The organism is Solwaraspora sp. WMMA2101 (assembly GCF_049179175.1).
Classification (GTDB): Bacteria; Actinomycetota; Actinomycetes; order Mycobacteriales; family Micromonosporaceae; genus Micromonospora_E.
Genome location: NZ_JBMHMA010000006.1, coordinates 1,378,046 through 1,493,388 on the forward strand (window position 1 = coordinate 1,378,046; position 115,343 = coordinate 1,493,388).

The following is a 115,343-nucleotide window of genomic DNA, read 5'->3' on the forward strand; positions in this document are numbered from 1 at the left end:
CGGGCCCCGGCGGTGACCGCCCGGGCGATCTGCGCGCCCCGGGCGCGGGCGGCCCGGCGTGCGGCGGCGCGTTCCCGCGCGGCCCGTTCGGCCGCCGCCTGCCGCAGCAGCGAGTCGGCCCGGCCGGCGATCGACGAGACCCGCTCCTCGGCGGTACGGACGGCGAGCCGCACCTCCATCTCGTTCTGCCGGGCCCCGGGCAGCATCGCGGCGAGTTCGTCACGCTCCGCCGTCGACGGGTCCTCGTCGATCGGGGTCGCCTCGGCCAGCTCCAGCCGCTCCTCCAGCTCGGCCAGAGCGGTCAGGTCCCGTTCCCGGGCCTCGGCGGCCTTGTCCCGCGACGCGGCCAGGCGCTGCGCCTCGGCGTGCGCCGACCGGGCGGCGGCACCGAGTTCGGCCAGCCGGCGGGCGGCGGCGTTGCGTTGGCCTTCGGCCTGCCGGCGGGCGGCAGCGGCCTCGGCGACCTGTTCCTTGCACTCCGCCGCGCGCTGACGGGCCTCGGCCAGCTGCGCGCTGAGCTCGGTGGCGGCCGCCTCCGCGGTCAGCCGGTTGGTGCGGGCCTCCTCGACCGCCGCCTGCACCTCGATGAAGCTGGGTGCCTTGGCGGAGCCACCGGCGGCGCTGTACGCCCCGACGATGTCGCCGTCGGGGGTGACCGCCCGCAGCTGCGGATGGTCGGCGGCGGCCCGGGTGGCGGCGGCAAGGTCGGCGACGAGAATCACGTCACGCAGCGCCCGGTGCAGGGCCGGCCGCAGCTGCTCCGGGCAGTTGATCACGTCGGGAGCCCAGGTCGCGCCGGCAGGCAGCGCCGGCCGCAGCGCATCGGCGGAGCCGATCATGCCGGGCCCGGCCGCGCCGGCCACCAGCAGGGCGGCCCGTCCCGAGTCCTGGATCTTCAGCAGCCGCATCGCCTCGGCGGCCTCGTCGACGCCGGTGACCGCGACCGCGTCGGCCAGTAGGCCGAGCGCCGCCGCCAGCGCTGCCTCGTGGCCGGGGGCGACCGTCAACATGCTGGCCAGACTGCCCAGCAGACCGGGCACCTGGTCGGCGCGGGCCAGCAGCTCACCGGCGCCGTCGGCCCGGCGCAGCCCCATCGCCAGGGCGTCCTCGCGGGCCTTCCAGGTGGCGGATTCCTTCTCGGCCCGCCGCTCGGCGTCGGAGAGTTCGCGGACCGCAGCGGCGGCGGCGTCGTGCGCGGCGACCGCCTCGGCGTGCCGGGCGTCGAGGTCGGCGTTGTCCCGGTCGGCCTCGGTGGACGACTCGGTGGCGAGGTCCAGCTCCTGCTGGGCGTGGTCGGCGCGCAGCTGGGCGTCGGCGTGCGCGGCGGTGAGGCGGGCGATCTCCTCGGCGGAGCTGGAGGTACGGGCCCGTGCGGAGTTGACCTGGCCGGTCAGCCGGGCCAGGCCCTCCCGCCGGTCGGCGATCGCCTTGGCCGCCGCGACCAGGGCCCGTTCGGCCTGCGCCAGCTGGGCTTCGAGCTGCTGACGACCCTCCACCGCCTCGGCGAGCCGGATCTGGTCCTCGGTGAGCGCGGCCCGCAGCTCCTCCTCCTGCTCGCGGATCCGTTGCGCCTCGGCGGTGAGCTGGTCCGGGTCCCGGCCGGGTCGTTCGTCGTCCGGCTGCACCGACAGGTGGCGCAGCCGCTCACCGGCCAGCTGCTCGGTGGAGCGGAACCGTTCCTGCAGGGCGGCGAGCTTGTACCAGGTGTCCTGGGCCGCGGCGAGCAGCGGCGCGTCCTCGGCGAGCGCGGCCTCCAACTCGGCGAGCCGGCCCTGCACCTCGGCATGCTCGGTCTCCACCTCGGTACGCCGCTGCCGAAGCGCCGTCTCGTCGGCGATCTCCTTGTCCAGGGTGGTCCGCAAAGTGGTGAGGTCGTCGGCGAGCAGCCGCAGCCGGGCGTCGCGCAGGTCGGCCTGGATGCCGGCGGCCCGCCGGGCCACCTCGGCCTGGCGGCCCAGCGGTTTGAGCTGGCGGCGCAGCTCGGCGGTCAGGTCGGTCAGCCGGTCCAGGTTGGTCTGCATCGCGGTGAGCTTGCGCAGCGCCTTTTCCTTGCGCTTGCGATGCTTGAGTACGCCGGCCGCCTCCTCGATGAAGGCCCGCCGGTCCTCAGGTTTGGCGTGCAGTACCGCGTCGAGCTGCCCTTGGCCGACGATGACGTGCATCTCGCGGCCGATTCCCGAGTCGGACAGCAGCTCCTGGATGTCGAGCAGCCGGCAGGAGTTGCCGTTGATCTCGTACTCGCTCTCGCCGGAGCGGAACATCCGGCGGGTGATCGACACCTCGGTGTACTCGATCGGCAACGCGCCGTCGGTGTTGTCGATGGTCAGGGTCACCTCGGCCCGGCCCAATGGTGCCCGACCGGCGGTGCCGGCGAAGATGACGTCCTCCATCTTGCCGCCGCGCAGCGCCTTGGCACCCTGCTCGCCGAGGACCCAGGCGATGGCGTCGACGACGTTGGACTTGCCGGAACCGTTGGGACCGACCACGCAGGTGATCCCGGGCTCCAGCTTCAGGGTGGTGGTGGAGGCGAAGGACTTGAAGCCCTTCACCGTCAGGCTCTTGAGATGCACGGTCCGATTCCTCGTCCGACGGGTCGCCGGGCGGCCGTCAGTCCTGGTCAGTCGGCCGTCAGTCCTGGTCAGTACCGCACAGGCTAACCTGTCGCCGCTCCTGCCAGCGGATACGTAGGGTGTCGGCGAGCCGGGGCCGATGGGCCGGCCCGGAGCGGGAGGCGTCCCGGAGCGGGAATCGGCCCGGGGCGGGAGGCGGCCCGGGACAAAAAGCTGCGCGCCGCCACTGATGTGTCGGCGCGCGGTGTGGTGCCTTCGATCGTCGGTCCGGGCACTGGCGGTGGGCGCCGGCCGTCACCGGCGCCCGTCGGGATCAGGTGAGTGCGGGCTCAGCAAGCCGCAGCAGGTCGTCGGATTCGGCGACCGCCGCAGCGAGCCGGTCGTTCTCGGCCCGCAGCCGGGTGATCTCGAACTCCAGTGCCTGTACCCTGGCACGCAATCGGGTGACCTCGTCGAGCAGGCGCCGGTCGGGTGCCGCACCAACGTGGCCGTAGAGGGCCTTCGCCATTTCGTCTCCTTGTAATGCGCTGCCGGAAAGGCCGGCCAACGCGCGCCCGTGAATCCTCGCGACTGTCAACCCTCGGGCATGCGAGGGCGCGACTGGGCGCGACTGGCGACACCCCTATGTTCCGCCGAAGTCATCGCTTCGTCAAGTTCCACCAGACGAGGATCACCACATCATCTACCGAATCTATCGCCCAAAAGGTACGAAGGGCGGCAGTTCTGCGACACAGGTCACACCGGCATCACCGTCCGTACGGGCTGCTCCAGGTGACGACCTGCCCGCCTTATCTCTTCCTTAGCGGGATCGCCGGTTTCCCTTAGCACCGTTGCCGATCGTCCCTATCGGTCCGTAGCGTCTCATCCCGGCCCATGCGCCCCGGGCGACTCCGGCCCGCGCCGCCGATCACCCTCACCACGCGGAGGAACGTACGTTGTACCGGCGCAACGACCCGGTCGATGGCTACCGACCGGACGGGCCCGTGCCGCCCGCCGCAGACTTCCCCGGGCACCCTGACCCCGCCTGGGACGACGACCGGCTCGGGCAGGCCTCCTGGCGCGACCACCTCGACCCTGGCTGGCAGCCTGGGCCCGGTCATCGCCACGACGACCACGGCCAGGCCGGACACCAACTGGACGGGTACGACCAGGGCGGGTACGACCAGGGCGGGTACGACCAGGGCGGGTACGACCAGGGCGGGTACGACCAGGCCGGGTACGACCAGGCCGGGTACGACCAGGCCGGGTACGACCAGGGCGGGTACGACAGCTACGGCCCGACAGGATACGGCCACGACGGGTACGCCCCGCTTCCCACAGCCAGCTACGAAGTGGACGCCACTGGCGGTTACGGGCGCGACCAACCCGGCGAGTACGACCACACCGGCCACGACCAGGACCACACCGGAGCCCACGACGCCACCGGATGGCTCGACGGCACCGACGGGCACCACGACGGCAGGGCCGACGACGACACCGTCGTGCACCGGGCGAGTCGGCGCCGGGGACGGCGTACCGATGATGTCGACGACGCAGACGGACCGGACAGCGGCCGACGGCGGCGTGGTGTCCCCGGACCGGTCGCCCTGGCCGCCCTCGTCGCGGTCCTGCTGGTCGCGATCGGCGGCGGAGCGGCGCTGCTGCGCAGCGGGTTCAGCGACGGCAGCGGCACCGGGACCGACCAGGGCGGAGTCGCTGCCTCGGGCGGCACCTCCGTCACCGATCCGCCGCTGGACACCACCGGCGCCACGGCCGAACCGCAGATCGGCGACCCGCAAGCCCGGGCCGAACTCGGCCCGGCCCCGACCCCCAGCGCACAGCCCTCCTCCGCCGCACCGCCGCCGCCGCCCGACCCCGATCCGGTACGCACCACGGAGCCGGCCGCGCCCGCGCCGACCCGAACCACCCCGGCCGCACCGGCCCGGACCAGCGCGGCACCACCGTCGTCGGCAACCGGCGGCGGCAACCTGGAGCAGCAGGTCCTGACGATCGTCAACCAGGAACGCGGGGCGAACGGCTGCGGACCGGTCACCATCAACACCCGGCTGTCCGAAGCGTCCCGGTTGCACAGCGAGGACCAGGCGGCTACCGACAACATGTCCCACGAGGGCAGCGACGGCAGCTCACCGTGGGAACGCGCCGAGCGCGCCGGCTACGACAACGCGATCGGCGAGAACGTCGCGGCCGGCTACCCGACGGCGGCAGCGGTGATGGACGGCTGGATGAACAGTGCCGGACACCGGGCCAACATCCTCAACTGCGACGCTGTCGCGATGGGGGTGGGTACCGCGAGATCGGCGGACGGCACCCTCTACTGGACTCAGATGTTCGGCTCGGTGGCCTGACCCGCCGCAGACCTCGATCGGGCCTGACCCGCCACTGTCGCGGACCTCGACCCGGCCTGACCGGCGGCTGCCGCCGACCTCGGCCGGGGCTGGCAACGCGGGCAGCTGAACGACGAACGGTTCATGAACGCCTCGCGGCGGATCAGTGCACCGCAACGCCGACACGGCCGGTCCTGCTGCCCGTACACGTTCAGCGCCCGGTCGAAGTAGCCGCTACGCCCGTTGACGTCGACGTACAGGGCGTCGAAACTCGTCCCGCCCTGGACGATCGCCTCGGTCAGCACGTCGCGTACGTGACCCAGCAGCCGGGTGACCGTCGCCGGTGGCAGCCGATCGGTCGGCCGGGTGCCGTGCAGCCCGGTCCGCCACAACGCCTCGTCGGCGTAGATGTTGCCGATCCCGGAGATCAACGACTGGTCCAGCAACGCCCGTTTGATCTGGGTCCGACGTTGACGCAGGGCCGCGACGAAGGCGGCGTCGGAAAAGTCCGGATCGAGCGGGTCGCGGGCGATGTGCGCGATCTCCGCCGGCAGCTCGGCACCACCGGGCGACACGGCCAACCCACCGAACGTACGTTGGTCCACGAAGCGCAGCTGCGGGTCACCGTCGGCGAACTCGAACCGGACCCGCAGATGCACCTCGTCGGGTGCCGATGCCGGCTGCAGCAGCAGCTGCCCGGACATGCCGAGATGGCCCACCACCGCGTCGCCTGAGTCCAGCGGCAGCCACAGGTACTTGCCGCGGCGGCGGACATCGAGAATCTGGCAGCCGACCAGGGTGGCGGCGAAATGCGCCGGTCCGGGCAGATGCCGGCGTACCGCCCGGGGGTGCCGGACGTCAACGGCGGCGAACCGGCGCCCGACGATCCAGCCGGCGAGCCCCTGGCGGACCGTCTCGACCTCGGGCAGTTCAGGCATCGCGCGCCTCACCGGGCTCGATGGATCCGCCCGGCTCGATGGATCCGCCCGGCTCAGCGGACTCACCCGGCTGACCCGGCCCGCCGGGTTCGACTGCCGTGACCGGCTCGACCGGTAGCGCCTCGACCATCTGCGCGGACAGGGTCCGCCAGGCGGCTTCGGCGGCCCGCTGCTCGGCCTCCTTCTTGCTGCGGCCCTCGGCTCCGCCGTACCGCTGCGCAGCGACGATCACCCAGGCGGTGAAGGTCTTGGCGTGGTCCGGCCCCGCGTCGTCGATGCGGTACTCGGGCACGCCCAGGCCCAGCGTCGCGGTCAGCTCCTGCAAACTGGTCTTCCAGTCCAGGGCGGCACCCCGGCGGGCCGACTCGGCCATCAACGGGTCGAACAGCCGATGGATCACGATCGACGCCGTGTCCAGGCCGTACTGCAGGTAGATCGCCCCGAGCAGCGCCTCCAGCGTGTCGGCCAGGATGCTCGCCTTGTCCCGCCCGCCGGTGCTCTCCTCCCCCTTGCCCAGCAGCAGGTACGGGCCGAGGCCGTGCGGGCCGAGCGAGCGGGCGACCTCGGCCAGGGCACGCATGTTGACCACGCTGGCCCGCAGCTTGGCGAGCTGACCTTCGGGCAGGTCCGGGTGGTTGTGGAACAACGCCGAGGTGATCACCACGCCGAGTACGGAGTCGCCGAGGAACTCCAACCGCTCGTTGGTCGGCAGACCGCCGTTCTCGTAGGCGTACGAACGGTGGGTCAACGCGCGTTCCAGCAGGTCGACGTCGAACGCGACACCGAACGCGGCCTCCAGGTGGGCCACCGGCGGGCGCGCGGACTGATCGTTGCTCATGGTGACACCTCGTATTGGTCGGCGAGCGTCCGGGCGATGTCGTCGAGGCTTCGGGCGACCGACGCGGTGACCTGCGCCCGGTGCAGGTCGGCGGCGAGCACGATCCCGGAGGCGAGGTCCGCCCCGGTTGCCGCCCCGTGGCAGATCACCACGGTGCCGGCCACGCCGAGCAGCGTCGCGGCCCGTGGGGCCAGGCGACCCGGCTCCGGCCCACCGGCCATCGCGTACGCGCCCTCGATGCCTTTGAGCAGTACGTTGCCGGTGAACCCATCGGTCACCACGACGTCGGCGACGTGACCGAGGGTGACGTCGTGGCCCTCGACCAACCCGACGTAGCGGCCGTCGACGGCCATCGGAGACGTCCGCAGGTGGCTGTCCGCACCACGTCGTACCCGGTCGCCCTTGCCCGGCTCGGCCCCGATCGACAGCAGGCCGACCCGGGGGCGGGCCACGTCGAGGCGGGCCGCCGCGTAGGCCGCGCCGAACAGCGCGTGCTGGGTGAGGGTGGCGGGCCGGGCCTCGACGCTGGCGCCCACGTCGAGCAGCACCACCGGACCGGCGACGGCGGGTACGACGGCGACCAGCGCGGGTCGGCGTACCGTGGGCCAGCGGCCCAGGCCGAGCGCGGCGGCGGTGACGATCTCGCCGCTGGAGCCGGCGGAGACCATCGCGTCGGCGGTGCCGTCCGCGACGGCGGCGACGCTGGCGGCGATGGTGCTGCCGGGGCGGGCGCCGGGGCGCACCGGATGCGTCGGCGCGGCATCCGGTCGCCCGGTGCCATCGTGACCCGACCTGCCGGCAGCGCCGACCGGACGTACGGTGATCCGGTGCCGCTGCCCGGTGGGCAGTGCGGCACGCACCTCGTCGGCTACGTCCGGTGGACCGACGAGCAGCAGGTGAAGATCGGGATCAGCGCGGCAGGCACGCAGAGCGCCGTCAACCACGACGGCGGGTGAACCATCCCCGCCGAGGAGGTCGACGGCGATCCGCGAGGTGCCCGGGTCCACGGCGGTGCCGGCCGGGCCGGGTTGGCCGGCCCGTTCCCGGGCCGGCGCACCAGGCGTTCGCCAGTGGGGCCGCGCCGCCCGGTCGGAGACCGGCGGCGTCACGGCGACCGGATCAGACCTCGATGACCTGGCGGCCGTTGTAGGTGCCGCAGACGGTGCAGGCGGTGTGCGGCAGCTTCGCGGACTTGCACTGCGGGCAGTCCACGGTCACCACTGCCGAGGTCTTCCACTGGGACCGACGGGAGCGGGTGTTGCTGCGGGACATCCGGCGCTTGGGAACGGCCACGGTTCTTACTCCTCTTGGCGGGTCAGTTGCGACAGGCCGGCCCATCTCGGGTCGACCTCCTGGTGGCTGTGGTCGTCCGGCAGCTCGTCCCAGTGCACTCCGCATTCGGAGCACAGCCCGGGACAGTCGAGCCGGCAGAGCGGGTTGGTCGGCAGCGCCAGCACCACCGCGTCCCGCAGCGCCGGCTCCAGGTCGATCAGATCGCCCTGCAACCGGCCCACCTCGTCGATGTCGGTCGTCTCGTCCGTGGTGCTGTTCTCGTACGCGTACAGCTCCTGGATGGTGACGGTCAGCGCCTCGTCGATCGCGCGCAGGCACCGCCCGCACTCGCCGGCGACCGGTCCACTGACCGTCCCGGAGACGAGGACCCCTTCGGATACCGACTCGAGCCGCAGGTCGAGGCTCAGGTCGGCGCCCTCGGGGACGCCGTTCATCTCCAGCCCGAGGTCCGCCGGCGCGGGCACCACCCGGCTCACGGTACGCAACGCGCCAGGCCGGCGCGGCAGTTCCCGGGTATCGAGAACGAGCGGCGACCTGGGGTTGAGTTGGTTCGACGAGTGATTGCGCATAGTCAGACTCCGGCCTGGTAGAGGCCGACAAAGTAGGTTACCCGAGCGGCGGTGGCAACGTCGAATCGGGCCGCCGCTCCGTCGCTGCCGGGCCAGGCCCGCCACCTGGCGGGTACGGCGCGACGACAGGTCTAGAACGGCAGCGGCCGATCACCTTCCTCGCCGCCGGCGAAGGTGCCGATCTCCCGCAGCGCGTGCATCTTGTCGCGGCCGCGTTCGATCGAGGCCAGCGCCCGGGTCAGGAACTGCTCGAAGTTCGCCAGCGCGGTGTCGACGTAGTCGTCGACCTCGGCCCGCAGCCGCTGCGCCTCGGCGCGTGCCTCGGCGACGATGCGGGCGCCCTCGTGCTCGGCGGAGACGGTGATCTCGTTGACCGAGACCAGCCGGGCGTGTTCCGCCTCACCCTCGCTGATGATCCGGTCGGCCTCCCGCTTGCCGGCCTCCATGATCTTGTCCCGCTCCTCCAGCAGCGCGGCGGCCCGTCGGATGTCACCTGGCAGCTCGGCCCGCAACTGGTCAAGCACACCGATCATCTCGGCCCGGTCGAGCATGCAGTTGTTCCGGGACATCGGCACCGCCCGCGCGGTCTCCACCATCGCGATGATCTCATCGATGCGGTCGAACGGATCCACCAGCATCTCACTCCCTGTTGTCGGCGGGTCGACCCAACATGATGTCAAGGCCGGGCCAGGACGTCATCATCGCAACAGCCGGACCGGTCGGCGTTTCGTCAATGATGCGATTCCGGCGCCGGGCGGTCCATCCCCGCCCCCGGCCCGGCGCGTCGCCCGCCCCTCGGCGCGGTCAGCTCGGCGCCGCCGGGCCCACCGGATCGTCAGTTCGGCGCCGCCGGCGGGGTCGTCACCCGGGCGATCAGCCGGTCGTACACCACGTCAGGCAGGTGGGCCGACACGTCGCCACCCCACTTGGCGACCTCCTTGACCAGGCTGGAGGAGAGGAACGAGTACAGCGGGTTCGTCGGCATGAACAGGGTCTCCACGCCGGCCAGGCCGATGTTCATCTGGGCCATCTGCAACTCGTAGTCGAAGTCACTGACCGCGCGCAGCCCCTTGACCACCACCTCGGCCTGCTGGGTCCGACAGAAGTCGACCAGCAGCCCCCGGAACGACGCCACCCGCACGTTGCGGTACGTCGACGTGACCTCGTTGAGCATCGATATCCGTTCATCGATGGTGAACAGCCCCGCCTTGGACTGATTGATCAGCACACCCACGATGACCTCGTCGAACAGCCGGCTGGCCCGGCCGATGATGTCGAGGTGACCGTTGGTGACCGGGTCGAACGAGCCGGGGCACACCGCGCGTCTCATGATCGCCGACCGTACCAAAGCATGGTCTCGCCGTACCGTCGCCCGCGTTCGGCAGTGATGCCTTCCACCCAGCTCAGTGCCGGCCCACGGGTCGACCGCTCGACCACGACCACCGCCTGCGGGGCGAGCCAGCCACCGGTGACCAGGCGGGTCAGCACCGTCTGCAGCTCGACGTCGGTCGCCGCGTACGGCGGGTCGGCGAAGACCACGTCGTAGCCGGGCCCCGCCGGCGGCTCGGCCAGCACGGTGGCGACCTTGGCGGTGACCAACCGGGCGTCGGCGGCGGCGCGCAACGCGGCGATGTTGTCCCGGATGGTACGGGCCGCGCGCGGGGCCGACTCCACCAGCAGTACGTGGGACGCGCCACGGGACAGCGCCTCCAGCCCCACCGCGCCGCTGCCGGCGTAGAGGTCGGCGACCCGCGCCCCGGCCAGCTCGGTCATCGCGTCGAGTGCGCTGAACAACGCTTCCCGTACCCGGTCGGAGGTGGGGCGGGTCTGCTCGCCGGGTGGCGCGGCGATGCGCCGGCCGCCGTACCGGCCCGCGATGATCCGGGTCATGGGCGGCTGACTCCTGCGGCACCGGGTGCGGTCATGTCCCGGACGCTAGCTGATCCTCCGTACCGGCATCGAATCCGACCAGAAAGACACTTTGGAGTCGCTGACCAGCGTCGACAACTGTTGCAGGGGTGACGGTTGAGGCGAGAAAAACTACCCTTGCCGCCAAGGAACAGCACGTTGCGTATATCGATTGTCTCGACTCGACAACATCATCCTTAGCTTGTCCTGTGGGTCACTACGGCACTTCAGGAGCCGCTAAGGTCTGGCGCTGTACCGGTGGGACACGCCGGTCGCACGATGCGGGGAGTCGTCGCACCAGCCACCAGTCAGTAATTTTCCAGCGGGTGGTCCGCCCCTGCACCGTGCCCTGAACCCCTCACTCAGGAGTACGTGTGAACCGTCTGAAGTCTCCGCTTCGGCGCGCCCTGGCCATCGCGGCCGGCGCGACGATCGGCCTGGTCGGCGCCGTGGCCCTGGCCGCCACCCCCGCCAGCGCCCACTACACCGCGCCGACCGGCAGCGCCTACTGTGACACCACGACCGGGGAGTGGGAGATCACCTGGAGTGTGCGCAGCGAGTGGCACTTCAGGGCGACCAAGTTCCGGCTGAACGCGGTCTACCACACCCCGGCTGACACCACGCTGGACGGCATCGCCCGGACCCCGATCCGGGACGGCTACCCGTACAGCGTCAGGAAGGCCATCGTCGGCACGCAGCGGGTGCCGGGCAGCACCACCAAGGCGACGCTGGCGGTCAAGGGCGCCTGGAACGACGGCTACGCCGAGCAGGACTTCCGCAAGGGTGAGATCGAGCTCGGCGGCGACTGCGCCGTCGACACCCCCGAATCGCCGTCGCCGAGCCCGTCGCCGGACGAGTCGCCGTCGCCGAGCCCGTCGCCTGATGTCACCCCGACCCCGGAGGTGCCGGATCCTGTCGTGATGCCGGCGGTCAGCTTCCTGTCCGACTGTGAAGGCACCGTCTGGGTGACGGTCAGCAACGGCGAGGACGCCACCGAGTCGGTCGACCTGACCGTCACCGCTGGCGAGTTCTCCGAGACGTACACCCTCGAGCCGGGCCAGAGCAAGGACGACATCCAGGTTCCCGGCGACGCCGGCCCGGTCACCGTGACCAACGGCGAGGAGACAGTAGGCGAGCCCTACGAGTGGGTCGAGCCGGAGAACTGCGTCGAGCCGGGCGAGCCCGAGGGTGGCTACGAGTCCACCTGTGACCAGCTGGTCGTCGGCTTCGCCAACCCGGAGGACGGCGAGGCGTTCACCGTCACCCTGACCCCGAGCGAGGGCGACGTCGTGACGGTCACCGTCGAGCCGGGTGTCACCGAGGTCGTCGAGTTCGACGCCGCCGAGGGCTTCGAGGTCCACGTGGTCAGCGAAGAGTGGGAGCTCGACGAGACCATCGCCTGGGAGCTGCCGGAGGACTGTGACACCGGCGGCGAGGGCGGCGGCGAGCTGCCGGTCACCGGTGCCGCCGCAGGCGGGATCGCCGCTGGCGCCGTCGCGCTGCTGGCCCTCGGTGGCGGGCTGTTCTACCTGGCGCGCCGTCGGCGGGTCACCTTCACCGCCTGAGTCCGGCCCACCGGGTCGTGACTGACTGACAGCCACCCCCGCACCACCCCGAGGAAGGGCGCCGACCATCCCCCCGGTCGGCGCCCTTCCGCTTGTCCCGCCCCGGATCGCGAACCCGTCAGGTAGTCCATGATCGCGACACCCCGCCTTCATGATCGCGACGATCTTGCAATTATCGATAACATTTGCCCTTTTTGTCCCACGATAAGCGCAAGATCGTCGCGATCATGGGCGGCGGGGCGGTGGTGGGGAGGGTGAAGGCGGGTCAGCCCTTTTCGAGGTACTCGGCGCGTTCGGCGTCGACCAAGGTGTCGACCGAGGCCGCCAGCGCCGGATACCGGTCCAGCTGCGGATCGTCGTCGAGCAGCGTGATCGCCTCGGCCCTGGCCTGCCCGATCAGCTCGGCGTCACGCAGCAGCGACAGCAGCCGCAGATGGGAGCGGCGGCCCGACTGGGTGGCGCCCAGGACGTCGCCTTCGCGGCGCTGCTCCAGGTCCAGCTCGGCCAGGCGGAACCCGTCGGTGGTCGACGCGACCGCGTCCAACCGTTCGCGGGCCGGCGTACCCTCGGCGGCGTCGGTGACCAGCAGGCACAGCCCGGCCGCCGAGCCCCGGCCGACCCGACCGCGCAGCTGGTGCAGCTGCGACACCCCGAACCGGTCGGCGTCCAGCACGATCATCACGGTGGCGTTCGGCACGTTCACCCCGACCTCGACGACCGTCGTGGCGACCAGCACGTCGACGTCACCGGCGGCGAAGGAACGCATCACCGCGTCCTTGGCGTCGGCCGGCAGCCGGCCGTGCAGCATCTCGATCCGCAACCCGTGCAGCGGCCCCTCAGCCAGCAGCGGCATCACCTCGGTCACCGCCAACGGGGACCGCCGGGCACCGGGGTCGCCCCCGGCGGCGGGATCCTCGCCGGACGGCTCCTCGTCGACGCCGGATCCGCCGGCCCCGGACCCTGCTGCGGCCCCGGACCCTGCGGCGTCGCCGATGCGCGGGCAGACCACGTACGCCTGATGGCCGGCGGCGACCTCCTCACGGACCCGCCGCCAGGCGCGTTCCAGAAACGCCGGCTTCTCCGCCGCCGGCACCACGTGCGAGGCGATCGGCGACCGGCCGCCGGGCAGCTGGGTCAGCGCCGAGACCTCCAGGTCGCCGTAGACGGTCATCGCGACCGTGCGCGGGATCGGAGTCGCGGTCATCACCAGCACGTGCGGCGGCTGCTCGGCCTTGGCCCGCAGCGCGTCCCGCTGCTCCACCCCGAACCGGTGCTGCTCGTCGACGACCACCAGACCCAGATCGGCGAAGTCGACGCCCTCGTACAGCAGGGCGTGGGTGCCGATCACGATGCCGGCGCGGCCGGCGCGGACCTCGTCCAGGGCGGCCCGGCGCGCGGCCGCGCCAAGCGAGCCGGTCACCAGCGTCACCCGGGTGCCGGCAGGATCACCGTCCAGCTCGCCGGCCCGGCCCAGCGGGCCCAGGAGTTCCTGGATGCCCCGGTGGTGCTGGGCGGCGAGCACCTCGGTCGGGGCGAGCAGCGCCGCCTGCCCACCGGCGTCGACGACCTGCAGCATCGCCCGTACCGCGCAGACCGTCTTGCCGGAGCCGACCTCGCCCTGCAGCAGCCGGTGCATCGGGTGCGCGGCGGACAGATCGGCGGCGATCTCCTCGCCGATGCGCCGCTGACCGTCGGTCAGCTCGTACGGCAGGCGGGCGTCGAAGGCGGCGAGCAGGCCGGCGTCGGTGCGGGGCCGGGGCCGCGCCGGCCAGTCGGCGGCGCGCAGCTTGCGCTGCACCAACGTCAGCTGTACGGCGAACGCCTCGTCCCACTTGAGTCTCCGGCGGGCCTGGAACAGCTCGACGTCGCTGGCCGGGCGGTGGATCTGCCGCAACGCCGGGTGCAGCCCGAGCAGGTTGCGGCTGGCCCGTACCGCCGCCGGCATCGGATCTTCAGGTGGGGTGAGTACGTCCAGCACGGTGCGGACGCAGCGGGCGATCACCCAGGTCGGTACGGCGGCCGCCGCCGGGTAGACCGGGATCAGCGCCCCGGCGAACTCCTCCACGCCCTCCTCGGCGGCCACCTCGCCGTCGGCGGCACCGTCGCCGAGCAGTACGTACTCGGGGCCGTTGAGTTGGCGTACCCCCCGGAACTCGGTGACCTTGCCGGCGAACAGCCCCCAGCGGCCCGGTTTCAGGTCCCGTTCGCGCCACGCCTGGTTGCCGAAGAAGGTCAACGTGAGGGTGCCGCCGGCGCCGTCCTCGACGACGACTTCGAGCAGTTTGCCGCGCCGTTGGCGCATCGGCCGTACGGTGGTCCGCCGCACCTGGCCCAGGACGGTGACCTGCTCCCCCACCTCCAGCGAGCGGATGTCGGTGTGTTCGCCGCGCTGGTCGTAGCGGCGCGGGAAGTGGTAGAGCAGGTCGCCGACGGTGTGCAGGTCGAGGTGGTCGGCCATCGCCTTGGCGGTCTTCGCGCCGAGGTTGACCGTCAGCGGAGTGTCCATCGTGCATGGCTGCGTCATCCGGCCCCCAACAACAGGTGTGTCATTCGATCCCGACCAGCAGCGGGAAGTGCGGCTGCCCGCCGACGACGGTGTGCACCTCGACGAACGGCCAGTGGCGGGCCAGGTGGGCGGTGAGCGCGTCGGCGAGACCGTCGGGGGCCTGCGCGCCGAGGATCAGGGTGGCCAGCTCCCCGCCGCCGCCGAGCAGCTGGTCGAGCAGGTTGCGGCAGGTGCCGGCCAGGTCGGTGCCGATCAGCAGCACCTCGCCCTCGACCAGGGCGAGGACGTCACCGGGGCGGCAACGGCCGGCGACGGTGAGCGCCTCACGGGCGGCGAAGCAGACCTCGGCGTACCGGCAGGCACCGGCGGCCTCGGCCATCGCGATGACGTCGTCGGCGAAGCGGCGCTGCGGGTCGCGGACCGCGAGCGCGGCGAGGGCCTGCGCCGGTGACCGGGTCGGTACGACGGCGACGGTGACCCCGCCGGATTCGGCCTCGCGGGCGGCGAGGGCGGCGACGGCCTGGGTGTCCGGGTCGTTGGGCAGCACCACGACTTCGGTGGCGCCGGTGGCGCGGACGGCGGCGAGGAGTTCGGCGGTGGACGGGGAGCCGCCGACGGCCACGGCGCCTTCGCCGGTGAACAGGGCGGCGAGGCCGTCGCCGGCGGCGACCACGACCGTGGCGCGGCCGGGCGCGGCCGGCCGCGCGGCTGTGGATGGGGCCGGCGGCGCGACTGTGGTCGGGGCGGGCGGCGCGGTCTGGTCGGCGAAGCGGGTGACCGAGATCTGGTACGGCCGACCGGCGACGACGCCGGCCTCGATGGCGGCACCGATGTCGTCGACGTGCACGTGTACGTTCCATACCGGAGGGTCGTCGCCGCTGCCGACGACGACCAGCGAGTCGCCGATGCCGGCCAGGGTGGCGCGCAGCCGGTCGACGGCGTCGGCGGGCGCTTCGAGCAGGTACTGCACCTCGTAGGCGTACTCGTCGGAACCGGTCTCGCGGACGGTGACCGGCTCGCGGACGGTGACCGGCTCGCGGACGGGGCGCGGCGACGGGTCGGCGGGCGCGGGGCGCGGTGGCGGGTCGACATCGGCGTTGCCGGCGCCGGCCACCACGGCGGCCAGGGCGTCGAGCAGCAGGCACAGCCCCCGGCCCCCGGCATCGACCACGCCGGCGCGGGCCAGCGCCGGCAACTGGGTCGGGGTGGCGGCGAGGGCCTCGCGGGCGGCCGACGCGGCGGCCCGTACCACGGTGGGAAGGTCGTCGGAGCCGGTCCGGTCGGCGGCCCGCGCGGCCGCGGCTACCACGGTGAGCACGGTTCCCTCGACCGGGCGGGCGACCGCCGCGTAGGCGGCCTCGGCGGCGGCGGTCAGCGCCCCGGCGAGGGCCCGGCCGCGCACCACGGCGGTGTCGGTGAGCGCGTCGGCGATGCCGCGCAGGATCTGCGACACGATCACCCCGGAGTTGCCCCGGGCACCGAGCAGCGCGCCCCGGGCCATCAGCCGCAGCACCCGCCCGTGCGAGGTCTGCTCGCCCTCGGAGGAGTTGTCCAGGTCCAGGGCGAGGGCGTGCTGCGCCGAGGTGAGGGTGAGGACCAGGTTGGTGCCGGTGTCACCGTCGGGCACCGGATAGACGTTGAGCGCGTCGATCTCGCCCTGGTGGCGGCGCAGGGCGGCCAGCCCATCCGCGCACCACCGCCGGACGGCGGCGGCGTCGAGGATGTCCAGCACGGCGCTGAGCCTACTGGGGCCGGCCGACAGCCGCCGCGAAGACGACGCCGGGGACGACGCCGGGGACGACGCCGGGCCGGTGCCTTGCCGGTGCCAGGCGCGGGGTGCGGCGCTGGCGGACGTACGGCGTCGGGGGCGATTGGTCGGCGGCCGGGCCGATCGGGTAACCTGAGCAGGTTGTCTGGGCGTACCGTGTCCCAGCGACCGGCGACCTGATGAACGACAAATCCCCAGGAGTATCCCGTGGCTAGCGTGTGCGACGTCTGTGGCAAGGGGCCGGGCTTCGGTCACAACGTGCCGTGGTCGAAGAAGAAGACCAACCGCCGGTGGAACCCGAACATCCAGACGGTGCGCACCCCGGCCGGTGGCGGCAACACCCGCAAGGTGAACGCCTGCACCTCCTGCCTGAAGGCCGGCAAGGTGGTCCGGGGCGCCTGAGCGCGCCACCCGCGATCCGACACTTCCGTAGCCGCCGGACCCACCCGGGTCCGGCGGCTACGTCTGTCACCGACCGAGTCTGTCACCGCCTGACCGGTGCGGGTCGGCCGCTCGACGGTGTCCGGGTCACCAGTCGCTGGTGAGCACCCGGCCGAAGGAGAGGCAGCCCGGCGAGTCCCGGTAGTAGCCGAAGTTGGGGATCCGGGCGTACCCGCAGCTGCGGTAGAGCGCGATCGCCTCGGGCTGCTTGTCGCCGCACTCCAGGATGACCCGACGACGGCCCTGGCCGGCGGCGGAGCGTTCGACGGCGGCGAGCAGCGCCCGCGCCACACCCCGGCCACGGGCGGCGTCGGTGACGTACATCCGCTTCAGTTCGGCGTCCTCGCCGGAGGTGCCGTGGCTGCGCCAGCCGGCGCAGCCGACCGCCTGCCCGTCGAGGTGGGCGAGGAGGAACGCCCCGCCGGGCGGGTCGAAGTGGGCCGGGTCGACCGGGGTGTCGTCGCCGCTGCCGCCGTACCGGGCACCCAGGTCGGCCAGGGCGGCGGTGACCAGGCGTTGCGCGACGGAGTCGGTGAAGCGGACCCGGCGGATCTCGACGCCGGTGGAGAGCAGTTCAGTCACGGCTAAAGGGTAGTGCGGCCGGCGAGCGGTGCCCTCGGCGCACGTCGACGGCGGGCGGCGTCGGCACCGCATGTCGGCACCGTGCGTCGGCACCGCATGTCGGCACCGCGTGTCGGCTCAGCGGAAGTGTTCCCAGCCGGGGGCGCCCTGGTACGGCTGGCCGTCGATGGTCACCCCGGCGCCCTTGACCACGTGGCCGACCCGCCGCCACCCCTTCGGTAACGGCAGATCCTCGGGGAACGTCGCGGCCAGGGCGTGATCGTCGCCACCGCCGAAGATCCACTGGTACGGGTCGACGCCGAGCGCGTTGGCGGTGTCGCGCATCTGCGGCGGCACCTCGAACGCCTCCCGCCGCAGGTCGATGCCGACGCCGCTGGCGGTGGCGACGTGGCCCAGGTCGGCGATCAGCCCGTCCGAGATGTCGATCATGGCGCTGGCGCCGACGTTCGCGGCGGCCGGACCGGCGGCGTACGGCACCTCGGGGCGTCGATGCGCTTCCACCAGCAGTTTCGGCGACCGGAACCCCCGGGAGAGCACCGTGTAGCCGGCGGCGGCGTAGCCGAGCCGGCCGGCGATGGCCAGCACGTCCCCGGCGTGCGCGCCGCTGCGCAGCACCGGGGCCGCGCCGTGCAGGTCACCGAGGGCGGTCACCGCGATCGTCAACGTCGGGCTGGCCGACATGTCACCGCCGACGACGGCCGCACCGACCTTGGCGGCCTCGTCGGACAGGCCGACGGCCAGGTCCTCGGCCCAGCCGGCGTCGGTCTCCGGCGGGGCGCAGAGCGCCACCAGCAGCGCGGTCGGCACCGCCCCCATCGCGACGATGTCGGCGAGGTTCGCGGCGGCGGCCCGGTGGCCGACGTCGACCGCGCTGGACCAGTCCCGCCGGAAGTGCCGGCCCTCGACGAGCACGTCTGTCGAGGCGACCACCCGGTTGTCGGTGCTGGCCACGACCGCCGCGTCGTCGCCGGGGCCGAGCAGCGTGGCGGCTCCCGGGTGTAGCCGCGCGGTGACCCGGGAGATGAGCCCGAATTCACCCGCCCGTGCCACATTCACCGGTCCACCTCGTTCATCATCGTCTCCACTCGGGCACCGTCATGAATCCGGCCTGCTCCGTACGGTAGTTTCACGTTCGGGCCGCTCCCGGGCGGCGGATAGGAGTCGGGTCGTGGTCCAGGCATACATCCTCATCCAGACCGAGGTCGGAAAGGCACGCGACGTCGCTGACGCGATCGCGGACATCTCCGGCGTGGTCCGGGTGGACGCGGTGACCGGGCCGTACGACGTGGTCGTGCTCACCGAGGCGCATACCGTGGACGAACTCGGGACGATGATAGTCAGCCGGGTCCAGATGGTGCCGGGCATCACCCGCACCCTGACGTGTTCGGTGGTACGACTGTAGTGAACGACCAGCTCAACCCCGCTGCGCCCGACACGGCGGCAGACGACCCGCCGGTCGCGGACCAGCCGGCGACCGGTGGCTCTGCTGCAGGCGGGCCGGACCGGACCACGCGGCAGGCGGCGATCTGGGCGACCGTGGTGGCCCTGCCGTTGACTGTCATCGTGGCGCTTGCCGCGTTCAGCCAGCTCAACCGGGCCGGCTCCGCCGACGGGCAGCCGGCCGGCGCCGACACGTCGCCTTCGGCGTCGGCGTCCGTCGCGCCGGTGCCGACCACGCCGGTGCAGATGGCCGCCCCCGCCCTGGACGACCGCGCCGAGGTCGTCTGCCGGGCGTTGCTGTCCCAACTTCCCGGTACGCTGCGCGACCTGCGCCAGCGGCTGGTCAGCGACGGCGCGGAGCAGAACGCCGCGTACGGCGAACCACCGATCACCGTCGCCTGCGGGGTGCCGCCGGCCGAGTTCGCCCCGACGGACCTGGTGTACGCGCTCGACGGGGTCTGCTGGCACGCGACCGAGCAGCCCGACGCGACCGTGTGGACCACCGTCGACCGGGAGATCCCGGTGCGGGTGAGCGTGCCCGGGGCGTACGACGAACCGGGCCAGTGGGTGACCGCGTTCGCCGACACCCTGATCGAGACCGTGCCCAGCGACGCGGACGCCGCCCCGCGCGGCTGCCGCGCCTGATCCAAGTCCGGTCCGGACTGATCCGGGTCCGGCCTAGTCCGGCCGGTGGGTCCGGTCGCGGTCAGCGCAGCCCGGTCCCCCGGTTGAGCGCGGTACGGATCAGCCGGTCCACCAGCTTCGGGTACTCCAGGCCGGCCGCCGACCACATCCGGGGGAACATCGACGTCGGCGTGAAGCCCGGCATCGTGTTGATCTCGTTGAGGTAGATCTGGTTGTCGTCGGTGACGAAGAAGTCGACCCGGGCCAGGCCGGCGCAGTCCAACGCGGTGAACGTCCGGCAGGCGTACTCCTGCACCTGCCGGGTGACGTCGGCCGGCAACGCCGCCGGGATGTCGTACTCGCAGGAGTTGTCCAGGTACTTGGCCTCGAAGTCGTAGAACTCGTGGTCGGTGACCACCCGTACCTCGGCCAGCAGCGACGCCTCGGGGCCGCCGCCGGCCTCGCCCTCGATCACCCCGCACTCGACCTCGCGGCCGACGATCGCCGCCTCGACCAGCACCTTCGGGTCGATCTCCCGGGCGGTGGCGACCGCGGCGTCCAGGTCCGCCCAGTCGGAGACCTTGGTGATGCCGTACGACGAACCGGCCCGGGACGGCTTGACGAACACCGGCAGGCCGAGGCGCTCCTTGTCGGCGTCGCTGAGGCTCACCCCGGCGCGCAGCACCGCGTACGGTCCGGTCGGAATGCCCTCGACGGTGGCCAGCTTCTTGGTGAACTCCTTGTCCATCGCGGCGGCCGAGGCGAACACCCCGGCCCCGACGTACGGGATGCCGGCCATCTCCAGCAGCCCCTGGATGGTGCCGTCCTCGCCGTACGCGCCGTGCAGGGCGGGGAAGACGACGTCGACGCCGGCCAGGGCGACCGCTGGGCCGTCGGCCGGGTCGAGCACCATGATCCCGTTGCCGGTCGGGTCGGCGGGCAGCACCACGGCCGCGCCGGACCGGTCGGTGATCTCCGGCAGCTGCCGGTCGGTGATGGCCAGCTGGCTGCCGTCGCCGGTGGTGAGCACCCACCGGCCGGCGCGGGTGATGCCGACCGGGACGATCTCGTACTCGTCGGTGTCCAGGGCGGCGAGGATGCTGCCGGCGCTGACGCAGGAGATCGCGTGCTCGGTGCTGCGGCCGCCGAAGACGATGGCGACGCGGGTCTTCCGTACGCTTGTCACAGGGGTGCCTTTCACTCGCGGCCTTCACACGCGCGCCAGGCACAGTCAGGGGGACGCCCGGCGGTACGCGGGTTCACGTCTTCGCGCTCACGCGGCTGACCCTACTCTGCGTACCGACTCAGCGTGCCCTGACCGGCCCTGCTTCCTCCCGACGATGCGTTCAGTGACCGTCAGGTAGCTGGCGACTCCGACCGGCCACCCCTCTTACCGCCGACCCGACGCCCCGTCCAATCGGACGACACCAACGCCGCCAAGAGCAAAGGCAAAGTCGCGCACAATTTCAACGCCCTAACGGCAGTTCGAGCACGACACCTCGAGCAATACTCACTTTGCCCTATCAAGGGCCAACCGGACAGATGCCCCGAGGTCTCCGAGTCCAGCATCCGAAGGCACAATGACCATCTTGTCAAGGTCGAACCGCAACCCTCGCCGCGCCCCCAAGTTAAGCATCGGCGTCAATTCAATAGGACTGGTCAAGGATTCCCTCCTGGCATTTACCGACAAAAGCCCATTCAGATAATCCCTATACGATCCCACCCCGACCGAATCGAAGATCCGCAGCATCCAGCCCTTGACATCTTCGATGGAATCTTGCACCAAACCATCCCTCGTCACACTGAATGCGTCAAGAATAACTGAGGCAAGTTCCTCATCCGAGATCGAGTTATCGACGACCCTAAACCACCCATTTACCACCCAGACTCCGGAGGTAAGACGAGAGTGGCTCGCCACAACCGTCACATTTGGCAATCTATCTATCGACCCGTAGCCAATCATCGAACGATCACAAACTCCACATTAATATTTCGATCCCGTCCGTACCTAACCGCATCCAGCATAGCCGCATATTGTACCTCAGTGACCGTTCCGGAGGGGATACCGACAGCCAGGGTTCTCGATTTGATATCCCGCGGATCGACAGTAACACCGGCATGCGTTCCACCGCGATACTTTTCAAGAGCGCGGACATAACGACGCAGCTCCCCCTGGAGTGCTCCAGGTTTCTTGAAACCAAGCTCCGTATCAACACTTTTCACACTGAGCGCATCACCCGAATGGAAGGAGAAATCATCGATTCTAGGATGGTTGTTGACGGCAAATCCGGGACGCCCTCGATCCGCAAGAATGATGCGCTCAACTTCGAATCCTCTCTGCCTCCACGGCAGATCCCAAACCCCGCGACCGACGTAGCCCAATCTCCCTATCCGCTTGGCGGTAAGCAACCCGAATCCAATGATTCCGCCAGCGATCTTTCCGCCGGCGGCGTCCACGCCAACAAAGAAGCAAGCGATTTTACTGCCACCTAGGCAGTCAGGAAGGTCCACGAAAGGAACAAAGGAAGTTGCAAGGTCCACTTCGATGGGACGACACCGGTCAGCAGGGAGGCAATCGACAGGAATTGGGGGCGGGAGCGGAGCGGGAGCGGGAGTTCCCGACGTCGCATCACTGGTGTGACCCGAGGCACCTTTCAGCGGCATCACCAAGGGTGTTCCTGCGGTGGTTTTTCGGTTGCCTGGTGTGCTGCCTGGGCGGGTTTTCCGGCCCTCTCCGTACGCGCCGCCGTTTCCTTCGAGGAAGGCAAGGCCGGTGGGGTCGCTGAAGCTGGTCGGGTTGTTGTTGCCGTAGGCGTATCCGTTGAGGGTCTGCGGGTCACCGGGGTTGACGAGTGGGTCGACGGAGATGAACCGGCCGAGGGCTGGGTCGTACTGGCGTGCGCCTATGTGGGTGAGACCGGTGGGGTCCTTGGTGCCACCGACGAAGCCCTTGTCGTCGGGCCAGAGGCTGGGCACGGCTCCGCGGGTGTCGCCGAAGGGAAGGGTCCGGCGGCGGGTGAGGTCGTGAGTGGCGGGGTCGATGCTGATCTGGTTGGTGCCGTGGTGGTCAGGGATCAGCCAGGTAAGCCCGGTGACGGTGCGCACGGCGACGGTGGCACCGGCATGTTGGTAGTGGCGGGTGCCGTCGACCTGGCCGTTGCTGGCGGTCCGGCGAAGCTCGGTGTGGCCGAGGTAGAGAGTGGCACCGGTGGTGTCGCGGCGCAACAGCCGGTTGCCTGAGGTGTCGTAGACGTACGAGGTGTCGAGGTCGGGTTCGCTCGTCGTGGCGAGGCGGCCTTCGGCGTCCCAGGTGAGGGCCTGGGTGACGCCGTCGACCGTACGGCTGCTGGTGTGCCCGCCGGGTGTGTAGGCGAACGTGTCGGTGCGGGTCGTGCCACCGGTGTAGGCCACGCCGGTGACCGCGTGCGGCCGGGGGCTGCCAGCGGTCGGGTACGTCGAGGTGGCGGTGGTGGTGCCGGTCGCGGACCAGGTGCTCCGGCGACGTCGTGCTGCTCTGCGAGTTGTACGGCGTCGACGAGGGGACCGCCGAGATCCTTGCCGCATTGGCGACCAAGACCCGGGAGAAGGGCTGGTGGCACGACTACGCCAGCCTGCCGTCCTGGTTCGAGCTGTACGTTGGTCTGGAAGAGGCCGCCAGCCGGATCCGCGTCTATCAGAGCCAGCTCATCCCGGGCGTGCTGCAGACCCGGGAGTACGCCACCGCAGTCTTCACGAAGGACGTCGACGGCGTGCCCCGTCACCAGATCGCCGACCGGGTCGCGGTGCGGCTGGGCCGGGCCCGGCTGCTGACCCGGCTGGAGCCACAGGCGCCGGAGTTCGACATCGTCGTCGACGAAGCGGTGCTGCGTCGCGTCGTCGGGTCGCGCCAGGTCATGGCGACACAGGTTCGTCGGCTCGCCGACGCCGGCCGGCTGCCGAACGTCTCCGTCCGGGTCTTGCCGTTCTCGTCCGACCTGCACGCCGGGGTGCTGACCGGCGGGCTGTTCACCATCCTGGACTTTCCCGAGCAGTACGAACCCACCACCGTCTACCAGGAGTCGATCACCGGCGCGCTCTTCCTCGACAAGCAGGCTGAGAGCGACCGGTACGCTTGGGTCTACCACGACATCCGGTCGGCCGCGTTGAGCGAGGCCGAGTCGCGGGCGCTGCTGCTGGACACGGCGAAGGAGTACGAGCCATGACCGATCTGACCGCTGCCACCTGGCGCAAGAGCAGCCGATCGAACAGCCAGGGCGACTGTGTCGAGGTCGCCGACGGGCTGGCCGGCGTGATCGGCGTACGCGACTCCAAGGACCCCACCGGCCCGGTCCTGACCGTCTCCCCCGTCAACTGGTCGGCTTTCGTCACCGCCACCAAGAGCGGCGCCCTCACCGCCTGACCGCACAACGCCAGCACTCCGGCGGGCCCGCGTCCCTGACTATCCGAGGTACGGACTGTCGCGCTGCTCGGCGTGGTGGCGCAGTCGGAGCCGTACCGTGTCGTGGATGGGAATGTCGGCGAACTCGGCCGGGTCGACGAACCGCACCTCGGTTGACTCGTCGCTGACCAGAATCGTCCCGCCAACGATCCGACCGAGGTAGGTGGCGGTGAACTCCTGGCGCACCTCGCCATCCGCGTACGCGATCACGTGCGCTGGGTCGGTGTAGACGCCGAGCAACGCGGTGACCTCGATGTCGAGGCCGGTCTCCTCCTTCACTTCTCGCACGACGCACTGTTGCAGCGTCTCGCCGACCTCCATCGTGCCGCCGGGCAGCGACCAGTTGCCAGAGTCTGCGCGTCGGTGCATCAGCACCCGGCCGCGATCGTCGGTGACGATCGCCGCACCGCCCGGGACGACTCTGTTCGCCCTCGGCGCGGCCGGGTCGCGGTAATAGTCACGGCGGCGGGTCACGACACCTCCCGATACGCACACCCTACGATTATCGCGGTGGCCGCCACGAACATGAGTTCGATCGCCGTCCTGAACACGGCCACCGGCCCACCGAGCAGGAGCGCCAGGACCGAGACACCGACGATCAGGAACGCCAACAGAAAGATCCGCATGGCAAGCATCGCGCGCCAGTAGGCTGGCACCTCCCGGATACGCCACACAGGATCGTCGGCAGCTCTCACCAGTATCGGACGTCCACTGCGTCCTTGAGCACTGACGCATCGAGGTCGAGCATCGGCATCCTCCACTCGAAGTGGGCCAGGTAGCGCAGCGGCAATGTCACGATCAGGCCGAACACGATGACGACCGGCAACACGAACCAGAGCTGCGGCCAGTTGAAGGAGCAGGGCAACGCCACCGCCGCCAAGCGCAGGAACCAGACACTCAGCCGGTAGACCACCAGCCGCCGGTAGCCCGACGGCGGGCCGCCACCCGGCTCCCGCTCCGTCAACCAGGTCTCGCTTCCCGCACGCTGGCCAACATGTTGTCGAGTCTGCCAACCGGAGTCCAGCACGGTACCGCACGGTACATTTCTGGGCATGACGAGGATTACCCTGCGGGAGTTCCGGGACGGGGCGGGCCGGGTGCTGGACGGGGTGGAGCGCACCGGGGAACCGGTCGTCATCACCAAGTACGAGCGGCCCGTCGCCGTCCTGGTCGGCATCGACGAGTGGGAGGAGATCGAGGCGTTCCGGGATCGCCGGGATGCTGCGGCGATCGCCCGATCCCGCGCTGAAGGGCAGTTCGTACCGCTGTCGGCTGCCCTGGAGTCACTCGGGGTCGACCCTCGAGAGGTCGAAGCGTTGCTGGCCGACCGTACCGATGGTGCGGCAGCGTGAAGGTCGCCGTCGGGCACCGCAAGGACGTCTACCAGTAGGCCGTCGAGTCCTGAGCCAACATCTGCCGTGGCGACTCAGTTGGTGGCATCCAGGGCAGCGACGACGTCGCGTACCAGGTCCACGGTGTCCTCGATGCCGCAGGAGAGCCGGACGAAGCCCGGCGACGTGTCGTCGCCCCACTGGGCCCGCCGGTCGGCCGCCGTGTGCAGACCACCGAACGACGTGGCCGCCGAGACCAGTGTCGACGCGGTCAGGAACCGGCCGACCCGGTCGGCGTCACCAAGATCAAACGACACGATCCCCGGGATGCGGCGCATCTGGGCCGCCGCGACCGCGTACGATGGGTCGGTCGGCAGGCCGGGCCAACGTACGCCGGTGACGTCACGGCGCCCGACCAGCGCGGCGGCGACCGCTTGCGCGTTGGCCGACTGGCGGGCCAGCCGCAGGTCCAGGGTGGCCAGTGACCGGTGAGCGAGCCAGCAGTCGAACGGGCCCGGCACGCTGCCGGTCAGCTTGCGCCACGTCGTCACCGCCGACAGCAGCTGCGCCGATCCGGTGGCCAGGTAGCCGAGCAGCAGATCGGAGTGGCCGGTCAGCGCCTTGGTGCCGGAGGCGACCACGACGTCCGCGCCGAGGTCCAGTGGCCGCTGCCCGAGCGGGGTGGCGGCGCTGTTGTCGACCGCGACCAGCGCGCCGGCGGCGTGGGCCGCCGCCGCGAGCGTCGCTACGTCGCAGACGTCCAGCCCCGGATTGGCCGGGGTTTCCAGCAGCACCAGCCGCACCCCGGCGAAGTCCGGGTACGGCCCGGCGGTCGGCACCAACCGTACGGTGACGCCGAGCGGTTCCAGCACCGTGGCGACCAACGCCCGTACGGTGAAGTAGCCGTCGGCGGGCAGCAGCACCGTGTCGCCGGGGCGCAGCGTGGTCAGCAGCAGTGCGGTGATCGCCGCCTGGCCGCTGGCGAAGACGAGGGTGTCACCGCCTTCCAGGTCCCCGATGGCGGTTTCCAGCGCCCGCCGGGTCGGGTTGGTCTCCCGGGCGTAGCCGTCGCGGTCCGGTGCCGGCCCGGTCACCGGGTCCAGGTGGTACGGGGCGGCGAACACCGGGCCGGGCAGGAACGGCTGGCCGGGCGTCGGCTCGGGCAGCCCGGCGCTGACGCACCGGGTGCCGTCGCCGTACCGGATGCCGTCGCCGTACCCCGGGTCGCGGGAGGTAGCGTTCATGGCCTTCATCCTGGCCAAGGTCGCCGGCCGGCGGCAGGGCCTATTCCGGTTTCGTGGCCCGCGTCATCAGCAGCGTCAACGCGGTACGCGGGTCCAGGCCCTCGTGGCAGATCCGTTCCACCTGTTCGGTGATCGGCATCTCCACCCCGTGGGCGCGGGCCAGGTCCCGGATGGACAGGCAGCTCTTGACCCCTTCGGCGGTCTGCCGGGTGGCGGCCTGCGCCTGTTCCAGGGTCTCCCCCCGGCCCAGGTGTTCGCCGAAGGTCCGGTTGCGGGACAGCGGCGACGAGCAGGTGGCGACCAGGTCACCGAGGCCGGCCAGGCCGGCGAAGGTCAACGGGTCGGCGCCGAGCGCCACGCCGAGCCGGGCGGTCTCGGCCAGCCCCCGGGTGATCAGGGTGGCCTTGGTGTTGTCGCCGAGGCGCATCGCGGTGGCGATGCCGTACGCCAGAGCGATCACGTTCTTGACCGCCCCACCGAGTTCGCAGCCGATCACGTCGTCGTTGGTGTAGGGCCGCACGTACGCGGTGAGCATGGCCTGCTGCACGGCGGCGGTGCGGTCGGCGTCGATGCCGGCGACGACGCTGGCCGCCGGCTGCTCGGCGGCGATCTCGGCGGCCAGGTTCGGGCCGGAGACGACGACGACCCGGTCCTCGCTCACCCCGGCGGTCTCGACGATCACCTCGCTCATCCGCTTGGTGGTGCCGAGTTCGATGCCCTTCATCAGGCTGATCAGGGTCGCGTCGGGGCCGATGTGCGCGGCCCAGTCGCCCAGGTTGCCGCGCAGGGTCTGCGACGGTACGGCGAGCACGACCAGGTCCGCACCCTTGATCGCCTCGGCGGCGTCGCTGGTGGCGGTGACCCGCTCGGGTAGCCGTACCGCCGGCAGGTAGTCGGGGTTGGTGCCGTACTCGCGGATCGCGGCGGCGACCTTTTCGCGGCGGGCCCAGACGACGACGTCCGAGCCGGCGTCGGCGAGGACCTTGGCGAACGCGGTGCCCCAGGAGCCGGCACCGAGGACGACGGCCCGGCGGGTCACTGACCCGGCTCCGGGGCGGTCGAGTCCGGTGCCTTGACGGTCCGGCCGTTGCGGCGGACCACCGGTGTGTACAGCGGTGGTGCTTCGGCGCCGCGCAGCTCGGCGACCATGTCGCGCAGCCGCAGCATGATCGTTTCGGTCATCTCCTCCAGCACCGCCCGGGTGGGTTCGGCACCCATCCAACGACTGAGGTCGATCGGTTCGGCGGCCCGCAGGGTGACCGGCCGGCGCGGCAACAGGTTGAGCTTCCTGGTCCGTGGGTCGTACATGTTCTGCGGACCCCACATCGCCACCGGCACCACCGGTGCCCCGGTGGTCAGGGCGAGCCGGGCCGCGCCGGTCTTGCCGCGCATCGGCCACAGGTCCGGCTCCCGCGACGTGGTGCCCTCCGGGTAGATGACCACGGCACCGCCCTCGTTGACGCCGTCGATCGCCGCCTCCAGCGACTTGATCGCGTCGACGCTGCCCCGGTGCACCGGGATCTGCCGGACCTTGAGCAGCCAGGGGCCGACCACCGGGATGGCGAAGAGGCTGGACTTGCCGAGGAACCGCGGCCACCGGCCGGCGTCGTAGACGAAGTGCGCGATGGCCATCGGGTCGGCGTGCGACATGTGGTTGGCGACGATGATCACCCCACCGGTACGGGGGATGTGCTCCATCCCGGACCAGTCCCGCCTGGTCCAGATGGTCAACGTCGGTTTGATCACCATCACGACGAAACGTCGCCAGAAGCCCAGTTTCCGCCGCGCCACCCGTTGCCTCCTCGTGCCCGCCCGCTCGCCTGCCACCCGACCGCCGCCCGTGCCGATCGTTGCAGCGAATCATGCCTTGTCGGACCCGGCCAGAGCCAACACGAGCCCAGCCGGCAGGATGGAACCCGTGCAGGAGGCGACCTGGTCGGTGGTGCTGCCGGTGAAACGGCTCGCCGCAGCCAAGAGCCGGCTGCGCGGGGCGCTGACCGGCGTACCGCATGAGGAGCTGGCCCTGGCGTTGGCGCTGGACACCGTCGCGGCGGTGCTGGCCTGCCCGGTGGTCGCCGAGGCGGTGGTGGTGACCGCCGATCCGGTGGCTGCCGCCGCCCTGGCGGCGCTCGGGGCGCGTACCGTCGCCGAACCCGACCCTGGTGGTCTCAACGCCGCGCTGACCCACGGCGCGGCGACCGTCCCGGCCGGCCGGCCGGTGGCCGCACTCACCGCCGACCTGCCGGCGCTGCGCCCGGCGGAGCTTGCCGCCGCGCTGCGGGCCGCGACGTCGCCCGCCGCGGCGCGGCAGCCGGCGGACACCGGGCAGCCCGCGGCGGTCGGCCGGTGGTTCGTGCCCGACGCCGACGGCACCGGTACGGTGCTGCTCGCCGCCGCCGACGCCGCCACGCTGCACCCCCGCTTCGGCCCCGGCTCAGCCGACCGGCACGCCGCGTCCGGGGCCCGCCGCATCGGCGGCACCGGGGACACCGGCACCAGCGGCACCGGCGGGGCTGCCTGGCCCACGCTGCGCCGCGACGTGGACACCGCCGACGGCCTCGCCGACGCGGCCCGGCTCGGCCTGGGCCGGCACACCGCCGCGCTGTGCCGGGCCGGGTACCGTGCTGGCAGGCGCCCCGAAACGGTGGGCTGACATGCCGGGGACGGTGATCTGACGTGCAGGGCACGGTGGCGACCTTCGATGCGGCGACCCGCAGCGGTACGGTGCTGCTCGACGACGGCAGCGAGCTGACCTTCCCGGCGGCGGCGTTCGACGCCTCCGGGTTGCGGCTGCTACGACTGGGACAACGGGTACGCATCGAGCAGGACGGGACGGGACGCGTTAACCGCGTCACGTTGCCCACATTTGACTGACCCAACCCGGGGCAAATTCATACCGCGTTCATCGTGATCAGGTCATGATTACCTGGTGACGCCCGCCCCCTCCAGGCGCGCCGCCGCCCGTCCGCGCCGCGCCGCCGCAGACCAGCCCGCCGACGCCGACGCGGCCACACCGCCGCAGACCAGGTCGACCCGGCCGAGCCGACGCCGTACGGCGAACGGTACCGGCCGCACGTCGACCAGCGCCGATCCGACGCCAGCGGCGGAGCCGGCCAGGTCGCCGGAGCCGACGCCGGCGGCCGATCCGACGCCGGAGCCGTCGCCCGCCGTCGAGCCGGCGGACGGGACCGTCGAGCCGGTGGACGACGGCGTCACCCCCGTCGCCGACGGCGCCGAGCCACTGGACGCGGCCGTGGAGCCGGTGGAGACCGCCACCATGCCGGCCGACGACACCAGCACGCCCAACGGTGCGGCCGAGGCGGACCCGTTGCCGAGCGACCGGTTCCTCAACCGGGAGCTGTCCTGGCTCGACTTCAACTCCCGGGTGCTGGAGCTGGCCGAGGACCCGCAGACACCGCTGCTGGAGCGGGCCAAGTTCCTGGCGATCTTCGCCAGCAACCTCGACGAGTTCTTCATGGTTCGCATCGCCGGGCTCAAGCGCCGGCTGCAGGCCGGCCTGCCGGTACGCGGCGGCGACCGGCTGCCGCTGCGTACCCAGCTGGAGCTGATCGCCGTCAAGACCGCCGGGCTGGTCGCCCGGCACGCCCGCTGCTTCACCGACGAGGTACGGCCCCAGCTGGCCGCCGAAGGCATCCACCTGATCCGCTGGAACGACCTCACCGCCGGGGAACGGGAAGGGCTGCGCACCTACTTCCGGGAACACATCTTCCCGGTGCTGACCCCGCTCGCCGTCGACCCGGCGCACCCGTTCCCGTACATCTCCAGCCGGTCGCTGAACCTGGCCGTCGCGGTCCGCGACCCCGACGGCGGCCCGGAGCTGTTCGCCCGGGTCAAGGTGCCCAACAACGTGCCCCGGTTCGTGGTGGTCAGCCAGGAAGGTCAGGGCGGCCGGTTCCTGCCGGTGGAGGACCTGATCGCCGCCCAGCTCGGGCAGCTCTTCTCCGGCATGCAGGTCGTCGAGTGCCACCTGTTCCGGGTCACCCGCAACGCCGACTTCGAAGTCGACGAGGACCGCGACGAGGACCTGCTGCAGTCGCTGGAACGGGAACTGGCCCGCCGCCGGTTCGGCCCGCCGGTACGCCTGGAGGTCGCCGCCTCCATCTCCGACCACATGCTCGACCTTCTGGTACGCGAGCTGGACATGGACAGCCACGACGTACTGCGGGTGCCCGGCCTGCTGGACCTGTCCGCGCTGTGGCAGGTGTACGAGAGCTCCGACCGACCCGACCTGAAGGACCGGCCGTTCGTGCCGGCCACCCATCCCCGGCTGGTCGAGGGCGAGGTGCCGCGCAGCGTCTTCGCCACGCTGCGCGACGGCGACATCCTGGTGCACCACCCGTACCACTCGTTCTCCACCAGCGTGCAACGCTTCATCGAGCAGGCCGCCGCCGACCCTCTCGTCCTGGCGATCAAGCAGACGCTGTACCGCACCAGCGGCGACTCCCCCATCGTCGACGCGCTGATCGAGGCGGCCGCCGCCGGCAAGCAGGTCGTGGTGCTCGTCGAGGTGAAGGCCCGCTTCGACGAACAGGCCAACATCGGCTGGGCACGGATGCTGGAACGCGCCGGCTGCCACGTCGTGTACGGCCTCGTCGGGCTGAAAACCCACTGCAAGACAGCCCTGGTGGTCCGGCAGGAAGGCAACCAGATCCGCCGCTACTGCCACATCGGCACCGGCAACTACCACCCGAAGACAGCCCGGCTGTACGAGGACTTCGGCATGCTGACCGCCGACCCGGAGGTCGGCGCCGACCTGACCGATCTGTTCAACGTACTGACCGGCTACAGCCGGCAGACCGCGTACCGGCGGCTGCTGGTCGCCCCGCACGGCGTGCGCAGCGGGCTGATCGAACGCATCGAACGCGAGGTCGCCCACGTACGGGCCGGCCGCCCCGGGCTGGTGCAGTTCAAGGTGAACTCGCTGGTCGACGAGGAGATGGTGGATGCGCTGTACCGGGCCTCGCAGGCCGGCGTACAGGTCGACCTGCTGATCCGGGGGATGTGCACGCTGCGGCCCGGGGTGCCGGGGCTGTCGGACAACATCCGGGTACGGTCGATCCTCGGCCGGTTCCTGGAGCATTCCCGGGTCTTCCGGTTCGGCAACGACGGCGACGCCGAGTTCTGGATGGGCTCGTCGGACCTGATGCACCGCAACCTGGACCGGCGGGTCGAGGCGCTGGTGCAGGTGACCGACCCGGTGGCCCGCGCCGAGTTGGAGCGGGTGCTCGCCGAGTCGTTCGACCCCGAGTGCGAATCGTTCGAGCTGCACCCCGACGGCACCTGGACCCGGCACCACTCCACCGACGGGCGACCCCTGGTCCACCTGCAGGAACGCCTGCTGCGCCGGTTCGTCGGCGCCGCCAAGTAGCAGATCGGTACGGACTGTTCGGCGACGGTCCCGGTCAGCCGACGGCGCTAGGCTGGCCCGATGGTGGAGGAGGAACGCAAGTACGAGGTCGACCCCGGATTCGCCGTACCGGACCTGTCCGGCTGCCTGCCCGACGGCGGGCGGCTGGTGGAGCTGCCGGCGGTGAAGCTGACCGCCACCTACTACGACACCCCGGACCTGCGGCTGGCCCGCGCCGGGGTGTCGCTGCGGCACCGTGTCGGCGACACCGAGCCGTGGACGGTGAAGCTGCCGGCCGACGCACCCGGCGTACGGCACGAGATCAGCCGGACCGGCAAACGCCGTACCCCGCCGCCCGAGCTGGTGTGGCTGGTCACCGCGTACTCGCGGGGGGCCGAACTGACCCCGGCCGCGACGGTGCGCACCGTCCGCACGGTGCTGGAGGTCCGCGACGCCGACGACGCGCTGCTGGTGGAGCTGGCCGACGACGCGGTGTCGGTGCTGGACGGCAAGACGGTCCGCTCGACGTTCCGCGAGGTCGAGGTGGAGTTCAAGACCGGCGACCGGCAACTGCTGGACCGGGTCGAGGCCGCCCTGGTCGCGGCCGGTGCGACCGCCGGCGGCTTCACCCCCAAGCATGTACGGGCGTTGGGCGCTGCCGCCGCCGGGCCGGCGGACCTGCCCCCGGTCGACGACCTGCCGGCCGAGCCGACCGCCGCCGACGTGGTGACCCGTGCCGTCCGCGACGACATCACCCGGATCCTGACGCACGAGGCGTTGGTGCGGCTGCACGCCCCGGTCGGCGACGACGACACCGCCGTGCACCAGATGCGGGTGGGCTGCCGACGGCTGCGCAGCGACCTGCGGACCTTCCGGGCGCTGGTCGACGCCGACTGGGCCGGCACGCTGCGCGAGGAGCTGAAGTGGATCGCCGGGGTGCTCGGCGGTGCCCGCGACGCCGAGGTGCTGCGGGAACGGCTCCGGCGGACCGCCACGACGGATCCGTTGGCGCCGCTGCCGGACGCGGCGGTGGGTCGCATCGACACGGCGCTGGCCGCCCGGCACGAGGCGGCACTGGCCGAGGTGGACGCGGCCATGCGCTCCGACCGGTACGTTGCCCTGGTGGAGATGCTGGTGCAGGCGGCCCGGGAGCCGCAACTGACCCGGGCGGCGGCCGGGCCGGCCGCGCAGGTGCTGCCCCGACTGGTCGCCAGGCCGTGGCGACGGCTGGCGTACGGCGGCAGCGGCGTCGACGGCGCCGCCGACCTGACGTTGGACGCCCCCGACGAGCGCTGGCACGCGGTGCGGATCAACGGCAAGAAGGCCCGGTACGCGGTGGACGCGGTCGCGCCGGTCGTCGGCGGTGGTGCCGCGAAGCTGGCGAAGGCGTTGTCGAAGGTGCAGAACCTGCTCGGCGAGCACCAGGACGCGGCGGTCGCCGCCGACACCTGGCAGCAGATCGCCGCCGACCATCCCGACGACCACGAGTTGGCGGTGACGGCGGGCCGGCTGGTGGAGCGGGAACGGACCGCAGTCCGGGCGGCCCGGGCCGACTTCGCCGATGCCTGGGACCGTGCGTCGACGCCGGGGCGGACGAAATGGCTGCCGTGACCGAGGTCCGCGCCGCCGGCGGCGTGGTGTGGCGCACCGACGACACCGGGGCGGTCGAGGTGTGTCTGGTGCACCGGCCCCGGCACGACGACTGGTCGTTGCCGAAGGGCAAGCTGGAGCCGGCGGAGCATCCGTTGGCGGCGGCGGTGCGGGAGGTCGGTGAGGAGACCGGGATCCGGGCGGTGCCGCAGGTGCGGCTGCCGTCGATCCGGTACACGATGCCCGACGGCAACACCAAGGAGGTCGACTACTGGTCGATGCGGGCGGTCGATGAGCCGCCCGGGCCGGTGCCGGACGAGGCGGCCGACGAGGTGGACGAGGTCTGCTGGCTGCCGCTGCGGCAGGCCCAGCAGCGGCTGACGTACCGGCACGACGTGGGGGTGCTGCGCGGCTTCGCCGACCTGCCGCCGGTGAGCGTGACGCTGACGTTGGTGCGGCACGGGCATGCCGGCAGCCGGGACACCTGGTCGGGTCCGGACAGTGCGCGGCCGTTGGACACCGCCGGGTTGCGCCAGGCGCAGGCGTTGGCCGCGCTGCTGGCGTTGACCCGACCGGACCGGGTGCTGTCGGCCTCACCACGGCGCTGCGTACAGACGGTGGCTCCGCTGGCGGCGGCCCTGGACCTGCCGGTCGAGGTGGACGGTGTCTTCGACGAGCCGGCCGCCGGCCAGGACCGGGCGGAGGTCGCGTTGGCGGCCGCCGGGCGGCTGACCGAGCTGGCGACGGCCGGTACGGCGGCGGCGGTCTGCAGCCAGGGCACGGTGATCCCGGCGGCGCTGACCATGCTGAGCCGGCGGGCCTCGGCGGACTACCGGACGGCGAAGGGCGGCGGGTGGCTGCTGTCGTTCGCCGGGGACCGGTTGGTCGGCTCGGACCAACTGTAGACGCGGTGGCGCGGCCGAGGCCCGCTCGGTACGCGCGAAGGCGCCCACCACGTTGCCGTGGCGGGCGCCTTCGTCCCGACGGTGTCCGACCGGTGCGGCCGGTGGCGTCAGCGGGTGGTTTTGCGGGGCGTCGACTTCTTCGCCGGCGCCTTCTTCGCGGGTGCCTTCTTGGCCGCCGTCGACTTCGCCGCCGTCGACTTGGTGGCGGTGGACTTCGTCGCGGTCGACTTCGTCGCGGTCTTCTTGGCCGCCGTGGACTTCGCCGCCGTGGACTTCGCCGCGGTCGACTTCGCCGGCGTCGACTTGGCCGCCGTGGTCTTCTTGGCGGTGGCGGCGCTGGCCCGCTTCGCGGGAGCCTTGGCGGCGGTCGACTTCGCGGCGGAGCTGGTGGACTTCGCCGCGCCGGCCCGCGCGGTGGTGGCCTTGGCCGTGGTGGACCTGGCGGCGGTGGCCTTGGGCGCCTTGCCGGCAGCCACCATCTCCTTGAAGCCGGCGCCCGGCCGGAAGACCGGCACGGAGGTCTTCTTGACCTTCACCGACTCACCGGTACGCGGGTTGCGGGCTGTTCGTGCCGCCCGGACGCGCTTCTCGAACACCCCGAAGCCGGTGATGCCCACCCGGTCGCCCTTGGTGACTGCCGCCTGGACCTCGGCCAGGACGGCGTCGAGCGCGGTCGTCGCCGTCTTGCGGTCCCCCAGGCGAGCCGCGAGCGCGTCAATGAGCTCTGCCTTGTTCACGAGTTCCCTCCCGTAGTGCAACTGGACTCAACGAGCCATTCTGCGCGCACGGTATGCCCTGTACCGGCAGGACACAAACATCTACGGGAAAAAAGTCCTTGTGTCGTAACGGATTCGCCCCCATCCGGTGCCCCGGACCGGCCGGTTGGTAGTAGCCGGACGGTTGGTGGGCCATCGGATGGGGGCGGAATCGGCGTCCTGGAAGTCCTTGGCAGGGCCTCGCCGATGGCCTCGACAGGGTCTCGGATGTGCCCTGTCGAGGCGGTGTCGGCGCTATGCGACGACCGGTTTGAAGGGCAGCCGGTGCTTCTCGTACTCGGTGATGTCGGACTCGTGACGCAGGGTCAGTCCAATGTCATCGAGTCCTTCCATCAACCGCCAGCGGCTGAAGTCGTCGATCGGGAACGACCAGCTGGACCCCCCGGCCCGAACCTCGCGGGCACCCAGGTCGACGGTGACCTCGGCGGTCGGGTCCGCCTCGACGAGCGCCCACAATTCCTCAATGGCGGGCATTTCCAGCTCCACCGGCAGGAGCCCTTCCTTGAGGGCGTTGCCCCGGAAGATGTCGCCGAAGCGCGGCGACAGCACGGCGCGGAAGCCCCAGTCGCGCAGGGCCCACACGGCGTGTTCACGTGATGACCCGGTGCCAAACTCGGGTCCAGCGACGAGAACCGATGCCCCCGAATACGAAGGATTGTTCAGAACGAATTCCGGGTCCTCGCGCCAGGCATTGAACAGCCCGTCGGCGAAGCCGGTCCGGGTCACCCGCTTGAGGTACACGGCCGGGATGATCTGATCCGTATCTACATTGGATCGGCGAAGCGGGACGGCAGTCCCGGTATGCACGGTGAACTTGTCCATGTCGTGATCCCGTCTAGGTCGGTGCGGTCGGTCGCCGGTCAGTTGAGGTCCGCCGGCGCGGCCAGCCGGCCCACCACGGCGGTGGCGGCGGCCACCGGCGGCGACACCAGGTGGGTACGCCCGCCCCGGCCCTGCCGGCCCTCGAAGTTGCGGTTCGAGGTGGACGCGGACCGCTCTCCCGGCTTGAGGGTGTCCGGGTTCATCCCCAGGCACATGGAGCAGCCGGCGAAGCGCCACTCGGCACCGGCGTCGGCGAAGACCTTGTCCAGCCCTTCGTTCTCGGCCGCCTCACGGACCTTCGCCGACCCGGGCACCACGAGCATCCGTACGCCGTCGGCGACCTTGCGTCCGCGCAGTACGTCGGCGGCGGCCCGCAGGTCCTCCAGCCGGCCGTTGGTGCAGGAACCGACGAAGACCACGTCGACGGCGACGTCGCGCAACGCGGTGCCGGGCCGCAGGTCCATGTACTCCAGGGCGCGTCGGGCGGCGACCCGCTCGGCGTCGGTGTCGAACTGCTCCGGGTCCGGCACGGCGGCGCTGAGCGCCGCGCCCTGCCCCGGGTTGGTGCCCCAGGTGACGAACGGGGTGATCGCGGCGGCGTCGAGGACCACCTCGGCGTCGAACGACGCGCCCTCGTCGGTGGCCAGACTGGACCAGTACGCCACCGCGGCGTCCCAGTCGGCCCCCTGCGGTGCGTTCGGCCGGCCCTTGAGGTAGGCGAAGGTGGTCTCGTCCGGCGCGACCATGCCGGCCTTGGCACCCCACTCGATCGACATGTTGGCCACCGTCATCCGGCCCTCCATGGAGAGCTTGCGGATCGCCTCGCCGCGGTACTCGACGATGTGACCACGGCCACCGCCGGTGCCGACCTGGGTGATCAGCGCCAGCACCAGGTCCTTGGCGGTGACGCCGGGGCCGAGTTCGCCGGTCACGGTGACCGCCATCGTCTTCGGCCGGGCCTGCGGCAGTGTCTGGGTGGCGAGCACGTGCTCGACCTCACTGGTGCCGATACCGAAGGCCAGCGCCCCGAACGCGCCATGGGTGGCGGTGTGCGAGTCGCCACAGACGATCGTCATGCCGGGCTGGGTCAGGCCCAGCTGCGGGCCGATGACGTGCACGATGCCCTGGTTGTCGTCGCCGAGGGCGTGCAGCTTGACGCCGAACTCGGCGCAGTTGCGGCGCAGCGTCTCGATCTGGGTACGCGAGGTCGGGTCGCTGATGGTCAGCAGGTCCCCGCGTCGGCTGTTGAACGCCGGATCGGCGTACCCGGTCGGGGTGTTGTGGTCCTCGGTGGCCAGGGTCAGGTCGGTACGGCGTACCGGCCGGCCGGCCATCCGTAGCCCGTCGAAGGCCTGCGGGCTGGTGACCTCGTGCAGCAGGTGCAGGTCGATGTACAGCAGATCCGGCTCGCCCGCGGCGGATCGCACCACGTGCGCGTCCCAGACCTTCTCGGCCAGGGTCCTGGGCGATGTCGGCTTCGAAGTGGCTCCCACCATCTGGACATCCTAAATTCTGGGAGGTATGTTTCGGCTTGTGGGACACAGTATGAGCGGTGTCGGCGTTCTCGACAAGGCGGTGGTCATCCTCGCGGCCTGCGTGGACGGCGCCAGCCTGGCCGAACTCGTCGAGCGGACCAAGCTGCCCCGGGCCACCGCGCACCGGCTGGCCCAGGCACTGGAGATCCACCGGATGCTGGTCCGGGACACCCAGGGGCGCTGGCGACCCGGCCCGCGACTGGGCGAGCTGGCCAACGCCGCGCCCGACGTGCTGCTGACCGCCGCCGAGCCGTTGCTGGCCGCGCTGCGCGACGCCACCGGCGAGAGCGCCCAGCTCTACCTGCGCCGCGCCGACGAGCGGATCTGCGTGGCCGCCGCCGAACGGGCCAGCGGGCTGCGGGACACCGTGCCGGTCGGCTCGGTGCTGCCGATGACGGCCGGCTCCGCCGCCCAGATCCTGCTGGCCTGGGAGCCCCCCGAGGCCGTCATGCCGCTGCTGCCCCGCTGCAAGTTCACCGGCCGTACGCTGGCCGAGGTGCGCCGACGCGGCTGGGCACAGAGTGTCGCCGAACGCGAGGCCGGCGTGGCCAGCGTCTCCGCCCCCATCCGGGACCGCACCGGCCGGGTGATCGCCTCGGTGAGCGTCTCCGGGCCGATCGAGCGGCTCGGCCGCCGACCGGGTGAACGGCACGCCATGGCTGTCGTCCGCGCCGGGCAGCGCCTCTCCGGCCTCTGAGCACGGACCCCCCGACGATCTTGCACTTATCGTTGGACAATTCGGGCAAATACTCTCGATAACTGCAAGATCGTCGGTAGAGTACGGGGGGCGCAAGCAAAAGGCACCCTCAGCAAGTGAGGGTGCCTGCGCACTGTAGCCCCGACCGGATTCGAACCGGCGCTACCGCCTTGAGAGGGCGGCGTCCTGGGCCGCTAGACGACGGGGCCAGAACCACGATGTTGCCAACTGCCGATACTGCCTGGCGGTGGGAAACTTCCGTTTCCTGCCGCCTCGCCCTTTCGGACGTGGTGCCGAACTCTAACAGAGACCAGCGTTCCGATGCCATCCGGGTTGTCCGGCAACGGTTGCTGGGGTACCAGGACTCGAACCTAGACTAACTGAACCAGAATCAGTCGGGCTGCCAATTACCCCATACCCCATCGGTGCTTGCCGCACCGGGACAGAACTCTACCTGACCCCATGGTGCGCGCCAAATCGGGTTACCGCAGCGGTTTGCCTCAGTCGCCGGCGACGACCGGGTTGGCCAGCTCGCCGATCCCCTCGATACGCACCGACACGGTGTCTCCGGCGGTCAGCTCGCTCACCCCGGCCGGCGTGCCGGTCAGGATCACGTCGCCGGGCAGCAGCGTCATCACGTGTGACACGTACGACACCAGGGTCGGCACGTCGAAGACCATCTGCTTGGTCCGGCCGAGCTGGCGTACCTCCAGCTGCTCCGGGTCGCGGCCCACCTCGCAGCGGACCTCCAGGTCGCCGACGTCCAGGCCGGTGACGATCCACGGCCCGAGCGGGCAGAACGAGTCGAAGCCCTTGGCCCGGGTCCACTGCCCGTCCGACCGTTGCAGATCGCGGGCGGTGACGTCGTTGGCGCAGGTGTAGCCGAAGATCGCCCGCTCGGCCGCCGCCCGGTCCGCGCGGCGGGCCCCCGGCGCACCGATCACCACCGCCAGCTCGGCCTCGTGCTCCACCTGCCGGGACTGCGCCGGCAGCCGGATCGCGTCGCGCGGGCCGATCACCGACGTCGACGGCTTGAGGAACAGCAGCGGCTCGGCCGGCACCTCGGCGCCGTGCTCGGCGGCGTGGTCGGCGTAGTTGCGTCCGACACAGACCACCTTGCTGGGCAGGATCGGCGACAGCAGCCGCACGTCGGCCAGCGCCCACCGCTGCGACGTGAAGGTCAGCTTGCCGAACGGGTGGCCTTCGACCTCGGCGACCGTCAGCGCCTGTGGGCCGGCCCCCGGCTCACCTTCGACGATCCCGAACGACATGCCCTTGTCATGGGCGAAACGAGCGATACGCACCCGGTCAATCTATCGCCCGTCCGGCGTAACGCCACGGTCGGTCACCACGGCGGGGCGCGAACGTAGCACAGGTCACCGGATCCGGTGGCGGATCCGCCCTTCTCTCGGCCAGGTGGCCGGTGGCCGCCTACCGTTCGGGTCGGGGGCAGGGATCGTGATGCTGATGTCGTGGTGGCAACGGGGGGTCGCTGGCGGTACATTGACCGCCGCGTTGACCCTCGGTGGGGTGGTGCTCGGTCCGCCGAGCGGTGGGTGGGCCCAGCCGACCCCGCAGGCTCCGGATCCGGAGCTGGTCGCGGTGACCATCAACGAGGTCGGCCAGAGCGCGCCGACCTACCAGGTCGAGGCGATCAACCGTACGGTGGCCCCGGTCGACGTCACGGTGCGCCTGGGGGTGCCGGACGGCACCTCGGTGGCCACCGTCGGCTCCGGCGGGCGCGCCGACGGTACGGAGATCACCTGGCAGCTGAGTCTGCCGGCCAGCGGCGGCGAGTCGGTGAACGCGTCGTTCCGGCCCGGCGGCACCGGGGCGGCCCAGAACTTCCCGGTCTGCGTCTACCAGCGGGACACCGCACGCCCGTACGACTGTGCGGTGGCCCGCTGGACGCCGTCGGCCGGCCTCTCCGCCGCCGACGGTGCGTGGTGGCAGCGACCGTCGGTGCCGCTGCTGGCCGGGCTGGGCGCGCTGGTCGTCGTCGCGATGGTCGGGTACGGCTGGCGTCGGCGGCTGCAGGAGCACCGGGTGGACCGGCGTCGGGTCGTCACCACCGGCCGTCGACGGGTCCGGTTGCCGTCCACGCCGCCGCCGGCCCCATCGCCGTCACGCCGCTGGCGGCCGTCGATACCGATGGTGTTCGGGCTGCTGATCGCGATGTTCACCGGGCTCGCGGTGGCGGCGGTCCGGGGGGCCACGTACGGCTCGGAGGTGCTGGACCAGGCCAACCAGGTGCCCAGCGGCTGGATCGGCAGCACCGAGTCGGGTGGGTTCGGGGTCCTGCTGACCGAGACCGCCTTCGAGTTCACCGTCTTCCGGATGGCCTGCGTACCGGCCGGTGGACAGGACCGGCGGTGCCTGGCGACGGTGGGTCTGCGTAACCGCAGCGACGAGGAGCAGTACTGGTACGCGCCGCTGCAGCGGGCCTACCTGCCGACCGGTGACTGGGTGGCGGTGGACGAGGCGGCGACCCGGCAGGAGAACGGCGGTAGGGACATCTTCGCCGCGCCGATCCCGGCCGGTGCCCGGCTGCTGGTGCCGTTGGCGTTCACCGTCAGCGGCGAGCTGATGCCGGAGCATCTGGAGTTGCGCAGCGGCGCCTTCTCCGCCGGCGTGGCGGTCCGCTGACCGTACTACTACGTAGAGTCACGCGCGCACGGGCAGACCAAGTAGCACCTGGCGGTATTCCTGTGAGGAATAATTATTCCTCACAGGAATACCGTTGCATCGCAGATAGACCAGGGACACCATACATTCGCGGCAGATGTCCAGAATCGTGACGTAACCCGGGCGGCGGTCAGCCGACCGGGTGCATCGCCACCAGCATGGCGAACCGGTGTCCGCCGGCGGAGCCCTCGCGAGTCGCGCTGGCCTCCTCGAAGCGGCGCATCAGACTCTGCAGCTCCTGGCGGAACTCGGCGATCCGGTGCTGCGGGATCTCGGCGACGCCCCGGCTGAGCACCATCCGCAGCGGGTCCGGCGCGTCGCTGCTGCCGGAGATCGTGCCGGCGGTGAGTCCGGCCTCGATCTCGTCCCGGGTCTGGTCGAGCAGCAGGGCGACGACCTCCTGGGCCGAGCCGGGTTCGTCACCGGAGCGGCGGTGGAAGGTGAGGTTGAGCTGGCCCGCGCCGTACTGCTTCTCGATGATGCCGTTGACCACCCGGGTGTCCCGGATGTGCAGCAGCTGGTGCTGCTCCAGCTGGTTGAGGTGGTAGTAGATCTTCGTCGGCGGGACGCCGACGATCCCGGCAAGCTCCTTCGCCGTCCAGGTCCGCTCCGGCTCCGACATGGCCAGCTCCAGGACCCGCATCCGGATGGGGTCCGCCAGCGCCTTGAGCGTGGCCACGTCCTCGATCATCCGGCTGCCCATCAGCTCAGTCACGGCAAACCTCCATTCAACCGACGTTCCACGGTTGATTCTAACCCGACGATTGACTTCTGTCCTTCGCTCAGGATATTTTGAACGTCAGTCGAATCTTAGCACCGCCTCACCTTCGCGACTCCTCATCCCCCTCACCGGAGGTTTACTGTGCCCACCAACCCGTTCTTCGCCGTCATCGCCGCCGTCGCCCTCGCCACCCCCGCCGCCGCGGCCGCCGTCGACGCCCAGTCCACCGCCGAGGCGACCGCCGAGGCCGCCGCCGAGCAGAGCCTGATCGCCATCGAACTGCCGACCGGCGACGACACCGGCGAGGTCGACAGCATCAACTTCGCCTGCGCCTTCAGCTGAACCGAAGGACCCGCCCCCGCAGCGGACCCGGAGCCGCCCCGCTCCGGGTCCGCTGGCGTTACGGCCCCAGCCCGCCCGCCGTTGCAGCCCGGCACGCCACCCGTCAAGACCTCCGAAAGGCCCGCCATGGCCCTGCCCAACCTCGTGCCCAGCCGCTACCTCGTGTTCAGCCCGACCGTCTACCGGCACCCCGGCGGCCGGCACCTGCGCGCCGTGTTCCACACCGGACGGGCCCGTACCCTGCTGCTCGACACCGACACCGTGCGGACCCTGACCGACGGCGACCCGGCCGGCCTGCCCGCCGACGAACAGCAGCGGCTCGCCACGCTCGGCGTACTCGTGCCGGCCGGCACCGACGAGGCCGCCGCCGTCATCGCCGCCGGTGAGCAGGAGGCCGCCACCACCCGGACCCGCCAGTTCGTGGTCATGCCGACCGCCTACTGCAACATGGGCTGCGGCTACTGCGGGCAGGAACACCGGCGGGACACCCCTGCTGCCCGACCCACCCGGCACCGCGAGACCATCGCCGCCCGCGTCGAACAGGCCATGGCCAGCGGCGACTACGACCGCGTCGTGGTGCGCTGGTTCGGCGGCGAACCCCTGATGGGGTACGCCGTGCTGCGCGCGTTGTCCGCCCGGTTCACCGCTGCCGCCGACCGGCACGGCGTCGCGTACTCGGCGCTGCTGGTCACCAACGGCGCCCTGCTCGACGCCCGCAAACTGCGGACCCTGCACCGCGACTGCCGGGTGGTGCAGATCGAGGTCACCATCGACGGCCCGGCCCCGGTGCACGAGGCGTCCCGACCCCTCAACAGCGGACAGGGCTCCTACGACCGGATCACCGCCGCGCTGCGCGGCGTCCTGACCGACCCGGACCTGGCCGGATTGCGGGTCACCGTCCGGACCAACGTCGGCACCCACAACGCCGACCAGGCGGACGCCTTCGCCGCCGCGATGCGCGACGCCGGGCTCGCCGACCCGCGCATCCGGTTCTACCCGGCGCCGGTGCATTCCTGGGGCAACGACGTCAGCGACGTACGGCTGCGCCAGCGGCACGCCGCCGACACCGAGGTGCGCTGGTACGCCGCCTACCTCGCCGCCGGACTGCACTGCCGGGTGCTGCCCAGCCAGCCGGTACGGGTGGTGTGCACCGCAACGTCGCGGCACAGCGAGGTCGTCGCCCCCGACGGGCATCTCTACTCCTGCACCGAACAGCCGCTGGTGCCCGGCTTCACCGGCGAACACCTGGGCACCGTGGACGACGTACCGCTCGGGCAGCTGCGCCCGCGAGGGCGCTACGACGACTGGTACGCCGGTCTGCGCGCCGGTGAGACCGGCTGCCGGTCCTGCCCGATCCTGCCGGTCTGCGGCGGCGCCTGCCCGAAACTGTGGCGGGAGGACAAACCACCGTGCCCGCCGCTGAAGGAGAACCTGGCCGCCCGGATCGACCTGCAGGTGCGCTCATCCGGGCTGGTCCCCGCCTGACGTCGGCGGACACCCCTCGCCGGACACCGGCGGAAACTCCCAGCGCAGCGCCAACTGCGCGGTCTGGAAGCAGCGCTCCGCCCGACCGTGCCCGGTCCGCTGGCTGACCACCCGGACCATTCCCTCCTCGGTGAGCACCCGCAGGTGGTAGTGCATCAGGCTGAAGGTGATGCCCAGCCGGTGGGCGAGCTGGCGCGCCGAGTAGGACTGCTGCGGTTCGGCGGTCAGCACACCGAGCACCTGCAGCCGGATCGGGTCGGCCACCGCCCGCAACGCGCTCACCCCGTCCAGCACCCGTACGGCGGCGGTGGTCGCGGCCGACTCCCCGCACTGGTGCGCCACACCGGGGTGTCGTGGCACACTGGAGTCGGCCCCCGACGTTCCCTGACGGTCGGGGGCTTCGCCATTGCCCCACCGGTCGGGGGCTTCGCCATTGCCCCGTCGCGCGGTGGCGGTCACGCCGCACCCGCCGGGAAACGCCCCACCGGCAGCAGGTAGACCAGCACGTCGTCGATGCCGTCCAGGCCGAGCAGCTCGTGGGCGACGTCGTCGTAGAAACCGCCGAACATGCCGAGCGCCAGCCCGGACGCCGCCGCCACCATCGCCAGGGTTTGCGCCAGGTGACCGGCCTCGGCCACGGCGAACCGCAGCGCCCGCATGCCGTACCGGTCCCGCAGCTCGCCGACCTGCACGTAGAGCCCGAGCAGGGCCGGCACCTCGGCCAGGTCGATCCCGCCGACGTCGAGGGCGTCGGCGCCGAACCACATCGACGACGCCGTCAGCTCCGGCACCGTCGGTGCCGGCCCGAGCCGCCACAGCTGCCGGTCGACGTCGTCGACGTGGTAGACCCCGGCGGCGACGCCGGCGACGTCGCGCGCGATCAGCCGCATCCGCGCCACGTACGTACCGCCGGCGCTCGGGTACGGGCGGTGGGCGTAGTCGTAGCGGTCCCCGCTGGGCAGCGGCACCTGGGCCCGATGGGTCACCCCGTGTGCGCTCCACACCAGAGCGCCCAGGTCGGCGGCGTCGACCGGGCCGGTCAGCCGCCCCCGACCGGAGACCCGCCGGCGCAGCACGTCTGCGAGTGCCACCCGCGGCGGGTCCCCGGCGGGCAGAGGAACCGGCCGACCGCCGAACCGGAACGGGGTCCCGCTCCGTTCCGTGGCGGATTCACGCGGCCTCTGCGTCTGCAACAGCCCCGGCAGGAACTTGCTTGCCTCCTGGTAGCGGCGGTCGGCCGCCGCCGCGCCGTCGGCGAAGAAGTCCACCGGCCCGGCCGGGGCCAACGCCGTACCGGCCACCAGCCAGCACACCGAGCGCTCCTCGTCGGGCAGGATGCCCAGCCGGTTGAACAACATGTGCAGCTGGGAGCCCCACACCCAGCGCCACCGCTGGTCGGCCGGGCCGTCGGCGGCCGACCCTTCCAGTTCCCGGCGCGCCGACCGGACCACCTGTGCCCAGTACGCCGCCGGGGACCGGTCCGGTTTCCCGCCCGCCGGCGTGCCTTCCCCGCCCACCAGCGCGACTTCCCCGCCCACCAGCGCGACGGTGCGGTCCCAGCGGCTACGCAACGCCCGCCCCTGGCTGGCGAGCACCCGCGCCGCCTGGCCCTGCACGGCGGCGGCCGGCAGCATCGCCACCTCGTTCTGCCACCGCCAACCGGCGGCGTGCCCGCGCAGCCAACGTGCCGCGCCCAACTCGTCGAGGCCCAGCGCGGCAGCGGTGGCGGTGGCCAGTTCGGCGGCCACGGACAGCCGGGCCGGGCCGGGCGGCACCGCGCCGACGATCCGGGCGGTGACCTGGCTGGACCGGCAGAAGACGTCCTCGGCGACGGGCACCGCCGGTGGGCCGCCGTACCGGGCGGTCTCCGGCTGGTAGGCGATCTCGCGGACCTCGCCGTGGGCGTGCCAGCCGGCGGCCGACCGGGCGGCATCGCCGCCGAGCCGCTGGTAGTAGCTGTCCCCGTCGAGCGCGAACACCTCGTACGGTGCCTGCGTGACCAGTGTCGACAGCTGCTCGCGCAGCCGTTCGCCGACGCCCGGCAACGGGTCCCGGATCCGGATCCGCAGGTGCGGACCGCCCTCCCAGTAGCGGATGTAGAACCAGTCGGCGATGCCGCCGTCGGCGCGCAGCCGGTCCAGCAGCGGTGCCACCGTCGCCGACAGGAAGGTGTCCAGGTCGGCCGGTGCCCAGTAGACGAAGCAGTGCAGTCCCACCCAGGTACGGCGGACGGTGGCGGTCATGGTCGCAGCGGTCACAGCGGCACCTCCGGGTCGCTCAGGTCGTAGGCGAAGTCACGCACCCGCGACCGGCCGATCAGCAACAGGTAGATCAGGTCGTGCCCGGCGGGCAACGCGGCGGCGGCCTCGGCGGCGGCTTCACGGACCGCGCGGACCGGGCGGCAGAACAGCCCCGCCTCGGCGGCGGCGGTGCCGACGTGCTGGGCCAGGGCGCCGGCGGTGTGCAGCAGCCGCCGGTAGCCGACCGGGCCGTCGGCCCGGACCACCGCGCCGACGTCCGCGCTGACCAGCCAGGCCGCCGGCATGCCGGCGACGTCGACCTCGGTACGCGAATAGGTGTACGCCTGCTGCACCTGCCCGATCGCGTCCCCCGGCCGGGTCGGCACGACCGGTGTCGACGCCGTCGATGTGGCTGCTCCGGCAGCGGATCCCGCCGCTGCCGGGTACGCCGGGGCCGGCAGGTCGTACCAGCCGGCGGGCCGGTCGGTGACGTTGCCGACGGCGACGGTGTGCCGCAGGCCCGGCCAGGCGGCCGGGGATCCGGTCGGCGGCCGGTACGCGGCGGCGACCAGCCGGTCGAACACCGCCGCCGGCAGCGGCCTCGGGTCCGGGCTGAGCCCGCGCGGGCTCAGCCCGGAGCTGCGTACCGCCGGAGGACGGTGCCGCGACCCGGTGGCGGCGCTGGTCGGTCCGAGCTCGACGGTCAGCTGCCGGCCCTGCGTCCGTACGGCGGCCCGCAGCCCGTGCCCGGCGGCCGCCTCGACCAGTGCCCCGGCGACGTGCCCGGCTTCCAACGCGGCCAACGCGTCGGCGAGCCGGCCGTAGCCGGCCGGCAACCGGCCGGGGCGTTCCCACAGCACCAACCCGGTCGGCGCGGCCAGCGACATCGGCCCAGCCGACCCGACCGGCACCGCCGCCGGCACCGAACCGGGCCGCACCGGGTGCAGCCGCCCCCGTACCGGGTCGACCAGCCAGTCGGCGTCACCGCAGCGCACCGCCACGTCGACCAGGTACGCCGCCCGTGGCGACGGGTACGCACGGTGCTCGTTGAACCCGTTCCACGGCTCGTAGCGGCGCGGCGCCAACGCGCTGGTCAACACCTTGACCAGCCGGTCGCCGACCGCGCCGGTGGCGGCCAGCGCGGTCAGTGCGACGCCGCCGGGTGCGGCCGGGGCACGGTACGGCGGCGCCGGGCCGGGCCGGACGTCCTTGCCGGGTCCGTGCGCGTAGACGTCGGCGAGCACTTCGACGAGCTGACGGGACGACATGGCGACCTCACGGGAACGGGTGCGGGTACAGGGGCAGGTCGGCGTAGCGCAGCGGGGCCGGCAGCCGGCCCAGCTCGGCCGGGACCCGCAGCAGCCGGTCCAGACCACGGGTGCGGTGGTGCACGTGGCCGAACGTCATCGGCAACGTGCCGGGGACGATCACCTTCGCCGAGTGCAGCCCCAGCCGGTCGCGGGTCGACGGATCGGTCTGGTCGACCACGATCGTCTCCAGGCCGCGCGCGGCCCACCGGTCGACGGTCTCGCCGAGCAGCGCCGCCAGGTCGGTGACCGGGGCCGGGCGGCCCGGCCACACGTCCCGCCAGTGCGCCGGCGCCTCGCCGGTGAGCAGGAACTCGTACCGTTGCCGGGCCTGCGGCAGGGTGTTCACCGCGACGTGCTCCTCCAGGCCGGTGACCAGCCGGGGATCGTCGAACATCGCCTGCAGCCGGTCCGGGTCGAGGTGGCCGGGCTTGTCACGGGCCACTTCCGGCAGGCTGAACACGTCGACCACCGCCTCGGCGGCCGCCGAGCGCAGCGCCGCCCGAGGGTCCGGGTGGGCACCGGCGGCGAAGAACGCCTGCGGCGCGCCGCTGGTCGGGTCGCGGTGCAGCACCAGGGCCAGCACCGTCGGCACCTCGAGATCGTTGGTGGCGTCGAAGAACAGCAGGTCGTAGCCGATCGTGTCGAGCCGGTCGACCAGGTGCGGCAGCACCGGGTCGTCGTCGGGGACGGCGACCGGGCGCAGCGGGGTCCGCGCGTACCAGGCCATCAGGAACGCGTCGCGTTCGGCGACCTCGTACATGCCGTACAGGGCCGCCTCGACGGCGCTGTTGCCCAGGCCGCAGCCGTTGGAGCTTTCGTAGAGGAACCGGGCTCCGGCGCCGCGGTGCAGGCCCCAGTAGGCGACGTGCTCCGGCACCAGTACGGGGCGGCGGCGGCCCAGCGACCAGCCGTGCACCCAGCGGGTCCGGGTCTGCGGGGTGTAGGGCACCATCCGGAACGCCGGGTGGTCGTGATGCGCGGGGTCGTGCAGCCCGAGCCGGACCGGGTCGACCGCCCGGTCCGGGCCGAGGTCGGCGAAGGCCGCTTCGACGGCGGTACGCCGCCGGTACGGCCGCATCCCGGTGGCCCGTTCGACGGCTTCGAACAGGGCGACCCGCTCGGATTCGGCGAAGCTGCGGGCCCGGCCGTAGCCGGCTTCCCGGACCGGGGTGTCGCTGGCCAGTTCGCTGGTGCTCAACGCCATCGGTGACCGCTCGGTGCGGATCATGTGGGCGACGGGCCCGTGCCGCCAGTCGAACAGTTCGGCGCGCAACGCCTCCCGGGTGGTGCGCGGGTTGTCGCCGCGCAGCGAGTACGGGTCACCGGTCGGCGTGGCGGTGAGGGCCACCTCGGCACCGTCCGGGGTGTCCAGCGGCACCGGCCGGCAGACCCGGCAGCCCTGCCGGCGGGGCCGGACCCGGTGGCTGCTGACGGTGGCGTGGTCGGTGCGGACCGCCACCACGACCGCGTCGAACCGGGCCGGGTCGGTCAGTGCGTCGGCGACGGTGCCGGCCACCACCGGCAGCAGGCTCGGCGGGACGGTGCCGCCGAGGCGCAGCCCCGGGTCGCGGCGGGGCACCCCCGGTCCGAACACCCGCAGCCGGGCCGCCTCGGCGCAGGCCAGGCAGACGCTCGCGGTCGGGCGCAGCACCGGGCCGACCAGCACCAGACCGCCGTCGAGGCGGACCGGTACGACGGTCGCGGCGTGCCGCCAGGCCTGGTCGCTGAGCTTCGCGGCCAGGGCCGGGGTCCAGTCGTCGAGCAGGACGACCATGGTCGCGCCGGCGTCGATGTCGCAGGCCGTGGCCGCGTCGCGCACGGGCACCGGGTGACCGGCGAGGCGCAGGGCGTCCGCGAGCGCGGTGGCCGGGGTGGCAACGGTACGGGTCGACATGGTTCAGGCTCCTCGGCTCGCGGCGTCGGTGGTCCATTGGAAGCCCTGTGTCACGAACCCGGTGACGGCCAGCGCGTGGGCGACCGGATCCGGATCCAGGTCGGCGGGACCGGTGTCGGCGGGGTCCGGCACCGCCGGCCGCCCGGTCAGGGTCGCGCCCCCGGTGGTGAGCGCGGCCCGCAGCGCCTGCTGCAGCCGTTCCTCGTGGTCGATCACCCCGGCCGGCCAGTACCAGGTGTCGTCGGTCCACGGTGCCAGCTGCGGGTCGCCGGGCAGCCAGGTCGGTGCCGCGCCGGTCAGGCTGACCGGGCCGGTCGGTACCGCGACACCGGCGGCCCGGGCCTGGGCGACCCCGGTCGCGGCGAGCGCCGCGAGCGCCACCGCGTCGGCGGCGTCGGCCTCCACCGCCCAGGCCAACGGCCCGTCGTCGGTGACGATCTCGGCGTGCACCGCACCGGCGGGCAGTCGGTGGGCCACCACCCGCGCCGGTACGCCGAACCGCCGGGTCAGCGCCTTCCACCAGCGTCGGGCGGCCGGTGCGGTGGCCCATTCGGCCTCGGCCACCTCGACGGTGTCGAGCCGGTGGCCGACGGCGTGGACCAGCCGGCGCAGCGCGACCCCGGTGGCGTGCCGTGCGTCCACGCCGACCGCGGCCGCCGTCACCGACCGCGCCGCCGACAGAGTCGGCGTCGGCGTCGGCGTCAGTGCCGGCGTCGCCGGGTCGTCGCCGGGTCGTGACCCGTCGAGGCCCAGGTGGGCCTCGACGTAGCGCAGGGTGGCGTCGATCCGGGCCGCGTCGGCGGTGGCGGCGACCCCGAGCGCCGGGCCGGCCAGCGCCAGCATCGCCGGTAGCTGCGGCAGGTCGCCGGGCAGGGCCGCCGGTACCGGGCCGAGCACCGGGTCGCCCAGCGCCGCCAGACGCAGGCCGACCGCATCGATGTCGGCCGGGCCGCCGGGCAGCGGGGCACGGGCCGCCGGCAGCCACGGGTGGTACGTGGCCCGGACCGGGTCGAGCCGGGCGACCAGCGCGGCCGGGTAGTGCGGGCCAGGTGCGGCGGGTTCCCCGCCGGGCAGGGTGGCAGCCTCCTCGGCCGGGTCGGGCAGCCCGGCGACGGCGCAGACGATCCGGTGCGCGGCGGCGGCACCGACCAGCGCGGCCAACGCCGGAGCCACCGGATCGCCGTCGACAGCAGGGCCGTCGGTGTCCCGGGTCAGCCTGGTGGCGATCGCCGCGCTGTGCGCGGTCACCTCGTCGGGCGCCGCGACCGGGGTCACGTACCCGGTCTCCGCCAGGCAGCGGGCCGCGACCGCCGCGTCGCCGGCCCGCACGACGGTGTCCGCGCCGGTGCCGCCGGAGGGGTCGACGGTCAGGCCGGTGCCGGTCAGCGTCCGGGTCGCCGCCGCCGCCACCGGGCCGGTGCCGGCCACGGTCACCGTGGTCGACCGCAGCCGGTCCCAGGCCGCCGCCGGGTCGGCGGCCACCGACTCCAGCCAGCGGGCCAGGTCGGCCGGCGGCAGCCCGGGGTCGTCCCGGTCGCCCCAGCCGGACGGCACCTCGACCAGCATGTCGTGTTCGCGCAGCTGCTCCAGCAGCAGCCGGACGGCCCGGTCCACCTCGGGTCGCCGGACCGGGCGGGCCAGGCTCTGCGGGGACAGCCCGCCGGCGAGTTGCCGGGCGAGCAGCTGCCACACCTTCCACACCCCGGTGCCGCCGCTGACGGTGAAGCTCGACGACCAGCCCCGGACGTGTACTCCGGTGCCGGTCGGGGTGGCGAACACCACCGGTCGCAGCCGCACGACGGTCCCCGCCGCCGGCTGGGGGTCGTCGGCTGCGCCTGCCTCGGCAACCCCTGCGTCGGCGGCCGTGGTCAACGGCTGCGGGCTCATCACGCCACCTCCTGTGCCGTCGCGGCCAACCTGGTCAGGTAGCCGGTGATCCGTTGCTGCCAGGTGATTCCGGTGATCCGTTCGGCCGCCCGGCTGAGCAGGTAGGCGGCCAGGTAGCGCTCGGTCGGCTGCACGTCCAGCAGACCCAGCAGCAGGTAGAGCACGTTGGTGGCGAAACGGTAGGTGACGAACTCCCGTTCGTACGGGACCCGGTCGAAGTCGACCTGCCGCAGCAGCTGGTGGTACTCGCTGTACTCGGTGCGCTCCGAGTGCCAGCGGCGTACCGTGGCCGGGTCGCCGATCTGCTCGGCCCGCGCCAGGTACCGCTCCCCCGGCACCCGGGGCAGTTCACCCCGGGCGTACGCGGCCCCGGTCACCTCGGCGGCCCGCAGCGTCCACTGTTCCCACTCCCGCTCGGCCGGGTCGAGCTCCGGCCCCGCCGCGTCCGTCGTCGACGGCCCGGCACCGTCCGCCGCTGACGGCCCGGCACCGTCCGCCAGCCGGGCGACCAGGGCGGTCACCGGGTCGGCGGAGCGCTGCCACTGCCGGTCGAACACGGCCCGTACCCGACCGTCCGGGTCGTGGTGGACCAGGAACTCCTCCAGATGCGACAGGAACGACTGGTGGCCGCTGCCGAGCCCGAGCGGGTAGCGGCCGGCGTGCAGCGCCATCGCGGTCAGGCAGGTCCGTACCCGGGCGGTGGCGCTGTCGTCGGCGGGGGCCAACCGGTCGGCGGCGGCGGCGACCGCCGGCACCCCCAGGCGCAGCAGCGCGGCCCGGCACTCGACCGCCTCGGTGGAGCCGAACAGGGTCGCCAACGCGCGGTCGTCGACCGGCTCGACGCGGACGGTGTTATCCGGGTGGATCGGCGCGTACGGCGGCGGCACCAGCTCGATCCGGCCGGCCTGTTCGGCCTGGGCGAGCAGCTCGGCGACGCTGGTCCGCGCGGTGCTGGGCTGCTCGGCCAGGTGGCGGCGCAGCCGGCCGGCGACCGCGGTCGCGACCACGGCCAGCTCCGCCGCGCCGGCCGGGTCGGTGGCGGCCAGCCTGATCCGCAGGTGCGGTCCGTGCCGCCAGTGCCGTTCCAGGTGTACGGCGAGCCCCTGCCCGGCGGCCCAGCCGGCGGCCGGGAGCACCGCCGCGCGCAGCAGCGGCAGCTTGGTCGGCGAATGGTAGTAGGTGACGATGTCGAGGGCGTCAGTCATGGCCGCCCCACCCCTTCCGGTAGGTCTCGGCGACCAGCTCGACGACCCGCCCCTGCGGGTTGCCGACGCCGGGCACCGGCAGGGCCTCCTCGAACCGCACCGGTCCGTCGTGGCGGGCCAGCAGCCGGGGCAGGTTCCGCAGGTGCAGCGCGTTGTCGAGGTCGACGTACTGCGGTTTGGGCAGCGACAGGTAGCGCTGGTAGTCGTCCGGGCCGCCGCGCACGTCCACTCCGGCGGCGGCGACGAACACCTCGGCGGGCAGGCCGAGCCGGGCCCGCCAGGTGCTGACCGCGTCGAACGGCACGTCGCCGTCGGTCTCCAGGTCGGCCCGTAGCCGCTGCGCGGCGTCGGTGGGCAGCGTCCAGGAGCGCCGGCTGAGCACCAGGTCGTGGTAGCGCAGCCGGGTCCGGTGCCGGGCACCGGCCACCTCGCCGGTCGGCGCGAGCAGGCCCGGTCCGACCAGGCCGCTGCTGAGGTCGAAGTGCAGCGGTACGGTCCGGTCCGGCATCACGAACGGGACGAGGAACCCGAGGTAGAGCACGTCCAGGTCGGCGCCGGTGTCGTCGCGGACCAGCCGTACCTGGTCGGTCACCGGGTCGTGGCGCAGCCCGACCCGGTCGGCGAGCAGGTCGGCCCAGCGGCCGTCCTCGCCCACCTCGTGGTCGACCAGCAGCGGGTGCAGGTTGGCGTTGAACCCGGTGACCGGGCGGAACTGCGCCACCTGGGCGCGCGGGCCGAGGGTCGCCCGGATCTGCGCCGCCACCTGCGCCTTCGCCTGGGGTGCCAGCAGGTCGAGGAACCGGCTGGTGAACCGGCCCCAACCGGCGTACACGTGGTTGAGCACCAGCAGGTCGGCCCGCGCGGTGCGGGCCGGCTGGACGAAGTAGGCGTACGAGGCGGGTCGGGCGGTGACCCAGGCGGGCAGCGCCGCCGCCGCGTCGCGGACGAGGCCGTCCGGCAGGGTGAACTCGGCCGCGTCGGTCGGAGCCGCCGCCCGCAGCCGGGCCAGCAGGCCGGCCCGGGCCTCGGCCAGTTCCCGCAGCTGCGGGGTGACCAGGTCGGCGAACTCCGCCGCCGGGCTGATCGCCCCGGAGGGGGTGACCAGGTTGTACGCCCGCCACACCTGGCTCATCTCGGTGGAGAAGTCGGCGGCGCGCGGGCACCGCCCGCCGACGCCGTACCGGGCGACGAAGCGGTCCCGGACCAGCAGGCGCAGCGGCAGGTACTGGTCGAACAGCTCGACCAGCCCGGCCAGCGCGGGCAGCGCGTCGGCGGCGGCCCGGCCGTGGGACCGGCCCAGCCGCAGCGGTGTCCGCACCGCCACGTCCTCGGCCAGCACCGGTGCGTCGAACCAGGACAGTCCGACCGCCTGGTACGCGTTGCGCCAGGCGTCGCGCAGCGACGCCAGCGCGGCGGCCCGCTCGCCGGCCGTGACGGTGCCGAACCGTTCGGTCCGGGCGTCGATGTCGGCGAGCAGCGCGGCCAGGTCGGACCGGTCGTGCCGGCCGAGCCAGTCGGCGATGTGCCGCAGCGCCTGCGGGTCCTGCGGGTCGACGGGTTCGACGGCCAGCAGCAGCCCGGCGTCGAGGACCTGTCCGACGTAGCGGGTCGCGGCGGCGGCGGTACGCTGCGGGCCGCCGGGCAGTCGCCGGGCCAGCTCGGCGACCAGGTCACCGGGGGTGACCCCGGCCGGGCCGGCGGCCCGGGTCCGGTCGATCAGCAGCCGCAGCGGTCCGGTGCAGGCCAGCGAGACCTCTTCCTCCAGCACCGAGATGATCCGGTCGACGCCCTGCACCGGGCGGTCCCGGCGGAACGTCAGCTGGTCACCGGTGACGGTGATCGCGGCGGCCAGCCGGTGCGGCACGGTGTCGCGCAGGGCCGGTTCGGCCAGTACCGCGGCGAGCAGCCGGGCCAGCAGGGTCCGGTTGGCCCGGGCCACGGCCACCGGCGGGTCGGCGACCGCCGCCGGGTCGACCGGTGCCGTCGGGTCGGCTCGCGCCGTCAGGTCCGTCGTCAGGTCCGTCGTCGGGTCGGCCCAGTTGCCCCAGCCCACGTAGGTGAACCAGGACAGTGGACTGGTCTTGGCGGTCGCCCGCAACGCGTACCGCAGCGCGTTCGGTTCCGATTTGCGGGCCCGGCTGTCCGGGTGGGCGCCGGCGGCGGCCGCCCGGTCGATGCCACGCAGCAGGTCGGCACCGGTGAGGGTGACCGCCCGGCGCAGCGGCTCGGCGGCGCAGACCTCGGCCAGCGCGGCGCGTTCGGCACCGAGCGCGTCGGTGGCCAGGTCGACCAGTTCCGCCCGCACCTGCGCGGCCTGGCGCATCATCGCCAGCCAGGCCGTCAGGTCCGGCACCCGGTCCAGCAGGTCGCCGAGGGCGGCCAGGCGTTCCGGCCGGGGCAGTCGGCCGTTGTGCACGTCGCGGCGCAGCGGCAGCACCGCCTTGCGGTGGAACTCGGCCGGGTGGGTGTCGGCGCTGGCGTACAGCGCGTCGGCCAGCGGCGGGGCCAGGGCGGTGAGCCGCGTCCGCAGGTCGACCAGCTCCCGCAGGGCGGCCCGGAAGCGCCGGGTGGCGGCCGGGGTCGTCGGGTACGGCAGGGCGGCCAGCCGGACCAGCGCGTACGGCGCCAGCGTGGTGTCGATCGCCGACCGCCGGTCGGCGGTGGCCGGGACGACGGCGATTCCGGTCATCCGTACCGCACCCCCTCGTCGCGCCGGAACGCGGCGCGGGCGAGCAGGGCGAACAGCGCCGTCCAGCCCAGCAGCAGGAAGGCGATCCAGCTGGGTCCGATCAGGTGGTCGGCCCGGTCGATCAGCGCCAGCACGAAGTACTGGTACTGGTAGGTGGGCACGTACGGGACCACGGCGTGCAGCGCCGACGGCAGGTAGTCGATCGGCACGAACAGGCCGCCGAAGAAGGCCAGCAGCATGAACAGCAGGTTCGCCAGCATCATCGCCGGCTGCGGGGCGAGACGGTAGCCGATCGCCATGCCGAGCAGGCCGAACGGGATCGCGCCGACGACGACCGCGCCGAGCCAGACCGGCCAGGCCGCCAGGGGCAGCCGCAGGTCGGTGGTGACGGCGGCGACGATCAGCAGCGGAATCCAGCTGATCACGTTGAAGCCGAGCACGTAGACCAGCCGGCCGGCGAACCGGGTCAGCGGTGACAGCGGCAGCAGCCGGAGCCGCTGCTCCCACGGGTTCTCCCGGTCTGCGGCGACGCCGGCGGCCAGCGAGGCGACGGTGACGTTGAGGGTGGTGTAGAGCAGGAACGGGGTGATGGCGTACTCGCTGCCCAGGCCGAGACCGGCGTAGCGGTTGGCGTTGACCAGGCCGAAGAGCAGGAAGAACACCAACGGGAAACCCAGTGCCGGGGCCCAGTAGGCGGGCATCCGCAGCGTGTCGAGGGCGTGTGCCCGGGCGTGCAGCAGGACGAAGCGCATGTCAGGCCACCTCTTCGGCAACACGGATCGCGGTCCGGGCGACGGTTCCGGGGTCGGGGTCGGCGCTCCGGCTGATCGTGCGGATCGCCTCCTCCAGACCGACCCGCTCGACCCGAATTCCGGTGAACGGCACGTCGGCGCGGACCAGGGCCCGGACGGTGGCGTCCGGGTCGGCGGTGTAGATGTGGGTCCGGTTGCCGACGGTGGTCACCCGGTCGGCCGGGCCGGAGACAGCGATCGGCGGCAGCGGGCCGGCCACCTCGACGTCGACCAGGTGCAGCCCGACCTCGGCGACGACGTCGTCGACCGCACCGGTGCGGGCGATCTGCCCGCCGGCGACGACCACGACCCGCGTGGCGAGGTGTTCGGCCTCGGCCATGTCGTGGGTGGTGAGCAGCACGGCGCTGCCGCCGGCGGCGACGGCGGCGATCGCCGACCACAGTCCGTCGCGGCTGTCGGCGTCCAGGCCGGTGGTCGGTTCGTCGAGGAAGAGCAGGTCGGGGCGGCCGACGAGGGCGGTCGCCAGGGCGACCCGGCGGCGCTGACCGCCGGAGAGGGTGCCGCACCGCTTGCCCAGGAACGGGCCGAGTCCGAGCTGGTCGACCAGCTCCGCGCGGGGCACCGGGTGCGGGTAGTGGGCGGCGACGAGGGCAAGGGTCTCGGCGACGGTGAGCCGCCAGGGCAGCGCGGTCCGCTGCGGGGTCAGCCCCAGTCGGGCCTTGACCGGTACGTCGGCGGGGCTCGCGCCGAGCACCTCGACCCGGCCCGACGTGGGGCGGCGCAGGCCGGCCAGGATTTCGATCATTGTCGACTTGCCGGCACCGTTGGGCCCGAGCACGGCGGTGACCCCGGCCGGCACCACGACGGAGACGGCGTCGAGTGCGACCACGGCGCCGTACGTCTTGGTGACGGTGTCGAGACGGGCGAAGACTTCCACGAGCACTCCTTCGGATACGACGCGCGGAGGGGGCGCGGTGCGCCCCCTCCGCGTGACTGGCGTGACTCGCCCGGACCCGGGCTACCGGCAATCCCTGACACTGCCGGTGGCGCCCCGGTGGTGGGCGGGTGACTGGGTCAGTTCGCCTGCAGTTCGGCGTCGGCGCACGACGAGCAGCAGGAGCTGGCGCCGCAGCAGGAGCTGGAGCTGCAGCTCGACGAGCCGGAGGAGGCGCCGGTCTCCGGCAGAGCGGCCGAGTCGCGGATCGAGCTGACGGACAGTTCGTCGAGCTCGAGGTCTTCGACGTCGATGATGTCGTCGGACATGTGATTCACCTTTCGGTTGGGGTTCGCCCCGCAGGGTCGCGGGGTCGTCGGGTGGCCGGCGTCGACGGGACGCCGCGCCGGTCAGGTGACGTAGCAGCAGGAGCAGGAGGCTCGGCCACTGTCGCCGGCCGAGGACGCTCCGGTCTCGGGCAGTGCCACCGAGTCCCGCATCGCGGTGACGGTCAGTGGCCCGAGGTCCAGTCCGTCCACGTCGATGTCCAGGTCGTAGTCCTGGGTGGAATCCCAGGTCGTCGACAGTTCCGCCAACATCGCGCACCTCCTTGTCGGCCCGGGAAGCCGTTCGCTGGGCCGCTCCTTGACTTCCACCTGACGTTCTAGCTTCTTGCTGCGCTTGAGATTAGTTGAACGTCAAGGTTCGGTCAACCATTGGATCTGACTGAATCAGGGCAGGCGTCAGCGAGCAGACACGATTGGCGCAGAAAATTGGTAGAGAGCCGGAATTGTCAGCTCAGCTGATTGGGGGTAGCAAACTCGGCGGATCGGGCTATCCGCTCCACCAGTCGCTCGCGCAGCACCGCCGCCCGCGCGGCGAACTCCCGCTGCGCGGTGACGTACGCGGTACGACCCTGCGCCGTCTCGATGCGCACCGGCGGGTACCCCAGCTCCCGCAGGTCGTACGGACTGGCCCGCATGTCCAGATCGCGGATGTCACGGGCCAGCTCGAAGCAGTCCACCACCAGCTCACCGGCGACCAACGGGCTCAGCTGGTAGGCGTACTTGTACAGATCCATGTTGGCGTGCAGGCAGCCGGGCTGCTCGAAGTCGGCCTGGGTGGACCGCTGCGGGGTCAGCAGGTTCAGCGGCCGGGCCGCCGGGGTGAAGAACCGGTACGCGTCGAAGTGGCTGCACCGGATCCGCTGACTGTCGACGAACGCGGCGATGTCGGCCGGGCTCATCCGCAGCGGCCACCGGTGGTGACGCACCTCGGCGGCCGGCTGCCGGTACACCATCGCCCACTCGTGCAGCCCGAAACACCCGAAGTGCCCCGGTCGACCCGCCGTACGCACCAGCAGATCCCGTACCCGGGCGATCAGCTCGCCCCGACGGGCCAGCAGCCCGGCGGTGTCCACCGTGACCGCCGTACCGCCGGTCACCGGCACCGCCCGGTAGTCACGCCCCCAGGACGCCGGATCGGCCCCGGCGAGCAGCACCCCCGCGCCGGGGTGCCACCGACGCAGCTGCGCCGGTCGGTACGCGTAGTAGGTGAACAGGAAGTCGGCGACCGGATGCGCCTCGCCCCGGCGGCGGCGCTCCAGATGCCCGTCCACCAGCTGGTCGACGCGCGCGGCGTGCGCGTCGCGCCGACGGGTCCAGCTGACCCGGTCGAGCACCGTGTCGGTCACCCGACCAGGGTACGGCCCGGTCAGGTCACGGCCCGGCCCGGTCAGGCCCGGTCAGTCGGTCTCGTCGCCGTCGTCACCGGCATCGTCGTCGGTGCCGGGACCGACCCGCAGCAGCGCCTCACGCCGGCACAGCACCGTCACCTGGTACGACACCCCCAGGTTCGACCAGATCTCGCCCCGCAGGTGCAGACAGATCCCGACCCCCGGATCACCCTGCGGATGCTCGAAGAAATCCACCGACGGCTCGGCCAGCGCACCCACCAGCCCCTGGCTCTGCCGGGCGGTCGCCGCGACCTGCAGCAGCCCGGCGGTCACCTGGAACTCCACGTCGTCGAGGGCGTCGACGTCGTACCAGTGGGTGTCCGGCAGAAACAGCTGCGCGTCCACCGTACGGCGGGTGTAGTCGGGGCCGGTCAGTCCGCTGTCGGGTGCCGGGCGATCGCCGAGCCAGGCGGTCCCGGCGTAGTCGGTCCGCAGCCGCGGCGACCCGGTGTGCAGCTCGGTGACGAGGGTGTCGAGACGGGGCTGGGCGGCGAGATGGACGGCGGCTTCGATCACCCTCGGGACCCTAGCACCGACGCCGGATCCCGTGGTCCGTCCGGGGCGCAGTCCAGGGCCTGGTCCACGACCAGGTCCAGTGGGGTGGTCAGACCGGCGTCCCAGGCAGCGGCGAAGCCCGCCTCGCCGCAGCCGACGCGGGCGGCGGCGAGGGTGGCGTCCCGCCGGGCCTGCACCGCGACCGGCGCGACGAGTCCGTGCCGGCGACGCAGCGAGTCGACCGCTGCCAGGATCCGCACCGCCAACCCGGCGTCGTCGTCGACGATCACGTCGGCGACCGTCTCCAACGAGGTGGACAGATCGGCCCGGTCGCCGAGCTCGAACCGGCGTTCCAGGGCCGCGACGAACAACCGCAGCGCGCCGGGGCGGTCGGCGACGGCGAGCCGGCACTGCCCCAACTGGTGCAGTGCGACCGCCTCGCCGAACAGGTCACCCAGCTCACCGGCGAGGTCCAGCGCCTCGCGGGCCACCTCGGCCGCGCCCGCCGGATCCGGGCGGGCCAGCAGGATCTCCGCCCGGCAGGTCAGACCGAGCAGGACCCCCCGGCTGTTGCCGGCCTCCCGCTCCAACGCCAGACACTGGTTGATGTGCCAGTCGGCGTCGGCGACGTCGCCGACCCGCAGGCAGACCTTGGCGAGGTTGCCCAACGCGATCGCCATGCCCGACTTCGCGCCCAGCTCCCGCCAGACCTCCAGCCCGTAGCGGAAATGGTCGCCCGCCTCGGCGTACCGGCCGGCGAGCATCGCCGCCACGCCGAGGATGTTGCGGGCCTGCGCGGTGCCCTCCGCGTCGCCGGCCCGCTCGGTCAACGCGAGACAGTCGGTGCCGAGCCGGGTCGCGGTCGCCGTGTCGTCCTGGGTGGCGGCGAGCACCGCCGCCGGGTAGAGCAGCTGCCGTCGGTACGTCGGCGCCAACCCGGCCGGCGCCGAGAGCACCCGGTCCAGCCACTGGCGACCGTCGCGGATCTGGCTGCCGTTGCGCCAGTAACGCCACAGCCCGAGGCAGAGCCGGGCGGCGATGGCCAGGTCACCGACGTCGAGCGCCACCCCGAGCGCCGCCCGCAGGTTCGGGTAGTCGAGGTCCAGCTCCTCGGCCCAGTGGCGCTGCTGCGCGCCGGCCATCCCGGCCCCGGCCCGGTCGGCCAGCTCGGCACAGTACGCCAGGTGCCGGGACAGCTGTCCGGCCCGTTGCCGGTCGCCGGCCAACTGCCGCGCCCGGGCCTGGATGGTGTTGAGCATCGTGTACCGGCGGGCGCCGCCGCTGCCGGGCACCGCCACCAGCAGACTCTTGCGTACCAGTGCCGCCAGCTCGGTGGCGACCACCTCGGCGGTCGCCACGGCACCGACCACGGCGGCGATCGCGGGCACGCTCGCGGCGCAGGCGAAGACGGCGGTCGCGACGAAGACCTCCTGCTGCACCGGACTCAGCAGCCGGTAGCTCCAGTCGACCGTGCCGTGCAGCGTCTGCTGACGGGCCGGCTGGTCCCGGGGACCGGCACCGAGCGCGTCCAGGTGCGGCCCGAGGCACTCCAGCAGCGCGGCCGGACTCAGCTGGTCGGCCCGGGCCGCGGCCAGCTCGATCGCCAACGGCAACCCGTCCAACCGCCGGCACAGCCCGACCACCGCCGGCAACGACCCGGCGGTCAGGGTGAAATCGGCGTCGGCGGCCCGGGCGAGCCGGTCGAACAGCGCGATCGCCGGATGCGCCGCCACCGCCTCGGCCACCGCGGCGGCGCCCTGCGGCAGCTCGGCCACCGGTGGCACCGGCAGCGGTGCCACCCGGTAGACCTGCTCGCCGTAGACACCCAGCGGCTCCCGGCTGGTGGCCAGCACCCGGACCCGGCCCGCCGCCACCAGCAGTTCGCCCAGCGCCGGGGCGACGGCCAGCACCTGCTCCAGGTTGTCCAGCACCAGCAGCACCTCGACGTCGGCCAGCTGGTCGATCAGCGTGTCCAGGGTCGACACCTCGGACCGGGCCGGCACGTCCAGCGCGGCGGCCAGAGCGGTCAGCACCTCGTCGACGGTGCCGGTGGCGGCCAACGCGACGAAGCAGACCCCGTCGTCGAACCGGGCCGCCACGTCGGCGGCGACCGACAGCGACAACCGGGTCTTGCCGATGCCGCCCGCCCCCACCAGGGTCACCAACCGGCCCTCGGCCAACAGGCCGGCCACCCGGACGACGTCCCGGTCACGGCCCAGCAGCGGGGTCAGCGGAGTGGGCAGCCGCACCCGGCGGTCCACCCGGCCCAGCAGCTGCGGGCTCAGCGTCCAGCCTCCGGTGCCGGAGCCGACCAGTCCGCGACGGGCCCGGACCCGGTCCAGCTCCCGCGCGGCGGCCGCCGGCAGACCGCCGGACTGCCGGGCGAACCAGGACACCAGGGTACGGCTGGGTTCACCACGCAGCATGGTCCGCAGCCAGATCCGCAACGTCGTCGGCGACCACGGCGCCAACTCGATCTGGTCGACCTCGGGCAACTGGGCCACCGTCGAGTCGGCACCGGCCGACGGGTCCGGTCCGAGCGGAGTGGCCGGGGCACCGCCGGGAACCGGCCCGGAACTGCCGCTCGCGGCCTCGGTGCTGCCCCACACCAGCCCGAGCACTGCCGGCAGCAGCCGGGGCCGTGACCAGATCCGCAGCAGCTGCGGCACCCGCCCGGCCGCCGACAGGTCGGCGACCAGCAGCACCTGATCGGCGAGCACCGGCAACGGCAGCGGCGCGGGTTCGGTCGGCACCTCGACCACGGCGAAGCCACGCAGGCCGGCCAGCCGGACGATCTCGGCGAGGAACCGGCTGTGCCCGGCACCGCGCTGGCCGTACACCCGCAGCGCGGCACGCCCGGTCACCTGCAGCCGGGTCAGGAACTCGTGGGTACGGCGCAGCGGTTCGTCGCGTTCCCACAGCCGGGACCCGGCCCGCTCGGTGATCTCCACGTCGTCGGCCACCGCGCTGTCGCGGCCCCGGCCCTTCGCCAGGTAGTTCCGCTGATCGGCCCGGTCCAGCAGAAGTTCCGGGGTGTCACCGTCGTGCGGCGCGCTCGACACGCCGAGGCTGACCGTCAGGTGCAGCGGCGGGTCGCCGGGGAACTCCGTGGCCCGGATCCGCTCGGTCAGCCGCAGCGCGAGCCGGACCGCCTCGGCACGGTCGGTCTCCGGCAGCACCACGACGAACTCGTCCCCGCCGTAGCGGAACAACGTGTCCTGTGGTCGGCACAGTGCGCGGACCCGGTCGGCCAACTGCCGCAGCACCCGGTCGCCCCGAAGGTGTCCGTAGACGTCGTTGACGGTCTTGAAAAAATCGACGTCGAACAGAAACAGGGCACAGGGCCGACCCGGTCGGTTCAGTTGCCGACGCAGGTACGGTTCCAGGGCTGCGCGCGGCCGGGCACCCGTGACCGGATCGGTCGCCGCCACGTCGTACCTCTCACCGTTTCCGTCGTCGGGTCAGCGGGCCGGTCACCGTCGCGGCCGCATGTGTCGGCGTGGTTACCGGTCCTGCACCTGGGTGGCCAAGAGAATCGATGCTAACCGTCGACAACCGGGCGCGGAGTCAACCGGGCCGACGCACGTCCTGCACGATAGGAGGATGTTCGTTCCCGGCCGGGCGGTTTCTGCTACGTAACACGTCCATCGTGGTGTTTCACAACGTCGCACCCGGACACCCCGTTACCAACCCAGGATCTGTTCAATCGTCAGGAGGATCGCGCCGGTGCGAACGAAGAGTGCGTTGTGGCGACCGAATCGCCGTCGAATCCGTGCCGTTGCACTGTCGACTGTGCTGGCGCTGACGGCCAGCGCGGTCGTCGGCGCCGGGGCCCCGTCGGCGCCGTCCCCGACGGGCCCCGGCGCCGACGCGCCGTCGACCCGCGTACCGGGGGGTGGGTTCGCCAGCCTGTGGAACGGCACCGCCGGGGTAACCCCGGGCACCTCGCTGGCCGACATCCGTACCATCGTGGGGGCTGACACCTCGACCACGACGGCGCTGGACGGCACCGGCATCGGGATCGCGATGATCGACACCGGGGTGGTCCCGGTCGCCGGCCTGCCGGCGGGCCGCCTGGTCAACGGGCCCGACCTGTCGTTCGAATCGCAGGCGACGAACCTGCGCTGGCACGACACGTACGGCCACGGCACCCACCTGGCCGGGATCCTGATCGGCGACGACCCGACCACCGGTGCCCGGGGCCTGGCCCCGAAGGCGAAACTGACCTCGGTCAAGGTCGGCACCGCGAACGGGGCCGTCGACGTGTCGCAGATCATCGCCGCCGTCGACTGGGTGGTGGCGCACCGCGACCACGACCCGACCCACCCGATCCGGGTGCTGAACCTCGCCTACGGCAGCGCCGGCAACCCGGCGTTCTGGACCGACCCGCTGCACTTCGCCGTCGAGAAGGCCTGGCAGGCCGGGATCGTGGTGGTGGCGGCCGCCGGCAACGACGGCACCGGGTTCGGCCGGTTGGACAACCCGGCGAGCAACCCGTACGTCATCGCCGTCGGTGCCAGCCTCACCAAGGGCACGTTGAGCACCACCGACGACGAACTCGCGCCGTTCACCAACCTCGCCAACTCCGGCAAGCAGGTCGACCTGCTCGCCCCGGGACAGTCGGTGCTGTCGCTGCGCAACCCGGGGTCGAACGTGGACAACCTGTTCCCGGGGGCGCGGGTCGGCACCACCCTGTTCCGGGGCACCGGCACCTCCCAGGCCGTGGCGGTGACCGCCGCGACCGCCGCACTGCTGTTGCAGGCCAAGCCGTGGCTGACCCCGGACCAGGTCAAGCAGCTGCTGGTGGGCAGCACCACGTTCCTGCCCACCGGGGTCGGCGCCAACCTGGGGCTCGGCTCGATCAACCTGCACGCCGCGCTCACCTACCAGCCGGCGTGGCAGCCGCAGCAGTGGACCCCGTCCAACGGCACCGGGCCGATCGACGCCTCCCGGGGTACCAGCCGGGTGGTCCGCAACGGGGTGGCGCTGCAGGGTGAGCAGAGCATCTTCGGCCCGTTCACCAGCGCGACCTGGGCCGGGCAGGCAGCGGCCGGCACCGCCTGGAACGGTGGGGTGTGGCTGGGTCACCGAATGGCCGCCGACGGCTGGACCGGCAGCTCGTGGGCGAGCCGGACGTGGGGCGGCGCCACCTGGACGTCGCCGTCCTGGGACGGCTCGCCGTCCTGGGCCGACCCGGGCTGGTCCAGCCACTTCTGGTCGACCGGGGCGTGGGCACCGGGCGACTGGGGTTCGCACTTCTGGTCCACCGACCACTGGGCCAGCGCCTGCTGGTGCTGAACCGGCCGTACGGTCAGTCGAGATCGCCGCGGCGCAGTCGCTTCGTCTGCGCCCGGCGCTTCTTGTCGGTGATCCGCCGCTCCTTCGCCGCCCGCGACGGCCGGGTCGGCCGGCGCGGCGGCGCCGGTGGCGCGATCGCCTCCCGCAGCAGCGCGGCGAGCCGTTCCCGGGCCGCCGCCCGGTTGGCCAACTGGGTCCGGTGCTCGCTGGCGGCGATCGTCAGCACCCCGCCGACCAGCCGGCCGGCCAACCGCTGCAGGGCCCGGTCCCGCAGCCACCCGGGCAACGCCGCCGAGGCGGCGACGTCGAACGACAACTCGACCCGCGAATCGGCCGTGTTGACCCCCTGACCCCCGGGCCCGGACGAACGGGAGAACCGCTCGGTGAGCTCCCCCGCCGGGATCACCACCGAGTCGTCGACCCGTACGTCGCCTACCGCCACACCCACGACACTACCGACGCCGGGCCACGGTCCGCACTCAGCCGCCGCTGCGCACTCAGCCGCCAGGCCACGCGGTCCGCACTCTCAGCCGCCGCGCCGGATGATCGCGTCCGCGGTCTGCTCGGCCCGCTGGATCGGGATGGCGAAGCCGATACCGATCGAGCCGGCACCCTCCAGGGTGGCGATCGCGGTGTTCACCCCGATCACCTCCCCGTCGGCGTTGACCAGCGGACCGCCCGAGTTGCCCGGGTTGATGGAGGCGTCGGTCTGTACGGCGGTCTGCCGACCACCGTTGCCGAGCATCACCTCACGGTCGAGGGCGCTGACGATCCCGGCGGTCACCGTGCCGGACAGCCCCAGCGGCGAACCGACCGCCAGCACCGCCTCTCCGACCTCGGTGGAGTTCGGCTCGGCGAGCGCCAACGGCCGCAACCCGGCCGACGCCGGAACCCGCAGCACCGCGATGTCGCTGCCCGGGTCCCGGCCGACCACCTCGGCGGGAATCCGTCGGCCGTCCTGGGCGACGACGCTCACCTGGTGACCGTTCAACGGCGTACCAGGTGGACTGTCGCCATCCAGGATGTGGTCGTTGGTGATGATGTGGTGCTGGTCGTCGATGGCGAAGCCGGACCCACCGGACACCATCGTCCCCCGGTTGACCTGCACCGACACCACGCCCGGCAACGCCTGCGCCGCCGCCGCGACCAGGTCCGCCGGCAGCCCCACCGACGACGACGGCGACGGTGACGGCAGCGCCGTCAACCGCGCCGGGCCACCGTCCCAACCGGACACGACCGCTCCGGCGAGCCCACCGGAGGCCGCCGAGACCGCCAGCACCGCGGCGACGGCCAGCAGCCGGCGCCGCCAGCCGCGCGGCGACTCCGGCGCGGGCGGGGCGGCGAATCCATCCGGCCCCGCCCAGCGGCCGGCCTCCGGCGAGATGAACCAGGGCCCCCGGGGCTCGCCCAGTCCGGTGGGAACAGTCATTGCGTCCTCCTCACAGGGGTCGGTACGCCGGACGTGTGGAACGCGGCCGTCACGGCAGCCGGGAGAACCACAGCATCGACGTCCCGGCCGCGGCCAGGGCAAGGATCAGGCCGAAGCCGATGAACCGGGCCGACACGTCGGTCGGCTCCAGCCGGTAGCCGACCGAGGTGCCGATGTCGGCGTACACGTCGTTGAGCTGCTTGCTGCTGGCCGCCTCGTGGTACGCCCCGCCGGTCAGCTCGGCGACCGCCTTGAGGTTCTCGCCGTCCACCGGCACCCGCAGCGGCCGGCCACCGCCGTAGTCGATGTAGCCGGCGTCGGTGCCGACCGAGATGGTGTCGATCGGGATCCCGGCCTCGACCGCCTCGGCGGCTGCCGACTCCGGCGACCGGCCCGAGGTGTTCGCGCCGTCCGACAGCAGCACGATGCGCGCCGGTGGCGTCTCCTGGGCCGCCTGCGCGTCCAGCGACCGGATCGCCTCCAGCGAGGTCTTGATCGCCTCACCGATCGCGGTGCCCTGCGCGCCGGTGATCCCCTCGGTCAACCGGTCGATGCCGGCACCGAGCGCCTCCCGGTCGGTCCCCGGGCCGACCAGCACCGAGGCGTTGCCGGCGAAGGCCACCAACCCGACGTTGAACTGCCGGGGCAACGAGTCGACGAACTCGTGGGCGGAACGCTTCGCGGCGGTCAGCCGGTCCGGTCGTACGTCGTTGGCGAGCATCGAGGTGGAGACGTCCACCGCCACCATCACCGTGGCCCGCTCCCGGGGTACCCGGACCTCGTCCATCGGCCGGGCGAACCCGACCACCAGCAGCGCCAGCATCGCCAGGAACAGACCGGCCGGCAGGTGCCGCCGCCACGCCGGGCGGGCCGGCGCCACCCGGTCGAGCAGCCGCAGGTTGGTGAACCGGACCGCGTACCGGCTGGCCCGCCGCTGCCGCCACAGGTAGCCGGCGGCCAGGGCGGCCACCGCGACCAGGAACCACAGCCGCTCCGGGGACTGCCAACTCATCGCCACGTTCCTTCCCGTACGCCGGCCGTCGGGGCCGGGGCGCAGGCGGCCAACTGCCGCTGCCGGTGTACGTGCCGCACGATGTCCGCCACCCAGTCCCGGTCGGTCCGCAGCCGCAGATGCGCCGCCTGGGCCCGGCGGATCGCCCGGGCCACCTGGTCGCGTTGTCCGGCGGCGGCCTCGGCGTACCGGCGCCGCAGGTCGGCGCTGGCGGTGCTGATCTCACGCCGCCGCCCGGTCTCCGGGTCCTGCACGGTGATCACCCCGACGTCGGGCAGGTCGAGTTCCCGTGGGTCGGTGATGTCCACCGCGAGGACCTGGTGCACGCTGGCCAGCCGGCGGAGCGCCGGTTCCCAGTCGGGCCGCCCGGCCGGATCGTCCGGCAGCCCGTCGAGGAAGTCGGAGACGACCACCGCCAGACCGCGTCGGGTCGCGGACCGGCGGAGCCCGTCGATGCCGTCGGCCAGCGACGGCGCGGCCGATGTCGACGCGGCCGGCGGACGGCCCGGCTGTAGGCGGCCCGGCTGTAGGCGGCCCGGCTGCGGGCGGGCCTCGCCCCGGGGGGCGGCGAGCAGTGCCCGCAGCAGACAGAGCAGGTGGTCACGGCCGGAGCCGGTCGGGAACCGCCGGGTCCCGTCGACACCCAGCAGATGCGCGCCGAGCACGTTGCCGGTGCCGGCCGTCAGGAACCCGACGGCGGCGACGGCGGCGACGGCCAACTCCCGCTTCTCCAGTTCGGCGGTGCCGAAGTCCATGCTGGGCGAGCCGTCGATCAGCACCCAGGTGGTCAGTTCCCGGTCGGCATCGACCTCACGCACGTGCGGCACCGTGGTCCGGGCGGTGACCGCCCAGTCCATCCGGCGGACCTCGTCCTCACCCGGCCGGTACTCCCGGCTGCCGGCCAGTTCGCTGCCGCCGCCGGGCAGCAGCCCGAGATGCTGCCCGTGCAGCAGGCCGTCCAGCCGACGGGTCACGGTCAGTTCCAGTCGGCGTAGCGTCTGCGGCGGGGTCAGCTCCGGCAGCGTCGCCGGTCCGGTCACGCCCCGACCGGGTACGCCACGACCAGTCACGCCACCGCCGGTCACGCCACCGCCGCCAGTCCGGGCCGTTGGTCGTGTGCCGGGGCGATCTGCGGCGGCGGCACCACCTGCACCAGCCGCCGCACGATCGACTCGGCGTCGACCCCGTCGGCGACCGCGTCGAAGGAGAGCACCAGCCGGTGGGCGATCACGTCCACCGCGAGTTCCCGGACGTCCTCGGGCAGCACGTAGTCGCGGCCCCGCAGCAACGCCAGGCCGCGTGCGGCGGCGACCAGGCCGAGGGTCGCGCGCGGACTGGCACCGTACGCCAGCAGCCCGGACAGCTCCGGCAGGCCGAACAGCTGCGGTCGACGGGTGGCCAGCACCAGCCGCACGATGTACTCGGCCAGGGCGTGGTGGACGAACACGTCCCGGGCCTGCTGCTGCATCGCGCTGAGCTGGCCGACGTCGAGCACCTGCCGTGACTGCGGCCGGTCGACCCCCATCCGGTAGAGGATGCCCAGCTCTTCCTCATCGGTCGGGTAGTCGACGACGACCTTCATCAGGAACCGGTCGCGTTGTGCCTCCGGCAACTGGTAGACGCCCTCGGACTCGATCGGATTCTGGGTGGCCAGCACCAGGAACGGATCCGGCACCGGGTAGCTGCGGCCGCCGATGGAGACCTGTCGCTCGGCCATCGCCTCCAGCAACGCCGACTGCACCTTCGCCGGAGCCCGGTTGATCTCGTCGGCGAGCACCAGGTTGGCCATCACCGGACCGAGTTCGACGTCGAACGACTCGGTCGACGCCCGGTAGATCCGGGTACCGACGATGTCCGACGGCACCAGGTCCGGGGTGAACTGGATCCGGGAGAAGCTGCCGCCGACGGCGACGGCGAGCGTCTGCGCGGCGAGGGTCTTCGCGATCCCGGGTACGCCCTCCAACAGGCAGTGGCCGTTGGCGAGCAGCGCGGTGAGCAGCCGTTCGACCAACCGGTCCTGCCCGACGATGACCCGTTTGACCTCGAACAGTGCCTGTTCCAGGGCTCCGGCGGCAGAGTCGGCACCCGTTGCTGGTTGCGTGCTGAGCTGTGGCTCGGTCGTCATCGGCACCGTCCTCGACGCTGGTCACCAATCGCCGTCCGGCCCGCCCCAACGGATGCGGCGTGCCCGGCGTCCGCCGGGGGTTGCCCTGGATCGGCGCGGTCTAACGCCGGGACGCGTCGCCGACCGGGTGATTGCCGGCGGACGCCGGGCACCGGATACCGTGCCGGCGTGCAGACACGAACCGACGACGCCCCGGCCGCAGCGCAGCGGGGTGCACCACGGCGACACGGGTGGCTGGTGTGGGCGCTGGTGCTGCCGGCGGCGGGGTGGGCGGTGCTTCGGTTGGCCGGGTGGGAATTCGGGCCGCTGGTGCAACTGCTCGCATTCACCCCGTACGTCGCCGGATGGGCGGTGCTGCCGTTGGCCGTGACGGCGCTGACCCGGCGGTGGTGGGCGGCGGCCGTGGCGGGGCTCGTCGTACTGGCGTTGGCTGCTGCGGTACTGCCCCGGGCGGTGCCCGACAGGGTCACGCCACCCGCCGACGGCACCCCGGTCCGGGTCGCGACGGCAAACCTGTTGGCCGGTGCGGCGGACCTGTCGGTGCTGCTGGAGCTGCTGCGTCAGGAGCGGGTGGACGTGCTCGCGGTGCAGGAGTTCACCCCGGCTGCCGAGGCCGAACTGGACCGGCTCGGCGTCGCCGAACTGCTGCCGTACCGCCGCTCCGACGCCGAGATCGGCACGACCGGTTCGGCCGTGTACTCCCGCTGGCCGATCGTCGACACGGGGGTACGGCGCAACGAGGGTAGCTTCGCCCAGTCCTACGGCACGGTCCGCCCGCCGGCCGGCGGGCCGGTGCTGGTCGAGTCGGCGCATCCGATGGCGCCGTTCGCGTTGCGGACCATCCCGCTGTGGCGGGCCGACCTGGCCGCGCAGCCGCACCCGGATCCGCAGGGCCCACCGCGAGTGCTGGCCGGTGACTTCAACTCGACGCTGGACCACGCGGCGCTACGCCGGTTGATCGCCACCGGCTACGTCGACGCGGCCGCCGCCACCGGCGAGGGGCTGGTCGGCACCTGGCCGTACGACGGGGCGCCGATCCCGCCGGTGACCCTGGACCGGGTGCTGGTGGACCAGCGGATCACGGTGGAGTCGGTGGCGGTGCACGGCGTGCCGGGCAGCGACCACCGGATGGTCGTCGCCGCACTGGTGCTGCCGGCACCCTGACCGGCGGTACGGCGGTACGGCGGTACGGCGGTACGGCGGTACGGCGGTACGGCGTGGGCGGTACGGGCCGCACAGCCCACGCCGTGCGGCCGTACCGCTGAATGCTCTAGACGCCGGCGGACGCGGCGCTGCGGGCCAGTCCGTAGGTCAGCGCGTCGACCAGGGCGTGCCAGCTGGCTTCAACGACGTTCTCGTGCACCCCGACGGTGGTCCAGTCCCGGGCGTTGCCGTCGACCGTCTCCACCAGCACCCGGGTGATCGCCCCGGTGCCCTGGCTGCCTTCGAGGATCCGCACCTTGTAGTCGGCGAGCCGGAAGTCGGCCAGATCCGGGTAGTGCCTGCGCAGCGCCACCCGCAGCGCCTCGTCGAGGGCGTTGACCGGGCCGTTGCCCTCGGCGGTGGCGATCACCCGCTCGCCGCGTACCCGGACCTTGACGGTGGCCTCGGAGACGACCGCGCCGTCCTCGCGGTGCTCGACCAGCACCCGGTAGGACTCCAGGGTGAACGGTCGGGCGGTGACCGTGCCGCTGTCGGCGGCGAGTTCGGCGCGGACCAGCAGTTCGAAGGAGGCATCGGCGGCTTCGAACGACCAGCCGCCGGCCTCCAGTTCCTTGACCCGCTTGGTGACCCGCGACAGGGCGTCCGGATGGCCGGCCAGGTCCACACCGAGCTCACGACTCTTCAGCTCGATGCTGGCCCGGCCGGCCATCTCGGTCACCAGGATCCGCATGTCGTTGCCGACAACCGACGGGTCGACGTGGTTGTACATCAGCGGATCCACTTTGATCGCACTCGCGTGCAACCCCGCCTTGTGAGCGAAGGCGGCGGCCCCGACGTAGGCCTGGTGGGTGTCGGGGGCGATGTTGGCGATCTCGGCGATGGCGTGCGAGACACGCACCATCTGTCCCAGGCAGCCGTCCGGTAGGACCGGCAGCCCGAGCTTGAGTTGCAGGTTGGCGACGACGGCGAACAGGTCGGCGTTGCCGGGCCGTTCGCCGTAGCCGTTGGCGGTGCCCTGGAAGTGGCGGACCCCGGCTTCGACGGCGGCGATGGTGTTGGCCACCGCGCAGGAGGTGTCGTTCTGGCAGTGGATGCCGAGCCGGTCGGTGCCCAGCCCGGTGCGCGCCACCAGGTCGGCGATGGCGGCACCGATCTGCGACGGCAGCATGCCGCCGTTGGTGTCGCACATGACGACGACCTCGGCGCCGGCCTCGGCGGCGGTGGCGACCACCGACGCGGTGTACGCCGGGTCGTGGCGGAAGCCGTCGAAGAAGTGTTCGCAGTCGAGGAAGACCCGCCGGCCCTCGGCGACGAAGTGGGCGACCGTGTCGGCGACCATCGCCAGGTTCTCGGCGGCGGTGGTCCGCAGCGCCCGCTCGACGTGGCGGATGTCGGACTTGGCGACCAGGCAGACCGCCGGGGTCTCGGCGTCGAGCAGGGCCCGGACCTGCGGATCGTCGGCGACCCGGACACCGGCCTTGCGGGTGGCGCCGAACGCGACCAGGACGGCGTGCCGCAGGTCGAGTTCGGTACGCGCTCTGCGGAATAACTCGGTGTCCTTCGGCATGGCCCCGGGCCAACCGCCCTCGATGAATCCCACGCCGAAGTCGTCGAGCAGTCGCGCGACCGCGAGTTTGTCGACCACGGAGTAGCTGATGCCTTCGCGCTGCGCACCGTCACGCAGAGTCGTGTCGTAGACCTGGAAAGTCATCCTGGTTCCTTTCACCGGGTGTCCCGCGCCGCCGCGTCCGCGCCGGGTCCGCCCCTGCCCGCTGATCGGCCTGCCTCGTACGGCCAACAAAAAGACCCCCCGCGGATGCGAGAGGTCTGCGCGCTCGGCGGAGGGTTGCCGGCGCGCTAGGTGCCAATAATGAGTACGAGGCGAGTCACGTACGGTACTTTGCCACCGAAGGCGGCCGGGTCGGTAGTCGAATCCACATCGCGGGACAGTTGGTCGGTCGGTCCGATGCCCCCACCCCGGGACCAGTGAGTGAACGGCATCTATCACCTTCAGGTGTGCGGATCGACCGGCGCGGGTATGTCGAGTCGGACAGCGCAGGCACATTCACGTCAGCGAAGGAGTGAGGTCCGATGAACACGCTCGATCCGCGCCATTCGGCGCAGACTCCGACTCCGCCGCCGAACGGCGGTCAGGGTGCCGTCGTCGGCGGCGCTCCGGCCGGGGCGTTCGACCCGTGGCGCTACCGCGACGACGTCGGTGTCGAGGGCGCCAACCTGGCCGGCTACAAGGTCGAGGCGACCGACGGCGGCATCGGCAAGATCGACTCTGCCAGTGACGAGACCGACAGCAGCTACCTGATCGTCGACACCGGTCCGTGGATCTTCGGCAAGAAGGTGATGCTGCCCGCCGGGGTGGTCGACCACGTCGACCACGACGCGGAGAAGGTCTACGTCGACCGCAGCAAGGACCAGATCAAGGACTCCCCCGAGTACGACGAGACCACCGGGACGGATCCGGCGTACCGCGACACCCTCGGCGGCTACTACGGCGGCACGTACGGTGCCCCGGTCCCGCCGATCGCACCCGGCCGGATCATCTGACCCCGGTCCCTCGGCACACCCGGCACCGGGACCACCGCAGCGCCGCCGACGCGTCGTGTCCACGTCGCGTCGGCGGCGCTGGCCTTTCCGATCGGCGGGTGCCGCCCTACCGTGGAGGCATGACGACCGCTGCGCTGCGTACCCTGGCCTTCGCGACAATGTTCAACTTCCGCGACATCGGCGGCTACGAAGGACTCGACGGCCGGACCGTCCGCTGGCAGCGCATCTACCGGGCGGACTCGCCGCACCGGCTCAGCGGCGACGACGAGCCGATGTTCGCGGCGCTGGGCGTGCGTACGGTGATCGACCTGCGTCGCCCCCACGAGATCGACGCCTTCGGTCGGATCCGGCCGGCCGACGGGCTGGACTACCGCCACGTCCACCTGGTGCACCAGGACTGGGACGAGATCCCGTACCAGCCGGAGCAGGGCCCGGCCCGCTACCTCGCCGACCGCTACCACGATCTCACCGAGCAGGCCGCCGACGGGATCGTCACGGCGATGTCGCTGCTGGCCGAGGCGCAGACCGCCCCGGCGGTGGTGCACTGCATGGCCGGCAAGGACCGCACCGGGCTGATCTGCGCGATGACGTTGTCGCTGCTCGGCGTGCCCGACCCGGTGATCGCCGAGGACTACGAGTTGAGCACGACCGGCAGTGCGCAGTTGCTCGCCTGGCTGCGGACCCAGCGGGGCAACGAGCATCTGGTGCCCGAGCCGTTCTTCTGCTGCCCGGCCGAGGCGATGCAGATGTTTCTGACCGAGCTGAGCCAGCGGCACGGTTCGGTCGAGGGTTACCTGCGCGGCGCCGGCCTGCCCGCCGACCGGATCGAGGCGCTGCGCGCACATCTGCTGACCGACTGACCTGCGACGGCCGGACCGGGTGCGGCAGCGGGAAGATCCGCCACCACCCCGGCCCGGCGTTGTCGCCGTACCGGGTCAGAGCACCCGGTGCACCCAGCCGTCCGGGTCGGCGGCGCGACCCCGCTGCAGGTCCACCAGGGTCTGCCGCAGCGAGCTGGTCACCTCCCCCGATCCACCGTCGGCGACGACGAACTCGCCGTCGGCCGACCGGACCCGGCCGATCGGGGTGATCACCGCGGCGGTGCCGCAGGCGAACGCCTCGCGCAGCCGGCCGCTGGCCGCGTCGGCCCGCCACTGCTCCAGGCTGACCGGCTGCTCGACGACCTGGTGGCCGGCGCGCCGCGCCAGGGTGATGACCGATTCGCGGGTGATGCCCGGCAGGATCGCCCCGGTCAGCGGCGGGGTGACCACCGAGCCGTCGTCGTAGACGAAGAAGACGTTCATCCCGCCGAGCTCGTCGACGTAGCGGCGCTCCACCGCGTCGAGGAAGACCACCTGGTCGCAGCCGTGCTCGATCGCCTCGGCCTGCGCCACCAGGGACGCCGCGTAGTTGCCACCGCACTTGGCCGCGCCGGTGCCGCCCGGAGCGGCCCGGGTGTAGAGCGACGAGGCCCAGACCGTCACCGGCTTGACGCCGCCAGAGAAGTAGGAGCCGACCGGCGAGGCGATCACCGCGTAGAGGTACTCGCGGGCCGGCCGCACGCCGAGGAACACCTCACTGGCGAACATGAACGGACGCAGGTAGAGGCTGCCCTCCTCGCCCTGCGGAATCCACTCACGATCGGCGGTGACCAGGTGCCGCAACGAATCGAGGAAGACCGTCTCCGGCAGAGCGGGCATGGCCATCCGGGCCGCCGAGGCGACGAACCGGGCCGCGTTGGCGTCGGGACGGAACAACGTCACCCCACCGTCGGCGGCCTGGTAGGCCTTGAGGCCTTCGAAGATCTCCTGTGCGTAGTGCAGGACGGCGGTCGCCGGATCCATCGGGATCGGGGCACGCGGCTCGACGCGGGCGTCGTACCAGCCTTTGCCCTCCGCGTACCGGACGGTGACCATGTGGTCGGTGAAGATCTGCCCGAATCCGGGGTTGGCCAGCAGCGCGGAGCGTTCAGCGGCGGCTACCGGGTGCGGATTCGGACGAATCTCGAAATCGAGTTTGTCACCGCCGATCATCGGGCTGACCTCCATGGCGAGAAAACGACGAAGCTGTGTGTCATGCAACTTACCCCGAACGTTCGTTCAGCGGGAACCGGCGCGACGGCCGGCGATGCCGCCACCTGACGATTGGCCGTCGGCATGGCCGTCGACGGCCACGGTACGTCGGCACGCCAACCGGTACGGGACACCCGGACCGGTCCACGCGGCGGCGCGGGGGTCGACGGTGCCGTACCGGACGGCTCACCGAACTGACGGGCGCGGACCCGGGCCGCCGACGCGCATGGCATGGGCGGGCGCCGGGTCGGCGCGGCCGGTGCGCGGTGCGGCACCGGTACGCGGGTCGACCGGCGGTACGCGGGTCGACCGGCGGTACGCGGGTCGACCGGCGGTACGCGGGTCGACCGGCTGGACTCAGCCCGCCGCGTGGGCGGCGAGCCGGTCACCGATCTCGGCGGTACGCAGCGCGGCTCCCGGCGTACGGGAGGCCAGCTCGGCCGCGACCGCCCGGGTTACTCGCTCGGCCTGCTCGGGGTGACCGAGGTGGTCGAGCAGCAGGGACGCGGACAGTACGGCGGCGACCGGGTCCGCGACGCCCTTGCCGGCGATGTCCGGCGCGGAGCCGTGCACCGGTTCGAACATCGACGGGAACTGCCGCTGCGGGTTGATGCAGCCGCTGGCGGCCAGGCCGATGCCGCCGGTGACCGCGGCGGCGATGTCGGTGAGGATGTCGCCGAACAGGTTGTCGGTGACCACCACGTCGTAGCGCTGCGGCTGGGTGACCATGAACATGGCCGCCGCGTCGACGTGCTGGTACTCGGTCTCGATGTCCGGGAACTCGGCTTTGACGTCGGCGAACGCGCGGGCCCACAGCGAGCCGGCGTGCGTCAGCACGTTGGTCTTGTGCACCAGGGTGACCTTGCGACGTTCGCGGCGCGCGGCGCGGGCGAAGGCGTCCCGGATGACCCGCTCGACGCCGTGGCGGGTGTTGAGGCTCTCCTCGGTGGCAACCTCGGCCGGGGTGTCGCGGTGCATGGTGCCGCCGGCTCCGGTGTAGAGCCCTTCGGTGCCTTCGCGGACCACCACGAAGTCGATCTCACCGGGCTTGACGCCGCCGAGCGGGCTGGTCGTGCCGGGCCAGAGTCGCGACGGCCGCAGGTTGACGTACTGGTCGAAGGCGAACCGCAGTTTGAGCAGCAGGCCGCGCTCCAGCACACCCGGCGGCACGGTGGGGTCGCCGACCGCGCCGAGCAGGATGGCGTCGTGCTCGGCCAACTCGGCCAGGACCGAGTCGGGCAGCACCTCGCCGGTCCGGTGGTAGCGGGCCGCGCCAAGGTCGTACTCGGTGGCCTCGACGCCGGGCAGCACCGCGTCGATGACCTTGCGGGCCTGCGCGGTCACCTCGGACCCGATGCCGTCGCCGGCCACGACCGCGATCCGCGCCATCGCCACGTCCACTCCTTCGTCGCAGAACCATCGAACGCCTAGCGAACGTTAAGCGATCATCCCGCGAAACGGTACGCGAGTCCCATGATTCGGACACTTGCCGATCTGCCGGGCAGCTGGTCGCGCACAGCTACCACACAGCCGGGCCCAACACTTTACCCATGCCGGACGGCTACTGTAGGTGAAGACCGGCACCGGGCGCCGGTGTGAAGGAGAACGCCGACGATGCTGGCACGACGCGCGGCCCAGCCGGAGCCCCCAGACCTGCGGATCGGCACGGCCGCCGCCGCACCGCCCGGCGACGGGCACTCCCCCGGCCTGCTGGTGGCCCGGCACACCGTCACCACCTCGACCGCCGAGTTCCGGTTCGTCCTGGTCGCCGATGAGCGGATCGGCCGACGTGGACTGAGCGAGGCGATCGCCGACGCGGTGGCCGAACTGCGGGCGGTCGACGTCACCTACAGTCCACTGCGACCCAACAGCCTGGTCTCCCTGCTGCGCCGGGGCGAAGTGGCCCCCGAGATCTACCCGCCACTGGCAGACATCGTGGACCGGTGCCTGGCGATGCGGGTCGCCACCGAGGGCTGGTTCGATCCGTGGGCGGTCCCCGGCGGGTTCGACCCGGCCGGGATGATCAAGGGCTGGGCGGTCGAACGCGCCGCCAGCCGGTTGCGCGCGGCCGGAATCAGTGACTACGCCGTGGTCAGCGGCGGCGACCTGACGGTACGTGGACACGCGCCACACGGTGGGCCGTGGCGGATCGCCCTGTTCTCGCCCGCCGCCCCGGGCACCGCAGACCGACCACCGACGGTGGTGACCATGGTGGACGGCGCCATCGGCACCTGTGGACTGACCAGCCGCCACAGCCCGGTGATCGACCCGCACCGCGGCACCGTGGTACGGCGGGAATCAGCGGCGACGGTGATCGGCCCCGACCTCGCGGTGGCCGACGGCTACGCGACGGCGCTGTTCGCCGCCGGCCCGGCCGGTCTGCACTGGTTTCCCACCGTCGACGGCTACCAGATGCTGACCGGCGGTCCGACGACGGCCCGGTCAGCCCCCGTGGTCTCGGCAAGTGACCACGGGAGCTGACCGGCGACACGCGCGCTCGGCCCGCGCACCGGGGTGCCGTCGGCGGGGGCCGACGGCGCGATCGGACGTCACCCGAAGACGTGACCGCACCACGACTTCCCCAGCGACCGCATCGACACGTTATCGATTACCCACAACCGGACGCAAGGACCCAAATTCGCCATCCGGGCCGGTCGACCACCCCACTGGTTGGAATCCTCGGCCGGGTGGATGGCACGCTGTGCGCGTGACATTCGATCTAGTCGTATGGGCGTTGGACGATCAGTCCACTTCGGCGGACGTACACGCCGCGCACGAACTGTGCCGGCAGGGCGAGCATGCCGATGGCGACACCGACCGCCGGATCACGTCGTTCCACGCCGCGTTGACCGCCGACTACCCGGACCGGGGTGCCGCCGCCACCGGCGAGGAGTGCCCGTGGGCAAAGGTCCCACTACACACCGCAACGGATCACATCGAGATGAATCTCCGCGACACCTGCGACGACGCGGTCCTGCTGGCCATCGAACGGCTGGCCCAGGAGCACGACCTGCTGCTGCTCGATCCGCAGGACGGCTCGGTCTACCCGCCGACGACCAGCGCGCCGACCCGCTGAGCCGACGGCGGTTCGGGGACGAGGTCCCCGAACCGCCGCACCGGTACCTGCCTCGCTGTGGCGGTGACTCCTACTCGTCGCGCAGGTCGACGGCGCTGGCCGCGGTCGCCCCGATCGAACTGGCGGCGGTGCTCAGCGACTCCGCGCCGACCGCCGAGTCGACGGTGAGGGTCATCAGCGCCTCACCGCCGGCGGAGCGCCGGGCCACCTGCATCGCCGCGATGTTGACCCCGGCCTCGCCGAGGATCGACCCGATGCTGCCGACCACGCCGGGCCGGTCGGTGTACCGGAAGAACAGCAGGATGCCGTCGGCGGTGAGCTCCAGGTCGAACCCGTCGACCTCGGTCAGCCGGATGACGTCGCGACCGGCGGTGGAGACCACGGTGCCCGAGACGCTGACCGTACCGCCGTCGGGCAGCACCCCGCGGACCGTCACCAGGTTGGCGTGCTCGACGGTGTCCGGGTGGGTGACCAGCTCGACCTCGACACCCCGTTCGGCCGCCAGGTGCGGCGCGTTGACGTAGGTCACCTGCTCCTCGACCACCGAGGCGAACAGGCCCTTGGTCGCGGCGAGCTTGAGCACCGACACCTCGTTGGCGACGACCTCGCCGCGCACCTCGACGGTGACGCTGGCAGCGACCACCCCGGCGACCGCGGTGAAGACCTTGCCGAGCCGCTCGGCCAACGGCAGCAGCGGACGGACCTCCTCGGCGACCACGCCGCCGGCCTGGACGTTGACCGCGTCCGGCACGAACTCGCCCTGCAGGGCCAGCTTGACGCTGCGGGCCACGGCCAGCCCGGCCTTGTCCTGCGCCTCGGCGGTGGAGGCACCCAGGTGCGGGGTGGCCACCACGTTGTCGAAGGCGAACAGCGGCGAGGAGGTGCACGGCTCCTTGGCGTACACGTCGACACCGGCGCCGCCGACCCGGCCTTCGGCGAGGGCGTCGGCCAGCGCCTGCTCGTCGACGAGCCCGCCCCGGGCGGCGTTGACGATGCGGACCCCGGGCTTGACGATCGCCAGCTCCTTCTCGCCGATCAGACCGAGGGTCTCCGGGGTCTTCGGCAGGTGGATCGAGATGAAGTCGCTCTCCCGCAGCAGCTCCTCCAGCCCGACCAGGCGGACCCCGAGCTGCGCGGCCCGGGCCGGCTGGATGTACGGGTCGTAGGCGATCAGCCGGGTCCCGAAGGCCGCGATCCGCTGGGCGAACAGCACCCCGATGCGGCCGAGCCCGACGACGCCGACCGTCTTGCCCTGGATCTCCACGCCGGTGTACTTCGACCGCTTCCACTCGCCGGCCTTGAGCGCGGCGCTGGCGCTGGCGGTGTTGCGGGCCACCGCGAGCAGCAGGGCGATGGCCTGCTCGGCGGCGGAGACGATGTTCGAGGTCGGGGCGTTGACGACCATCACGCCACGGGCGGTGGCGGCCGGTACCTCGACGTTGTCCAGGCCGACCCCGGCCCGCGCGACCACCTTCAGTCGGGGGGCGGCGGCCAGCGCCTCGGCGTCGATCTGGGTGGCGCTGCGCACGATCACCGCGTGGGCGTCGGCGAGCGCGGCGAGCAGTGCGGGGCGGTCCGTGCCGTCGACGTGACGGACATCGAAGTCGTGGGCGAGCACGTCGATAGCGGCGGGCGCGAGCTCTTCGGCGATCAGTACGACAGGATTCATGGGTCCTCAAGGTCGTCCGGGACGGGTATCTGCGGCGGTGGGGCGCCGCTCTGCGCCCTACGCTTCCTCCCCGGCGGGTCTCGCACGGCACGGAGGCGGCCTACCCGCGATCGTAGGCGCACCCGTGGACGGCAGGACTCGGGGCCGGGGGTGAGGGCCCTCACAAATCAGACCTAACACCCGTCCGGCCGGGTCCTGCCGTCGACAGAAGCTCGACAGAAGCTCGGTAGACGCTCGGCGGATGTGACGAGGCCCGCGTGCGCGGGACACCCGTACCTGCTCCGGAACCGCCCCTGATCACCGCACGGGCCGGCGGCCGGACTCAGGTCGTGGCGACCGGTCCGACCGGTTGGCGTGGAATCCGGGCCCGGTCGATGACCCCCTCGCCGATCTGCCGGAACGTCTCGGCCTCCGCGTCCAGCGTGTCGAAGAGCAGGTCGAACGCGAGGGAACCGACCGGCGGATAGATCCGCTCGCGCGGCGGCTCGGCACCGGGGGCCAGCGCGCCCTGGGCGACCATGAACTCGACGATCGCCTCCCGTACGGCGGGCAGGCAGACCGGCGAGTGGTAGAGCACGTTCAGCGCCTGCATCCGCATGCCCTGGACGTGGTCCTCACCCTTGTTGTCGTGGAAGTGCGGGTTGCGGGTCTCGACCTGCAGCACCGGCACCGCGCTGGCGAGCACCGGCGGGCAGTCGCTCTCCAGGACCCCGCCGAAGCGCTCGAACAGGTCGACGTACTCGTAGGGTTCGACGGCGAAGCCGCCGGCCAGCCGTAGTCGCAGCCCCAGCTCGAGACTGAGGGCGTGTTCGCCGGCGTTGCCGGTGGCGATGACCTCGGTGCCGAATCCGGAGTACTCGGCGATCAGCCGGTTCAGGAAACTGTTGGTGATCTCGGAGCTGCGGCCCCGGCGGCTGAAGAACAGCCGGCCGTCACGCAGCTTGGGCTTGGAGTGCCAGGAGATCCGGACCATCGCGTACGGGCTGTCGGCCAGGTGCAGGCCGGCCGCGTAGACCTTGCAGTACTCGTGCACCGCACCTGGTACGTAGTTGTCCGCGTCGACGTAGCCGACGTACCGGCGACCGGTCAGCGCGGCCACCGCCATGCCGATCAGCATCGCCTCGCCCTTGCCGGTACGGACCAGCCCGCTGTCGTCGATCAGCTCCGGCATCCCGGCCGCCTTCATGGCTGCGGCCAGCCCGGGATCGCGCTGATGCACGGTGATGGCCGGACGGTCGGCGGACCGGCAGAACTGCTCGACCGTATGGGCCTCGATTTCATAACGGTCCACCGGCTGCCGGGCGCTGTTGGACACCAGCACGATCAGGCAGTCGTGCGGAATACCGGAGAGCACTCCTTCGATCACCCTGCGTGTCTCGTTCATACAGGGAATGACCACCACCAGATCACGTTCGATCGTGCGGATGTCGTCCTGCGATACGAGCCCACGCCCCAGATCACCCGCGGCATCCCCCGAGTCCAGCTCGATGACACGCTGAAGCTCATGGATGCGAACGGCACCGAAGCGCTCCGTACGGTGCGATTGCTCCAGACGCATGCGGGGCACATTACCCGAGCCCTGCATTAACTAGCTGTAACCGTAGGTCAATTACCGGTACCAGTGGCCAACTACCCGGAATCGACCCCGAGCCGCAATCTTCCGGTAACGCAGACCCCGGCAATATCGCCGCAGAGCCCGACACCAACTACCGTCGGTGACGGGCTCTGCGGATGGCCAGCGTCACTGGCCGTACTGACTCAGGCGGTCTCGGTGATCGGCCGGTCGACCCAGCTCATCATGCCGCGCAACTTGCGACCGGTCTCCTCGATCGGGTGCGCCGCACCCTCGGCCCGCCACTTGGCGAAGTTCGGCCGGCCGGCGTCGTCCTCGGCGATCCACTCGCGGGCGAACTCGCCCGACTGCACCTCGGCGAGGATCTTGCGCATCTCGTCCTTGACCCGGGCGTCCACCACCCGCGGCCCACGGGAGTAGTCGCCGTACTCGGCGGTGTCCGACACGCTGTACCGCATCCGCGCGATGCCGCCCTCGTACATCAGGTCGACGATCAGCTTCAGCTCGTGCAGGCACTCGAAGTACGCGATCTCCGGCGCGTAGCCGGCCTCGGTGAGCACCTCGAAACCGGTCTGCACCAGCGCCGCCGCGCCACCGCAGAGCACCGCCTGCTCACCGAACAGGTCGGTCTCGGTCTCCTCCTTGAAGGTGGTCTTGATCACGCCGGCCCGGGTGCCACCGATCGCCTTGGCGTACGCCAGGGCCAGGTCGAAGGCGGTGCCGGTGGCGTCCTGCTCGACCGCGACCAGCGCGGGCACGCCCTTGCCGTCGACGTACTGCCGGCGCACCAGGTGACCGGGGCCCTTCGGGGCCACCATCGCCACGTCCACGTCGGCCGGCGGCGTGATGAACCCGTACCGGATGTTCAGGCCGTGGCCGAAGAACAGCGCCTTGCCGGCGGTCAGGTGCGGGGCGATCGCCTCGGTGTAGAGCGACCGTTGCGCGGTGTCCGGCGCCAGCACCATGATCACGTCGGCCTCGGCCGACGCCTCGGCCGGGGTCAGCACCCGCAGCCCCTGCTCCTGCGCCTTGGCCCGGCTCTTGGAGCCCTCCGGCAGGCCGATCACGACGTCGACGCCGGAGTCACGCAGCGACAGCGCGTGGGCGTGGCCCTGGCTGCCGTACCCCAGCACGGCGACCTTCTTGCCCTGGATCAGGCCCAGGTCGGCGTCGTCGTCGTAGAACACCTCTGCGGTCATGACTTCCCTCTCGTGTGTCCGGCCACGGTGGCCGGCGTTCTCTTCCGGGCGGCAGCGGTCTGCCGCAGGTCGACGGGTACGGCGTACCCGGTCAGGCGGCGCGCAGCGCCGGGCCGGTGGTGATCGACCGGGATCCGCGCCCGATCGCGACCAGGCCGGACTGCACCATCTCCTTGATCCCGAACGGTTCGAGATCGCGCAGCAGCGCCTCCAGCTTGTCCGAGGTGCCGGTGGCCTCGACGGTGAGGGTGTCCGGTGCGACGTCCACCACGCGGGCCCGGAACAGGTTGACCGTCTCCAGCACCTGCGAACGCATCGCGCGGTCCGCGCGGACCTTGACCAGCAGCAGCTGGCGGGCGACCGACACCGCCGGGTCGAGTTCCACGATCTTCAGTACGTTGACCAGCTTGTTCAGCTGCTTGGTCACCTGCTCCAGCGGCGACGACTCGGCGTCGACGACGATGGTGATCCGGGAGACCTCCGGATTCTCGGTCTCGCCGACCGCCAACGAGTCGATGTTGAACCCGCGCCGGGAGAACAGTCCGGAGACCCGGGCGAGTACGCCGGGCTTGTTCTCCACCAGCACGGAGAGCGTGTGCTTGGTCATCATTTCCTCGTCATGCTCGGATGGGCCGGATGGTCACAAGGTCGTTGCCGTGGATCGCACGGCACAGTTCGCGCGTCACAGATCGTCGTCGTCGAAGGCGGGCCGGACGTCGCGGGCGAACATGATCTCGTCGTTGCTGGTGCCGGCGGCCACCATCGGCCAGACCATCGCGTCCTTGCCGACCACGAAGTCGATCACGACCGGGACGTCGTTGATCTCCATCGCGGCGGCGATGGTCTTGTCGACGTCGGCGGCGTTCTCGCAGCGCATCCCGACGCAGCCGAGTGCCTCGGCCAGCTTCACGAAATCCGGGATCCGGTGCTTGTGGGTGCCCAGGTCGGTGTTGGAGTAGCGCTCGTTGTAGAACAGGGTCTGCCACTGCCGGACCATGCCCAGGTTGCCGTTGTTGATCAGCGCGATCTTGACCGGGATGCCCTCCAGGGCACAGGTGGCCAGCTCCTGGTTGGTCATCTGGAAGCAGCCGTCGCCGTCCACCGCCCACACGGTCGTCTCCGGCCGGCCGACCTTGGCGCCCATCGCCGCCGGGACTGCGTAGCCCATCGTGCCCAGCCCGCCGGAGTTGAGCCAGGTGTTCGGCTTCTCGTAGGAGATGAACTGCGAGGCCCACATCTGGTGCTGTCCGACGCCGGCGACGTAGATCGCGTCCGGCCCGGCCAGCTTGCCCAACCGCTGGATCACGTACTGCGGCGACAGCGTGCCGTCGTCGGGCTCGTCGTAGCCCAGCGGGTAGCGCTCCCGCAGGTCGTCGAGGGTGGTCCACCAGTCGGTCCGGTCACCGGCGCCGGCGCCGCCACGCGGCGCCGCCACCGGTCGGCTGCCGGGCGGCCCACCCCGCTGGGCGACCTGGTACGCCTCGATCAGCTCGTCGATGACGTGCCGGGCGTCGCCGACGATCGGCACGTCGGCGGCCCGGTTCTTGCCGATCTCGGCCGGGTCGATGTCGGCGTGCACCACCGCCGCGCCGGGGGCGAACGAGTCCAGCTTGCCGGTGACCCGGTCGTCGAAGCGGGCACCGAGCGCGACGATCAGGTCCGCCTTCTGCAGCGCGTACACGGCGGCCACGGTGCCGTGCATGCCGGGCATACCCAGGTGCTGCGGGTGCGAGTCGGGGAAGGCCCCCCGGGCCATCAGTGTGGTGACCACCGGGATGCCGGTCAGCTCGGCGAGCCGGAGCAGCCCCTCGGTGGCCTGGGCCTTGAGCACCCCGCCACCGACGTAGAGCACCGGGCGGCGGGCACCGGCCATCAGCCGGGCGGCCTCACGGATCTGCTTGCCGTGCGGGTGCAGGGTGGGCCGGTAGCCGGGCAGGTCCAGCGTCGGCGGCCAGGTGAAGGTGGTCTGCGCCTGCAGGACGTCCTTCGGGATGTCGACCAGAACCGGTCCGGGTCGGCCGGTGGCCGCCAGGTGGAACGCCTCGGCCAGCACCCGGGGGATCTCCTCGCCCGACTGGACCAGGTAGTTGTGCTTGGTGATCGGCAGGGTGATGCCCTGGATGTCGGCCTCCTGGAAGGCGTCGGTGCCGATCATGGGCCGGGCCACCTGGCCGGTGATCGCGACGATCGGCACCGAGTCCATGTAGGCGTCTGCGATCGGCGTGACCAGGTTGGTGGCGCCCGGACCGGAGGTGGCCATGCAGACCCCGACCCGGCCGGTGGCCTGGGCGTAGCCGGTGGCCGCGTGTCCGGCGCCCTGCTCGTGCCGGACCAGGATGTGCCGCACCGTCGAGTCGTACAACGGGTCGTAGGCCGGCAGGATCGCTCCGCCCGGGATACCGAACACGACGTCGACGCCGAGCGCCTCCAGGGACCGGACCAACGAGCTCGCGCCGGAGACCTGCACCGGCGCGGCCGGCGGCGGGGTTACGGCGTTGGCGAGGGTGGCCGGGGTGGGCGCGGCCGCCGCAGCCGGGTTGGCGCGGTGGGCGAGGGTCTCGGGCGTGGGTCTCGTCATGACGATTCAGGCCTTCAGCTCAGTGGTCTCGTGACAGGGTCTCGGCGGAAATCCGGCAGATGGGACCGATCGGCCGGAACCGGCTGGGGTACGGCAATAAAAACGGCCCTCGTGCAGATGCACGGGGCCAGCGCACTCTCGCGGGGAGAGTGCGCTCAGGTAAGTACTCGAGACGACAGAGTCAGCGACATGGGGCTAAGCCTGACGCATCTCACGCGATGAGTCAACTGATCTCACATCCTGGGCCGACGGTGTCGGGCCAACGCCGGTGGGCTGCGACGACGTGGCCGACCGGCCGACGGATCCCGATTCCGTACGCGACGACGGCACCTCCCGACGCCGGCCGCCGACGGACGTCGCCGCCGCCAGCATCGCCTCCAGATGCTCGGCCGGCACCCCCCAACCGAACAGCGCGCCCTGGCCGAACCGGCAGCCGGCATCCACCACCACCGCCAGCTCCGCCTGGTTCGTCACCCCCTCGGCGATCACCTCCAGGCCCAGCTGGTGGCCGAGCCGCATCACCACGTCCACCATCGGCGCGAACGCCCGCCGACCGGGCGGTGGCGCCACCGGCCGCCCCTGCTCCGCCACCAGGCTGTGATCGATCTTGAGGATGTCGATCGGCAGGTTGCGCAGCTGCCCGAGCGACGAGTAGCCGGCACCGAAATCGTCCAGGGCGATCCGTACGCCGGTGGCCCGCAGCGCCGTCAACCGACGGATCAGCTCGGCCAAGTCCCGGGCGACCGCGTGCTCGGTCACCTCCAGCACCAACCGCTGCGGCGGCACCCGGTGCCGCCGCAGCGCCTCGTCGACCTGCAGGACGTACGCCGGCGCGTGCAGCTCGTGCGGCGAGACGTTCACCGACACCCACACGTCGTGCCCCTCGGCCAGCCAGCGGGCCAACTGCCGGCACGCCTCGTCGAGCACCCAGGCACCCAACCGGTTGATCATCCCGCACTCCTCGGCGAGCGGAATGAACTCGTCCGGCGGCACCCGGCCCAGCTCAGGATGGTGCCAACGGATCAACGCCTCGGCACCGACCGGACGCACCGACGGCACCGCCACCACCGGTTGGAAGGCCAACCGCAGCTCGTCGCGGTCGATCGCCCCGCGCATCTCGTGCTCCAGCAGGGTCCGCCGCCGCTGGGCCTGGTCGTAGGAGACGTCGTACTGCTCCACCCGGTTCTTGCCCCGCTGCTTCGCCGCCCGCAACGCCAGATCGGCGTTGCGCAGCAGCGTCGGCACGTCCGGGGCGGTCGACCGGCACGCCATGCCGATACTCGCCGAGACGTAGATCGGCCCCTTGTCGTGCGGGTACGGCTCGTTGAGCACGGCCAGCAGCCGGGCACCGAGGCGGTGCGCCGCCTCCGCGTCGGCCACCGGCAGAAGGACGGCGAACTCGTCACCGCCGAGCCGGGCGGCGACCCCGACACCACCCACCTCTGCCGCGAGCCGCCGGCCGACCTCGATCAGCACGGCGTCGCCGACGTCGTGGCCCTGCATGTCGTTGACCGTCTTGAAGCCGTCCAGGTCCAGGGCGATCAGCCTACCGGGCCGCGCGTCGGCGACCCAGTCGTACAGCTCACGCAGCAGCGCCCGACGGTTGGCCAGGCCGGTCAGCGGATCGGTGTGCGCCAGGTTGCGGTAGTGCGCCTCGCGGTTGGCCAGCTGGTCGGCGTAGCGGCGCACGTCGAGCAGGGCCACGTACTGCCGGGCGACCAGGACGAACCCCTCCAGGCAGCCGACCAGCACGGCCAGCGGGCTGAACACCCCGCCGCGCAGCGTGTGGTAGAGACCGGCGGCGGCGATCACCACCATCGGCAGGAACACGTAACCGGACCCCCGGCGGACCGGCGCCGTGGCGGCGTCCACGCCGCGCCGCCCCGCCCGCGCGGCGCCGAGGCACAGCAACAGCAGCCCCACCGGTAGCACCGCCGCGCTGGCCGACACCAGGCCGGAGCCGGCGGAACCCGCCCCGACGGCCACGCCGGTCGCGGCGAACCCGACGACGAGCGCACCGACGCCGCTGAGCACCGGCCCGTCGTCGCCCGCCCCGGTCACCTGCAGCGTGCTCACCACCGTGACACCGCCGATCGCCGCGAGCGTGGCCAGGCTCAGCAGCAACCCCCCGGGTGTGGCCGGGGTGGCCGGGCCGAGCAGCCGGGTCGGCTCGACCACCAGGACCCAGCCGGTGAACCACAGCGCGGCGCCGACCGCGAGGCAGTCCAGCAGATGCCGCAGCGTCGGCGTCGGACGCCCGGGCGCCGGCAGCCGCAACAGCCCCCAGGCCAGCACCAGCCCGCTGACCGCACCGCCGACCGCGACACCGGTGCCGAGCAGCGCGCGCTGGGCCTCGTACCGCTCCCCTTCGCCGACCAGCGTCACCACCGCGACCAGGGCGACCAGCACGGTCGCGGTGAACCCGCCGGCACCGAGCACGACGAGCCGGTACGCCTGCCGCAGCGCCCCGGTCAGCCGGCGGCCGGCGACGAACAGCCACACCGTGCCGAGCGCAGCCGCCACCCCGCTCGCCAATGCGAGCGCCTGCATGCCCGGGGGGAGGTGCACGCCACAACTGTGCCGGATCGGTGTCGCGCCGTGGTGCCGGGGTCGGCCCGCCGGCCGGCAAACATCCCGACACGTGAAACGCGCCACGGCTGGCCGGGCCGACGCGGCAACCGTGGTGTAACACTTGGCGAATGCCTGAGCTGCGGTCGAAGACCTCCACGCACGGTCGGACGATGGCCGGTGCCCGGGCCCTCTGGCGGGCCACCGGGATGACCGACGACGACTTCGGTAAGCCGATCGTGGCCATCGCCAACAGCTTCACCCAGTTCGTGCCCGGCCACGTACACCTCAAGGACCTCGGCGGTCTGGTCGCCGATTCGATCGCCGAGGCCGGCGGGGTCGGCCGCGAGTTCAACACGATCGCCGTCGACGACGGCATCGCCATGGGCCACGGCGGCATGCTCTACTCGCTGCCCAGCCGGGAGTTGATCGCCGACGCCGTCGAGTACATGGTCAACGCCCACTGCGCCGACGCGCTGGTCTGCATCTCCAACTGCGACAAGATCACCCCGGGCATGTTGCTCGCCGCGCTGCGGCTCAACATCCCGACCGTGTTCGTCTCCGGCGGCCCGATGGAGGCCGGCAAGACCGTCGCCGTCGAGGGCGTGGTGCACGCCAAGCTCGACCTGATCGACGCGATGATCGCCGCGTCGAACGACGCCGTCACCGACGCCCAGCTCGACACCATCGAGCGCTCCGCCTGCCCGACCTGCGGCTCCTGCTCCGGCATGTTCACCGCCAACTCGATGAACTGCCTGACCGAGGCGGTCGGGCTGGCGCTGCCGGGCAACGGGTCGGTGCTGGCCACCCACGCCGCGCGGCGGTCGCTGTTCGTCGAGGCCGGCCGGACCGTCGTGGAGATCGCCAAGCGGTGGTACGACGGCGACGACGCCTCGGTGCTGCCCCGCTCGGTGGCCAGCCGGGCGGCGTTCGAGAACGCGGTCGCCCTGGACGTGGCGATGGGTGGCTCCACCAACACCGTGCTGCACCTGCTGGCGGCCGCCCGCGAGGCGGAGCTCGACTTCGGCGTCGCCGACATCGACGCCATCTCCCGTCGGGTGCCCTGCCTGTCGAAGGTCGCGCCGAACACACCGAAGTACCACATGGAGGACGTGCACCGGGCCGGTGGCATCCCGGCGCTGCTCGGCGAGCTGGACCGGGCCGGCGCGCTGCGCCGCGACGTGCACGCGGTGCACTCGCCGTCGCTGGACAAGTGGCTGGCCGACTGGGACATCCGGGGCGGCTCGCCGATCCCGGAGGCGGTCGAGCTGTTCCACGCCGCGCCCGGTGGGGTGCGTACCACCGAACCGTTCTCCACCACGAACCGCTGGTCCAGCCTGGACACCGACGCGGCGCAGGGCTGCATCCGGGACGTGGCGCACGCCTACTCCGCCGACGGCGGCCTGGCGATCCTGCACGGCAACCTGGCCCCGCAGGGCGCGGTGGTCAAGACCGCCGGGGTGCCCGACGACTGCCTGACGTTCCGTGGCCCGGCCAAGGTGTACGAGTCACAGGAGGACACCGTCTCGGCGATCCTCGCCGGCGAGGTGGTCGCCGGTGACGTGGTCGTCGTCCGCTACGAAGGACCCAAGGGCGGGCCGGGCATGCAGGAGATGCTCTACCCCACATCGTTCCTCAAGGGCCGTGGTCTCGGCCGGGCCTGCGCGCTGATCACCGACGGCCGGTTCTCCGGCGGCACCTCCGGGCTGTCCATCGGGCACGCCTCCCCCGAGGCAGCCTCCGGTGGGCTGATCGCCCTGGTCGAGCCCGGTGACGAGATCGTCATCGACATCCCGGCCCGCAAGCTCGAGCTCAACGTGCCCGACGAGGTGCTGCAGGCCCGCCGGATCGCCCAGGAGAAGCGGGACCGCCCGTACACCCCGGTCGACCGGGACCGGCCGGTGTCGGCGGCGCTGCGGGCGTACGCCTCGATGGCCACCTCGGCCAGCGACGGCGCCTACCGCCTCGTCCCGGAGTAGTCACCGCGGACCTCGGCCGTACGGACAGGTCAGCCCGGGTTGGTCGAACATCTGTGCGATGATGGCGCGGTGGCGGGTGAGGCCAACATCCTGCACGCCGACCTGGACGCCTTCTACGCCTCGGTCGAGCAGCGCGACGACCCCCGGCTGCGCGGGCGGCCGGTGATCGTCGGTGCCGGCGTGGTGCTGGCGGCCAGCTACGAGGCCAAGGCTCGCGGCGTACGGACTGCGATGCCGGGGCAGCGAGCCCGGCTGATCTGCCCGGAGGCAGTGGTGGTGCCGCCCCGGATGGCGGCCTACACGGCGGCCAGCCGGGCGGTGTTCGAGGTGTTCCGGCAGACCACCCCGCTTGTCGAGCCGCTCTCCATCGACGAGGCGTTCCTCGACGTCGGCGGGCTGCGCCGGCTCGCGGGAGCGCCGGCCGACATCGCCGCCCGGCTGCGGGTCGCGGTCCGCGACCAGGTCGGACTGCCGATCACCGTCGGGGTGGCGCGCACCAAGTTCCTCGCCAAGGTCGCCAGCGGCGTCGCCAAACCGGACGGGCTACTGGTCGTGCCGCCCGGCGAGGAGCTGGCGTTCCTGCATCCGCTGCCGGTCGAACGACTCTGGGGCGTCGGCCCGGTCACCGCCGGCAAACTACGCGAACGCGGCATCACCACGGTCGGTCGGGTGGCCGGCCTCGGGGAAGCGGCGCTGGTCAGCATCGTCGGCGCGGCCGCCGGCCGACACCTGCACGCCCTCGCCCACAATCGGGACCCCCGCCGGGTGCAGACCGGCGGCCGACGCGGCTCCATCGGCTCCCAGCAGGCGCTCGGCCGGGCCAGTCGAGAATTGACCGACGTCGACGCGATCCTCGCCGGGCTGGTCGACCGGGTCGGCCGGCGGATGCGGGCCGCCGGCCGGACCGGCCGGACGGTGACCCTGCGGTTGCGCTTCGGCGACTTCACCAAGGCCACCCGGGCGCACACCCTGCCCCGGGCCACCGCGCAGACCGACGTCATCCTCGGCGCCGCCCGGCAGCTGCTGGCCGCCGCCGCACCGATCATCGGCGAACGCGGGCTCACCCTGGTCGGCGTCTCGGTCGGCAACCTCGACGACGGGCACGCCACCCAACTGGCCCTGCCGCTGGAGCAGACCGGTACGCCGGACGGCGGCGAATCGCCGACCGGGACGACCCGGCGGGAGAACCTGGACGCCGCGCTCGACGCGGTCCGGGACCGCTTCGGCTCCCGCGCGGTCGACCGCGCGGTGCTGCTCGGCCGCGACCTCGGCCCCGCCGCCCCACTGCTGCCGGACTGAAACCTTGCAGCGGCGCCGCCACCCGATGCAGATCTACTGCGGCGCTGCCGGCCACAGCTCGACGGCACCGGCCGCCGCCTGCCGGATCAGCGCCCCGGAGACCTCCACCCGACTGTGCGCGACGTCGCGCGCCGGCCAGGCACACTCCACTGTGACTGGGCCTTCCGGCGGCAGCGGCCACACCCAGAACCGGGCGTCGTGCCGCTGCTGGTCGCTGCTGGCCACGACCGGCACCAGCAGCGGTCCGGTCGGTTCCCGGTCGTCCGGCGGCGGATCCCGGTGCAGGCTGCTCAACGACGTACCGTCGGCGAACCGGACCATCACCTGCAACCCGCCGACCCCCTCGACCGGGGTCCGCGGCCGGGGTGGCCCAGCGTGCCCGTCCGGGTCCGCGACCCGCAGGATCGCGCTGATCTCGAACTCGAAACCCGTCGGGTACGCCAACAGGCTGGTCAGGATCACCGCCGCCCGGTCGCTGCGGGCCAGCAGCAACTGTCCGGCGACGACACCGCCGAGCACCGCCACCGGACGGGCCAGCCAGGGCGGCGCACCCTCGGGTGCCCGCGCGGGATCTGCAGTCTCCATCGGCTCACCATGCCACGAAGCGGCCCCGATCGGGGGCACCGCGACCGGCCACGCCGGGCACAATGGCGGGCATGGACGCCGATCTGCTGCCGCAGACCCGCCGGGCGTTGCTGCACCGGATCGCCACTGGCCAGGCCGACGGCCGCGCCCCGTCGATGGTCGCGGCCGTGGTCCGCAGCACCGGACCGGTCTGGACCGCCACCCGTGGCGAGGTCGACGGCGCGTCGCCACACACATCGACCGGCTACCGGATCGGTTCGCTCAGCAAGACCTTCACCGCGGTCCAGGTGCTGCGGCTGCGCGACGATGGGCTACTCGAGCTGACCGACCCGATCGGACGGCATCTGCCCGGCTGTGGCGTCGAGGCGACAGTCGCGCAGCTGCTGGCGCACACCGCCGGGCTGCCCGCCGAACCGCCCGGTCCGTGGTGGGAACGGACCCCCGGCACGCTACGGCCCGACCTGTCCGACGTGCTCGGCACCGCGCAGGACCGGTGGCCGGCCGGGCACTGGCACCGATACTCCAACCCCGGGTACGCCCTGCTCGGTCAACTGGTCGAGCGGCTACGCGGCCGGCCCTGGGGGGATGCGTTGCGTGCCGACGTGCTCGGCCCGCTCGGCATGGCCGACACCGGGGTCGCGCCGCCCCGCCGGGTGGCCGCCGGCTGGGCTGTGCATCCATGGGCGGACGTGCTGCTGCCCGAGCCGACCGAGGACTACGGCCTCGTCGCCCCGGCGGGACAGCTGTGGTCCACCGTCGCCGACCTCAGCCGGTTCGCGACGTTCCTCCTCGATGGGAATCCGCGGGTGCTCTCCACCGAGGCACTGACGATGATGCGGACCGCCGCCTCGCCGCCGGAGAGCGCAGACCCCGATTACGGGTACGGCCTGGGTATGCAGCTGCTGCGGCACGAGGGGCTCACGTTGGCCGGGCACACCGGCTCGGTGCCGGGTTTCGTCACCGCGCTGTGGACCTGCCCTGACTCCGACGTCGCCGCGATCGTGCTGGCCAACGTCACCAGTGGGCCACAGGTCGACGACATTGCCGCCGACCTGGTGAAGATTGTCGCCGACCGGGAGCCGGCGATCCCGCCACCGTGGCGGCCGGCAGCAGGCGTCGACCTGACGCTGCTCGACCTGACCGGGCCGTGGTACTGGGGTCCACGGCCGGTGGCGATCCGGCTGCTGGGCGACGGCACGCTGCAGCTCACCCCGATCGGCAAGGCGGGTCGGGGCACCCGCTTCCGCTCCAACGGCGACGACACCTGGGCCGGAATCGACGGCTTCTACGCCGGCGAGACGTTGCGGGTGGTCCGCGACGCGACCGGCGCGGTCGACCATCTCGACCTCGGCACGCTGATACTGACCCGGGGGCCATACGAACCGGCATCGGCGGTGCCGGGCGGGGTCGACCCGGCCGGCTGGCGTACCGGATCGGGGTCCTCAACCGGGAGGACCTGATCGCTGGACGGCCAGCGCGCCGGCGGGTTCGTCAGCGGATCCGCTGGCTGAGAATCTGCCCCGGCCACGGGCCGCCGGGCTGGTCGATGGTGAACGGCTCGGCGGCGGTGAACCCGGCCCGCTCGTAGTAGCGCACCAGCGCCCGGTCGCCACCGGCGTAGCAGTCGACCCGCAGCAGGGTCGCCCGCCGGTCGACGGCGATCCGCCGGGCCTCGTCCAGCAGCGCCCCGCCGATCCCACGACCGGCCCAACCACGGTCGGTGACCAGCAGGTTCACGTACAGCTCGGGTTCGTTGACCGGGGGGACGTAGGACCGGGCCACGCCGACGGCGAGCGCCCCGACGACCCGCTCGCCGTCGCCGGGTACGCAGGCCAGCACCAGCCCGCTCTCCCTGGCCCAGCCGGTGACCATGGCGATCCGCCGCGGATTCGTCGACTGCGGCTCGGTCCCCCACTGCCCGGTCCGGCCCTGTTCGGCCAGCCAGCGCACCGCGTCGTCGATCAGGGCGAGGACCGCCGGCACGTCGCTCTCCGTGCCGACCCGGTGGTACACGGACGCCGGGTCGGTGGTGTCAGGTCCGCCGTCGGGGGTGCGCTGCATGCCGGACATCCTGCCGGTTCGACCGACGTGCCGTCGACCGGGCAGGAGGTCGGTCACAGTCCGCGCGCCCGGTCAACTCGGCGCAGCGCGGCCGGTCAGCTCGGCGCAGCGCGCCCGGTCAGCCCGGCGGCGGGCACGGGTTGGTGACCGGGTACGGCCCGGCACCGGCCTGTCGCCCGTCGCCGTCGACGACGGTGACCCGCCAGGTCACCGCCGCAACGGCCACCTGCTCGACCTGGCCGGTCACCGTCTCACCCGTGACGGTCATCGTCACCTCGCCGCCTCGGGCGGGCTGCGAACCCGGGGCGACGAGGCCACCGGGCCCACCCGGACCGGACCCGGACGTCGGTGCGGTCGTCGGGCCGGCGTTCGACGACGGCGACGGGTCGCCCCCACCAGCGGTCCAGGTGAGCACCGCCGACTCGGCGAGGCCACCGGCCACGGTGGCGACCACCCGCAGCCGGTACCGGCTGGATCCGGTGCAGGTGACCGTCACCTCGGCCGCAACGGTCAATGGCGGCGCTGGTGGCGCCGGATCCGACGGACGCGGACCACCGCTCGGCGGCAGGCTGGTGGGCGGTGCCGAGGCCGTCGGCACCGCCGAACTGGTCGGCCCGGCGGTGCTGGTCGGCGCCGCCGACACCGGAGCGGCCAGCGTCGGTGGCGGCTCGGGCGCTGACCGCGCAGTGTCGTCGACCGCGCCGAGCCGGGGCACCATGACGGCACCGCCGAGCAGCAACGCCAGCACTCCGGCCGCCGCCACGACCGCGGTCGTCCGCCGGCCGGGCGGCCCGGGCGACCGGCGGGGAAACCCGGTCGCCGGGTCGAATCGGCCCGCCCGGCGGTCGATCCGGGCACGGGCCGCCGCCTCGGCCGGGTCGGTGTGGGTCGACACCAGTCGGGGCCAGAGATCTGCCGGTACGGCGAGCAACGGCAGCGTCGCGTACGCGGAGAACAGCGCCGCCGGGTGCACCTGCTGCCGGCGCCGGTCGGCGCAGGTGGTGCAGCCGTCGACGTGCCGGCTGACCCGTTTGCGCAGCAGCACCGTGAGGGTGCCGTCCCAGCCGCGCAGCAGCCCGGCCAGATCGGCGCAGTCGGCGGTACCGGTCCGGGCCACCAACAGTGCGCCGACGGCCCGTTCGAGCTGGGCCCGCACCCGGGACAGCCGGGCGTGCGCGTGGCTGTCGGAGACGCCGAGCACCGCACCGACCTCGGCGGCGGACAGCTCGTGCCGGATGGACAGCTCGAAGACCTGCCGGTCGCCGGGATTGAGCCCGGCGGCGGCGGCCCAGACCAGCTCGCGGATCTGCTCGGCGCTCAGCCCGGTGACCGGGTCGACCGACGCCGCCGGCAGCTGGCCGGCCTCCTCCAGTGGCAGGTGCCGCTGTCGGCCACGCATCACCCGCAGGCACTCGTTGCGGGCGATGGCGTACAGCCACGGGCGCAGCCGGTCCGGGTCGCGCAGCTGCGCCGCCCGCTGCCCGGCCAGGACGAACGTGTCGTGCACCGCGTCGGCCGCCGCGTCGGCGTCACGCAGCAGAAACCGGCAGTACGTGAACAGCCGGTCGGCGTACGCCCGGTACGCACCGTCGAGGCCGCGCGGGTCACCGGCAACCAGCGCGGCCACGACGGTCCGGTCGTCCATACCGGTGATGCTAGGCGGCACGGTCCAGGTGCCACCTTTACTGTCGCCAATGCTCCAGCTGGTAGCGGGCCGGGTCGGGCATCCCGTTGCCCTGCCCGATGACGCAGAGCTGCCTGTTGCCGCTGGCGACGAGCCGGGCCCGTTCGGCGTCGGCCGCGCTCGCGAGAAAGAGCAGCGGGGTGGCCGCGGCCCGCAGCCCCCAGCCGTCGCCGTCGGGTCCGTGCACCGCCAGCTCCGCCGGGTCGTACGGGATGCAGTCGAAGTGCGGAGCGGGGCCGAACGGCAGCCCGGACGGGTCCTGGAAGTAGGTGATGATGTAGCGGTGCCGGTCGGGGCGGTCGTTGCCCCGGCCGATGTAGCAGATTCGCGTCCAGTTGCGGGCCACCTTGACCCCGTCCTCGGCGTCGACCTTAGTGGCGAAGTTCTTGATGGCGTGGTTGCCGTCGCGCATCAGCCAGGCGTCGCCCTGCTGCTGGATGGTCAGGTTCGCCGGGTCGTAGCCGACGCAGTCCTCGGCTGCCGCCGTCACCTCGGGCCCACCGTCGCCGCCGTCCCCGCTGCTGTCCCCGCCGCTGCCGCCCGGATCGTGCTCCGCACCACCGTCGTCGTCGCCGGTCTGCGGCTCGCCGCTCGAGCCGGTCGCGGCCGGCGCGCCGCCGAGTCCGGCCGACCCGGTCGCGTCGGCAGCGTCCGGATGTCCGCTGAGCCGGCCGGTGCCTGAGCCGCAGGCGACCAATGCCAGCAGCAGCAGCCCGCCCAGGGCCACCGCTGTGACGGCTGTCGCCGCCGGCCACCACCGGATCCACCGCCGCGCCGACCCGACACCGGAACTCGTGTAGATCATCTCGCCACCTCGCCTCACGTCACCTGCCGGCCAAAGTGCCGGACGTGTGCTGGAGGACGCAGGCAGCCGTGGACCAACAACTTTCTCGGCGCGCACGGGTCAGAATCTGTCAAGCGTCGGGTGCGGCCGGTGAACCGGTCGGACAGTATTCCTCCAGGGAATAATTATTCCCTGGAGGAATACTGCTCTGCCGCAGTAGTGGTCCGCCTGGATCAGCCGGGTGGAGCGGGCCGGGCGGTGAAGATGTAGCGGGAGGCGGCGAGCCCGAGCAGGGTCGCGCCGAAGACGACCACGCCGACGGTGCCGACACCGCCGACGGCGACCAGCGCGCCGACCGCGATCGGGCCGGTGGTCTGCCCGACGCTGCGGGAGAGGGCTTCGGTGGCGGCGGCTGTCGCGCGCAGCTCCGGGTTCCAGTTGACGCTGATCGCGATGGACAGCGGCATCAGGGCACCCAGGCAGGTGCCGAGCAGCACGAGGGTCAGGGCGACGGCACCGACGTGCAGTGCCGCGAGCGCCACCACCGCGTAGGCGGCTGCCGCGAACGGGATGACCAGGTACAGCCGGGTGAACAGCTGCTCGCGGGTGATCCGCCGCAGCGACATCCGGTTGATGAAGCTGCCGGTGAAGACGCCGCAGGGGATGAGGATCGACACGCCGACCCGTTCCAGGGTGCTCATGTCGTCGGCGAGCCGGTCGAGCAGCACGCTGACACCGAAGTGGCTGCCCTGCATCACCAGTCCGATCCCGATGCTGGACAGGATCAGCCAGCGCCGCCGGTGCTGCGCCAGCATCCGGCCGATCGACCGCAGGGTCAGCCCGATCCGGCGGCGTACCGGCAGGTCGGGTGCGTAAGCGGCGGGTGGGCGGTCGCGGCCGAGTCGGGCCACGACCACGACGCCGAGCAGGACACTGGCGTAGACCGCGCCGACGGCGAAGACGAGGACCGGCCGGTCCAGGGAGGCGGCGAACGCGCCGAGCGCGAGCGCCGACGCGGCTCCCATGCTGACGAAGGTCTGCAACAGTGAGTAGCCCCGGTCGCGGGCCTTCGGGTCGCCCTGGGTGAGGTCGGCGACGAGTGCCTGGCCACAGAGCGCGACCGCGCCGCTGGCGAATCCGGTGAGCAGCCGACCGGCGGTGAGGACGGCGTAGCTCTGGTACAGGCACAGCAGGATCGACACGACGGCGTTGACGAGCATCCCGGGGAGCAGGATCCGGCGTACCGGGACGAGGTCGAGCAGCGGTCCGGTGAACACGCCGGCGGCAGCGGTGGCCACACTGTGCGCGCCGATGGTGATGCCGATCTGGGCCGGGCTGAGGTCGAGGCTGCGCCCCAGGCCGACCGAGATCGGGATGTACGCGAGCTGGGTGAGCGGGTTGAAGAACACCAACAGCGGGGGTACGGCGACGGCCAGCCGGTTGCGGGGCGGGCGGCGGTCCGGGTCGCTCACCGGTCGGCCCCCCGATGGTGGGCCCGCCGGTGGTTCAGTCGATCGGCCGGTTCTCCAGGAAGGCTTCCATCTCGTGGAAGGCGACGGACGAGTGGGTCCGGAAGATCGCCTCGGCGGCGTCGAGGTCCCGGTCGCGGCAGGCTTTCAGGAAGCGCCGGTGCTCGTCGAGGCCGTCGAGGCGGCGTTCCTTCGACCGCATGAAGGCGACCGAGAGCATCCCCGGTGTGGCGGTACGCAGCGACAGCAGCATCTGGGTGAGCCGGGGTGACCGGGCGGCGTCGTACAGATAGAGGTGGAACGCCCGGTTGAGCTCGACGTACTTGCCGAGGTCCGGGTCGCGTTCCATCTCTTCCTGCATCCGTTCGGCCTTGTTCAGCTCCGCCTCGGTGATCCGTTCGGCGCAGAGCCGGGCCGCCAGCCCTTCGAGGGTCTCGCGCAGCAGCCGGATGTCGCGCAGCTCGGCGGCGTCGATGGCGGTGACGGTGGCCACCTTCCGGGCATGGACCTTGATCAGCCCTTCGGCGGCCAGGTCGCGCATTGCTTCGCGGACCGGGGTGGGGCTGACGCCCAGCAGCTGGGCGATCTCGGTCTGAACGATCCGTGAGCCCGGCTTCAGGGTGCCGTCGACGATCGCCGAGCGCATCCAGTCCCGGACGCGCTCGTGCACGGTCCCCGAGATTCCGGCGAACGACACGGTCCTGCCCTCGATTCTCCCCCTGGAGCGCGCCCCTCGGCACACCCGGCGACGCTTCGATTCTACAGAATCGAGGCGACCGGGTGGCACGGCGATCGTGCGGGTACGCCGTCATGCGTCAGCTCCCGTTCTCCCGGCGGTCGATCTCGGCATCGGCGAGCGTCCACCGGCGCAGCGCCGTCAGCCGCCAACCGAGGAACGCCATGATCACCGCGCAGGCCAGGCCGCCGGAGACCATCGCGAACGCCGGACTGGTCAGGCTCGCCGTCGCACCGGCCCGCGCGTCGCCGAGCAACGGTCCCCCGGTCACCACGCCGATGTGGACCGAGGAGAGCCGGCCCCGCAGGTGGTCCGGCACGCTGAGCTGCAGGACGGTCTGGCGGAACACCGCCGAGACGACGTCGGCGGCACCGGCGACCATGAGCAGGGCCAGCGTCAGCGGCAGCCAGTGCGACAGGCCGAACCCGGCGATCGCCAGACCCCACACGACGATCGACACGATCACCGCCCGGCCCTGCCTGGTCACCGCGACGACCCAGCCCGAGGTGAGGGCACCGATGAGGGCCCCCGCGCCCGGGGCCGCGTGCAGCAGCCCGACGGTCACCGCGTCGCCGCCGAGCTGGCCGAGGGCGATCGCCGGGAACAGCGCCCGCGGCATCCCGAAGAACATGGCGTTGAGGTCGGCGAGGAAACAGCCCAGCACCGCGGGCTTGCTCCGCAGGTAGGTCAGGCCCTCGACCACCGAACGGATCCCCGGCTTGGTGACGGCGTGCGCCGGCGGCATCGGCCGCATCCGGCTGAGCACCGCGATGGAGACCAGGAACGTGACGACGTTCAGCGCGTACGTGCTGGACAGCCCGAGCCCGGCGATGATCACGCCGGCGACGGCCGGCCCGACGATCGCGCCGACCTGGGTGAGAGTCTGGTTCAGCGCGAAGGCCGACGGCAGCACCTCCCGGCGGACCAGGCCGGCCACGGCGGCACTGCGAGCCGGGCTCTCCAGCGCCGACAGCCCGGCCGAGACCGCCACCAGGACGAAGATCGCCCAGATCGGCGGCCGGTCGAGCAGGGCCAGCAGGGCCAGGCCGCCGACGACGACCGCCAACATGCTCTCGGTGGCCACCAGCAGGCGGCGGCGGTCGACGGCGTCGGCGACCGAGCCGCCCAGCAGCGAGCAGACCATCAGCGGGATCAGCTGGGCCAGGCTGGCCAGGCCCACCATGAGAGTGGACCCGGTCAGCACGTAGACCTGGTACGGCACAGCGACCCGGGTCATCTGGGTGCCGAGGATCGCCACGGCGTGTCCGGTCCACAGCCGCAGGAAGTCGGGCGACTCGCGCAGCGGGGTGACGTCGATGACCAGGCGCTGGCGCAGGGACCTGCGCTGCGCCCGGCCCTGGTTGTCGGTGGTGGTCACGCGGTCAGCCGCACCGGAAGAACTCGCGGGGCACCGCGTGCAACGATTCGAGTCCGGACGCGGTGACCCGGAACATCTCGCCGTACTGGACCCCGGCGAGGCCGTCCGGTGTCACCACGTTGGGCTGCACGACCAGGCACATCCCCTCCTGGTACACGAAGCCCTCGGGTTCGCCCCGGTAGGTCTGCCGGGTACGGACGATGGCCGGTAGCTGGGCGCAGCCGTGCACCAGGTCGTCGTAGATGGTGAAGCCCTGCCGTTGGGCGACCTCCGCCGCGTCGAGGATGTCCGACACGGTCGCACCGGGCCGGATCGCCGTGCAGACCGCGTCGAAGACCTCGAGCGCGACGTCGTGCAGCCGGGCGTACAGCGGGGTCGGGTCCGCGCCGATCGTGTAGCTGCGCAGGACCTGGGCGGAGTAGCCGGCGTAGTTCGTGCTGAGCTCCGCGACGAGGGCGTCACCGACCTGCAGTCGCCGGTCGGCCTGGTGCTGGCAGGGCACACCGCCGCGCGGGTCGGACATCTGGGTCGCGACCATGAAGTGGATGCCGTTGATCCCGCCGTCGGCCAGGTAACTGTCTTCGATGATCCGGGCCACCTCGTGCTCGGTCATGCCGGGCCGGGCCTGCTCCGCGATCGCCAACGCGGAGGCGTCGCACATCCGCGCCGAGGCGATCAGCCGCTGCATCTCCTCGTCGCTCTTGATCTGGCGCTGGTCCACCAGCTGGCCGCCGAACTCGACCCATTCCACCCCGGGCAGCGCCTCGGTGAGCCGGGCGTGCTCCCGCCAGGTGATGGTGCCGGCCAGGCCCACCCGGCCGGTCGTGACGCCGCGCTCACGCAGGCATTCGATCAGGGTGGGGACGGTGTCCACCGAGCCGGTCGGTGCCGAGCCGCCGAACCGTACGTCGGGGAACCGGGCCATCCGACGGGCCAGCGGCAGATGGTTCGACAGCTGGATCAGCATGGTCGGATCGCCGTGCCGGGGGTACAGGATCCAGGCCTCCCGGGTCGACCACCAGTCGCTGAGGTACAGCACGTTCGGGTCGCGGCCGCCCCGGCCGCACACCACGACGAGTTGCAGGTCGAGGGCGTCCATCCGGGCCCGGACCGCGGCGTCACGTCGGGCGAACTCCGCATCGGAGAACCGCGGGTAGTCGCGGTCGGTCAGTGGTTGCGCAGCGATGGTCGTCACAGGTCCTCACAAAAGGGTTGGTGAAGGGGGTGGGCCCGGGGCCCGAGGGCGGCCTAGAGGCCGCCCTCGAGTCCCATCCGGGCGTTGAGGCGGTTGTAGCCGACGAGCCCGACGAGCAGGACACCGAAGGTGACGATGCCGAAGGCCGCCACGGTGGAGAACTGTCCGTCGCCGGCCATGTCGAACATGACGACCGCCGCGGTGCGGGTCTGCGGACCCGCGAGGTAGAGGGTGGTCTGCAGTTCGCGGAAGCTCATCACCATGGTGATCAGGGCGCCCGCGAGCAGGGCCGGCGACAGCAGCGGTACGACGATCGTCCAGATCGCCCGCGCGAAGCTCGCCCCGGCCACCTGCGCCGCCTCCTCCAGCTCGGAGCTGATCTGCAGCATCCGGGCGCTGACCAGCCGGGACACCACCGCGATGATGATGGTGATGTACGCGATCACCAGCGCCCAGTGCGTCGAGTAGATCGGCAGCGGCGTGATCAGGAAGATCCACAGGAAGCTCACGCCGACGATGACGTTGGGCAGCGCCATCGGCACCGAGGTCAGCAGGTAGAGCAGCCGGCCACCGGCGATCCGCCGGGCGGAGAACCACGCCGCCAGGGTCGACAGGACCAGTACGCCGGCGCTGGCGAGCACGCCGACCAGGAGGCTGTTGGCGAAACCCTGCAGGATGTTGGGCGTGCTCAGGGCGGCCACGTAGGAGTCCAACGACAGCGAGCTGAGCGACTCCCAGCTGACCTGCCGGAAGAACGGGTTGAGTGACATCCACAGCAGCATCAGCAGCGGAAGCAGGATCACCAGTGTCAGCACGACGAAGGTGAGCGCCGCCACCGGCAGCCGCCACCGGCCCAGGTCCATCCGGACCGAGGAGAAGTTCTTGCCGCTGATCACGGCGTACCGCTCCCCCGCCTGGTTGAACCGGTCGTACCACCAGATCATCACCACGGCGCCGACCAGCATGAAGACGGCGTAGGTGCTGACCAGGCCGACGTTGCTCGGCGGCGTACTCGTCCGCAGGTAGATCTCCGAGGCGTAGGTGAAGATCCGTTCGTTGACGCCGAGGAACCAGGGGATCTCGAACGCCTCCCAGGCCCGCATCAACGCCATGATCGCGACGGCGGCGATCCCTGGTGCGGCGAGCGGCAGCGAGATGTCCCGTACCGCCCGCAGTTTCGATGCCCCGGACACCTCGGCGGCCTCCTCCAACGACGAGTTCATCGAGGAGAAGACGGTGACCACGAACAGGTAGACCATCGGCACCATGGTGAGCCCGTTGACCAGGATCAGGCCCTCCATGGAGTAGACGTTGAACAGGGTGCCGTCGGTGCCGGTCAGGTTGCGCCAGGCCACGTTGATGGCACCGATGTTCGGGCTGGCCAGGAAGGTCCAGGCCACCGGGATGAGGATCCCGGGGACGGCCATCTGGACGACCGTGAGTACGCCCACCACGTTGCGCAACGGCACGTTCGTCCGGGCGACGATCCAGGCCAGGAAGGTGCCCAGGGCGAGGGCGACGAGCGTGGAGCCGACCGCGAACTGCACCGTGGTCCAGGTGACGCTGAGCAGCCGGCCGGACGCGAACGCGTCCCGGAAGTTGTCGAGGGTGAATTCGAGGGAGAAGAAGTCGGCGTCGGTGGGCCGGGCGTCCTTGACGCTGGTGTACAGCAGGATGGCGATCGGCAGCGCCACCTGGGCCAGCAGGATGACCAGGACCAGCCCGTAGACCACCCCGCGGGGGACAACGCCCCCCGCAGGGCGCGGAAGCTGTCGACCAGGCCGGTGACGCGCCGGGTACGGCCTTCCACAAGGGTCACCATGTCGGTCAGCCCGTCACGAAGATCGACTGGTGCTGCTCGACGCGGGTGTCGTAGTCACCGAAGTTGTCGGTGGTCTCGAAGAACAGCTCGCTCTGCAGGATGCCCTCGGCCGACGAGGGGATCGGCGCTCCCGGCTTGATCGGGATCTTCACCACGGCCTCGCCGACCGTGTTCTGCCAGTCGTCGCTCATCAGCCACTCCAGGTACAGCCGGGCGGTGGCCGGGTGCGGCGCGTCCGCCAGCGCGAAGTACATGTCCGGCTGGGCGATGGTCACCGGCGTGGTGACGATGTCGATCGGTGCCCCGGCGACGATCAGGTCCCGGATCGTGCGGGTCGCGGTCTGCGGGAGTGCGACGTCGAACTCCCCGGCCGCGAGCTTCTCCAGGCCGTCGGCACCGGAGTAGACGACCGGTTCGTTGGCGGCGATCGCCTCCATCAACTCCAGGCCGGGTTCCTCACCCAGGTGCGCCAGCATCCCGGCGAACCAGTCGAGCTGGTCGATGTTGATGCCGAACCGGCCCTTCCACTTCGGGTCGGTCAGGTCCTCGTAGGTGGCGGGGGCCTCCGACGCGGTGACCTTGTCGGTGTTGTAGACGATGTGGAAGGTGAAGAAGTCGGCCACCGAGCAGACGCAGTCCGGGTAGGCCCGGTCCGCCGGCAGGCCGCCCTCCCCGCGCGGGTCGTACGCCAGGCACAGGCCCTCGTCACGGCAGAGGGTGTTGTCCTCCAACGGGCCGCCCTGAATGATGTCGGCGCTGGGCCGGCCGGCCGCGTTCTCGGTGATGATGCGCTCGATCAGTTCGAGCGTGCCGCCGGAGGTGTACTCCAGCTTCACCCACGGATACTCCTCGATGAACAGGTCGATCTGCTTCTCGGCGGCGGCAGCCGGGGCGCTGAAGTAGTAGTTGAGCTGCCCGCCCTCCGCCTTCGACGCCTCCGCCAGATCGGCCAGGTAGGTGGCGTACTCCTCGTCGGTCATGTCCACCGTCGACGCCACCGCGAGCTCCTCGGGCAGTGCGTTCGCCGCCGCCTCGTCGGACCCGCCGCCGCAGGCGGCCAGGGCGAGCGACAGCGCCGCCAACGGCGCGCCGATCCGTACGGTGGTCGTGGTACGACGTCTCATGTCGGCACCTCCGTCGGGGTGGACGCCGAGGCGAGCTTGGCGGCGAGTTCCGGCAGCCGCAGGACCCAGCCCTGGCAGCGACCGAGCTGCTGCAGACCCAGCTCCTGCAGGTCCTCGCCGAACCAGGTGGCGACGCACTCGGCGACGGTGATCACCTTGTACGCCTTGCAGCTCGCGTCGTAGGCGGTGGACTGGATGTCGGCGTTGGTGTTCGCACCGGCGAGGATCAGCGTGTCGACGCCGAGCGCCTTGGTGAGCCATTCCAGGTCGGTCTGGTAGAAGGCGCTCAGCGACTTCTTGGTCTTGATGATGTAGTCGCTGTCGGCGACCGGGACCGCGAAGTCGGGCTGGAAGGTGCCGTCCTGCACGTCGACCGACTCGTCGGGCACCGGTCCGTACGGGCTCGGCGACTCGCCGATCGCGGCCCACGCCCGGTGGACCCGCATGGCCGCGCGGGCCTCGGTCTCCACCGGCCGCAGCGCGGACAGTACGTGGATCACGGCCATCCCGCTCTCGCGGGCCAGCGTCAGCAGCTGCTCGGTGTTGGCGAGCAGTTCGTCGCGGACGCCGGGCGGGAACGGCGCGGTGGGGGTCAGCCGGCGTTGGGTCATTTCGACCGTCACGACCGCGGACCGGGCCGGGACGATCGGGACGGCGTCGTTGATGACCTGGAGGAATTCCGCCCGGTCGTAGATGTCGATGGTAGGGCCGGTAAGCATATCTATGTCCCTTTCGAGGAGTGGAAGTCAGCTGGCGCGCAGCAGCCGGGCGTCAGACGCCGGCCGTCACCGGTGCCCCGGCGGCGGCCTTGGCGGCGGTGAGCCGCTCGAGGGCCTCAGCGGAGGACATCGCCAGGCCGATCGTGCGGGGGTAGTTCTGCAGCGCGAACTCGTGCAGGTCCTTGCCGTGGGTGGAGCCGACCGAGTCGGTGACGATGACCGGTGTCCACATCCGGTTGTAGGCGTCGAACGAGAAGTTGGAGACACAGTTGTTGGTGTTGATGCCGACGACGAAGAACGTGTCCACGCCGAGGCAGCGGATCAGGTGCTCCACGTCGGTCGACAGGAAACTGCTGGTCATCTGCCGCTTGGTGTTGATGATGTAGTCGCCCGGCTTGGGGCCGAGGATCGGCATCACGTCCCACTCGAAGTAGCCTTCGGGCGCGTCCGGGTGGTAGCCGGGCCGGGGGGCCAGGCCGTACGGCGTGCCGGGCCGACCGTGCTCTGCACGATCGCGGTCCGCGGCTGCATGCCACGCTCGACCAGGCGTTGGTAGACCATGATGTGGATGACCGGCAGCCCGAGCTCGCGGCCGGCGTCCAGGAAGGCGGCGGCGTTCGGCAGGATCCGGTCGGCCACGTTCTGCGGGAACGACGACCAGTCCTTGTCGATCTGCCGTACGTGCATGTCGATCTGCACGACGGCGGTCTTCGTGAAGTCGATCTCCAGTGCGTCGTTGAGCCTGGTCAACGTCTCGGTGCGGTCGATGACCTCGACGGCGTGGCTCTTCGGGTGCACCTGGTTGTACGTCATGTGTCTCTCCTCGATGGGTCGGATCGCGTCGCTCAGGCGGCGCGCAGTTGCGGCGCATCAGTCAGGCGGCGCGTCGCTCACGCGGCGCTGGCGGCTGGCGCGCGGTGGGGCAGCAGGACGATGTGGTGCGGCTCGATCCGCACGTGGACCCGGGTGCCCGGCGCGGCGCCCGCGCTGCCGCTGACCCGGGCCGTGACCAGGTGGCCGGACTCCAGCTCGACGAGCAGTTCGGCGAACGGGCCGAGGAACGAGGTGGACCGGACCGCACCGGCGATGGTCTGCGCCGCCGTCTCCGGGGTCGGTTCCCGCAGCTGCAGATGCTCCGGGCGGACGGTGAGCATGACCGGTTCGGAGATCCGAGCGGCGTCGTGCGGCTGTCGGGCCACCTGTAGCCGCCCGATCTGGGTCTGCACCAGCCAGTGGTCGTCGTCGGCCTCGACGATGAGGCCGTCGAGGGTCTCGCTCTCGCCGACGAAGTTGGCGGCGAACACGTCGGCGGGGCGCGAGTACACCCGGGCCGGCGTGCCCTGGTCCTTGATCTCGCCGCTTTCCAGGACCAGGATCCGGTCCGAGACCTCCATCGCCTCCTCCTGGTCGTGGGTGACGTAGAGGACCGTGATGCCGAGCCGTTGCTGCAGGTCGCGGATCTCCTGGCGAACTTCCTTGCGGAGTTTGGCGTCGAGGTTGGACAGCGGTTCGTCGAACAGGATCAGCTCGGAGCGCGACACGAGCGCGCGGGCGACCGCCACCCGCTGCTGCTGCCCGCCGCTGAGCTTGGTCGCCGAGCGTCGCGCGGCGTGGGCGAGCCCGAGCTGCTCCAGCACCTCGGTGGTCCGGGCGACGATCTCGGGCTTGGGCAGTCGGCGGCGCCGCAGCGGGTAGGCGACGTTGTCGAAGACGGACATGTGCGGCCAGATGGCGTACGACTGGAACACCATCCCGATCTGGCGTCGGGCCGGTGTCAGGCGGATGCGCCGCTCGGACGAGTAGACGACCCGGCCACCGATGGATATCTCGCCGGAGGTGGGGGTCTCCAGTCCGGCGACCGAGCGCAGGATCGTGGTCTTGCCACAGCCGCTCGGGCCGAGCAACGTCACGAACTCGCCCCGGGCGATGTCGAAGCTGATCCCCCGGACGGCGTGCACGTCGCCCTCGGGGGTCCGGTACTGCTTGTGCAGGTCGACGATCGACACCATCGGCGCGAGGTCGGGGGCAGCTGGTGCCCCGGCCCCGGCGACGGCGTCGACCGGTTGGGCGAGGGTCACGCTTGGCATCGCGGTCATCTCACTCCCTTTTCTATAGACTAGAGAAGACCCTAGGGACGGCGTGTTACAGCCAACGAGCCGTGAATGTTGCGATGCGGTTAGCTACCTCTTACGAACCCGCGACAGGCGCAGGCCGCAGGCCTGAACGGCGGCGAGCCCCGCGACCGGCGCGCCGCGGAACGCCGAGTGGATCTAGAAGGATTTGGCCGGTATGCCGACCACAATCCTTCTAGATCCAACCCATGTCGACCCCCGACAGCCCCCGGACGAGAGGAGCGGCAGGTGCAAGAACCCGCAGCGATCATCGCGGCCGAGTGCGTCGTCCCGACCGACGACGGCGAGTTGCCCGGCACTGTCGACCTGCCCGACGGTCCGGTCCGCGCGGCGGTGGTCGTGGTGCACGGATCGGCGGCCGGTCACCGGTCCTACTGTTGCTACACCCACGTCGGCCGGGTGCTCACCGCACACGGTGTGGCGGTGCTGCGCTACGACCGTCGGGCACCGTTGGAGCCCGGTCGCGACGTACCGCTGCGGTTGCAGGCCGCCGACGCGGCGGCTGCGGCCAGGACGGCGCGCGAGATCGTCGGCGGCGATGTGCGACTCGGCCTGTGGGGGCTGAGCCAGGGTGCCTGGGCTGCGCCGATGGCCGCCGCACACCATCCGGAGCTGTTCACCTTCCAGATCCTGGTGTCCTCGTGCGGGGTGTCACCGGCGGCGCAGATGCGGCACGGCACCGCCGAGCAGCTGCGCCGGCACGGGTACGGCGACACCGAGCTGACCGGCCTGGCCGAGCTGCGCACCGGGTGGGAGGCGTACCAGCGGGGGCAGCTGGACCGTCCGACGGCGCAGGCGCTCGTCGACCGGTACGCGGACCGCCCCTGGTTCCCGCTGGCGTACGTGCCCCGCGAGTTGCCGTCTGCCGGCGGCGGCTGGCGGGACATGGACCTGGATCCGACCGGGATCTTCGCCGGGGTGCGCTGCCCGACGCTGCTGTTCTACGGCGAGACCGACAGCTGGATGCCGATCGACGACAGCATCGCGGCGTGGCGGCGAGCCTCGTCGGCGGAGCTGACCGTGCACCGCGTCGCCGGCCACGACCATCTGCTGATGCGCGAAGGCTCCGACGCGGACCCGGCCGTCGGCGACAACCGGGCCGCCGAGGAGGCCATCAGCCAGCAGTACGCCGACCAGATGGCCGCCTGGCTTACGCTCGGACTCCGCTGATCGAGGTGATTCAGGCCCGGTCGAACGCAATTCTCCCGCAGATCATCCGCTACATCGACTCAGTCCTTTGCCGTTGAGGGGGCGCACAGTGCAATCCGATCGAGTCGGCCGTCACCGTGCCGCTGGCGATCAACTGCCCGATGACCGCACTCAGCCGTCCTCGGATCTCGGAACCGAGTCGACCCCACCCGTACATTCGGGAGACGACAGTCATCAACTCCTCCCTGCCGACCGTACCTCCGCTGCCGAGCAGCCGGGTGACAGCTAGGCGCAGCTCCTCGTCGGAGACCTGTTCCACCTTGCGCTGCACCTTGTCAGTGGGAAGCCGGACAGCAGTAACGGTCCGGTCCGGCACGTCGATGAAGTCGCCGATCCGGGTGACGTCGGCGAGACGGATCGCGGCGTCCAGGTTCGTCTTGATCTTGGATCCGAACCGCCCGATGTCCCACGCGTCCCGCAGCCGTTGGCGGACCAGTTCGACGTGCACCGGGCCCTCTACGGCAGCGATCTCCTCGACACCGCCGCGCATCTCGTAGCGGCTAGATGCATCAGACTTGTCGACCCAGTACGGCAGCGGGCTCACCTCAGCCGTCCGGTACGGCTCGGTCCAGTCCGGGACCGCATCGGTGATGACTTCTGCCGTCCGCACTACCGGCCGTTCGATTCCGGGTTCTCGATACGTGAGGCGCCCCCGTACCGGGGCGTTGACGGCCGCGACGATCGCAGCCCGGAGACGCTCCTCCTCATGGCGACGGTTGCGGTACCAGGCGGTTCCCCAGATACGGTGCAGATTCCACCCGAGACCACGGAGCACCTGCTCCCGGAGCCGGTCTCGGTCCCGGGCCGCTGGCGCCGAGTGGTACATCGCACCGTCGCATTCGATGCCGAGAGCAAAGGCCCCCGGATGACCCGGATGCCACAAGCCGATGTCGATGCGGTAGCCGGCTGCGCCAACCTGCGGTTCGACCCGGTAGCCCCAGGAGCGGATGACGTCGATCACCGAGTCCTCGAACGGGCTGTCGGTGCCGCGCCCACTCGGCCCGAGGTCGAGTGCCAAGGCGGCCGGTCCACGCTCGGCGAAGTCAAGGTAGCCGCGCAGGAAGCTGACGCTCTCGTTGTCCGAGTCTGGAATGTCACCGGCCCGGACGGAAGAAACGATCTCCACGCGTTGACGAGCGCGGGTGATCGCCACGTTGAGCCGACGCCAGCCCTTGTCCCGGTTGAGTGCACCGAAGTTCGTACTCACCTTGCCGTTGGCGTCAGGACCGTAGCCGATCGAGAAGATCATGACGTCGCGTTCGTCGCCTTGGACCGCCTCCAGGCTCTTGACGAAGAAGCCGTGCAGCCGGTCGGTGCTGAAGTGGCGTTCGAGGTCAGGTCGCTCGCTCAGCGCCCGGTCCAGCGCCGACTGGATCGCGTCGGCCTGGGCCACCGAAAAAGTGACCACGCCGAGGCTCAGTCCCGGCCGGGTGGAGTAATGGTGCAGGACCCGCATCACCACCTGATCGGCCTCGATCGGGTTGTCTCGGGTGCCACTGCGACCGTAGACGCCGGCGACGGGCAGGAGCTCGACACCGTGGTCCGGGTCGTCACTGTGCGCGCCAGGGAAGGTGATCAGCTTGCCCTCGTAGAAGGCCTGGTTGGAGAAGGCGATCAACGCCTCGTGCCGGCTGCGGTAGTGCCAGCGCAGACCGAGGTTCCGAAAAGCCCCGGATGCCTTCGCCAGTTCGAGGATCGACTGGAAATCTGCGATGTCGGTGTCGTCATCGTCGGTGTCCTCGCCGAGCCGGGCGAAGAACGACGTGGGCGGCAACTGGCGGTCGTCGCCTGCGGTGATCAGGGCGTGGCCCCGGTAGATACAGTTGATCGCGTCTCCGGGGGTCACCTGCGACGCCTCGTCGAAGATCACCACGTCGAAGCTGAGGTCTGCCGGTAGGTACTGGCTGACCGCCAGTGGCGACATCATGAAGCAGGGCTTGATCCCGAGGACGGTCCGGCGTGTCTCGCCGATCAGCTGGCGTACAGGGATGTGCCTGCGCTTCTTCATCCCTTCCCGGCGGATCCGCGCCGGCTCACCGATGTCGGCACGCTCAGGTCGACGTCTGTTGACCGCCTGGATGATGTCGCTGGTGGCGGTCGGCACGAGTTGCCGGTCGAGTTCGCGGTATCGCTCGACAAGCACGTCACGCTCCCCTGCCGGCAGGGGATGCAGGGCGGGATCGGTCCGGATGATCTCGTCGGCCCAGACACGGAGCAGTGCCCGCTCAATGACCTTGGGCACCTCGCCGCCCAGGATGCCCTGCTGGATACAGAAGTCGATGACCCCGTCGAGCTGGTGGCCGGCCAGCTCGGCGCGCGCCTCCTGGTAGGCGAACCACTCGTCCTGCCCGGCACTGTCCTGACGAAGTTCCTCGATCAGTTCCCGCGCGCTTTCGAAGTCGTCGAGTTCGGCGAGGAGTTCCAGGTGCCGGGACGGTTCGAAGGCTTCGACGACACTGTCACGGTTGGTCCGCCAACTGGCATACGCCTCGGCGAGGTTGCCGGTCTCGCGGGTCTCGGCGAGCCGTTTGACCTGCCCATCGGTCAGGACTGCATCGACACCGGTGCGGACACGTCGGGTCGCCGCTGCCCAGGCGAGAGCATCACTGACAGCCGCTGCGTCGGTCTCGACGCCTTGGTAGAGCAGGTCACCGAAGGTCGCCCGATGGCTGGGCGCCGATGCAGTGAGAGCGTCATGCGCGGCTATGACGCTCTGTCGTAGCCGTAGCAGTTCGTCTGCCTGAGCGAGTGTGAGGTTTCGGCCGGTCGCCGCGCTGACCGCACCTGCCCGTACGGCGACCGCAGTCAGCGGCGCGATGTGGTCACGCAACCAGCTGATCGCGACCTCGAACGGCTCCAGCATGAGCTCGGTCCGGGGACCGAGCTGCGGTGTCGGCACCAGGCCGGACCGCCACCGATTCAGGTCGGCGTGGATGCCGCTGATCAGCGTACGCAGCTCGCTGACGGGGTTCGCCGCGCAGATGTAGTTGGCGACGCCGGTCATCGAATCGGCAGGGCTGCGCCGGACGATCTCCACCGCGTAGGCGATGGCCGCTCGGAGCGCCGTGAAGTCGGTCTTCCGCTCCTGCCAGTAGCCGCCTAGGCATGCGGCCTGGTCGGCTGCCGCAGACGCCAATGCCGCGTGGGCACTCTGCCACTTGATGGCCAACGGCAGGTTCGCGACTGCAACCTCGATCGTCACCCCGGGTACGGAGATGGCCTCGACGGCTACACGGTCCTGGCGGTAACGGCCGCGCAGCTTGCCCAGGCCCTTGTGTAGGTTGGTGAAACGCTCCTGCAGTTCAGTAAGCGGCGCCGCGATGGCGGCGTCGGTGTAGTGGACGCGGGCTACTGTCTCGGCTGCGGTCAGCTCGACCGTCAAGCGCTCCAACAGTGCGGCAGCTGCACTCACGGGTGCGAGCCCGCCCGGATCGAGCCAGCTTCGTTCTGGGCGGTGCTTGGTGTAGGCAAGGTCGGCCAACCGCAGCGCATTGTCGGCATCAGTCAAGGTACGCACCAGGGGTAGACCCATCAGCTCGCTCAGCCGAGCCAGCGCCTGCAGTCGATCGGTGAGCCGGTTGGCGTCCTCGGCGAACCGGTCGGCGAGTTGCTGAGCGGTTGCCGTATCCGCGCCTGACAGGTCAAGGGCAGCAGGGCCGATGCTGGCAACGGCGGGCGAGTCGGGCAGGGTCGCCGGGTCCGGCAGGTCGGTCCAATCGACGCCTGCCTGGTCCGATGCCGCGCGCGCCGCCGAGTGGAAGGCCACCAGTTCTGAAGTAAGTGCGGCTGCGGCCGAGGTCACAGTGCCGAAGTCAGGCACGCGCAACCATTCGTCCGGTACGCCGGACGGGCGACCGGCCTGCTGCGCGGCCAGTGCGACGAGGACGGGAGTCTCGTCGGGGCGGCCGATCTCGAAAGCCTCCGCCAACTCTCGGTTGACCCGGGTCATGCCGTCGAGCCGCTCGACCGACGACCGAGCCTGGAACAGCCGTGCTTCCAAGGACGCCCGCTCGGTGACGCCGCGCCAGAGGAAGCTCTGGCCCTGGGAAGCCGGACGCCAGGCACGGGCGATGCGACCAGCGGTGGCTCGGATCGCCTGGAGCGACTCGGGGTCGAGCTCGGCCGGTGCGCACGCAGGTAGCGGAGCGGCCGGAACATGGTCAAGCGCCGCGATCAGCCCGAGGACGTGATGCAGAGAGAAGCCTAGAGGCTCGCGTACTTTGTTCATCGCCTCCGCGTACGCGTTAAGCTGCTGGCGTCGTTCCACGAGGGTCCGACGGCCGACGGGGTCCATGCCGGGCGGCGGCACCGGCACATTGTCCAACGCGTGGGCCAGGGCTGCGGCGACCTCCTTACGGCTCGCCTTGTGGCTGTGCAACTCAAGGAGGTAATTCTCAAGGCCAGCGGCGGCCAGCCTGTTCCGCACCACCTCCAGGGCAGCGGCCTTCTCGGAGACGAACAGCACGGTCTTCCCAGCGTGCAGTAGCGCACCGATCATGTTGGCGATCGTCTGGGATTTGCCGGTGCCGGGTGGACCGTCCATGACGAAGCTCCGGCCGGCGAGAGCAGCGGCGATGCATGCGCGCTGGGAGGAGTCTGCGTCGAGGACGAGCGGGGTACTCTCCGGCGGGGCCTCCTGGTCGATCTCCGTTGGCCGGATGTCGTCGAAGTGATAGTCACGGGTCTGCCCGGTCGGATCCTGCTGGGCGATGGCGCGCACGATCGGATGCGCCAGGACCCGATCCTCGTTGTCGAGCAGATCCCGGTACATCGCCTCCTTGTGGAAGGAAAAACAGGAGATCACCGCGCTGGCGGTGACATGCCAGCCAGACCGTTCGCCCACGGCCATACCCACCTGGTCGAGAAGGACACCGAGATCAAGATCGGCCAGGTCGTCGACTGCCGGCAGTGTGATGCCGAATTCCTGCAGCCGCAGCGTCAGTGCGGGGTTGAGCACTGGATCGTCGTCGCCGATGCGCAGCAGGGGACGTTGCCGGGGACCACTCGCCGCGAGCCGTACCGGCACGAGCAGCAGCGGACTGTTCTGCGCTGTGCCGTCCGGTTCATGCCACCGAAGCATCCCGAGCGCCAGGTAGAGGACCGACAGACCGCGGTCGACGTACTCCTGGTTGCTTCTGCGCATCAGGTTGCGCAGCACTGGGCCGACTTCGTTGTCCGGTCTCGTCACTCGGGCGAGCGCCGTAGCGTCCACTGGCAGCGCCGGCTGCCGTAGAACATCGCTGGCCTCGTCCTCCTCGTCCTGGCTGCCCAACAGGGCCCAGACGGCCCCGTTCTTGAGCCCGGTGAGAATCTCCGTGCCAGTAGGGCTGACGATCTGCACCGTGCCGGTCTTCGACTGCTTGAAGTTGATCAGACGATTGGTACCGGTGAGACTCACCAGCGTCTCCCGCCACAGCCCTAGCGCGGCCACGATGTCGTTGCCGGGGCGATCGTCCATCTGGCTTCCTGCGTCCGTCCACACAGCAAACCATCCTGCCAGCACACGATGACCGGCGGGCCATGTGCCCCTGTCGAATAATGGAGGCTGAAGTGGACAGATTTCGACCGACACGGCGGCTCGACCTACCTGGAACGTTGCCATCGGCCGCAAAGCGACATCGCTGACCGGCCGACCAGCCGAGGCGCTGACGATCGCCAGCCGAGTAGGCACTGTCCGCCTGACCGTCCATCTAGCTCGTTCCACACCAGAGCACAGTCCACATGGACAGACGATCCAGGTCCTTCCTCGGTTTTGCCAGCGTCGCGCTGGGTTCAAGATCTTTCACGATGCGAGCGTCTCGATGTCGCAAACCCGCCTCCGGCGGGCGACTCGGCCATGCTCGCGCTCAACAGGCCCATAGCACCAAGAGGAGATCGATGATCAACAAGTTCGCGGGCAGGTGCGGAAGCTGCCGTGGGGCGGTAGCCGCCCAAGCCGGGCAGGCCATCAACCACGGCAGCGGCTGGCAGACCTTCCACAACCAGTGTGTCCCTGTGCGGAAGGCGCCACCGGTCGGCACGCACCAGGGTTGGCATCGGCTACCGCTGGCCGCGTTCGACCTGGAAGCGACCCTCTCGGACCCCATGGAGGCCCGCATCGTCTCGGCCGCGCTCGTGCTCCCCGACGGGACCCGACGAACCTGGCTGGTCAATCCAGGTGTGCCGATTCCAGCCGATGCGACAGAGCTGCATGGCATCACCGACGAGATGGTCCGCGAACAAGGGATGCCACCGGAGGTAGCCGTTGCGGAGATCGCCCACCTGGTAGCGGAGCAGATCGCCAGCGCAACCCCACTGGTTGCCTTCTACGCCTCTTACGACATCACGACACTGCATACCGAGCTTGCCCGCCTTGGCCTTCCGAGGTTAAACTGGGCCAATTCCACCGTTATTGACCCACTGATTCTCCACAAGCAGGTCGAGCCGAACTGGTACGACTCCAAACGGCTGGCAGATCTATGCCGGTACTACGAAGTTGAGCTGACCCAGGCGCACGATGCCCTCGCCGACGGTCTGGCTGCGCTGGGTCTTGCCAGGTCGATCGCGGCCCGCCATCCGCGCATCGCCCAAATGCCAGTCGATGTCCTACACAAGTACCAGGTCCAATGGCACTTCGACCAGGCCACTGACCTCCAGCGCTACTTTGACCGGGTGGGCAAGGGCGAGACCGTCAGCACCGAGTGGCCGCTGGAGACGAAACCTCGCTGAGCCTCCTGCCGCCGTCGTTTGGCGATGGGACAGCGGGAGGTTCCGGCGTGTTGCCGCGCGACAGCCGTGTGCTCGGCTTCACTACGCTGGGGTGACTGCCGCTGTCCCAGGCAGGCGGGAACGGTGAGATACGAGGTGACGGGAGGCGCGCCCGATGCGGGACGACCGGTGGACCACGGTGACGCCATCGCAGTACCACTTCGAGCGAGCTGCGTTGGAGCACATCCGTCGACACCTTCCCGACGTCGAGCCCTACCGTGCCTGGTCGAACTTCACCTTCACCGCCGACACCGGGCACGTCTACGAGGTCGATCTGCTGGTAGCTGCCCCCAGTGGTCTCTACCTCATCGAGATCAAGAGCCTGCGCGGCCGGCTGGCCAACAGCGGGCCCAACTGGATCGCCGGCGAGCCCGGGTCGGTCCGTACCTTCGACAATCCGCTGCATCTGGCGGACCTCAAGGCCAAGCGGCTACGTTCGTTGCTCGACCGGCAGGCGGCCAAGCAGTCCGTGCGGCTCCGGATCCCGTACGTGCAGGGTGCGGTGTTCCTGTCGCTGCCGGGCCTCAGGGTGCAGCTCGACGACCATCAGCTGCACTGGGTGTTCGGGCCGGAGTCGACACCGGGTCAGGCAGCCGGCCCGCTGCCGGGCATCTGGTCGGGGCTGCTCGACGCCCCGCCGCGCGACGAGCGCCGCCAGGTGTCGCCTGAGCTGTCGAAGTCGCTGCCCCAGCTCCTCAACGGCGTGGGCACCGGGCGCAGCCGCCGCTACGAGCAGGTCGGCTCCTGGAAGCTCGACTCCAAGCCGTTCGACGTCGGCCCGACCTGGCAGGACCATCTCGCCGAGCACGCCCAACTGCCGCATGAGCACCGCCGGGTACGGATCTACCTAACTTGAACGCAACTCGGCGTACGATGACCGGCCTCGCCGACCCCCCTCCAGGAACGGGCCCACCTGTACCTCCGATTGTGGCAGGACCTAACCCCGGCCGAATGGCGTGCCGGTATCGCCGACGCCACCGAGTAGCTGTGCCTGCCGGACGTCGAGGAGAAGGCTCTGGCCGGGCTGAAGTTCAACACCGCATTGCCGCAGCGACTCGCCTTCACCACTCTGGCTACCCGGTTGGCCGACCTGCCTGCCGCGCACACAGTGCTAACCGAGCCCAGCCGGTTCGTCGTCAGCTGAACGTTCAGCCATCAGCCAGGCACCCGCCCTCCGCTGACCTGCCGAGCCGGCAGCACGGCGACCTGCGGACGAGCCCCGGCCCCACGCCGAGAGGGGCCGGGACGCACCCGCATCCGGTGACCTGACTACTCGACCCGGATGTTGTCCAGGTGCACGCTGCCGGGGTTGACGTAGACGTAGAACTCGCGCACGTCGGCCAGCGCCGCCGCGTCACACGACATCTCGGTCAGCAGGTCGATCTCGGCGGTGCCGGTCCAACCCTGGTTCAGCCAGGTGAACGTCGACTGGCACCAGGTGTAGCCCGGCCCGGTCTGCACGGCGATCGCCGCGTTGGTCCCCACCGACGGGTCGGTCCGCAGGTCGTACTTGAGGGTGACCCGGCCGGAGAGATCCACCGGCTCGGCGAACGACGTACCGAACCAGCCGCCGGTGACCGAGTCGACCCGCAACCCGTACGCCCCGTCGGTGGCGAACGCGTCCGACTGGGCGACGCTGCCGACACCCG

General features: G+C 71.8%; 98 protein-coding genes, 2 tRNA genes and 2 pseudogenes (2 of these 102 running past the window's edge). 29 read left to right on the forward strand and 73 right to left on the reverse strand.

Annotated features, from left to right (window positions below; translation table 11 throughout):
- Both smc and ACN28F_RS06845 read right to left on the reverse strand, forming a co-directional pair.
- Positions 1-2,570: pseudogene (gene smc, locus ACN28F_RS06840) on the reverse strand (chromosome segregation protein SMC); its annotated part reaches 1,012 nt to the left of the window's first position; the annotation flags it as partial.
- Between the two features lie 313 nt (positions 2,571-2,883).
- A complete protein-coding gene (locus ACN28F_RS06845; RefSeq protein WP_282226184.1) occupies positions 2,884-3,078 on the reverse strand; it encodes a hypothetical protein in 195 nt (64 codons plus the stop codon).
- Positions 3,079-3,553: 475 nt separating this feature from the next.
- Between ACN28F_RS06845 and ACN28F_RS06850 the strand changes: the two genes are divergently transcribed.
- On the forward strand, positions 3,554-4,915 hold the full coding sequence (locus ACN28F_RS06850; protein WP_421357244.1) for a CAP domain-containing protein: 1,362 nt from the start codon (positions 3,554-3,556) through the stop codon (positions 4,913-4,915).
- Positions 4,916-4,977: 62 nt separating this feature from the next.
- Here the strand turns inward: ACN28F_RS06850 and mutM are convergent.
- The 8 genes and pseudogenes from mutM to rsmD all read right to left on the reverse strand — a co-directional run.
- Positions 4,978-5,832: pseudogene (gene mutM / locus ACN28F_RS06855) on the reverse strand (bifunctional DNA-formamidopyrimidine glycosylase/DNA-(apurinic or apyrimidinic site) lyase); the annotation flags it as partial.
- Positions 5,825-6,670, reverse strand: coding sequence for a ribonuclease III (gene rnc / locus ACN28F_RS06860; protein WP_289207228.1), 846 nt, complete (start codon positions 6,668-6,670; stop codon positions 5,825-5,827). The pseudogene mutM and the gene rnc, both read right to left, overlap by 8 nt.
- Positions 6,667-7,677: a phosphate acyltransferase PlsX gene (locus tag ACN28F_RS06865; RefSeq protein ID WP_289211053.1), complete on the reverse strand. Its 1,011-nt coding sequence runs from the start codon at positions 7,675-7,677 to the stop codon at positions 6,667-6,669. The genes rnc and ACN28F_RS06865 overlap by 4 nt, the downstream gene beginning before the upstream one ends.
- Before the next feature lie 112 nt (positions 7,678-7,789).
- Positions 7,790-7,963, reverse strand: coding sequence for a 50S ribosomal protein L32 (gene rpmF / locus ACN28F_RS06870; RefSeq protein ID WP_289207229.1), 174 nt, complete (start codon positions 7,961-7,963; stop codon positions 7,790-7,792).
- Between the two features lie 5 nt (positions 7,964-7,968).
- Positions 7,969-8,532 carry a YceD family protein gene (locus tag ACN28F_RS06875; RefSeq protein WP_289207230.1) on the reverse strand — a complete coding sequence of 188 codons (564 nt, stop codon included), beginning with the start codon at positions 8,530-8,532 and terminating at the stop codon, positions 7,969-7,971.
- A gap of 131 nt (positions 8,533-8,663) precedes the next feature.
- Positions 8,664-9,164: a hypothetical protein gene (locus ACN28F_RS06880; RefSeq protein WP_289211054.1), complete on the reverse strand. Its 501-nt coding sequence runs from the start codon at positions 9,162-9,164 to the stop codon at positions 8,664-8,666.
- Positions 9,165-9,367: 203 nt separating this feature from the next.
- Positions 9,368-9,862 (reverse strand): pantetheine-phosphate adenylyltransferase, encoded by a 495-nt coding sequence (gene coaD / locus ACN28F_RS06885; protein ID WP_289207231.1) that lies wholly within the window; start codon positions 9,860-9,862, stop codon positions 9,368-9,370.
- Positions 9,859-10,422, reverse strand: a complete 564-nt coding sequence (rsmD, locus tag ACN28F_RS06890; protein ID WP_421357245.1) for a 16S rRNA (guanine(966)-N(2))-methyltransferase RsmD — start codon at positions 10,420-10,422, stop codon at positions 9,859-9,861. The genes coaD and rsmD overlap by 4 nt, the downstream gene beginning before the upstream one ends.
- A gap of 392 nt (positions 10,423-10,814) precedes the next feature.
- Here rsmD and ACN28F_RS06895 point away from each other — a divergent pair, with 392 nt between their 5' ends.
- Complete coding sequence (locus ACN28F_RS06895; protein ID WP_421357246.1) at positions 10,815-12,005, forward strand: LPXTG cell wall anchor domain-containing protein; 1,191 nt, start codon at positions 10,815-10,817, stop codon at positions 12,003-12,005.
- 265 nt (positions 12,006-12,270) lie between these two features.
- On the opposite strand, the gene recG is transcribed toward ACN28F_RS06895, so the two are convergent.
- On the reverse strand, positions 12,271-14,529 hold the full coding sequence (recG, locus tag ACN28F_RS06900; protein ID WP_421357248.1) for an ATP-dependent DNA helicase RecG: 2,259 nt from the start codon (positions 14,527-14,529) through the stop codon (positions 12,271-12,273).
- A gap of 22 nt (positions 14,530-14,551) precedes the next feature.
- Positions 14,552-16,243: a DAK2 domain-containing protein gene (locus ACN28F_RS06905; RefSeq protein WP_421357249.1), complete on the reverse strand. Its 1,692-nt coding sequence runs from the start codon at positions 16,241-16,243 to the stop codon at positions 14,552-14,554.
- A gap of 243 nt (positions 16,244-16,486) precedes the next feature.
- Between ACN28F_RS06905 and rpmB the strand changes: the two genes are divergently transcribed.
- Positions 16,487-16,681 carry a 50S ribosomal protein L28 gene (rpmB, locus tag ACN28F_RS06910; RefSeq protein WP_123600473.1) on the forward strand — a complete coding sequence of 65 codons (195 nt, stop codon included), beginning with the start codon at positions 16,487-16,489 and terminating at the stop codon, positions 16,679-16,681.
- A gap of 126 nt (positions 16,682-16,807) precedes the next feature.
- Here rpmB and ACN28F_RS06915 read toward each other — a convergent pair whose 3' ends face one another.
- Both ACN28F_RS06915 and ACN28F_RS06920 read right to left on the reverse strand, forming a co-directional pair.
- Positions 16,808-17,293, reverse strand: coding sequence for a GNAT family N-acetyltransferase (locus tag ACN28F_RS06915; protein ID WP_421361297.1), 486 nt, complete (start codon positions 17,291-17,293; stop codon positions 16,808-16,810).
- 126 nt (positions 17,294-17,419) lie between these two features.
- Positions 17,420-18,358 carry a thiamine-phosphate kinase gene (locus ACN28F_RS06920; RefSeq protein WP_282226173.1) on the reverse strand — a complete coding sequence of 313 codons (939 nt, stop codon included), beginning with the start codon at positions 18,356-18,358 and terminating at the stop codon, positions 17,420-17,422.
- A 112-nt stretch (positions 18,359-18,470) separates the two neighbouring features.
- Between ACN28F_RS06920 and ACN28F_RS06925 the strand changes: the two genes are divergently transcribed.
- Together ACN28F_RS06925 and ACN28F_RS06930 are read left to right on the forward strand one after the other, a co-directional pair.
- Positions 18,471-18,704, forward strand: a complete 234-nt coding sequence (locus ACN28F_RS06925) for an Lrp/AsnC ligand binding domain-containing protein (RefSeq protein ID WP_123600471.1) — start codon at positions 18,471-18,473, stop codon at positions 18,702-18,704.
- Positions 18,704-19,387 (forward strand): DUF3515 domain-containing protein, encoded by a 684-nt coding sequence (locus ACN28F_RS06930; RefSeq protein ID WP_421357250.1) that lies wholly within the window; start codon positions 18,704-18,706, stop codon positions 19,385-19,387. The genes ACN28F_RS06925 and ACN28F_RS06930 overlap by 1 nt, the downstream gene beginning before the upstream one ends.
- Positions 19,388-19,448: 61 nt before the next feature.
- Here ACN28F_RS06930 and ACN28F_RS06935 read toward each other — a convergent pair whose 3' ends face one another.
- On the reverse strand, positions 19,449-20,552 hold the full coding sequence (locus tag ACN28F_RS06935) for a D-alanine--D-alanine ligase family protein (protein WP_421357251.1): 1,104 nt from the start codon (positions 20,550-20,552) through the stop codon (positions 19,449-19,451).
- A 773-nt stretch (positions 20,553-21,325) separates the two neighbouring features.
- Positions 21,326-22,777 carry an RHS repeat-associated core domain-containing protein gene (locus ACN28F_RS06940; protein ID WP_421357252.1) on the reverse strand — a complete coding sequence of 484 codons (1,452 nt, stop codon included), beginning with the start codon at positions 22,775-22,777 and terminating at the stop codon, positions 21,326-21,328.
- Positions 22,778-22,872: 95 nt separating this feature from the next.
- Between ACN28F_RS06940 and ACN28F_RS06945 the strand changes: the two genes are divergently transcribed.
- Positions 22,873-23,568, forward strand: coding sequence for a DUF5753 domain-containing protein (locus tag ACN28F_RS06945; protein WP_421357253.1), 696 nt, complete (start codon positions 22,873-22,875; stop codon positions 23,566-23,568).
- Positions 23,565-23,765 carry a DUF397 domain-containing protein gene (locus tag ACN28F_RS06950; protein WP_421357254.1) on the forward strand — a complete coding sequence of 67 codons (201 nt, stop codon included), beginning with the start codon at positions 23,565-23,567 and terminating at the stop codon, positions 23,763-23,765. The genes ACN28F_RS06945 and ACN28F_RS06950 overlap by 4 nt, the downstream gene beginning before the upstream one ends.
- Positions 23,766-23,804: 39 nt before the next feature.
- Here the strand turns inward: ACN28F_RS06950 and ACN28F_RS06955 are convergent, their stop codons facing one another.
- The 3 genes from ACN28F_RS06955 to ACN28F_RS06965 are packed head-to-tail and all read right to left on the reverse strand — an operon-like array spanning position 23,805 to position 24,768.
- Positions 23,805-24,278: an NUDIX domain-containing protein gene (locus ACN28F_RS06955; RefSeq protein ID WP_421357255.1), complete on the reverse strand. Its 474-nt coding sequence runs from the start codon at positions 24,276-24,278 to the stop codon at positions 23,805-23,807.
- Entirely contained in the window at positions 24,275-24,499 is a 225-nt protein-coding gene (locus ACN28F_RS06960) for a hypothetical protein (RefSeq protein WP_421357256.1), read from the reverse strand. Before ACN28F_RS06960 ends, ACN28F_RS06955 begins: the two co-directional genes overlap by 4 nt.
- A complete protein-coding gene (locus ACN28F_RS06965) occupies positions 24,496-24,768 on the reverse strand; it encodes a hypothetical protein (protein WP_421357257.1) in 273 nt (90 codons plus the stop codon). The genes ACN28F_RS06960 and ACN28F_RS06965 overlap by 4 nt, the downstream gene beginning before the upstream one ends.
- Before the next feature lie 88 nt (positions 24,769-24,856).
- On the opposite strand from ACN28F_RS06965, the gene ACN28F_RS06970 reads away from it, so the two are divergent.
- Positions 24,857-25,156, forward strand: a complete 300-nt coding sequence (locus ACN28F_RS06970) for a type II toxin-antitoxin system Phd/YefM family antitoxin (protein WP_199757470.1) — start codon at positions 24,857-24,859, stop codon at positions 25,154-25,156.
- Positions 25,157-25,230: 74 nt separating this feature from the next.
- Here ACN28F_RS06970 and ACN28F_RS06975 read toward each other — a convergent pair whose 3' ends face one another.
- The 3 genes from ACN28F_RS06975 to ACN28F_RS06985 are packed head-to-tail and all read right to left on the reverse strand — an operon-like array spanning position 25,231 to position 28,170.
- Complete coding sequence (locus ACN28F_RS06975; protein WP_421357258.1) at positions 25,231-26,379, reverse strand: cystathionine gamma-lyase; 1,149 nt, start codon at positions 26,377-26,379, stop codon at positions 25,231-25,233.
- A gap of 40 nt (positions 26,380-26,419) precedes the next feature.
- A complete protein-coding gene (locus tag ACN28F_RS06980) occupies positions 26,420-27,418 on the reverse strand; it encodes an NAD(P)H-dependent glycerol-3-phosphate dehydrogenase (RefSeq protein ID WP_421357259.1) in 999 nt (332 codons plus the stop codon).
- Positions 27,415-28,170, reverse strand: coding sequence for a lysophospholipid acyltransferase family protein (locus tag ACN28F_RS06985; RefSeq protein WP_421357260.1), 756 nt, complete (start codon positions 28,168-28,170; stop codon positions 27,415-27,417). Before ACN28F_RS06985 ends, ACN28F_RS06980 begins: the two co-directional genes overlap by 4 nt.
- A 127-nt stretch (positions 28,171-28,297) precedes the next feature.
- On the opposite strand from ACN28F_RS06985, the gene cofC reads away from it, so the two are divergent.
- The 5 genes from cofC to ACN28F_RS07010 all read left to right on the forward strand — a co-directional run bounded on the left by cofC (position 28,298) and on the right by ACN28F_RS07010 (position 34,242).
- Entirely contained in the window at positions 28,298-29,032 is a 735-nt protein-coding gene (gene cofC, locus ACN28F_RS06990; RefSeq protein WP_421357261.1) for a 2-phospho-L-lactate guanylyltransferase, read from the forward strand.
- A 23-nt stretch (positions 29,033-29,055) separates the two neighbouring features.
- Positions 29,056-29,253 (forward strand): cold-shock protein, encoded by a 198-nt coding sequence (locus ACN28F_RS06995; RefSeq protein WP_289207249.1) that lies wholly within the window; start codon positions 29,056-29,058, stop codon positions 29,251-29,253.
- 388 nt (positions 29,254-29,641) lie between these two features.
- On the forward strand, positions 29,642-31,768 hold the full coding sequence (locus ACN28F_RS07000) for an RNA degradosome polyphosphate kinase (RefSeq protein WP_421361299.1): 2,127 nt from the start codon (positions 29,642-29,644) through the stop codon (positions 31,766-31,768).
- A gap of 60 nt (positions 31,769-31,828) precedes the next feature.
- Positions 31,829-33,358 carry a CHAD domain-containing protein gene (locus ACN28F_RS07005; RefSeq protein ID WP_421357262.1) on the forward strand — a complete coding sequence of 510 codons (1,530 nt, stop codon included), beginning with the start codon at positions 31,829-31,831 and terminating at the stop codon, positions 33,356-33,358.
- Complete coding sequence (locus tag ACN28F_RS07010) at positions 33,346-34,242, forward strand: NUDIX domain-containing protein (RefSeq protein WP_421357263.1); 897 nt, start codon at positions 33,346-33,348, stop codon at positions 34,240-34,242. The genes ACN28F_RS07005 and ACN28F_RS07010 overlap by 13 nt, the downstream gene beginning before the upstream one ends.
- Before the next feature lie 107 nt (positions 34,243-34,349).
- On the opposite strand, the gene ACN28F_RS07015 is transcribed toward ACN28F_RS07010, so the two are convergent.
- The 3 genes from ACN28F_RS07015 to leuC all read right to left on the reverse strand — a co-directional run bounded on the left by ACN28F_RS07015 (position 34,350) and on the right by leuC (position 37,336).
- Positions 34,350-34,979, reverse strand: a complete 630-nt coding sequence (locus tag ACN28F_RS07015) for an HU family DNA-binding protein (protein WP_421357264.1) — start codon at positions 34,977-34,979, stop codon at positions 34,350-34,352.
- A gap of 273 nt (positions 34,980-35,252) precedes the next feature.
- Positions 35,253-35,840 carry a 3-isopropylmalate dehydratase small subunit gene (gene leuD, locus ACN28F_RS07020; protein ID WP_282226159.1) on the reverse strand — a complete coding sequence of 196 codons (588 nt, stop codon included), beginning with the start codon at positions 35,838-35,840 and terminating at the stop codon, positions 35,253-35,255.
- Between the two features lie 38 nt (positions 35,841-35,878).
- A complete protein-coding gene (leuC, locus tag ACN28F_RS07025; RefSeq protein WP_421357265.1) occupies positions 35,879-37,336 on the reverse strand; it encodes a 3-isopropylmalate dehydratase large subunit in 1,458 nt (485 codons plus the stop codon).
- Positions 37,337-37,385: 49 nt separating this feature from the next.
- Here leuC and ACN28F_RS07030 point away from each other — a divergent pair, with 49 nt between their 5' ends.
- Positions 37,386-38,072 carry an IclR family transcriptional regulator gene (locus tag ACN28F_RS07030; protein ID WP_278117622.1) on the forward strand — a complete coding sequence of 229 codons (687 nt, stop codon included), beginning with the start codon at positions 37,386-37,388 and terminating at the stop codon, positions 38,070-38,072.
- 136 nt (positions 38,073-38,208) lie between these two features.
- Here ACN28F_RS07030 and ACN28F_RS07035 read toward each other — a convergent pair.
- The 3 genes from ACN28F_RS07035 to ACN28F_RS07045 form a co-directional block, all read right to left on the reverse strand.
- Positions 38,209-38,281, reverse strand: a tRNA-Glu gene (locus ACN28F_RS07035).
- A 141-nt stretch (positions 38,282-38,422) separates the two neighbouring features.
- Positions 38,423-38,494 (reverse strand) — tRNA-Gln (locus ACN28F_RS07040).
- Between the two features lie 78 nt (positions 38,495-38,572).
- Complete coding sequence (locus ACN28F_RS07045) at positions 38,573-39,376, reverse strand: fumarylacetoacetate hydrolase family protein (RefSeq protein ID WP_289207253.1); 804 nt, start codon at positions 39,374-39,376, stop codon at positions 38,573-38,575.
- 163 nt (positions 39,377-39,539) lie between these two features.
- Between ACN28F_RS07045 and ACN28F_RS07050 the strand changes: the two genes are divergently transcribed.
- Positions 39,540-40,718 (forward strand): hypothetical protein, encoded by a 1,179-nt coding sequence (locus ACN28F_RS07050; protein ID WP_421357266.1) that lies wholly within the window; start codon positions 39,540-39,542, stop codon positions 40,716-40,718.
- 169 nt (positions 40,719-40,887) lie between these two features.
- On the opposite strand, the gene ACN28F_RS07055 is transcribed toward ACN28F_RS07050, so the two are convergent.
- Positions 40,888-41,472, reverse strand: a complete 585-nt coding sequence (locus tag ACN28F_RS07055; RefSeq protein WP_289207255.1) for a winged helix-turn-helix domain-containing protein — start codon at positions 41,470-41,472, stop codon at positions 40,888-40,890.
- A 147-nt stretch (positions 41,473-41,619) separates the two neighbouring features.
- Here ACN28F_RS07055 and ACN28F_RS07060 point away from each other — a divergent pair, with 147 nt between their 5' ends.
- On the forward strand, positions 41,620-41,820 hold the full coding sequence (locus ACN28F_RS07060) for a hypothetical protein (protein WP_289207256.1): 201 nt from the start codon (positions 41,620-41,622) through the stop codon (positions 41,818-41,820).
- A gap of 126 nt (positions 41,821-41,946) precedes the next feature.
- Positions 41,947-43,305: a radical SAM protein gene (locus tag ACN28F_RS07065; RefSeq protein WP_421357267.1), complete on the forward strand. Its 1,359-nt coding sequence runs from the start codon at positions 41,947-41,949 to the stop codon at positions 43,303-43,305.
- Here ACN28F_RS07065 and ACN28F_RS07070 read toward each other — a convergent pair.
- The 14 genes from ACN28F_RS07070 to ACN28F_RS07135 all read right to left on the reverse strand — a co-directional run bounded on the left by ACN28F_RS07070 (position 43,282) and on the right by ACN28F_RS07135 (position 61,877).
- Positions 43,282-43,647: an ArsR/SmtB family transcription factor gene (locus ACN28F_RS07070; RefSeq protein ID WP_289207258.1), complete on the reverse strand. Its 366-nt coding sequence runs from the start codon at positions 43,645-43,647 to the stop codon at positions 43,282-43,284. The genes ACN28F_RS07065 and ACN28F_RS07070 overlap by 24 nt on opposite strands.
- Before the next feature lie 113 nt (positions 43,648-43,760).
- Positions 43,761-45,563 (reverse strand): thiopeptide-type bacteriocin biosynthesis protein, encoded by a 1,803-nt coding sequence (locus tag ACN28F_RS07075; protein WP_421357268.1) that lies wholly within the window; start codon positions 45,561-45,563, stop codon positions 43,761-43,763.
- Positions 45,560-46,813, reverse strand: a complete 1,254-nt coding sequence (locus tag ACN28F_RS07080; RefSeq protein WP_289207260.1) for a nitroreductase family protein — start codon at positions 46,811-46,813, stop codon at positions 45,560-45,562. Before ACN28F_RS07080 ends, ACN28F_RS07075 begins: the two co-directional genes overlap by 4 nt.
- A gap of 7 nt (positions 46,814-46,820) precedes the next feature.
- Positions 46,821-48,749, reverse strand: coding sequence for a TOMM precursor leader peptide-binding protein (locus ACN28F_RS07085; protein WP_421357269.1), 1,929 nt, complete (start codon positions 48,747-48,749; stop codon positions 46,821-46,823).
- A 3-nt stretch (positions 48,750-48,752) separates the two neighbouring features.
- Entirely contained in the window at positions 48,753-50,636 is a 1,884-nt protein-coding gene (locus ACN28F_RS07090; RefSeq protein ID WP_421357270.1) for a hypothetical protein, read from the reverse strand.
- Positions 50,636-51,841, reverse strand: a complete 1,206-nt coding sequence (locus ACN28F_RS07095) for a lantibiotic dehydratase C-terminal domain-containing protein (RefSeq protein ID WP_421357271.1) — start codon at positions 51,839-51,841, stop codon at positions 50,636-50,638. Before ACN28F_RS07095 ends, ACN28F_RS07090 begins: the two co-directional genes overlap by 1 nt.
- Complete coding sequence (locus tag ACN28F_RS07100) at positions 51,834-54,530, reverse strand: lantibiotic dehydratase (RefSeq protein ID WP_421357272.1); 2,697 nt, start codon at positions 54,528-54,530, stop codon at positions 51,834-51,836. The genes ACN28F_RS07095 and ACN28F_RS07100 overlap by 8 nt, the downstream gene beginning before the upstream one ends.
- The gene (locus ACN28F_RS07105) at positions 54,527-55,282 is read right to left on the reverse strand and encodes an ABC transporter permease (protein ID WP_421357273.1); all 756 of its coding nucleotides are present in this window, start codon (positions 55,280-55,282) and stop codon (positions 54,527-54,529) included. Before ACN28F_RS07105 ends, ACN28F_RS07100 begins: the two co-directional genes overlap by 4 nt.
- A gap of 1 nt (position 55,283) precedes the next feature.
- Positions 55,284-56,219: an ABC transporter ATP-binding protein gene (locus ACN28F_RS07110; RefSeq protein ID WP_421357274.1), complete on the reverse strand. Its 936-nt coding sequence runs from the start codon at positions 56,217-56,219 to the stop codon at positions 55,284-55,286.
- A 137-nt stretch (positions 56,220-56,356) separates the two neighbouring features.
- Complete coding sequence (locus ACN28F_RS07115) at positions 56,357-56,545, reverse strand: thiazolylpeptide-type bacteriocin (RefSeq protein WP_282226143.1); 189 nt, start codon at positions 56,543-56,545, stop codon at positions 56,357-56,359.
- An 81-nt stretch (positions 56,546-56,626) separates the two neighbouring features.
- Entirely contained in the window at positions 56,627-56,815 is a 189-nt protein-coding gene (locus ACN28F_RS07120) for a thiazolylpeptide-type bacteriocin (protein ID WP_421357275.1), read from the reverse strand.
- A gap of 194 nt (positions 56,816-57,009) precedes the next feature.
- Positions 57,010-57,933 carry a 3-methyladenine DNA glycosylase gene (locus ACN28F_RS07125; protein ID WP_421361301.1) on the reverse strand — a complete coding sequence of 308 codons (924 nt, stop codon included), beginning with the start codon at positions 57,931-57,933 and terminating at the stop codon, positions 57,010-57,012.
- 27 nt (positions 57,934-57,960) lie between these two features.
- Positions 57,961-58,467, reverse strand: a complete 507-nt coding sequence (locus tag ACN28F_RS07130) for a hypothetical protein (RefSeq protein WP_289207268.1) — start codon at positions 58,465-58,467, stop codon at positions 57,961-57,963.
- Positions 58,464-61,877 carry a diguanylate cyclase gene (locus ACN28F_RS07135; protein ID WP_421357276.1) on the reverse strand — a complete coding sequence of 1,138 codons (3,414 nt, stop codon included), beginning with the start codon at positions 61,875-61,877 and terminating at the stop codon, positions 58,464-58,466. Before ACN28F_RS07135 ends, ACN28F_RS07130 begins: the two co-directional genes overlap by 4 nt.
- A 361-nt stretch (positions 61,878-62,238) precedes the next feature.
- Here ACN28F_RS07135 and ACN28F_RS07140 point away from each other — a divergent pair, with 361 nt between their 5' ends.
- The gene (locus tag ACN28F_RS07140; RefSeq protein WP_421357277.1) at positions 62,239-63,744 is read left to right on the forward strand and encodes a S8 family serine peptidase; all 1,506 of its coding nucleotides are present in this window, start codon (positions 62,239-62,241) and stop codon (positions 63,742-63,744) included.
- A gap of 13 nt (positions 63,745-63,757) precedes the next feature.
- On the opposite strand, the gene arfB is transcribed toward ACN28F_RS07140, so the two are convergent.
- From arfB to ACN28F_RS07165, 5 genes are all read right to left on the reverse strand, one after another.
- Positions 63,758-64,186, reverse strand: a complete 429-nt coding sequence (gene arfB, locus ACN28F_RS07145; RefSeq protein WP_282226137.1) for an alternative ribosome rescue aminoacyl-tRNA hydrolase ArfB — start codon at positions 64,184-64,186, stop codon at positions 63,758-63,760.
- An 84-nt stretch (positions 64,187-64,270) separates the two neighbouring features.
- The gene (locus ACN28F_RS07150) at positions 64,271-65,173 is read right to left on the reverse strand and encodes a S1C family serine protease (protein ID WP_289207271.1); all 903 of its coding nucleotides are present in this window, start codon (positions 65,171-65,173) and stop codon (positions 64,271-64,273) included.
- 49 nt (positions 65,174-65,222) lie between these two features.
- A complete protein-coding gene (locus ACN28F_RS07155; RefSeq protein ID WP_421357278.1) occupies positions 65,223-66,185 on the reverse strand; it encodes a VWA domain-containing protein in 963 nt (320 codons plus the stop codon).
- The gene (locus tag ACN28F_RS07160; protein WP_421357279.1) at positions 66,182-67,225 is read right to left on the reverse strand and encodes a DUF58 domain-containing protein; all 1,044 of its coding nucleotides are present in this window, start codon (positions 67,223-67,225) and stop codon (positions 66,182-66,184) included. The genes ACN28F_RS07155 and ACN28F_RS07160 overlap by 4 nt, the downstream gene beginning before the upstream one ends.
- Positions 67,226-67,266: 41 nt before the next feature.
- On the reverse strand, positions 67,267-68,310 hold the full coding sequence (locus ACN28F_RS07165) for an AAA family ATPase (RefSeq protein ID WP_289207274.1): 1,044 nt from the start codon (positions 68,308-68,310) through the stop codon (positions 67,267-67,269).
- Between the two features lie 234 nt (positions 68,311-68,544).
- Between ACN28F_RS07165 and ACN28F_RS07170 the strand changes: the two genes are divergently transcribed.
- Entirely contained in the window at positions 68,545-69,474 is a 930-nt protein-coding gene (locus ACN28F_RS07170; protein WP_289211057.1) for an endonuclease/exonuclease/phosphatase family protein, read from the forward strand.
- Between the two features lie 106 nt (positions 69,475-69,580).
- Here the strand turns inward: ACN28F_RS07170 and cimA are convergent, their stop codons facing one another.
- A complete protein-coding gene (gene cimA / locus ACN28F_RS07175) occupies positions 69,581-71,185 on the reverse strand; it encodes a citramalate synthase (RefSeq protein ID WP_421357280.1) in 1,605 nt (534 codons plus the stop codon).
- Between the two features lie 380 nt (positions 71,186-71,565).
- Here cimA and ACN28F_RS07180 point away from each other — a divergent pair, with 380 nt between their 5' ends.
- Positions 71,566-72,036, forward strand: coding sequence for a PRC-barrel domain containing protein (locus ACN28F_RS07180; protein WP_421357281.1), 471 nt, complete (start codon positions 71,566-71,568; stop codon positions 72,034-72,036).
- Between the two features lie 119 nt (positions 72,037-72,155).
- On the forward strand, positions 72,156-72,896 hold the full coding sequence (locus ACN28F_RS07185) for a tyrosine-protein phosphatase (RefSeq protein ID WP_289207277.1): 741 nt from the start codon (positions 72,156-72,158) through the stop codon (positions 72,894-72,896).
- Positions 72,897-72,971: 75 nt separating this feature from the next.
- Here ACN28F_RS07185 and ACN28F_RS07190 read toward each other — a convergent pair whose 3' ends face one another.
- The gene (locus ACN28F_RS07190) at positions 72,972-74,069 is read right to left on the reverse strand and encodes a branched-chain amino acid aminotransferase (protein WP_289207278.1); all 1,098 of its coding nucleotides are present in this window, start codon (positions 74,067-74,069) and stop codon (positions 72,972-72,974) included.
- 396 nt (positions 74,070-74,465) lie between these two features.
- A complete protein-coding gene (locus tag ACN28F_RS07195; protein ID WP_282229636.1) occupies positions 74,466-75,497 on the reverse strand; it encodes a 3-isopropylmalate dehydrogenase in 1,032 nt (343 codons plus the stop codon).
- A gap of 225 nt (positions 75,498-75,722) precedes the next feature.
- Here ACN28F_RS07195 and ACN28F_RS07200 point away from each other — a divergent pair, with 225 nt between their 5' ends.
- Together ACN28F_RS07200 and ACN28F_RS07205 are read left to right on the forward strand one after the other, a co-directional pair.
- On the forward strand, positions 75,723-76,589 hold the full coding sequence (locus ACN28F_RS07200) for an FAD:protein FMN transferase (protein ID WP_289207279.1): 867 nt from the start codon (positions 75,723-75,725) through the stop codon (positions 76,587-76,589).
- 226 nt (positions 76,590-76,815) lie between these two features.
- Positions 76,816-77,184 (forward strand): hypothetical protein, encoded by a 369-nt coding sequence (locus ACN28F_RS07205; protein ID WP_289207280.1) that lies wholly within the window; start codon positions 76,816-76,818, stop codon positions 77,182-77,184.
- A gap of 70 nt (positions 77,185-77,254) precedes the next feature.
- On the opposite strand, the gene serA is transcribed toward ACN28F_RS07205, so the two are convergent.
- The 6 genes from serA to ACN28F_RS07235 all read right to left on the reverse strand — a co-directional run bounded on the left by serA (position 77,255) and on the right by ACN28F_RS07235 (position 86,771).
- The gene (serA, locus tag ACN28F_RS07210) at positions 77,255-78,853 is read right to left on the reverse strand and encodes a phosphoglycerate dehydrogenase (RefSeq protein ID WP_289207281.1); all 1,599 of its coding nucleotides are present in this window, start codon (positions 78,851-78,853) and stop codon (positions 77,255-77,257) included.
- Between the two features lie 322 nt (positions 78,854-79,175).
- Complete coding sequence (gene mpgS / locus ACN28F_RS07215; protein ID WP_353850468.1) at positions 79,176-80,438, reverse strand: mannosyl-3-phosphoglycerate synthase; 1,263 nt, start codon at positions 80,436-80,438, stop codon at positions 79,176-79,178.
- 173 nt (positions 80,439-80,611) lie between these two features.
- Complete coding sequence (ilvC, locus tag ACN28F_RS07220; protein ID WP_289207283.1) at positions 80,612-81,625, reverse strand: ketol-acid reductoisomerase; 1,014 nt, start codon at positions 81,623-81,625, stop codon at positions 80,612-80,614.
- 91 nt (positions 81,626-81,716) lie between these two features.
- The gene (ilvN, locus tag ACN28F_RS07225) at positions 81,717-82,232 is read right to left on the reverse strand and encodes an acetolactate synthase small subunit (RefSeq protein WP_282226123.1); all 516 of its coding nucleotides are present in this window, start codon (positions 82,230-82,232) and stop codon (positions 81,717-81,719) included.
- A 75-nt stretch (positions 82,233-82,307) separates the two neighbouring features.
- Positions 82,308-84,203 carry an acetolactate synthase large subunit gene (locus ACN28F_RS07230; RefSeq protein WP_289207284.1) on the reverse strand — a complete coding sequence of 632 codons (1,896 nt, stop codon included), beginning with the start codon at positions 84,201-84,203 and terminating at the stop codon, positions 82,308-82,310.
- A 195-nt stretch (positions 84,204-84,398) separates the two neighbouring features.
- Positions 84,399-86,771, reverse strand: a complete 2,373-nt coding sequence (locus tag ACN28F_RS07235; RefSeq protein WP_289207285.1) for a putative bifunctional diguanylate cyclase/phosphodiesterase — start codon at positions 86,769-86,771, stop codon at positions 84,399-84,401.
- A 131-nt stretch (positions 86,772-86,902) separates the two neighbouring features.
- Between ACN28F_RS07235 and ilvD the strand changes: the two genes are divergently transcribed.
- Positions 86,903-88,750: a dihydroxy-acid dehydratase gene (ilvD, locus tag ACN28F_RS07240; RefSeq protein WP_289207286.1), complete on the forward strand. Its 1,848-nt coding sequence runs from the start codon at positions 86,903-86,905 to the stop codon at positions 88,748-88,750.
- Between the two features lie 69 nt (positions 88,751-88,819).
- Entirely contained in the window at positions 88,820-90,049 is a 1,230-nt protein-coding gene (gene dinB, locus ACN28F_RS07245) for a DNA polymerase IV (protein WP_289207287.1), read from the forward strand.
- Between the two features lie 33 nt (positions 90,050-90,082).
- On the opposite strand, the gene ACN28F_RS07250 is transcribed toward dinB, so the two are convergent.
- On the reverse strand, positions 90,083-90,634 hold the full coding sequence (locus ACN28F_RS07250) for a hypothetical protein (protein ID WP_421357282.1): 552 nt from the start codon (positions 90,632-90,634) through the stop codon (positions 90,083-90,085).
- A 71-nt stretch (positions 90,635-90,705) separates the two neighbouring features.
- Here ACN28F_RS07250 and ACN28F_RS07255 point away from each other — a divergent pair, with 71 nt between their 5' ends.
- Complete coding sequence (locus ACN28F_RS07255) at positions 90,706-92,094, forward strand: serine hydrolase domain-containing protein (protein WP_421357283.1); 1,389 nt, start codon at positions 90,706-90,708, stop codon at positions 92,092-92,094.
- 31 nt (positions 92,095-92,125) lie between these two features.
- On the opposite strand, the gene ACN28F_RS07260 is transcribed toward ACN28F_RS07255, so the two are convergent.
- The 13 genes from ACN28F_RS07260 to ACN28F_RS07320 form a co-directional block, all read right to left on the reverse strand.
- Entirely contained in the window at positions 92,126-92,695 is a 570-nt protein-coding gene (locus ACN28F_RS07260; RefSeq protein ID WP_289207290.1) for a GNAT family N-acetyltransferase, read from the reverse strand.
- Positions 92,696-92,813: 118 nt separating this feature from the next.
- Positions 92,814-94,340: an RNA polymerase sigma factor gene (locus tag ACN28F_RS07265; protein WP_289207291.1), complete on the reverse strand. Its 1,527-nt coding sequence runs from the start codon at positions 94,338-94,340 to the stop codon at positions 92,814-92,816.
- Positions 94,341-94,377: 37 nt separating this feature from the next.
- On the reverse strand, positions 94,378-95,184 hold the full coding sequence (locus tag ACN28F_RS07270) for a hypothetical protein (RefSeq protein WP_421357284.1): 807 nt from the start codon (positions 95,182-95,184) through the stop codon (positions 94,378-94,380).
- A 212-nt stretch (positions 95,185-95,396) separates the two neighbouring features.
- A complete protein-coding gene (locus ACN28F_RS07275; protein WP_421357285.1) occupies positions 95,397-96,635 on the reverse strand; it encodes an MFS transporter in 1,239 nt (412 codons plus the stop codon).
- 34 nt (positions 96,636-96,669) lie between these two features.
- Complete coding sequence (locus tag ACN28F_RS07280) at positions 96,670-97,302, reverse strand: GntR family transcriptional regulator (RefSeq protein ID WP_421357286.1); 633 nt, start codon at positions 97,300-97,302, stop codon at positions 96,670-96,672.
- 145 nt (positions 97,303-97,447) lie between these two features.
- Complete coding sequence (locus ACN28F_RS07285; RefSeq protein ID WP_421357287.1) at positions 97,448-98,746, reverse strand: MFS transporter; 1,299 nt, start codon at positions 98,744-98,746, stop codon at positions 97,448-97,450.
- A 4-nt stretch (positions 98,747-98,750) separates the two neighbouring features.
- On the reverse strand, positions 98,751-99,941 hold the full coding sequence (locus ACN28F_RS07290; RefSeq protein WP_289207296.1) for a M24 family metallopeptidase: 1,191 nt from the start codon (positions 99,939-99,941) through the stop codon (positions 98,751-98,753).
- 53 nt (positions 99,942-99,994) lie between these two features.
- Entirely contained in the window at positions 99,995-101,674 is a 1,680-nt protein-coding gene (locus tag ACN28F_RS07295; protein WP_421357288.1) for an ABC transporter permease, read from the reverse strand.
- Between the two features lie 94 nt (positions 101,675-101,768).
- Complete coding sequence (locus ACN28F_RS07300) at positions 101,769-102,887, reverse strand: ABC transporter substrate-binding protein (RefSeq protein ID WP_289207298.1); 1,119 nt, start codon at positions 102,885-102,887, stop codon at positions 101,769-101,771.
- Positions 102,884-103,606, reverse strand: a complete 723-nt coding sequence (locus ACN28F_RS07305) for a cysteine hydrolase family protein (RefSeq protein WP_421357289.1) — start codon at positions 103,604-103,606, stop codon at positions 102,884-102,886. Before ACN28F_RS07305 ends, ACN28F_RS07300 begins: the two co-directional genes overlap by 4 nt.
- 52 nt (positions 103,607-103,658) lie before the next feature.
- Positions 103,659-104,021 carry a cysteine hydrolase family protein gene (locus ACN28F_RS07310; protein WP_421357290.1) on the reverse strand — a complete coding sequence of 121 codons (363 nt, stop codon included), beginning with the start codon at positions 104,019-104,021 and terminating at the stop codon, positions 103,659-103,661.
- On the reverse strand, positions 104,021-104,419 hold the full coding sequence (locus ACN28F_RS07315) for a hypothetical protein (RefSeq protein ID WP_421357291.1): 399 nt from the start codon (positions 104,417-104,419) through the stop codon (positions 104,021-104,023). The genes ACN28F_RS07310 and ACN28F_RS07315 overlap by 1 nt, the downstream gene beginning before the upstream one ends.
- A 77-nt stretch (positions 104,420-104,496) precedes the next feature.
- The gene (locus ACN28F_RS07320; protein WP_421357292.1) at positions 104,497-105,702 is read right to left on the reverse strand and encodes an ABC transporter ATP-binding protein; all 1,206 of its coding nucleotides are present in this window, start codon (positions 105,700-105,702) and stop codon (positions 104,497-104,499) included.
- Between the two features lie 264 nt (positions 105,703-105,966).
- Here ACN28F_RS07320 and ACN28F_RS07325 point away from each other — a divergent pair, with 264 nt between their 5' ends.
- Positions 105,967-106,908, forward strand: coding sequence for an alpha/beta fold hydrolase (locus ACN28F_RS07325; RefSeq protein WP_289207302.1), 942 nt, complete (start codon positions 105,967-105,969; stop codon positions 106,906-106,908).
- 49 nt (positions 106,909-106,957) lie between these two features.
- On the opposite strand, the gene ACN28F_RS07330 is transcribed toward ACN28F_RS07325, so the two are convergent.
- Positions 106,958-112,405: a DUF3320 domain-containing protein gene (locus ACN28F_RS07330; RefSeq protein WP_421357293.1), complete on the reverse strand. Its 5,448-nt coding sequence runs from the start codon at positions 112,403-112,405 to the stop codon at positions 106,958-106,960.
- Between the two features lie 419 nt (positions 112,406-112,824).
- On the opposite strand from ACN28F_RS07330, the gene ACN28F_RS07335 reads away from it, so the two are divergent.
- Together ACN28F_RS07335 and ACN28F_RS07340 are read left to right on the forward strand one after the other, a co-directional pair.
- Positions 112,825-113,655: an exonuclease domain-containing protein gene (locus tag ACN28F_RS07335; protein ID WP_289207304.1), complete on the forward strand. Its 831-nt coding sequence runs from the start codon at positions 112,825-112,827 to the stop codon at positions 113,653-113,655.
- A 154-nt stretch (positions 113,656-113,809) separates the two neighbouring features.
- Positions 113,810-114,550 (forward strand): NERD domain-containing protein, encoded by a 741-nt coding sequence (locus ACN28F_RS07340; RefSeq protein WP_421357294.1) that lies wholly within the window; start codon positions 113,810-113,812, stop codon positions 114,548-114,550.
- 413 nt (positions 114,551-114,963) lie between these two features.
- On the opposite strand, the gene ACN28F_RS07345 is transcribed toward ACN28F_RS07340, so the two are convergent.
- Positions 114,964-115,343, reverse strand: partial view of a cellulase family glycosylhydrolase gene (locus tag ACN28F_RS07345; protein ID WP_421357295.1) — the final stretch only. The gene runs 1,633 nt beyond the window's last position; only the last 380 of its 2,013 coding nucleotides appear in the window; the start codon falls outside the window, past its right edge — the gene reads right to left on this strand; it ends in the stop codon at positions 114,964-114,966.

What these genes read in the sequence shown, in the direction of transcription:
- ACN28F_RS07270 (WP_421357284.1), bottom strand. Translation starts at nt 95,184, where the DNA reads ATGATCTACACGAGTTCCGGTGTCGGGTCGGCGCGGCGGTGGATCCGG.
- ACN28F_RS07100 (WP_421357272.1), bottom strand. Translation starts at nt 54,530, where the DNA reads ATGACCGGAATCGCCGTCGTCCCGGCCACCGCCGACCGGCGGTCGGCG.
- ACN28F_RS07115 (WP_282226143.1), bottom strand. Translation starts at nt 56,545, where the DNA reads ATGTCCGACGACATCATCGACGTCGAAGACCTCGAGCTCGACGAACTG.
- rnc (WP_289207228.1), bottom strand. Translation starts at nt 6,670, where the DNA reads ATGAGCAACGATCAGTCCGCGCGCCCGCCGGTGGCCCACCTGGAGGCC.
- ACN28F_RS06875 (WP_289207230.1), bottom strand. Translation starts at nt 8,532, where the DNA reads ATGCGCAATCACTCGTCGAACCAACTCAACCCCAGGTCGCCGCTCGTT.
- recG (WP_421357248.1), bottom strand. Translation starts at nt 14,529, where the DNA reads ATGACGCAGCCATGCACGATGGACACTCCGCTGACGGTCAACCTCGGC.
- ilvD (WP_289207286.1), top strand. Translation starts at nt 86,903, where the DNA reads ATGCCTGAGCTGCGGTCGAAGACCTCCACGCACGGTCGGACGATGGCC.
- leuD (WP_282226159.1), bottom strand. Translation starts at nt 35,840, where the DNA reads ATGGACAAGTTCACCGTGCATACCGGGACTGCCGTCCCGCTTCGCCGA.
- ACN28F_RS07260 (WP_289207290.1), bottom strand. Translation starts at nt 92,695, where the DNA reads ATGCAGCGCACCCCCGACGGCGGACCTGACACCACCGACCCGGCGTCC.
- ACN28F_RS07095 (WP_421357271.1), bottom strand. Translation starts at nt 51,841, where the DNA reads ATGACTGACGCCCTCGACATCGTCACCTACTACCATTCGCCGACCAAG.
- ACN28F_RS07150 (WP_289207271.1), bottom strand. Translation starts at nt 65,173, where the DNA reads ATGACTGTTCCCACCGGACTGGGCGAGCCCCGGGGGCCCTGGTTCATC.
- ACN28F_RS07250 (WP_421357282.1), bottom strand. Translation starts at nt 90,634, where the DNA reads ATGGAGACTGCAGATCCCGCGCGGGCACCCGAGGGTGCGCCGCCCTGG.
- ACN28F_RS07005 (WP_421357262.1), top strand. Translation starts at nt 31,829, where the DNA reads ATGGTGGAGGAGGAACGCAAGTACGAGGTCGACCCCGGATTCGCCGTA.
- ACN28F_RS07030 (WP_278117622.1), top strand. Translation starts at nt 37,386, where the DNA reads ATGAGCGGTGTCGGCGTTCTCGACAAGGCGGTGGTCATCCTCGCGGCC.
- ACN28F_RS07340 (WP_421357294.1), top strand. Translation starts at nt 113,810, where the DNA reads ATGCGGGACGACCGGTGGACCACGGTGACGCCATCGCAGTACCACTTC.
- ACN28F_RS07320 (WP_421357292.1), bottom strand. Translation starts at nt 105,702, where the DNA reads ATGACCGCGATGCCAAGCGTGACCCTCGCCCAACCGGTCGACGCCGTC.
- ACN28F_RS07200 (WP_289207279.1), top strand. Translation starts at nt 75,723, where the DNA reads ATGCTGGCACGACGCGCGGCCCAGCCGGAGCCCCCAGACCTGCGGATC.
- ACN28F_RS07315 (WP_421357291.1), bottom strand. Translation starts at nt 104,419, where the DNA reads ATGACGTACAACCAGGTGCACCCGAAGAGCCACGCCGTCGAGGTCATC.
- ACN28F_RS06950 (WP_421357254.1), top strand. Translation starts at nt 23,565, where the DNA reads ATGACCGATCTGACCGCTGCCACCTGGCGCAAGAGCAGCCGATCGAAC.
- ACN28F_RS07310 (WP_421357290.1), bottom strand. Translation starts at nt 104,021, where the DNA reads ATGCCGATCCTCGGCCCCAAGCCGGGCGACTACATCATCAACACCAAG.
- ACN28F_RS07300 (WP_289207298.1), bottom strand. Translation starts at nt 102,887, where the DNA reads ATGAGACGTCGTACCACGACCACCGTACGGATCGGCGCGCCGTTGGCG.
- ACN28F_RS07085 (WP_421357269.1), bottom strand. Translation starts at nt 48,749, where the DNA reads ATGTCGACCCGTACCGTTGCCACCCCGGCCACCGCGCTCGCGGACGCC.
- ACN28F_RS07185 (WP_289207277.1), top strand. Translation starts at nt 72,156, where the DNA reads ATGACGACCGCTGCGCTGCGTACCCTGGCCTTCGCGACAATGTTCAAC.
- ACN28F_RS06970 (WP_199757470.1), top strand. Translation starts at nt 24,857, where the DNA reads ATGACGAGGATTACCCTGCGGGAGTTCCGGGACGGGGCGGGCCGGGTG.
- coaD (WP_289207231.1), bottom strand. Translation starts at nt 9,862, where the DNA reads ATGAGACGCGCGGTGTGCCCCGGCTCGTTCGACCCGGTCACCAACGGT.
- ACN28F_RS07080 (WP_289207260.1), bottom strand. Translation starts at nt 46,813, where the DNA reads ATGTCGTCCCGTCAGCTCGTCGAAGTGCTCGCCGACGTCTACGCGCAC.
- ACN28F_RS07120 (WP_421357275.1), bottom strand. Translation starts at nt 56,815, where the DNA reads ATGTTGGCGGAACTGTCGACGACCTGGGATTCCACCCAGGACTACGAC.
- ACN28F_RS07180 (WP_421357281.1), top strand. Translation starts at nt 71,566, where the DNA reads ATGAACACGCTCGATCCGCGCCATTCGGCGCAGACTCCGACTCCGCCG.
- ACN28F_RS06845 (WP_282226184.1), bottom strand. Translation starts at nt 3,078, where the DNA reads ATGGCGAAGGCCCTCTACGGCCACGTTGGTGCGGCACCCGACCGGCGC.
- ilvC (WP_289207283.1), bottom strand. Translation starts at nt 81,625, where the DNA reads ATGACCGCAGAGGTGTTCTACGACGACGACGCCGACCTGGGCCTGATC.
- rsmD (WP_421357245.1), bottom strand. Translation starts at nt 10,422, where the DNA reads ATGACCCGGATCATCGCGGGCCGGTACGGCGGCCGGCGCATCGCCGCG.
- ACN28F_RS07330 (WP_421357293.1), bottom strand. Translation starts at nt 112,405, where the DNA reads ATGGACGATCGCCCCGGCAACGACATCGTGGCCGCGCTAGGGCTGTGG.
- ACN28F_RS07195 (WP_282229636.1), bottom strand. Translation starts at nt 75,497, where the DNA reads ATGGCGCGGATCGCGGTCGTGGCCGGCGACGGCATCGGGTCCGAGGTG.
- ACN28F_RS07335 (WP_289207304.1), top strand. Translation starts at nt 112,825, where the DNA reads ATGATCAACAAGTTCGCGGGCAGGTGCGGAAGCTGCCGTGGGGCGGTA.
- mpgS (WP_353850468.1), bottom strand. Translation starts at nt 80,438, where the DNA reads ATGCAGGGCTCGGGTAATGTGCCCCGCATGCGTCTGGAGCAATCGCAC.
- serA (WP_289207281.1), bottom strand. Translation starts at nt 78,853, where the DNA reads ATGAATCCTGTCGTACTGATCGCCGAAGAGCTCGCGCCCGCCGCTATC.
- ACN28F_RS07065 (WP_421357267.1), top strand. Translation starts at nt 41,947, where the DNA reads ATGGCCCTGCCCAACCTCGTGCCCAGCCGCTACCTCGTGTTCAGCCCG.
- ACN28F_RS07265 (WP_289207291.1), bottom strand. Translation starts at nt 94,340, where the DNA reads ATGGACGACCGGACCGTCGTGGCCGCGCTGGTTGCCGGTGACCCGCGC.
- ACN28F_RS06975 (WP_421357258.1), bottom strand. Translation starts at nt 26,379, where the DNA reads ATGAACGCTACCTCCCGCGACCCGGGGTACGGCGACGGCATCCGGTAC.
- leuC (WP_421357265.1), bottom strand. Translation starts at nt 37,336, where the DNA reads ATGGTGGGAGCCACTTCGAAGCCGACATCGCCCAGGACCCTGGCCGAG.
- ACN28F_RS07050 (WP_421357266.1), top strand. Translation starts at nt 39,540, where the DNA reads ATGTCGTGGTGGCAACGGGGGGTCGCTGGCGGTACATTGACCGCCGCG.
- ACN28F_RS07190 (WP_289207278.1), bottom strand. Translation starts at nt 74,069, where the DNA reads ATGATCGGCGGTGACAAACTCGATTTCGAGATTCGTCCGAATCCGCAC.
- ACN28F_RS07010 (WP_421357263.1), top strand. Translation starts at nt 33,346, where the DNA reads ATGGCTGCCGTGACCGAGGTCCGCGCCGCCGGCGGCGTGGTGTGGCGC.
- cimA (WP_421357280.1), bottom strand. Translation starts at nt 71,185, where the DNA reads ATGACTTTCCAGGTCTACGACACGACTCTGCGTGACGGTGCGCAGCGC.
- ACN28F_RS07230 (WP_289207284.1), bottom strand. Translation starts at nt 84,203, where the DNA reads ATGACGAGACCCACGCCCGAGACCCTCGCCCACCGCGCCAACCCGGCT.
- ilvN (WP_282226123.1), bottom strand. Translation starts at nt 82,232, where the DNA reads ATGACCAAGCACACGCTCTCCGTGCTGGTGGAGAACAAGCCCGGCGTA.
- ACN28F_RS07305 (WP_421357289.1), bottom strand. Translation starts at nt 103,606, where the DNA reads ATGCTTACCGGCCCTACCATCGACATCTACGACCGGGCGGAATTCCTC.
- ACN28F_RS07105 (WP_421357273.1), bottom strand. Translation starts at nt 55,282, where the DNA reads ATGCGCTTCGTCCTGCTGCACGCCCGGGCACACGCCCTCGACACGCTG.
- ACN28F_RS07255 (WP_421357283.1), top strand. Translation starts at nt 90,706, where the DNA reads ATGGACGCCGATCTGCTGCCGCAGACCCGCCGGGCGTTGCTGCACCGG.
- ACN28F_RS07155 (WP_421357278.1), bottom strand. Translation starts at nt 66,185, where the DNA reads ATGAGTTGGCAGTCCCCGGAGCGGCTGTGGTTCCTGGTCGCGGTGGCC.
- ACN28F_RS07165 (WP_289207274.1), bottom strand. Translation starts at nt 68,310, where the DNA reads ATGACGACCGAGCCACAGCTCAGCACGCAACCAGCAACGGGTGCCGAC.
- ACN28F_RS07090 (WP_421357270.1), bottom strand. Translation starts at nt 50,636, where the DNA reads ATGAGCCCGCAGCCGTTGACCACGGCCGCCGACGCAGGGGTTGCCGAG.